At 44.1% G+C, this 115,343-nt stretch carries 88 protein-coding genes, 4 pseudogenes and 1 other annotated feature (1 of these 93 running past the window's edge); of the genes and pseudogenes, 9 read left to right on the forward strand and 83 right to left on the reverse strand.

Going from position 1 to position 115,343, the window contains the following annotated elements; all coding sequences use genetic code 11:
* From BVG16_RS34050 to BVG16_RS21070, 19 genes and pseudogenes are all read right to left on the reverse strand, one after another.
* Nucleotides 1–723 (reverse strand): annotated as a pseudogene (locus tag BVG16_RS34050) (IS3 family transposase); the annotation flags it as partial.
* Between the two features lie 67 nt (nt 724–790).
* Complete coding sequence (locus BVG16_RS34055; RefSeq protein ID WP_078501159.1) at nt 791–1,135, reverse strand: transposase; 345 nt, start codon at nt 1,133–1,135, stop codon at nt 791–793.
* A 142-nt stretch (nt 1,136–1,277) separates the two neighbouring features.
* On the reverse strand, nt 1,278–2,363 hold the full coding sequence (gene asd / locus BVG16_RS20990; RefSeq protein ID WP_078501160.1) for an aspartate-semialdehyde dehydrogenase: 1,086 nt from the start codon (nt 2,361–2,363) through the stop codon (nt 1,278–1,280).
* Between the two features lie 85 nt (nt 2,364–2,448).
* Nucleotides 2,449–2,713: a binding site (T-box leader), on the reverse strand.
* 60 nt (nt 2,714–2,773) lie between these two features.
* The gene (locus tag BVG16_RS20995) at nt 2,774–5,158 is read right to left on the reverse strand and encodes a polyprenyl synthetase family protein (RefSeq protein WP_198957516.1); all 2,385 of its coding nucleotides are present in this window, start codon (nt 5,156–5,158) and stop codon (nt 2,774–2,776) included.
* A 164-nt stretch (nt 5,159–5,322) separates the two neighbouring features.
* Complete coding sequence (locus tag BVG16_RS21000) at nt 5,323–6,450, reverse strand: Ger(x)C family spore germination protein (protein ID WP_078501162.1); 1,128 nt, start codon at nt 6,448–6,450, stop codon at nt 5,323–5,325.
* The gene (locus BVG16_RS21005; protein ID WP_078501163.1) at nt 6,450–7,562 is read right to left on the reverse strand and encodes a GerAB/ArcD/ProY family transporter; all 1,113 of its coding nucleotides are present in this window, start codon (nt 7,560–7,562) and stop codon (nt 6,450–6,452) included. The genes BVG16_RS21000 and BVG16_RS21005 overlap by 1 nt, the downstream gene beginning before the upstream one ends.
* Nucleotides 7,563–7,581: 19 nt before the next feature.
* On the reverse strand, nt 7,582–9,030 hold the full coding sequence (locus tag BVG16_RS21010) for a spore germination protein (protein ID WP_078501164.1): 1,449 nt from the start codon (nt 9,028–9,030) through the stop codon (nt 7,582–7,584).
* A gap of 186 nt (nt 9,031–9,216) precedes the next feature.
* A complete protein-coding gene (arsC, locus tag BVG16_RS21015) occupies nt 9,217–9,639 on the reverse strand; it encodes an arsenate reductase (thioredoxin) (RefSeq protein ID WP_078501165.1) in 423 nt (140 codons plus the stop codon).
* A 41-nt stretch (nt 9,640–9,680) separates the two neighbouring features.
* Nucleotides 9,681–10,718 (reverse strand): ACR3 family arsenite efflux transporter, encoded by a 1,038-nt coding sequence (arsB, locus tag BVG16_RS21020; protein WP_078501166.1) that lies wholly within the window; start codon nt 10,716–10,718, stop codon nt 9,681–9,683.
* An 18-nt stretch (nt 10,719–10,736) separates the two neighbouring features.
* Complete coding sequence (locus BVG16_RS21025; protein ID WP_078501167.1) at nt 10,737–11,054, reverse strand: ArsR/SmtB family transcription factor; 318 nt, start codon at nt 11,052–11,054, stop codon at nt 10,737–10,739.
* Nucleotides 11,055–11,293: 239 nt separating this feature from the next.
* A complete protein-coding gene (locus tag BVG16_RS21030; RefSeq protein ID WP_158081740.1) occupies nt 11,294–11,812 on the reverse strand; it encodes an AAA family ATPase in 519 nt (172 codons plus the stop codon).
* A gap of 55 nt (nt 11,813–11,867) precedes the next feature.
* Complete coding sequence (locus BVG16_RS21035) at nt 11,868–12,314, reverse strand: hypothetical protein (RefSeq protein WP_144027443.1); 447 nt, start codon at nt 12,312–12,314, stop codon at nt 11,868–11,870.
* A 181-nt stretch (nt 12,315–12,495) separates the two neighbouring features.
* Complete coding sequence (locus tag BVG16_RS21040) at nt 12,496–13,011, reverse strand: DinB family protein (protein ID WP_078501170.1); 516 nt, start codon at nt 13,009–13,011, stop codon at nt 12,496–12,498.
* Nucleotides 12,996–13,433 (reverse strand): DUF1572 family protein, encoded by a 438-nt coding sequence (locus BVG16_RS34060; protein ID WP_078501171.1) that lies wholly within the window; start codon nt 13,431–13,433, stop codon nt 12,996–12,998. The genes BVG16_RS21040 and BVG16_RS34060 overlap by 16 nt, the downstream gene beginning before the upstream one ends.
* A 125-nt stretch (nt 13,434–13,558) precedes the next feature.
* Nucleotides 13,559–14,347 carry a prenyltransferase/squalene oxidase repeat-containing protein gene (locus BVG16_RS21050; protein ID WP_078501172.1) on the reverse strand — a complete coding sequence of 263 codons (789 nt, stop codon included), beginning with the start codon at nt 14,345–14,347 and terminating at the stop codon, nt 13,559–13,561.
* 322 nt (nt 14,348–14,669) lie between these two features.
* Nucleotides 14,670–15,185 (reverse strand): hypothetical protein, encoded by a 516-nt coding sequence (locus tag BVG16_RS21055; protein WP_078501173.1) that lies wholly within the window; start codon nt 15,183–15,185, stop codon nt 14,670–14,672.
* 142 nt (nt 15,186–15,327) lie between these two features.
* Nucleotides 15,328–16,149, reverse strand: coding sequence for a prephenate dehydratase (pheA, locus tag BVG16_RS21060; protein WP_078501174.1), 822 nt, complete (start codon nt 16,147–16,149; stop codon nt 15,328–15,330).
* Nucleotides 16,150–16,332: 183 nt separating this feature from the next.
* Nucleotides 16,333–17,148 carry a GNAT family N-acetyltransferase gene (locus BVG16_RS21065; protein WP_078501175.1) on the reverse strand — a complete coding sequence of 272 codons (816 nt, stop codon included), beginning with the start codon at nt 17,146–17,148 and terminating at the stop codon, nt 16,333–16,335.
* A 38-nt stretch (nt 17,149–17,186) separates the two neighbouring features.
* Nucleotides 17,187–17,969 carry a helix-turn-helix domain-containing protein gene (locus BVG16_RS21070; protein ID WP_158081741.1) on the reverse strand — a complete coding sequence of 261 codons (783 nt, stop codon included), beginning with the start codon at nt 17,967–17,969 and terminating at the stop codon, nt 17,187–17,189.
* 126 nt (nt 17,970–18,095) lie between these two features.
* Between BVG16_RS21070 and BVG16_RS21075 the strand changes: the two genes are divergently transcribed.
* Complete coding sequence (locus tag BVG16_RS21075; protein ID WP_078501177.1) at nt 18,096–20,345, forward strand: FAD-dependent oxidoreductase; 2,250 nt, start codon at nt 18,096–18,098, stop codon at nt 20,343–20,345.
* 95 nt (nt 20,346–20,440) lie between these two features.
* Here BVG16_RS21075 and BVG16_RS34210 read toward each other — a convergent pair.
* From BVG16_RS34210 to BVG16_RS21115, 9 genes and pseudogenes are all read right to left on the reverse strand, one after another.
* Nucleotides 20,441–21,016 (reverse strand): annotated as a pseudogene (locus tag BVG16_RS34210) (chitinase N-terminal domain-containing protein); the annotation flags it as partial.
* A 240-nt stretch (nt 21,017–21,256) separates the two neighbouring features.
* Nucleotides 21,257–25,117: pseudogene (locus BVG16_RS21080) on the reverse strand (CBM96 family carbohydrate-binding protein); the annotation flags it as partial.
* Between the two features lie 137 nt (nt 25,118–25,254).
* A complete protein-coding gene (locus BVG16_RS21085; RefSeq protein ID WP_078501179.1) occupies nt 25,255–26,988 on the reverse strand; it encodes a hypothetical protein in 1,734 nt (577 codons plus the stop codon).
* An 84-nt stretch (nt 26,989–27,072) separates the two neighbouring features.
* Nucleotides 27,073–28,671 (reverse strand): extracellular solute-binding protein, encoded by a 1,599-nt coding sequence (locus tag BVG16_RS21090; RefSeq protein ID WP_078501180.1) that lies wholly within the window; start codon nt 28,669–28,671, stop codon nt 27,073–27,075.
* Nucleotides 28,672–28,733: 62 nt separating this feature from the next.
* Nucleotides 28,734–29,624, reverse strand: a complete 891-nt coding sequence (locus BVG16_RS21095; protein ID WP_078501181.1) for a carbohydrate ABC transporter permease — start codon at nt 29,622–29,624, stop codon at nt 28,734–28,736.
* Between the two features lie 4 nt (nt 29,625–29,628).
* Nucleotides 29,629–30,603: an ABC transporter permease gene (locus BVG16_RS21100; protein ID WP_078501182.1), complete on the reverse strand. Its 975-nt coding sequence runs from the start codon at nt 30,601–30,603 to the stop codon at nt 29,629–29,631.
* A 199-nt stretch (nt 30,604–30,802) separates the two neighbouring features.
* Nucleotides 30,803–33,115 carry a helix-turn-helix domain-containing protein gene (locus BVG16_RS21105; protein WP_158081742.1) on the reverse strand — a complete coding sequence of 771 codons (2,313 nt, stop codon included), beginning with the start codon at nt 33,113–33,115 and terminating at the stop codon, nt 30,803–30,805.
* Between the two features lie 235 nt (nt 33,116–33,350).
* A complete protein-coding gene (locus BVG16_RS21110) occupies nt 33,351–34,151 on the reverse strand; it encodes a polysaccharide deacetylase family protein (RefSeq protein WP_078501184.1) in 801 nt (266 codons plus the stop codon).
* Nucleotides 34,144–35,202, reverse strand: a complete 1,059-nt coding sequence (locus tag BVG16_RS21115; protein ID WP_233147121.1) for a glycoside hydrolase family 88/105 protein — start codon at nt 35,200–35,202, stop codon at nt 34,144–34,146. Before BVG16_RS21115 ends, BVG16_RS21110 begins: the two co-directional genes overlap by 8 nt.
* Before the next feature lie 216 nt (nt 35,203–35,418).
* Here BVG16_RS21115 and BVG16_RS21120 point away from each other — a divergent pair, with 216 nt between their 5' ends.
* Complete coding sequence (locus BVG16_RS21120; protein WP_158081743.1) at nt 35,419–36,300, forward strand: AraC family transcriptional regulator; 882 nt, start codon at nt 35,419–35,421, stop codon at nt 36,298–36,300.
* A gap of 20 nt (nt 36,301–36,320) precedes the next feature.
* Here BVG16_RS21120 and BVG16_RS21125 read toward each other — a convergent pair whose 3' ends face one another.
* The 27 genes and pseudogenes from BVG16_RS21125 to BVG16_RS21255 all read right to left on the reverse strand — a co-directional run bounded on the left by BVG16_RS21125 (nt 36,321) and on the right by BVG16_RS21255 (nt 69,150).
* Nucleotides 36,321–37,112, reverse strand: coding sequence for a coiled-coil domain-containing protein 22 (locus tag BVG16_RS21125; RefSeq protein ID WP_233147122.1), 792 nt, complete (start codon nt 37,110–37,112; stop codon nt 36,321–36,323).
* Nucleotides 37,113–37,261: 149 nt separating this feature from the next.
* A complete protein-coding gene (locus BVG16_RS21130) occupies nt 37,262–38,638 on the reverse strand; it encodes an amino acid permease (RefSeq protein ID WP_078501188.1) in 1,377 nt (458 codons plus the stop codon).
* 181 nt (nt 38,639–38,819) lie between these two features.
* Nucleotides 38,820–39,803: an ROK family protein gene (locus BVG16_RS21135; protein WP_078501189.1), complete on the reverse strand. Its 984-nt coding sequence runs from the start codon at nt 39,801–39,803 to the stop codon at nt 38,820–38,822.
* A gap of 65 nt (nt 39,804–39,868) precedes the next feature.
* Complete coding sequence (locus BVG16_RS21140) at nt 39,869–40,651, reverse strand: SDR family NAD(P)-dependent oxidoreductase (protein ID WP_078501190.1); 783 nt, start codon at nt 40,649–40,651, stop codon at nt 39,869–39,871.
* 17 nt (nt 40,652–40,668) lie between these two features.
* The gene (locus tag BVG16_RS21145; protein WP_078501191.1) at nt 40,669–41,745 is read right to left on the reverse strand and encodes a Gfo/Idh/MocA family protein; all 1,077 of its coding nucleotides are present in this window, start codon (nt 41,743–41,745) and stop codon (nt 40,669–40,671) included.
* 35 nt (nt 41,746–41,780) lie between these two features.
* Nucleotides 41,781–42,617 (reverse strand): sugar phosphate isomerase/epimerase family protein, encoded by an 837-nt coding sequence (locus tag BVG16_RS21150; protein WP_158081744.1) that lies wholly within the window; start codon nt 42,615–42,617, stop codon nt 41,781–41,783.
* A 93-nt stretch (nt 42,618–42,710) separates the two neighbouring features.
* A complete protein-coding gene (locus BVG16_RS21155) occupies nt 42,711–43,661 on the reverse strand; it encodes a phosphotriesterase family protein (RefSeq protein WP_158081745.1) in 951 nt (316 codons plus the stop codon).
* Between the two features lie 14 nt (nt 43,662–43,675).
* Nucleotides 43,676–45,004 carry an FAD-dependent oxidoreductase gene (locus tag BVG16_RS21160; RefSeq protein WP_078501194.1) on the reverse strand — a complete coding sequence of 443 codons (1,329 nt, stop codon included), beginning with the start codon at nt 45,002–45,004 and terminating at the stop codon, nt 43,676–43,678.
* A gap of 74 nt (nt 45,005–45,078) precedes the next feature.
* Nucleotides 45,079–45,849 carry a sugar isomerase domain-containing protein gene (locus tag BVG16_RS21165; RefSeq protein ID WP_078501195.1) on the reverse strand — a complete coding sequence of 257 codons (771 nt, stop codon included), beginning with the start codon at nt 45,847–45,849 and terminating at the stop codon, nt 45,079–45,081.
* 60 nt (nt 45,850–45,909) lie between these two features.
* Nucleotides 45,910–46,635, reverse strand: a complete 726-nt coding sequence (locus BVG16_RS21170) for a GntR family transcriptional regulator (RefSeq protein WP_158081746.1) — start codon at nt 46,633–46,635, stop codon at nt 45,910–45,912.
* A gap of 107 nt (nt 46,636–46,742) precedes the next feature.
* On the reverse strand, nt 46,743–47,918 hold the full coding sequence (locus tag BVG16_RS21175) for a winged helix-turn-helix domain-containing protein (protein ID WP_078501440.1): 1,176 nt from the start codon (nt 47,916–47,918) through the stop codon (nt 46,743–46,745).
* 219 nt (nt 47,919–48,137) lie between these two features.
* Nucleotides 48,138–53,087, reverse strand: a complete 4,950-nt coding sequence (locus BVG16_RS21180) for a sugar-binding protein (protein ID WP_158081747.1) — start codon at nt 53,085–53,087, stop codon at nt 48,138–48,140.
* Between the two features lie 122 nt (nt 53,088–53,209).
* On the reverse strand, nt 53,210–54,355 hold the full coding sequence (locus BVG16_RS21185; protein ID WP_078501198.1) for a TolB family protein: 1,146 nt from the start codon (nt 54,353–54,355) through the stop codon (nt 53,210–53,212).
* 123 nt (nt 54,356–54,478) lie between these two features.
* Nucleotides 54,479–55,909: an ABC transporter substrate-binding protein gene (locus BVG16_RS21190; RefSeq protein ID WP_233147123.1), complete on the reverse strand. Its 1,431-nt coding sequence runs from the start codon at nt 55,907–55,909 to the stop codon at nt 54,479–54,481.
* A gap of 112 nt (nt 55,910–56,021) precedes the next feature.
* On the reverse strand, nt 56,022–56,894 hold the full coding sequence (locus tag BVG16_RS21195; protein WP_078501199.1) for a carbohydrate ABC transporter permease: 873 nt from the start codon (nt 56,892–56,894) through the stop codon (nt 56,022–56,024).
* A complete protein-coding gene (locus BVG16_RS21200; RefSeq protein ID WP_233147124.1) occupies nt 56,891–57,808 on the reverse strand; it encodes a carbohydrate ABC transporter permease in 918 nt (305 codons plus the stop codon). Before BVG16_RS21200 ends, BVG16_RS21195 begins: the two co-directional genes overlap by 4 nt.
* 139 nt (nt 57,809–57,947) lie before the next feature.
* Nucleotides 57,948–59,729, reverse strand: coding sequence for a cache domain-containing sensor histidine kinase (locus BVG16_RS21205; protein ID WP_233147125.1), 1,782 nt, complete (start codon nt 59,727–59,729; stop codon nt 57,948–57,950).
* A 38-nt stretch (nt 59,730–59,767) separates the two neighbouring features.
* Nucleotides 59,768–61,396: a response regulator gene (locus BVG16_RS21210; protein ID WP_078501201.1), complete on the reverse strand. Its 1,629-nt coding sequence runs from the start codon at nt 61,394–61,396 to the stop codon at nt 59,768–59,770.
* Nucleotides 61,397–61,636: 240 nt separating this feature from the next.
* Nucleotides 61,637–62,620 carry a phosphotransferase enzyme family protein gene (locus tag BVG16_RS21215; protein WP_078501202.1) on the reverse strand — a complete coding sequence of 328 codons (984 nt, stop codon included), beginning with the start codon at nt 62,618–62,620 and terminating at the stop codon, nt 61,637–61,639.
* A 39-nt stretch (nt 62,621–62,659) separates the two neighbouring features.
* A complete protein-coding gene (gene rsgA / locus BVG16_RS21220) occupies nt 62,660–63,733 on the reverse strand; it encodes a ribosome small subunit-dependent GTPase A (RefSeq protein WP_078501203.1) in 1,074 nt (357 codons plus the stop codon).
* Nucleotides 63,734–64,056: 323 nt separating this feature from the next.
* Nucleotides 64,057–64,413, reverse strand: coding sequence for a hypothetical protein (locus BVG16_RS21225; protein ID WP_078501204.1), 357 nt, complete (start codon nt 64,411–64,413; stop codon nt 64,057–64,059).
* Between the two features lie 207 nt (nt 64,414–64,620).
* Nucleotides 64,621–64,859, reverse strand: a pseudogene (locus BVG16_RS33430) (hypothetical protein); the annotation flags it as partial.
* Nucleotides 64,860–64,868: 9 nt separating this feature from the next.
* The gene (locus BVG16_RS21235) at nt 64,869–65,999 is read right to left on the reverse strand and encodes a C45 family autoproteolytic acyltransferase/hydolase (RefSeq protein WP_078501205.1); all 1,131 of its coding nucleotides are present in this window, start codon (nt 65,997–65,999) and stop codon (nt 64,869–64,871) included.
* A 203-nt stretch (nt 66,000–66,202) separates the two neighbouring features.
* On the reverse strand, nt 66,203–66,691 hold the full coding sequence (locus BVG16_RS21240) for a DinB family protein (RefSeq protein WP_078501206.1): 489 nt from the start codon (nt 66,689–66,691) through the stop codon (nt 66,203–66,205).
* 4 nt (nt 66,692–66,695) lie between these two features.
* Nucleotides 66,696–67,676 carry a helix-turn-helix transcriptional regulator gene (locus tag BVG16_RS21245; RefSeq protein ID WP_078501207.1) on the reverse strand — a complete coding sequence of 327 codons (981 nt, stop codon included), beginning with the start codon at nt 67,674–67,676 and terminating at the stop codon, nt 66,696–66,698.
* Between the two features lie 152 nt (nt 67,677–67,828).
* Nucleotides 67,829–68,350 (reverse strand): hypothetical protein, encoded by a 522-nt coding sequence (locus tag BVG16_RS21250; RefSeq protein ID WP_078501208.1) that lies wholly within the window; start codon nt 68,348–68,350, stop codon nt 67,829–67,831.
* A 98-nt stretch (nt 68,351–68,448) separates the two neighbouring features.
* Nucleotides 68,449–69,150: a CPBP family intramembrane glutamic endopeptidase gene (locus BVG16_RS21255; RefSeq protein ID WP_078501209.1), complete on the reverse strand. Its 702-nt coding sequence runs from the start codon at nt 69,148–69,150 to the stop codon at nt 68,449–68,451.
* Nucleotides 69,151–69,241: 91 nt separating this feature from the next.
* On the opposite strand from BVG16_RS21255, the gene BVG16_RS21260 reads away from it, so the two are divergent.
* Complete coding sequence (locus BVG16_RS21260; protein ID WP_078501210.1) at nt 69,242–69,985, forward strand: MerR family transcriptional regulator; 744 nt, start codon at nt 69,242–69,244, stop codon at nt 69,983–69,985.
* Between the two features lie 83 nt (nt 69,986–70,068).
* Here BVG16_RS21260 and BVG16_RS21265 read toward each other — a convergent pair whose 3' ends face one another.
* Complete coding sequence (locus BVG16_RS21265; RefSeq protein ID WP_144027446.1) at nt 70,069–70,623, reverse strand: hypothetical protein; 555 nt, start codon at nt 70,621–70,623, stop codon at nt 70,069–70,071.
* A gap of 288 nt (nt 70,624–70,911) precedes the next feature.
* On the opposite strand from BVG16_RS21265, the gene BVG16_RS21270 reads away from it, so the two are divergent.
* Nucleotides 70,912–72,093, forward strand: a complete 1,182-nt coding sequence (locus BVG16_RS21270; RefSeq protein ID WP_078501211.1) for a multidrug effflux MFS transporter — start codon at nt 70,912–70,914, stop codon at nt 72,091–72,093.
* A 246-nt stretch (nt 72,094–72,339) separates the two neighbouring features.
* On the opposite strand, the gene BVG16_RS21275 is transcribed toward BVG16_RS21270, so the two are convergent.
* Nucleotides 72,340–73,020, reverse strand: coding sequence for a VOC family protein (locus BVG16_RS21275; protein WP_078501212.1), 681 nt, complete (start codon nt 73,018–73,020; stop codon nt 72,340–72,342).
* A 128-nt stretch (nt 73,021–73,148) separates the two neighbouring features.
* Between BVG16_RS21275 and BVG16_RS21280 the strand changes: the two genes are divergently transcribed.
* The 3 genes from BVG16_RS21280 to csaA all read left to right on the forward strand — a co-directional run bounded on the left by BVG16_RS21280 (nt 73,149) and on the right by csaA (nt 75,258).
* Complete coding sequence (locus tag BVG16_RS21280) at nt 73,149–74,024, forward strand: LysR substrate-binding domain-containing protein (RefSeq protein WP_078501213.1); 876 nt, start codon at nt 73,149–73,151, stop codon at nt 74,022–74,024.
* Nucleotides 74,025–74,074: 50 nt separating this feature from the next.
* The gene (locus tag BVG16_RS21285) at nt 74,075–74,800 is read left to right on the forward strand and encodes a helix-turn-helix transcriptional regulator (RefSeq protein WP_078501214.1); all 726 of its coding nucleotides are present in this window, start codon (nt 74,075–74,077) and stop codon (nt 74,798–74,800) included.
* Between the two features lie 128 nt (nt 74,801–74,928).
* Complete coding sequence (gene csaA / locus BVG16_RS21290; protein WP_078501215.1) at nt 74,929–75,258, forward strand: chaperone CsaA; 330 nt, start codon at nt 74,929–74,931, stop codon at nt 75,256–75,258.
* A 96-nt stretch (nt 75,259–75,354) separates the two neighbouring features.
* On the opposite strand, the gene BVG16_RS21295 is transcribed toward csaA, so the two are convergent.
* From BVG16_RS21295 to BVG16_RS21305, 3 genes are all read right to left on the reverse strand, one after another.
* Nucleotides 75,355–77,190 carry a fibronectin type III domain-containing protein gene (locus BVG16_RS21295; RefSeq protein ID WP_078501216.1) on the reverse strand — a complete coding sequence of 612 codons (1,836 nt, stop codon included), beginning with the start codon at nt 77,188–77,190 and terminating at the stop codon, nt 75,355–75,357.
* A gap of 280 nt (nt 77,191–77,470) precedes the next feature.
* A complete protein-coding gene (metE, locus tag BVG16_RS21300; protein ID WP_078501217.1) occupies nt 77,471–79,771 on the reverse strand; it encodes a 5-methyltetrahydropteroyltriglutamate--homocysteine S-methyltransferase in 2,301 nt (766 codons plus the stop codon).
* A gap of 160 nt (nt 79,772–79,931) precedes the next feature.
* On the reverse strand, nt 79,932–80,129 hold the full coding sequence (locus BVG16_RS21305; RefSeq protein WP_078501218.1) for a hypothetical protein: 198 nt from the start codon (nt 80,127–80,129) through the stop codon (nt 79,932–79,934).
* Nucleotides 80,130–80,225: 96 nt separating this feature from the next.
* Here BVG16_RS21305 and BVG16_RS21310 point away from each other — a divergent pair, with 96 nt between their 5' ends.
* Complete coding sequence (locus BVG16_RS21310) at nt 80,226–81,023, forward strand: DUF2935 domain-containing protein (protein WP_078501219.1); 798 nt, start codon at nt 80,226–80,228, stop codon at nt 81,021–81,023.
* 62 nt (nt 81,024–81,085) lie between these two features.
* A complete protein-coding gene (locus BVG16_RS21315) occupies nt 81,086–82,204 on the forward strand; it encodes a mandelate racemase/muconate lactonizing enzyme family protein (protein WP_078501220.1) in 1,119 nt (372 codons plus the stop codon).
* 96 nt (nt 82,205–82,300) lie between these two features.
* Here BVG16_RS21315 and BVG16_RS21320 read toward each other — a convergent pair whose 3' ends face one another.
* The 23 genes from BVG16_RS21320 to BVG16_RS21430 all read right to left on the reverse strand — a co-directional run.
* Nucleotides 82,301–82,804, reverse strand: coding sequence for a DUF1854 domain-containing protein (locus BVG16_RS21320; RefSeq protein ID WP_078501221.1), 504 nt, complete (start codon nt 82,802–82,804; stop codon nt 82,301–82,303).
* Nucleotides 82,804–84,990: an ABC transporter transmembrane domain-containing protein gene (locus BVG16_RS21325; protein ID WP_078501222.1), complete on the reverse strand. Its 2,187-nt coding sequence runs from the start codon at nt 84,988–84,990 to the stop codon at nt 82,804–82,806. Before BVG16_RS21325 ends, BVG16_RS21320 begins: the two co-directional genes overlap by 1 nt.
* A 616-nt stretch (nt 84,991–85,606) precedes the next feature.
* Nucleotides 85,607–86,386: a Cof-type HAD-IIB family hydrolase gene (locus tag BVG16_RS21330; protein ID WP_078501223.1), complete on the reverse strand. Its 780-nt coding sequence runs from the start codon at nt 86,384–86,386 to the stop codon at nt 85,607–85,609.
* A 44-nt stretch (nt 86,387–86,430) separates the two neighbouring features.
* Nucleotides 86,431–87,612 (reverse strand): metallophosphoesterase family protein, encoded by a 1,182-nt coding sequence (locus BVG16_RS21335; protein WP_078501224.1) that lies wholly within the window; start codon nt 87,610–87,612, stop codon nt 86,431–86,433.
* A gap of 533 nt (nt 87,613–88,145) precedes the next feature.
* A complete protein-coding gene (locus BVG16_RS21340; protein WP_078501225.1) occupies nt 88,146–89,900 on the reverse strand; it encodes an ABC transporter ATP-binding protein in 1,755 nt (584 codons plus the stop codon).
* The gene (locus BVG16_RS21345) at nt 89,893–91,659 is read right to left on the reverse strand and encodes an ABC transporter ATP-binding protein (RefSeq protein WP_078501226.1); all 1,767 of its coding nucleotides are present in this window, start codon (nt 91,657–91,659) and stop codon (nt 89,893–89,895) included. The genes BVG16_RS21340 and BVG16_RS21345 overlap by 8 nt, the downstream gene beginning before the upstream one ends.
* Nucleotides 91,660–91,699: 40 nt before the next feature.
* Nucleotides 91,700–92,668 carry an ABC transporter substrate-binding protein gene (locus BVG16_RS21350; RefSeq protein WP_078501227.1) on the reverse strand — a complete coding sequence of 323 codons (969 nt, stop codon included), beginning with the start codon at nt 92,666–92,668 and terminating at the stop codon, nt 91,700–91,702.
* Nucleotides 92,669–92,907: 239 nt separating this feature from the next.
* Complete coding sequence (locus BVG16_RS21355; RefSeq protein ID WP_078501228.1) at nt 92,908–93,900, reverse strand: ABC transporter substrate-binding protein; 993 nt, start codon at nt 93,898–93,900, stop codon at nt 92,908–92,910.
* Nucleotides 93,901–94,031: 131 nt separating this feature from the next.
* On the reverse strand, nt 94,032–95,006 hold the full coding sequence (locus tag BVG16_RS21360; RefSeq protein ID WP_078501229.1) for a helix-turn-helix domain-containing protein: 975 nt from the start codon (nt 95,004–95,006) through the stop codon (nt 94,032–94,034).
* A 240-nt stretch (nt 95,007–95,246) separates the two neighbouring features.
* Nucleotides 95,247–96,536 carry an amidohydrolase gene (locus BVG16_RS21365; RefSeq protein ID WP_078501230.1) on the reverse strand — a complete coding sequence of 430 codons (1,290 nt, stop codon included), beginning with the start codon at nt 96,534–96,536 and terminating at the stop codon, nt 95,247–95,249.
* Nucleotides 96,537–96,597: 61 nt separating this feature from the next.
* A complete protein-coding gene (locus BVG16_RS21370) occupies nt 96,598–97,671 on the reverse strand; it encodes a methyltransferase domain-containing protein (protein WP_332888800.1) in 1,074 nt (357 codons plus the stop codon).
* A gap of 120 nt (nt 97,672–97,791) precedes the next feature.
* Nucleotides 97,792–98,334, reverse strand: coding sequence for a GNAT family N-acetyltransferase (locus BVG16_RS21375; protein WP_078501231.1), 543 nt, complete (start codon nt 98,332–98,334; stop codon nt 97,792–97,794).
* Between the two features lie 51 nt (nt 98,335–98,385).
* Nucleotides 98,386–100,980 (reverse strand): beta-N-acetylglucosaminidase domain-containing protein, encoded by a 2,595-nt coding sequence (locus tag BVG16_RS21380; protein ID WP_078501232.1) that lies wholly within the window; start codon nt 100,978–100,980, stop codon nt 98,386–98,388.
* 215 nt (nt 100,981–101,195) lie between these two features.
* Nucleotides 101,196–101,516 carry a MazG nucleotide pyrophosphohydrolase domain-containing protein gene (locus BVG16_RS21385; protein WP_078501233.1) on the reverse strand — a complete coding sequence of 107 codons (321 nt, stop codon included), beginning with the start codon at nt 101,514–101,516 and terminating at the stop codon, nt 101,196–101,198.
* A 123-nt stretch (nt 101,517–101,639) separates the two neighbouring features.
* Entirely contained in the window at nt 101,640–102,155 is a 516-nt protein-coding gene (locus BVG16_RS21390; protein WP_078501234.1) for a GNAT family N-acetyltransferase, read from the reverse strand.
* A gap of 243 nt (nt 102,156–102,398) precedes the next feature.
* Nucleotides 102,399–106,955 (reverse strand): discoidin domain-containing protein, encoded by a 4,557-nt coding sequence (locus tag BVG16_RS21395; protein ID WP_078501235.1) that lies wholly within the window; start codon nt 106,953–106,955, stop codon nt 102,399–102,401.
* A 488-nt stretch (nt 106,956–107,443) separates the two neighbouring features.
* Nucleotides 107,444–108,733: an NCS2 family permease gene (locus BVG16_RS21400; RefSeq protein ID WP_078501236.1), complete on the reverse strand. Its 1,290-nt coding sequence runs from the start codon at nt 108,731–108,733 to the stop codon at nt 107,444–107,446.
* Between the two features lie 154 nt (nt 108,734–108,887).
* Nucleotides 108,888–109,514, reverse strand: coding sequence for an NAD(P)/FAD-dependent oxidoreductase (locus tag BVG16_RS21405; RefSeq protein WP_078501237.1), 627 nt, complete (start codon nt 109,512–109,514; stop codon nt 108,888–108,890).
* A gap of 203 nt (nt 109,515–109,717) precedes the next feature.
* Nucleotides 109,718–110,434 carry a purine-nucleoside phosphorylase gene (gene deoD / locus BVG16_RS21410; RefSeq protein WP_078501238.1) on the reverse strand — a complete coding sequence of 239 codons (717 nt, stop codon included), beginning with the start codon at nt 110,432–110,434 and terminating at the stop codon, nt 109,718–109,720.
* Nucleotides 110,435–110,475: 41 nt separating this feature from the next.
* Nucleotides 110,476–111,480 (reverse strand): sugar-binding transcriptional regulator, encoded by a 1,005-nt coding sequence (locus BVG16_RS21415; protein WP_078501239.1) that lies wholly within the window; start codon nt 111,478–111,480, stop codon nt 110,476–110,478.
* 175 nt (nt 111,481–111,655) lie between these two features.
* Entirely contained in the window at nt 111,656–112,828 is a 1,173-nt protein-coding gene (locus tag BVG16_RS21420; RefSeq protein WP_078501240.1) for an MFS transporter, read from the reverse strand.
* 146 nt (nt 112,829–112,974) lie between these two features.
* Nucleotides 112,975–113,733, reverse strand: a complete 759-nt coding sequence (locus BVG16_RS21425) for a TrmB family transcriptional regulator (RefSeq protein WP_078501241.1) — start codon at nt 113,731–113,733, stop codon at nt 112,975–112,977.
* Between the two features lie 119 nt (nt 113,734–113,852).
* Nucleotides 113,853–115,343 carry the 3' portion of a bifunctional metallophosphatase/5'-nucleotidase gene (locus BVG16_RS21430; protein WP_078501445.1) on the reverse strand. It continues 372 nt past the right edge of the window, so 1,491 of the gene's 1,863 nt are visible here — the last part of the coding sequence; its start codon lies beyond the right edge, outside the window; it ends in the stop codon at nt 113,853–113,855.

A 115,343-nucleotide genomic window follows, 5' to 3' on the forward strand; every position in this document is an offset into this window, starting at 1 on the left:
STRCSSATNDATACTNTRYCHNAGCDTGAGATGCGAAAAGAAGGATTCGATGCATGCGTTATCCAGGCAGGTTGCTTTGCGAGAGTGGCTGCCTTTAACGCCGAACGCCTCTAATCGTGTGTTGTACGCCTGAGACGTATATTGGAAGCCCTGATCCGAATGGAGCACGGCCCCCGAGACGTCTCTTTTTCTTGTCCACTGCGTAACGGTATCCAGCACGAGTTGAACATCGTTACGATCTGACAATTGCCAAGCGACAATCTCGTTGTTGAAAAGATCTTGAATGACGGACAAGTAATGAAAGTTGGTCCCGTCTGAAATATAGGTAATATCGGTCACCATTTTTTGTTGGGGCGCTGTAGCATGGAATTGGCGCTTTAAACGATTCGGATACACAACAGAAGGTGTGTAACTGGACTGCTTCCGCTTCTTTCGAATGACCGATTGGATCGACAGCTCCCGCATCAATCGCCATACTTTCTTGTGATTCACATTGTAGCCTGCCTCCCACAAGGCGGTCGTCATGCGTGGATACCCAAAGTAAGGGTGCGCAAAATGAATGGCCATCATGTGTTCCTTGATCTCATGATCCCTGTCTTTTTGCACGTCGCGCTGAGACTGTGTGGCACGCCACTTGTAATAGCTGGACCGTGGTATCCCCGCAATCGCTAACAGGTCTGTAATGCCGTGCAGAGCGCGAAGTTCCTCCATTATTNGTAATAGCTGGACCGTGGTATCCCCGCAATCGCTAACAGGTCTGTAATGCCGTGCAGAGCGCGAAGTTCCTCCATTATTTCGTAGTTCTCTCGTTGGCGGGGTGCCTCTCCTTTACTAGATTTGGATACCGCTTTTTTAAATAATCCACCTGCGCCTTCAGGTAGTCTCGTTCTTCCTCAACGCTGCCAAAGACTGAGCGAGTACGCCCCTTCATTGGATTTGGCCCGTTGCCTTTCCGCTCATCGAATGACTCCCCGTTTTGCCATTTCTTTACCCACACCTTCAGTTGTGAACAGTTACGAATTCCTTCTCGTTCAGCTACCACCTTGTAGCTCGATGAACCCTCTAAATACGCTCTGACCGCCTTCAATTTGAATTCTTCTGTATACGTATAGAATGTTTGCCCTTTTTTAGCCATAAAAATATCCCCTCCAAGTGTCACTCAAACCTCCATCATAACATGAAGGTTTTTTTGAGTGTCTACTTGAAGGGGATAATACCACATCTGCCGGTTTTTGCATTGGATAAATAATATCAAAATGAGACAGGCACTTCACATCCTATTTTGCTTGAATGTACCCTTCAGCTTTAAGCAGTTCTGCGATCAAGACAGCACCGCCAGCTGCTCCACGTAATGTATTATGCGATAGTCCAACGAATTTGTAATCGTATACGGTATCCTCGCGCAATCTCCCCACGGAAACGCCCATACCGCGCTCTATCTCACGATCCAGTTTCGTCTGTGGTCTATTTTCTTCTTCAAAATAGGTGATGAACTGCTGTGGAGCACTTGGCAGACCCAGCTCTTGCGGTCGTCCTTTGAATTGTAGCCAGCGATCCAAAATTTCTTCTTTCGAGGGTTTGTTCTCGAACGATGCAAAGACGGTAGCTAAATGCCCATCCGTTACGGGAACGCGGATACATTGCGTAGTAATTAATGGTGAACTTGCTTTAATAATTTCACCATTGACAACGCTGCCCCAGATGCGAAGCGGCTCCTGCTCGCTTTTTTCTTCCTCGCCGCCAATATATGGGATGACATTATCTAACATATCAGGCCAATCGGTAAAATTTTTGCCGGCGCCGGAGATTGCCTGATACGTGGATGCCACCACGATCGTTGGTTTATATTCGAGCAATGCATGAAGTGCCGGTACATAGCTTTGAATGGAACAGTTAGGCTTAACGGCAATAAATCCGCTTGAGGTTCCAAGTCGTTTTCGCTGTGCGGCAATCACTTCTAGATGCCCTGGATTAATTTCCGGAATGACCATCGGGATGTCAGGCGTCCAACGATGTGCTGAATTATTGGAAACAACCGGCGTGCCTGTTTTGGCGTATGCTTCTTCTAATGCTTGAATTTCACTTTTTGGCATATCCACTGCACAAAAAATAAAATCGACTTGAGCGGCAACTTCCTCCACTTTCGAAGCATCCTGAACGACGATATGTTTCACGTCTTCAGGAATTGGGCTAGCTAACTTCCATCTGCCTTGTACAGATTCTTCATAGGTTTTACCTGCCGAACTGCTGCTTGCTGCAATAGCCGTTACTTTAAACCAGGGATGCGCATTCAGCAATTGAACAAAGCGCTGACCCACCATGCCCGTTCCTCCGACAATACCCACTTTAAGTTTTTCTGACATTGATCTTCAAATCCTTTCGTAATGACATCATGTTGTGTTACATGGACTGCGTGTAATAAAAAAATCCCACCCCCAAGACCGTAGTCTTAGGGACGAGATTTGCATCCTCGTGGTACCACCCCAGATTCGCTAAAATGTCGCCATTTCAGCCTCTTCAAGTACGGCATTCGCATGTAATGCATATACTCTAGCTCTATAACAGGAGCTCCTGGCACGCCATCCCCTTTATATGGAGGTTCCGAAGTGCTGCTCTGAGGCTTTATTCAATAAAGAATTCCCTACTCCATTTCAGCTGACGGAGCTCTCTGTGAAAGAATCCAGTTATTTACTCTTCTCATCATCGCATTTGATATTACCATAATAATATATAAAACCATTCACCGTGTAAATATTTAAGGCTGGAAAACATTTTAACGATCCCTATTCACCAAATAATTCAATAAATGCTTCAGAAAAACGATATTTCGGGGTATCTCCTTCAATGCTTCCATGGCAAGGCAGTAATGTTCCCACATTTCTTTGCGGGCACCTTCCAGACCCAGGATGGACACAAACGTCGAATTGTTGTTTTCAACATCCTTGCCTGTAGGTTTACCTAGTATGAGCAAATCTCCTTCCCTATCAAGCAAATCATCCTTAATCTGAAAGGCAATGCCTGCATGATAGGCGAATTTCTTCAAAGCCGCGATTTCCGTCGCCTGAACCTCAGCGAGAATAGCTGGCATCACCAGAGAAGCCTCGAATGCAATTCCCGTTTTGTGAAAACATATCATATTCAATTGCTCTAAAGTCAGTGCCTCCCCTTTTGATTGTAAATCCATCGCTTGACCCATACACATCTCTTCTGTCTTTTCTGCCGAATAATGAATCAAGGAAAGCACGGTTTTGGGATTGAAATGTTCTAGTGATGATTGTTCTTTAATAGCCCTCTGGATCAGAAACAGACCGGTTAATTCCGCAGTGGCAACATTGTGAACTTGGTGCAAGGTTGGGCGCCCTCTACGGGTAGACGCATTATCCTGGGATGGCAGATCATCGAAGATTAACGAAGCGGTATGCATATATTCCAAAGATCTTAGTAGCGGCAAGATTTCCGATGCCTGTAGTCCATATTCGTTCACGCCCATGACCCAAGTCAAGATCGGTCGTAGACGCTTCCCATCTCCCACAAGACTGTAATTAGCAGCATCAATAAGCGGTTCTTTCATTGGTAGGATCCCGTCATGTTTAGGAATCTCCAAGATGTCATTGATCTGATGGCGGACCGTTTGGATCGTATTGTAAAAGTCTTCTTTTTCTTTCCGGTTGTTTTTCAGATTGGCAACCATCTGATCTCGAAGCAGTTTATCGAAGAAATCCACATCATCCGCTTTGCGAACCAACTGTTGGACGAGTCGATTGAATTCCGGATTCCCGGAAGCAAAGATCTCCATTATTTCGGTATACTTTTCTGACCCTACACGTTCTTTACACCGTTTTAGACCATTGATTGCACGATCCAGGATCACCTCACGCGTTTTGGCATTGGAGCGATGTACGTTATGGATCAAATGGGAGATGACCGTCCAGTATAATTCAAAGGGATTGATCAGATCTGGGCGCTGATCACGGTATTTTAAATAATAGGTATAGGGGGTTACCGCACCGTCTTGCATATCGTCAAACATATCCGCAAAATCATCAGCCAGCTGATTGTAAATGCCATAATAGAATGTTCGATGATCAAACCCCTCATCCACAGGAGCGCTAATGACGGAACGGACAATTAATCGGGAAGAAGAAGATTTTAAAATGATGGGTATAAAAAGCTCTTCATTGGCGTAATTCGGATTCGATAGATCCTTAGCACGGTCCAATTCCTGGGCATGAAAAAACACATAGGATTGCTCAAAAAATGTGTTCTGGGCTTCTGGTCGTTGATAGTCTCTAATATATTCAAAAGCATCCCGGAGCTCTCCATGTATATATTGAATCAAATCTAGGTTTTTTCCGGTCCAATCGCCCAATGCAGGCACAGATCCAGTGAGAAGCGCTTCACGTATCATATGGGAATATTGCTCTTTCTCTTGAGCGGTTAAGACCCCAGAATCAAGAAGATCATCAATGAAAGGATAGGTCAGACCATAGGAATAACCAAGCCTGATGGCTTCATCAAGACTCCGGGCGCGTTCCGTAGGCGATATGTTATCGTCCATCTCATCATCCACATGCAGAATTACCCCGATAATGATTTTGATTAGCTTACGCTGGGCATGTTCTGCATTCATTTCCTTCGGTATATGGGAGGATACGGTGCTAAGTTTGTTAATCACCCAGATCATGGCGGTTTCTACGCCTTCCTTCTGAGCCCACCGATACAATCCGGCTAAACTCATGCTTTCGGATGGGTTCTCCCCGTTTGTTGCGGAGGAATCAATCAAGCGATTTCTGATGTCGGCAACGACACGCCTTATCCGGGTCTCCGTATCAGGAGAGTCCAGTGCTTTACCCAGATCTCTCATGTACATATAGGAAACGCTTCGATTCAAGTAACCATCCAATTTCCCTGTATCATTCAACCATTGGATATACCTGTGACTATCCTTTGAATCAGGTTTTCTCTTTCTCCTCGAAAAAAAAGATAGCCAAGAATGATGATGAATATGGTTCCTTCTCCACAATTGGAAGTCTTCTGTTAGGGTATGCACATAAGTTTTTTCCTTGACCTGCACAGAAAGTGATGCAAAATACTGAGCTGCCTTCTGCTCAGCTAGCCGATACCATGTATCGGCATGATCTGTATATACCACATTCATACGATGGATTACCTCAACTTTTATTTTTGTTATCTTAATACGGAAAAAATACCAAATGGGTTACAAATTTAGATTTGTACCCTTTCAATGCATAAAAAAAGCCGCCAGTAGCGGCGGGCTCGAGTTGCATCAGGTTACGTTTTCTTTTATAGGGCAGCGCCATATTACTCCGTCGTACCCGTACGTATAATATTTACTTTGAAATGCGAATGAATCTTAGCTGATGGAAACATGCCATGCCATTTGTCACGACTCAAATTGGAACCTCTCACGGTGCTGCGGTAAACTTTACCGAAACCGATGGCATCTGAATTCATGCGTTGCAGCTTCTGAATGAGCCGATCCGTCTCTTTGCTTAACGCCTTCCCTATTTTCTGCTCAAGCAACGTCTTCGCCTTCGGATTTCTGAAATCGTAGTGATCTGTAATTTCTTGCAATTCTACATTCATATGGACATTAACATGAAACTCCAATTTCTGCACGGAAGTAAGACGGAAGCGCGTTTTGCTCCCAATATTGGAAATAACCACGCGTACTGTACCTTCCCTCTTTTTAAGCAAAAAAGGGTGCAATTCATTACGATCGATGCTTATCTCTTTTAAATCCGTTTTCTGCTTCCCTTGCAGCAGCTTGAGCAAGTAGGCTTCACCAGGCGCAATCGTCCCAACGACCTTATCATCACTGAACAACGCCAGACCCGAGATTTCTACGCTGTCATCTTTCTTGTGTAATATTGGAAGGATGGGATCTCCACCGATGCTGTATAACGCGCTCCGATAATCTTGAACAGTACAGGAGGGTACCCAATCGTCCTCAATATGCTGTTGGAGCATCTCATAGAGATACATGCCGATATCCGGAATCTGTGAATAGTCATGAGATAATAACTCATTTGAAGACCCATCGCTGATGGCGAGGAAAATCATGTCTCCAAAAAATGGATCACGGCTTAAATTATCTATAATGACTGAAATTCCTTGCTTCCCCAATTGATCATCAAATAAGACAACTCGGACTTGCCCACTAACCAACGTGTGAGACGACATGTTATTAATATTGATCCGTGCTCCCTTATTACTGTTTGCTTCAGAAGTAATAATTTCGGATTTTTTCTTGGATTCGACAGATGGATTGATCAGGACTGACGTAACATTCAGTTTGTCTTTTTGTAACAAATCATACCCTACGGCGACGGTTAGCCCCAATTTTTCAAGAACACTCGTCTTCACACAACTCATAAGCAGGCACGAACTAACGAGGATCAGACCCGTCATTTTCCAAATAGATTTCATTATGCCTTACTCCCCTTACGATTTCGCCACCATGCTGCAGCATAAGTCAATACGAATAACAAGCACGGATACAAATAAGATACGATAATCGAAAATTCCCCAATAAAATCATTAAGCTGGTCGATTTGCCTACGATTTTGGAAAAAAATAGAGGCAATAAAAACCACTCCTGCTAATCCATAAAGCGTGAGCTTCTGATTCCAGCCGAAAAGTTTTGAAGTTCCGCGGAGGAGCACCCAAGCAAGCATCATGAGTCCCGGCACCACCACGAACATCCAAAAAGGGATTGCGATAAATTCAATTCGTTCCAGGAACGGGTACTTGATAATTTTTAATAAATTGATGGAACCCCATATGGTTTTTGGCATTTGGTTTTCACTAAAATACACAATGGATATGATCATGATGATGAGATATAGCAGATTGGTAAAAAGAATACTCCCCTGCGCATAGCGCATCACCTTGTTCTTATCCTTCACATGATGATATACAAAATAGATAATCTCGAATCCAGCTATCGTGAACCCCATTTTCTTTGCCCCCGACAGCAGATGCTGCATCGTCGTATTATAAATCGGTAAGATCCGTCTCCACTCCGCATATTGAAGCGGATAATAAAATAGAATCAAGGTTCCCAAAATCAGAAAAAAGCAAATGAAGCTAAGCTGTAGAATGACTCGAATTCCTCCGAGACTGCCGTAGACCATCAGGACAAGTAAGATTAAGGAAAGCAGCCATGTAGGAAAGTCGGGGAAAATCCATGATTGCACGGCTTCAATATAGGTTCTAATAATAGCCGTCATATTTATTATGAAATAAATCATAAGACAGATGCTTATCACTGAGCCGATCCATTTGCCGAACAAAGATCGGTGAATGTCAAATAGATCAAAGGATTCGTGTTTTTTCAGCGTTGCGATCATGATCCACATGATAAGATGCGTTACGATTCCGATGAGAATAACCGACAACCATGCGTCATGTTTCGATTCATTGTAAATGTATCGTTGAAAGCCAAAAATACCGACGCCAATCTGAACATTGCTTAAGAGAAACAACAGCATGAAGGCATTGAACTGATATTTTTGTGTTGTATTGTCAGTATCACTCATTTGTACTCCTTAATTATGACTAATTGTCAATTTTGCCTGTCCATAACGAAGACAATCTAAATGACTTGGCATATTTTCGGATACGATGCCCTGTCGAAGTCAATCCCTTTAACTCCGGCATCAACACATCTTGATCCAATGTACTGGATTTGTGACTCGGATGAATCGGGTAAAAGTAGGGCTGACCAAGACTTGTCTGTCGAATTAAATGGATCGTAGCCAAAACAGAGAAGAATACGATCCCAATGCTGCCCCATAAGCCAGCGAAAATAACCATCGGATAACGAATAAGTCTCAAGGTGCTGCTCATCAAGTAATTTGGAGTAGCAAAGGAACCAAGAGCAGCAAGCGCAACTAACATGATAAGAATATTGCTAGTAAAGCCAGCTTGGACAGCCGCTTGACCGATAACAATCCCGCCTACGATACCCATGGTCTGCCCAACTTTGGTAGGAAGTCTTGCTCCGGCTTCCCGAAGCAATTCCATGGTCAGTTCGAGAATAAGTGTCTCAAATAAGGGGGGGAATGGAACTCTTGATCTCGACTCGATCAAGGATACAAGCAAGGAGGAAGGAATAATTTCATAATGAAATGTCAAGGCAGCGACATAAGCCGGTGTCAAATATACGGAAATCAACAAAGCTAACATACGTAAAATGCGAAGAAATGTACCGATTCCCCATCCCATATAGCGGTCTTCGGTAGTCAAGAAAAAATCAGTAAATTCGCTCGGACCGATGATAACTAGCGGGCTTCCGTCCACTAAAATAACGATTTTGCCTTCAAGCAACGAATGGCTTGCCAAGTCGACACGCTCTGTTAAAATCATTTGAGGAAAGATACTCGAATCGTTGTCTTGAATTAAATGCATCAGTTCAGAGCTTCCTGTAATGTCATTACTGTAAAGCTGCTGAATACGTTGACGAACGATATTTGCGCAGCTTTCTTCAACCTGATCGGTCATGTACATCAAATGAACTGATGTATTTCTCTTATTCCCTATTTTAAACGCTTCCTTGTGGAGGGCCGTATTCGGAATGGATGAGCGGAGCAGAGCTGTGTTCGTCTCTAATGATTCGTTAAAAGCAAGCATTGGACCAAGTATGGTCGTTTCATTCTGTGGAGAGCCAATTTGCCGGTTAGGGATGTTGGCGATATTAACGACAACTCCGGTATGGGGTGTAGCAACATATACCCATCCCTTCATCATCAGGGGTATCGCATCAGCGATGGACTCCATGGTACGTACTTCTCCAACCATCACATATCTCTTAAGTTGTTCTGAAGTGGGGACCCAATGAACTTGCTGCAGCGGGGTCAGGACGAACTTGTTCAGCTGCTCTATATTGATGAGTTCAGGCAAGTAACAAACAGCAGTATCATGAGCGACGGCACGGATGATTACCGTAGTATTATCGTGAAATATTGATGAGAATTGAGTCCGTAATGTTTCCACGAGATCCGACATCCTTAACTGCCTCCTCAAGCAAATCAGTTGGGAATTTCAGATAAATTATTTCCAAAGAATGAGAAAATCATACGGAGGGATGAATGATATAAGCATCACCGTCCGCATCGAGGAGCAGCCAACCTAAAAAACCCGCTATACGTAGCGGGTCTTTCATCCAAATATCTTAAACCTGATCTTTGACTACTATTTACCTTCTTCTAAGAACTTTTCAATCCGAGCTTGAATATCATCACGTACATTCCGGAATTGAGCCATAACCTCTTCTTCTGTTCCTGTAGCCTTCGCTGGATCATCAAATCCCCAATGCCATTTGATTACATTCTTATTCGAAATCATCGGACAATGTTCATCAGCATGGCCACAAAGCGTAATCACGTACGTGGAGCGATTTAGAATTTCAGGGTCAATGACATCTGAGGTATGGCTTGTGATATCAATCCCTACTTCACTCATAACTTTTACAGCTCTAGGGTTTAAACCATGAGCCTCTAACCCTGCGCTCAACACTTCAAAGCGATCTCCACCAAGCTGTTTAAGCCAGGCATCAGCCATTTGGCTGCGGCAAGAGTTTCCTGTGCAAAGAAAATAAATAAGTGGTTTATTCATATGAAGATTCTCCTTTTTGTCTATGAGATTGATGCTGAATCTTAGAAATGCTTTCTCTCAAACCAACGGGCAACATGAACGAGTCCAATCAATACGGGAACTTCAACCAATGGACCAATAACAGCAGCAAAAGCTGTCCCCGAGTTAATACCGAATACCCCAATGGCTACAGCAATGGCTAATTCGAAATTATTACTCGCTGCCGTAAAGGAGAGCGACGAACATACAGGATAACTGGCTCCAATTTTTTTGGAGATATAAAAGGATGCAAAAAAGATAATGACAAAGTAGAGTAACAGTGGAATTGCTATACGAACAACATCAAGCGGTAACGAAACCACCATCTCAGCTTTTAACGAGAACATGAGGACAATCGTAAATAGCAATGCTATCAATGTCAAAGGACTGATCTTAGGAATAAACGTATTCGTATACCAATCGTCCCCTTTAGCATGTCTTAAGATAAGCCGCGTTAAAAAACCTGCAATAAACGGAACTCCTAAATAGATAAAGACACTTTCCGCAATCTGCCCGATCGTGATATTCACTTCTACGCCTTGCATGCCGAACCAACCTGGTAATACCGTGATGAAGATATAAGCAAACACAGAGTAAAAGAGAATTTGGAATATGGAGTTAAATGCAACAAGCCCCGCCGTATATTCAGGATCTCCTTTGGCTAAATCACTCCAGACAATTACCATAGCTATACAACGTGCGAGTCCGATCATGATGAGTCCAATCATGTATTCCGGCATATCACTTAAAAACAGAATGGCAAGAATAAACATAAGAATAGGACCGATAATCCAGTTTTGAACTAAGGACAACAATAGGACTTTCCAGTCTTTAAAAACGCGTCCAAGCTTTTCATATTTCACTTTTGCAAGCGGCGGATACATCATGACGATAAGTCCAATCGCTATGGGAACCGACGTCGTACCTACTTGAAGTTTTGTTAATGCATCAGATATTGAAGGTATAAATGATCCTAAGAGTACGCCGAAAATCATGGCACTAAAGATCCACACCGTTAAGTAACGATCGAGAAAAGATAGTCTTTTTGTTTGCTGACTCACTTGAACCCTCCTTTCTGATTATTTACACGGCAGGCCATTTAATATCGTTTTCACTTTTTCTTCAGCTTCAGGTAAGTATTCTACTACTGCTTGGATATGTGGCTTATCCTCAATTTGTAGAGAATAATAGATCCATTGTCCTCTTCGATCCTCTTTCACAAGCCCTGCATCTTTTAATTTACGTAGGTGCTGGCTGATATTCGGTTGCGTCGTTTGTAGTATTTCTACGAGGTGACATACACAAGCCTCTTGCTGAACAAGGATGGAAATAATGTTCAGACGTGTCTTATCACCTAATAATTTGAGTTGATCTGCAATGGTCTCAATCGTAGTCATGGTTTATCCACCTCCTTGAATCGAGTTTATTATATAATCATACAATAATATAAGCAAGTGATTATATAATAGTCCTCGAAGAGAAAATTCACCATCTTAGCTCTACGGCAGGCAGCAAATCTACTTGCTGAACCTACAACCTTCATCAAAAAGGACGATATACCGAATAGTCACATGACTTCGGAGTATCGCATTTTTTCAGCAGTTATCTTCTAAATTGGTTGTTAATTATTTTTATCTCATACCCTGTTTATGTAATTGGTGATTTTATTCATAATTGTTTCAAGTTTGTCGATTGTATCAACTACTAATTCGCCCTCAAACGGCTTAATACTTAGATCTACATAATATTTTTTTAATTCCAAAAAGTCAGTAATCAACTGGTTAGGCTTAGGATTAATACATCTAACATTAAAACGTTCGGCCCAAATTTTCTCATTAGAACATATACAAAGAACGGATTTTAAATCGTAGTTATGTTCCTTTAACCAATTACTAAACCTATTCATGTCTTCTTCCTGGTTGAAAGGAAAATCAAGAATAAAGCTTCCATTCATTTTCTTGTTCGATTCTAATAATCGGAATAAGATCCCGTAGGATACCTTGTTCCTTTGCTCATGGTCATCATGATAACCAGCGATCACATCATAAAAGTCATCTTTTCGAATGATGGGTATATGAAGTTGGCTACTTAATTGATCTGAAATCGTTGTCTTTCCTACTCCAGGACGCCCTCTGAATAAAATGATATCGGACAAAATAATCTCCCCTCATAATCATAAATAAGACCCTAATACATCAATACTTTATTTTTTATAGTTTTTCGATTGCCATTTGTATTGATTTATCCATCAGCGGACTATCTTTGGATTTAGCCCAATAAATAACGAGAACATTCCCTTTCTCATATAAAAAAGGATAAGTTGTGTATTTGGGATGTTTCATCTTCTTATTGAATTCTTTTACACCGGTGTTGCGAGCTTGTTCCGTCTTGAAAATATACAAATATACCAATTCAGGTTCAGATTGATCTACTACTGCTTCCGTTTCAATTGAGTTCACTTCAGGCATAGTTTTGTTTAATGATAAGGATGTACCTAATATCCCGAAGGATGCTAATTTTAAATTCTGTGATCCAAAAACGCTTATAACATCCTCCAATGTATACTGATTTCCCATGACATTCTTATCTTTTGAGCATCCAATTAATGCGATCAGACACACCATAATGATTAGAATGAATTTTGTTTTCCTCATCATTTACCTCCTCAAAAAAGGATTTCTACAATAACAAAAATCCACTCATTATCAATGGAGTAGATTCTTCCATAGAACTTTTCTTCTATTTTAATATACGTCTCCATACCAGTATGACTTTACTTGGCGATAAGCCGCATGACCATGTCGACTTCCGGAATCTGATACCTGCCCCAATTTTTATTCATCGAACATTCAATCCAAGTTTCTGTTCCAGTTCACTCTTTTGAAGCAGGTGATGGCGAAAATGCATGCCAACAAGATCGAACCACTCGCGCGCATTTAGCCAGCCAAAGCCACCATGTTTAACTTTGTAATTCGGGTTTATCGTATCTACTTTCCCTTCCCATTCGTTCATTTTCTGTATTACTTGATCGAGTCCACGCATAAGGCTTTCTTTACTTTCCGAATTGCTAGGAGTGTTATTAGGGCCGTCCGGCAACTTGATTTTGACCGGTGGGAATCCGCCGAGTTTGAATAAATGCTTCCCAGCCTCTGTCATCCCAAGTGCTTGCTCTTCGCTAGCTGCCGCACAAGTTTCCACATTGTCAAGGTAATCGAGAGCAGCGAGAATCAAGTGATCATACATTTGACCGAGAGACCAAACACCTTGCTCGGTTATATGCCTTAGTTGCTCCAGCGAATAATTTTCCAAAAAGCTTTTGTAGGTTTCAATCAAGGCTTTTAGTTGTATTTCCATTCTAATTGCCCCTTTCTCATTTTTGCTATGTATATAATTTGAGCGGTGTGACCAGGCAAGTGATGTAACATTTGGATCATAATTTCGAGTACCCTAGAATTGTTATTTAAGGCACTGTTCGTGAGTGGGGGCAGGTTTAAATACGGTTGTCTGAGTAAACCTTCTTCTGGATTAGATTTCATAATTTCCAATACCTGTATAATGATATCAAAGGATTCCTTAATTAATTCTAATGATGTTTCTTTAGACATTATCAATCCTTTTTCAAATTCCTTCTCAATATCCCTTGTATCGGTAACATCAAAAAAAACGATTTCTACCCGCTGATGTACTGTTCCTCTTATATGTGCAACAAGGTTTGCTATGCTATTGCTTTCGGAGGTAGTAGACCATACAATATCTTCTTCTGAAAGTTGTTCAATCGCCTGTGAAGTCCAATCAGAACACCCACCTCATCAACTTCATATTTATGGAAATTGTATCAAACATATGTTCCTTTGTATAGATAGGTTGTGCCGCTATGGTGTTACGTAAGCTTGACGACTTATTAACTACAAATGCGAAAAGCTCTGATGCTTTCAAGTGTGGTATGGACGTTATAGTCATCCCCGTCTTCACTTAGCCAGTATCCCTGCTCATGTTGTAGGTCACGTAAGATATCTACTCCTTGTACTATAAGGTTCATATGCTTCGGGACACCCATAATAACCAATGCATTAATTAACCACGCCAAGTTACTAGCACTAAGGTCAGTTAGTTTGCTTTCTAAATAGTTCATGATCGAGGTTGAATGTTCTACTTCATTAGCCGAATAGAACAGTCCGGCCGCTAACCAGTTCGCATGTAAAAAGGTTGATAAATAGCCCTCTATATTTATGTTAGAAATAAGAAACTCTACCGCACTCTTTGTGTTATCTGGGTACTTATTAAAATACTGTAACCAAAATCCTGCATTTGCGGTTAAATAAAATATTGCTGAAGGATCATCAGGCTGCACCCAAGGCGGGGCAACAGGTGCTAGCTTCCTACATTCAGAAAAAGAACCATTTTCTAATTGTCGGGTTGTTAGGAAAGTAAGTGCCCTCTGTATAAAATCTTCGTTGTTTAAGCCCAGTTGCTCACATTGAGCCAAACGGTAGCAGGTTGCATCAACTGAACTCGCTCCACCTGACCAAAACGAAGCCCAACTACCATCTTCTCGTTGTTCGCTCCTCAATACACTAACTGCTTCCAATAGCGATACATTCTCATTTTGCAGCAGCACCCCTAAGCGTGCTTGTTCTAGGTCATTCCCATGTTCACTAATGAATCTTATTGCTGCGCTTAAATTAACCATTTAATCAGCCTCCCTTTGCTAAATGTTGGATTTACAAGTAAATTCAACACCATGGAATTTAATTCCTTTTTCCGAAGAGCTGTGAATGCAACTATGATGAAAAGCTTTCCATGCTATCCTGCCTGTTTCTTCAACAAAAAAGGAGCTGCCTCAAAAGCATGCTCCTCCAATATCGTGACCCATTTGCTGAACAACTTAGAATTCTCGGTGATCATAATAACGAAAGTTATCCATCATCCATTGAAAACCTTTAGTTAAACAACTATCCCCCACCAAAAGATAGTGTCTCAACTTGATTATTTCTTAGAGAGTCCGCCATAATTCATTTAGCTACCACCAAGTTCATAAAATCTGAAACATTAAAATTATCGAAGTCCACCTTCCAAGAATCATTTGATTTAACGAGGGTTAGTGTACCATCCATTTTTACTTTGTGTATCTCCTCATCGTTATTATTAAGTAAAATAACGTTAGTATTATAGGGTAAATTGACTAAGTTTTCTTGTTTACTAGCAACATTAAAATGAAGATCTTCTAATTTGTAATAGGTTGCATTTAGTTTATCAGCCAAAACTAATGGTAAAGTTAGAATTCGATTTTTAATTTGGTAATCTAAATATTTTTCAGTTATCAACGGTTCTACATGTTCTTTTAATCGATCAATTATTTCAGTACTCATATCACCAGTATAATCAAAACCCTTAACATCAAATTGAATTTCTTTGTAATTAGTTGCAAATTGAATCGCATCGTTATCATCTTCTGTTTTATTTGTACATGAAATAAGGAACATAGAAATTATAGAAAAAACAATTAAACAAGAATAAATTTTTTTCATTAAAAAATACACCTCCCCTTTTAATCATTCAAGTATATATCAATTGTTTAAATTTGGGAAAATTCCCACTTATAAAGTGCCCGTCAAAGCACAAAAGACGCTCTGTAACGACACAACTTCTCACTATAGTCTTTAAAAATCACTAAAGAATTGTGGTCGAATAACTCCCAACGATATGTACCTGATGTTCGAACGTTTCAAGAATTCTAATGGCTTTAACCATGCGTTGGTCATTTTGAGCTACTTCAGATTCAATTAGAAAACGATATGTACCTAGTTTCTTGCCTGTCGGCCGTGATTCGATCCACGTGAGGTTCATTCCCAAGGCAGAGAATACATTTAAAATCGAAGAAAGTACCCCAGGGTATTCATTGTTAGGGTTAATCAACATCATAGTCTTCTTTTGCTCTACACTTTCTACTAACCCTTTACCAACAACGATGAATCGAGTATGATTCATTGAATTGTCTTGTATCTCACGCTTAATTATTTTAAGACCGTGGTCAACAGCGACCCGTTTAGAAGCAATCGCAGCAATCGTATTATCACTCGCATCTTTAACCAATTGCACGGCCTTAGCAGTACTGTCTGTGTATTCACATTTAAAACCATGCTTCATAATGAAATCTCTACATTGACTTATTGCAGGACTAATCGATCTTATTGTCCTTATCGTATGGATGTCGCTATCTTCGTTTCCTATCAAGTGAAGAGAAACTGTGAAAATAAGATCTGCCTCAATATGCAAGTCGTACATCAACAGACCATCAACGGTCATATGAATGTTACCAGCGATCGAATTTTCAATTGGGACAATACATTTATCGACTTCTTCCTTATAAACGGCTTCTAAGACGTCCATTATGGATTCATACATAACCCAATTTGTTGGTTCAGAGAAAAACTGATGTGCAGCCTCTTCTGAAAATGTCCCCTTAGGACCTAAATAAGCAACTCTAATCATCTTTACAAGCCCCTTGTTTTTTACACAATTATACAGCTAGTTTCCTTGAAATACATCAAAATTTACCAGGGGAACTAATCTCCCGTAGTTGTATAAGAAAAACAGACTGCCCGCGGCAGCCTGATCTATTGAGTATTATACTCTTGTGACCCGTTCCTAGAACAACTCCGAGCATGGGGAATCTTAAATCACAAAGCCTACGCATTTGTATTGATGAACCTGTTGAAAACCTAATCGGAGCGCTAATTTTGTCGACGCTTCATTTGTCAGTGAACAATCCCAGTAGGCCGTAAAGCCATTTTCAATGATGTCCTTCACCACGAAGCTTGCCAAATATGTACCTATGCCTCTTTTTTGATGTTGCGGTAGGGTTTCAATTCCAATAGCATGGGTTTCCTTCGCAACAAAGCTAGAGTAACAAACACCAATAATTTCTGAACCATCGATTGCAACATAACCGTACCCTTTATGATAAAAATCTTCATATGAATCCCAAAACAATTTAATATGCTTATCCACAAAATCCCTATTTGTAAAGACTTGATCCTTCCATTCTTGCGACCTTAAATTAATCGTTCGAATTGGATGATTACGAGAAGATCCCTGTGATGCTGCTGCTTCTAAATTTCTACATTTGAACACGAGTTGATCCCATTGCTGAATTTCCCATGACGCAAATAACGATTCCATGTTCCATTTGTTGTGATGGCCAGAAACTTCGAAATAGCTCATGCCGAGTTCCCTCAGTTTTGGAAAGATGCTCTTTGTTAGATAGTCATCAAGCTCGTTCATAAAATCATCATTGTTGTGGTCTCCGATAAGGTAAAATCCCTGCATCCCCTTGCTCCAGATCAAAGCTGTCCTAGGCGAGTCTATGTGATCCGAAAATATCCAGCCAGGATTATTATGTTCTATTATTGAGAGTACCTCAGGATGTGGATGCCCATTTTTAAGAAGAGGCGTTACCTTATAAAAATAATCATGTGATAGTTCGTACATAAGTACATCATACCCCTTTCAATTTACTAGCTTATGTGCTACACACGGTACAGACTACGGTATACAGATGGGGGCATGCCCGTATTTTTGGAAAAGACACGGCTCAGATAAAAGCCGTTCTCATACCCGCATTGCGCAGCGATTTCATCTAATTTCAGTGTCGTGCCTTCCAGCAGATGCCGCGCTCTTGTGAGCCGAACTTCGTTCAGAAATTCGGAAGGTGTCACACCGAAGGCTTTACGGAACCGCCGGGTTAGCTGCACTGGCGTCAGCATGAACTGTTCGGCTAGTTCTTGCATGGATAATCTTTCGTAAGCTTGCTCCGTCAAAATCCTTCGGACTTCAACCATCAGTTCATCGCTTTGCCCCGATTTCCCCTCATGTTCGCCCTGTTCCAGCATGACCAGTCTCAGCATGTCAATCACCATATGCTGCTTAAGCAGCATGAAGGCTTCGTCCCTTCCATCGAATTGTCTTAAATACCGATAATCAGACCGCAACCTATCGGTATCGATCACCTTGAGCTTTCCGCTCCATCCTTGTTCTTTCGAGGTAAAGGGCTCAGTCACCCCTACGAATTGCAGAAAGTGAAATGACAATGGCTCCAACATCTGCCGTTGAAAGGCATGATGTGGTGGGCAAAGAACCAAATCACCAAAACCTGCTTCTCCGCTCTCCGTACCTATGGTGTAATGAAAACGTCCCTGCTCCACAGCAAACATTGTCCAGCAGGAGTAGCTGTCTGAAGGGAGCATGAATTCAGGCTTTTGATGCCAATAAACATGTGAAATAAGCTTCAGTCCGATATCTTGAAGTGTCACCCTGAGCACCTTTCCTTTTTTTGAAATAAAGTATATGTCTATTGTAACTGCATGCATGTTCAAAGGAAAAGGGATATTTTACAATGAAATTGAAGATATTCCACTAAAGTGAGGTGCCTCGTTGCTATGAGATTTGAAACTGTTAGTTCAGACATAACCGTTATCGGCGGCGGATTAGCTGGCGTTTGTGCAGCTGTCGCTGCGGCTCGCTTGGGCCAGACCGTTTCACTCGTTCAAAACCGCCCCGTTCTAGGCGGGAATTCAAGTAGTGAAGTACGCGTTTGGGTATGCGGCGCGACTTCACATGGTGTTCACCGGAATGCGCGTGAAACTGGTATTATGGGTGAACTATTCATTGAAAATCAGTACCGCAACATCGATGGGAATCCGTATATTTGGGATGTGATTGTCCTCGAAAAGGTGAAAGCAGAACGTAATATAACGCTTTTCCTGAATACGGATGTGCATGAAGTCGAAGCCAGTGGCAATGAAGACAACCGATGGATAACCTCCGTAATCGGCTGGATGATGGGGTCGGAACGGCGTATACGCTTTGAGAGTAAGATCTACCTCGACTGTACGGGTGACGGTTTGGTCGGTTTCCTTGCTGGTGCCAAACACCGTCTCGGCCGTGAGGCACAGGAAGAATTCAATGAGGATTGGGCACCGCTAGTACCTGATGACATCACATTGGGCAGCACGCTTCTCTTCTACACGAAAGATGCCGGCCGATCTGTGAAATATATCGCGCCTAGCTTCGCCAAGGACATTACGAAGACATCCATTCCCATGAATCGCGTCATTCGCAGCGGCGACAACGGCTGTGCTTACTGGTGGATCGAATGGGGCGGTGAACTTGACACGGTGCATGATAATGAGCAAATTCGTGATGAATTGTCCTCTGTCATTTACGGGATTTGGGACTATATCAAAAACTCCGGCAAGTTCGACGCCGACAACTTAACGTTGGAATGGATTGGCTCTGTACCGGGCAAAAGGGAATACCGTCGCTTCGTCGGCGATTACGTACTCAACCAGAATGATATCATCGCACAGGAGACATTCGAGGACCGCGTCGCGTTCGGCGGCTGGTCGATTGACTTGCATCCGCCGCAAGGGATGTATGCGACAGCCGAGGGATCGAAGCATCTGCACATGGATGGAAGCTACCACATCCCGTTCCGCTCGCTCTACTCCATGAATGTGCAGAACATGCTCATGGCAGGCCGCAACATCAGCGCCTCTCATGTTGCCTTCGGGACGACGCGCGTCATGGCGACCTGCGCGGTTATTGGCGAAGCAGCAGGTACCGGCGCAGCGCTGTGCGTTCAGAAAGGTGTCTCGCCGCGCATGCTGCAAGCCAAATACCTGGGTGAACTGCAGCAGACACTGCTTCGCCAAGATGCTTCGGTGCTTGGCCTGAAGAATACGGATGCAGCCGATCTTGCGCTTCGTGCCAAATTGACGGCCTCAAGCACGTTAACGCGGCTAGTGCGGGAAGAATCGATTGGAACAATGCCGCTAGATACTGATCTGGGATTCATCGTCCCTGCTGAACCCGGCATAGACGGTATTGAGCTGCTTGTCGACGCAGCGCATGACACAGAACTGACTGTCGAGCTGTGGAGCACGGGCAAGCCGCAAAACTACGTGCCCCACACGCTTGAGGGGGCATGCAAGATTGTCGTTTCAGCTGGAGAAAAGCAATGGGCGCGGGCTAGTCTTTCATGGCATCCGAAAATAGCGCAGAATGCATTCATTATTGTGAAGCAGAATGCAGATGCCTCCCTACATCTGTCCGATCGACCATTATCCGGCGTCCTCTCTTTCAAACACACCACAAATGAGCAAAGCTTCAAAGATTCTGGCGATATGTACCACCACCAGCCCGTTGTAGAGTGGAGCGGCCATTCTTTTGTGCGAAAGCCCTTTTGCTTCCGGCTGTGTTCACCGACTTTAGCACTTGCCGCTGATAAAGCGACGGATGGCTATACTCGCCCTTATGGCGGCCCACACATGTGGTCATCGCAAGCGATGGAGCCAGGAACACCGGAGTGGTTAGAACTTAGCTGGCAGGAACCTCTTCAGATCCGATGCGTCCATATCACGTTTAATGACGATGTGAATGAAGATTTAATTAATTTACATCACCATCGTACTACTTTTGAGGTTATTCCTGAGCTCGCTAAAGACTATCAAGTTCAAGCTTGGGTCAAGGGCGAATGGATCACTGTAGCCAAAGAGTCTGGCAACCATACGCGCAAAAAAATCCATAAGCTTGAAGCTCCCATACGTACAGAAAAGCTTCGCATTGTCATATCATCCACGAACGGTAGCATGCGAGCGGAAATCGTAGAAGTACGCTGTTACGAATAAAACACGAAAAGACGCCCTCGCAGGTACGGGCGTTTTTCGTGTTCGACATTCAAATTGCCAATCCTAATAAGGATCCGCACGAAAACAGTTAGACATCAATTCACTTTCACAATCATCGTTGCACTCGATGTAATACCGGCATCGTTAACAAGCTCGCATCGATATTCATACGTACCCTTCGGTTTTCCATGGATTTCCGTTACCACCGATTGCGCTTGCGGCGACTTATTTGAGAGCGTTTGCGTATCGATGAGAACGCCGTTCTCATACAGCCGGTACGTCGATCCATTCGTTCCCCACCACATGTTCATGCTGACTTTGAAATTTCCATCCCCATCCCAGTTGTCATTCGAAAGCACCGGTTTGCCCGGCTCCGCATCAGTCACACGAACAGTTAGAACGTCGCTTCGCGTCGTACCGAACGCATTCGTCAGCTCTGCGACATATCGATACGTGCCGTTTACCTTGTATGTAACGGACGTAACCGTGGATTGGGCTTGGGGTGAAGCGTCGTTAAGCATTTGCGTATCTATGAGTGCGTCGTTCTCATACAGTTTGTAGGTCGTGCCGTTATTCCCCCACCACAAGTTCATCTTAACTTCATAGGACCCATCCATTATTCCTGTATCATAGCCGTTATTGGACGATAGTACAGGTTTTCCCGGTGCCCCAGTAGCGTTCGTCACAATATTATTCACATTCGCCGTCGCCGTGCCCTGGTTACCGGCAGCATCGACGAATTCGAACGTAAAGCTTCCATTCTCCAAAAACGTATAACTGTCTGCCCCTCCGTTGTTCGTTATCGTAACCGGCTCGCTTGGCGTGATCGTGGCGATAACCGCTTGTTTAGTTGGCTCCGTCATGCTGTATGCGATCGTAGCCGTCGGCGCGGTCCTATCGATGCGGAAGGTGATCGTCTGGTTCGCTTCGACATTTCCTGCTTGATCGGTTGACCTATAATTGATGGTATGAGTACCGTCTAGCTCAAACGTCAGGGGTGCCGTGTAAGGCAGCCAAATCTCACCGCCGTCTAGGCTATATACAGTCTCTGCTACGCCGGATTTATCATCCGTCGCGCTCAGATTTACCTGAACCCCGCTTACATACCAGCCGTTCCGTTCCGTCCCTTCTAATGAAGCGACAGTCGTCGGCGGGGTCTTGTCGATACTGATTCCCCCGGAACCCATTAATAGAATAGCTCGGAATTTCGTCGGATCCTTCGATCCGCCGATTCCAGACCCCCACTCGATGTAGCCATCCCGACTTCCTTCATCATTCTCATTCACCAGCATAGAGAAGCTGATTACATTTCCTTCAGCAGGTATTATGGGCTCGAACTCTCTCCATGGCATTTTCAACCGATATTTCGTTAGCTTAAGGTCCTCATCGCGGGTAATTTTGAGGTCCATGTCGCCGTTATCATGAATGCCGAGAGGAATCCCTTGCGGCGCATTATAACAATAAATCTGCGGTCCTTGCGGTGTAAGCGAGATTCCGAACTCGTAATTGTAGGTGACGGTTCCCGGAATCCCTCCTGCCATGCCGAACTGGATGCTGTCATTTTTGTAGAGTTCTTGGCCGACCAATGGATATTGGAATACGTCGTCGATAATATCCGCATCCAGATAGAAGTTCGTCTCATCCCATGTCAGATTAAAGCTTCCACTTAAATCTTCTGGCCCTGTGTAGCTGCCCGCTTTTATTCTGTTCGTGCCAGAACTCAAATCAATCGAAACGGGTTCAGCAGCTCCTCCTCTGTATGCTACGCGATTAAAATCGATGGAGCTAACGATAGGAATCGGATCATAGCCTTCCAATATGACGTTGATATCCAAGGGATACGACTTTCCTTCCACGAATCCGGGCAACGGAATGGTCTCCGATACGGTACTGGATGGCGCAATCGTCCTTGACTCGGTCTTCCCGTTTAATTCACCGATAGACCAATCAATCCTGGTTAACGCAAGGGTTGAATCGGCTGCATGGTTCTCAACCATGACTTGAACAGATGGTTCCTCGTTAGACTTTGATGAAAGATACGGCTTCACTTCAACGGTAACTGGATTACGGAATGGAATATCTGCATAGACAAACCCAATCGAATTGCCTGCTGTGGAATTGAGCTTTCCGCGGACAGATACGTTACCCTCCTGATCCAAACCCGGCACTCGAATTGTAATGTTCTGTTCCGTACCAGCCGCAGTATCGAACGAGACCTGTTGCCCGTTCAATTCAAGTATACCCGTTAAGGGAACATTCTCCGTATTTGTAACGGTCAACTTCAGCTTCGCATCCTCATGGATAAGGGAAGACTCACCCGTCAGTACGAATGTCGTGTCTTTTTCGATCCCTTCAATGGATCCGTGAATGTATACCGCCTCACCGTTCAATGTCACATAAATTTTTCCTTGAACAGGGGTATAGACGGTTTCGTTGCCCATAAAGTCAACGATACGAACAGGCGTCTGCGAACGAATGACAACTGGTGTCGGTTGAACGGCCCAGGCGATACGAATATCTTCGCTGCCCTTTTTGAACAAATACTGATAATAGCTGCCTGTTTGCGAAAGGTCGGAATCAAATACAGCTTCCGACAATTGACGGATCATCACGGCATAAGCCGTAAAGACGGGCTTCGGTGTGTAAGCTCCTAAAAGATCGGCTTTATTGCGAATAAGACCAAAATTATCTTCGTTAAGCGTTTTATTAGTTCCATCGTTCATAAGATCGTACCAATATATTTTCTCAACGCCATTCGCCAAGGAAAGGACGTAACCACGCACCAAATTATCGGCCGCTTTCTTTTCACTTACCCCAGAGAGCGTATTATGAGTCGGCCAACCAATCTCCGAAAGCCAGATCGGCATGGTCTTCCCACCGTTGTATCTTCGAACCAAATCGTTCACATCTTTGAACGATTTCACCATCATTTCGGGATCCTTCGGGTACACATACGGATGAATGGACAGTGTATCCATATAGTTCAGACCGCCGAGCTGCATGACAGACTCCAGCCAAGACAAGGGGACACCGGCCGTAGACATCCCGGTAACAACCGTATCCGGATGCGCAGCTTTAACGGTCTCGTACGTTTTCTTCAGGAGCGGAAAATAATATTCAGGTTTGGAATCTGCCGGCCCTGTTCCACGATCTCCGAAACCGATGTTAAACTCGTTATACACTTCGATTTGCTTCAAAAATCGGTTATAACCCGGTACGCTGGGGTCCGCTCCATTATAAGCATCTAGAATCGCCTTCGCATGATTGGCAAAACCCTCTCTGCCTTCATCCGTATAAGGCGTGCTGTTCGCATCGTAGAATGGATTGGTAAAGGCCGCAACCCAGAGCTGATCCAGCGATTTATCCCGCAAACCATCCATATACTCTGCCGCTACAGGCGAAGCGGGAACGGTATAGACCCCCTTCTGCTTTTCAACGGACCCCCATTCCGAGCCTTCCCTTACGTTTTTGATGCCTGCTTTGGCGATCAGCTCCGTCAAGCTCGGACTCCAGCCCTTGGGGGTCCAGGTAAAATGCGTATTGACGCCAAACGGAGAATCGTTGATTTGGCTAACATCATAGGGCGTCAAGACTGTGAAGCTTGTTACCATGGAAACAGGATCACGGTTTTCCGCTTCAGCTGACGCCTCCAGCGTAAAATACCCTAGCAACGATGACGGAAACTGAATCTTGGCTTCTCCGTAATGAGGTGTTACGACACCAGAAGCCACCAGTGCTCCCCATATATCGATGATTTTCCATGAAACATGTGATCTACCGGTCTGGATTTTCATGCTCAGATCTTCGTTGCTCCAATAAACGTTTCCGAGCTGATTCTGGACCAGTTTCGTTTCCAGTGTCTTTCCGGTAACGATTGGACCGTCTGAACTCCAGATTCCTTCTTTCCCGGCCTCCAGCTTAATCGTGAACGACTCTCCTACAGTCAAGCCGGTTAACGTATAGTCGTAAGTGCTGCCACTTACCGAAGTAGCCACCACACCATTGACGTACACCTTGTAAGCGTCTGCGTCAACAGCTGATGTCCAACTCACACCCATCTCGTCTTCTCCTGCATGGGTTATCGTCACTTGAGGAGAAGCGCCCCAATCCGGCGCATCCGGACTCATTCTGGATTTGGTAATTTGAAGATAAGGTTTGTTGACGGCATTTTCTTTGCTGTTTATGGTCACGTTAAGTCCGTACTGCACATATTGACGGATCAAGAAACTTGCATCTTTTTCCGCCGCAGACTGTCCTTTCACGTAAGAGGTCACATCCAGCGCATACCAATGGGGTGTTCGATTCACGGTAAACGACTGCAGATAATCTTGGACCCCGGGTTTATTATTCCAGGTCGCTGTCGTTTCGCTCCACGGTTCCGAGGTCGTGCTATACACCTCGTTCGTCACTGTCGTTCCGCCTCCGTCATTCGTTGATGCGTATACATACAGCACAGCTGAACCGATGTCTTCGATCGCGGAGCCAAGCTCAAATTTCAACAGACTCTCCCGTGTTAAATCCACGGCGTTTTTCTTTACTAACAGGGACACACCATCTCCATAATTTTTATCCGCATTCGTGCCAGCGTTGACATAGGTATCATCTGACGGATATATCTTCTGCTCCGTTATCAACGGCAGAATCTCAGGACTTGACAAAGCTGAAGCCTGTCGCGGAACGGCCCCAATTAAACTTGTGAATAATAGCGTCAAACAGAGCAGACTTGCTACACTCGTTTTGGCATATCGTTGCCGATTCACTTGTAAACTCACCAAATGTTCCTCCTTCGTAAAATCTCACGTGCTCCGAATTTAATGAAATCGTTTTCAAACGTCTGCAATTCTTTTACAGCTTTTCTGCCCGAGGACAGAAAACTTTTTATGATGTGATCTTTTATCTTCCCTAATTCCTAACTATGAAATAAAACGACCCGCTCAGCTGGCTTTTTCGTAAGTGTCAACGTGACTGCTTGTTCGGGTGTTTCCAGTGACGCTTGAACGGCATGCTCCGATGAAGTTACTGCTGTTCCGATTCCAGAGCAATCACTAGGTTCCGAAAGCGTCAAAGCGAACAAAAACAATGCTTCCTCCATAGCATGGAAATCGATCTCTGCGGGGTCTCCTTCATACAGAATATAGTCCAACCCCATAATCGAACCGTCCTCAACAATTTCCCAGCGGAATTTGCTGAATCCATCCATCGCACCATACAAAGCCTTCACCGATAACATCGTCTTCCCAAGCAGCGTTTGGAACGTATCTTCACCGATTTGCTTCCATGCTGGTACTTTACCAGAACTTCCAATTTCAATCCGGATTCGCAGATCCGACGCCGTCATCCGTCCATGGATGGGATCCAAATTCACGTGAGTATCCCCGCCGTCCAGTGCAAACTGGATGCCGTACAGAACGGAAGCTTGCTCCTGCTGACTTGTATACACCGCCGTACAGAAATCATAACCATCATGCAAAACCCGAAGCTGGATATAACTATGTTCTTCATCCCCTGTGTGAACATAACCCAGCAGATTTCGGCACTGGTTCCACATGACATTGTGATTGAACGTCCCTAGCGAAAATTCAGGGGTCATATACGTATACGCCGTCCGCGTCCGAAACTCATGATAAGGAGGCAAATCCTGCCGCAGCTCCCGCACACCGATGTTAGTAAACAACCCATACAGATGCCTAGGACAGACTACACCTTGCACGTACCAGTCCATTCCGTATACGAAATGCTCGTCACGCATAAACGATATTTCACCTCTACAGGCCATTTGAAGAAATGATAAATGTGATGGAGCCAGCAACGTATTATACGAGCGGGCATGGGGTCCAGACCACTGCTTCAGCAAAGGGTGGAAATGCTCGGCAACCATGAGCCAGGTAGCATCTAGCAGCTCGTTCGCCAACCGCTTTGCCTCTTCCGTTTGCGAGTATGTTACTAACGCGGATAATTCTAGAATCGCCACCGTACTATAGGCCGGGCTATTATATTCCAAGAAAGCCCCGGTTTGCATCGAATAATCGTACAACCGCTTCAGTCGTTCCATACCATAATCGAAATAGCTGCGGTTTTCCAACCATTCTCCCGCGATCAGCGTAACGAATGCCCCCATGATCGAAATATTCGTGTAATCAGGTCCGACGTTTCGTTTGATGATAGCTTCACAGCTATTGCAGATCGCTTGACTTGTTAATTGTTGCAGATCGGCCGGGAGCCGGTTACCATGTCGAATCAAAACTTGGAGCAAACGTTTGCCGATGAAATCTGCCCAATTCCAATCTGGCGGAGACATCTTGGCAAGCGGCTCCTCCCAATACCATGACCATATGCCAAATGTCGGTGAATCCGGCTGCTGATCTTGAAGGGATAGAATGTTTCTTACAATCTCGATTGCCCGGTCTTCATACTGCTTCTCACCGCAATCCAGAATAACTAGGGCGTAGTCAAGCGATTCCCTGATCGGGTGAACGTATTCCGCTTCTTTAATCGTCGTATGGTAACCAGGACTCGTAAACGGTGTGCGAAGCATCCTGATCTCCTCATTGTAGTTCGCATGCTTCTGCTCTAACGATTTCTTTAAAAAAGGGAGCCACAGCGTTTCCTCTTCCTGTACACTTCCGTACTTCATGCTAGACATGAGCATATCTCCTCCTTATCATACCTGGTTGCGATATGCTTCTGGACCTTTTGGAATTCAGAAGCACACCTACCGGGTCCTCTATTATTTCAAGTTGTTTTTATTGGTGTCATACCATTCTTGCGCCAGCTTCTCCACATTTTCACCGCCAAGGCGCTTCCATTCCTTCCGTAACTCGCTCAGCCCTTGTTCAGGTGTCATGGAACTGCCTCCCGTCACGACTTTCGCTTCAATCTGTTGAGCGATCGGATTAAATGTCGCTATTAATTGGGTCAATTCAGGGAAATCCGGGCTAAACGGGATATCTCTGCGGTATTTGTTTTTCATGACCAACTCCAGGGATTTCCCTTTCTCCTTGGCATAGTTTTGAGAAACCTCATCTTTTGCTGCCATAGCCAGGAACGTTTCCGGCCGTAACACATTATCGATCATAATCGCATATTCAGCAGCATAGGAAACTTCCTTCTTAAATTTGTCTGGGTCGGTTTTTTGGCGGACGCCGTCGACCATGTTAAAGTGGACGTTTTCTTCGCCATACTTGAGCGGCACCCAACCATCCTGCAGCATCCAATCGATAAATTGGATCGCCGATTTGATTTGCTCTTCATTCATCTTGCTGTTGAATGCGGTAAATACGCTTGGCGGCGCCTCTTGATACAATCCGTTTTTGCCGTATTTGCTGCTGAACGATTCAAGGGGTACCATTTTTGCGTTTGGATCATTTTTTATCAAGTTATTATTCAATTCTTCGATATCCCAATTTCCAAGGTAGATGCCTGCTTTGCCTGTTGTCAGCAGTTGGACTGAACGCTGGAAATTATTGTCCGTAATATATTCCTGATCAATCAATCCTTCGTCGAAGAGCTTCTTTTGGAAGGTTAGCGTATCCACATACCGATCGAGCGTTCTTCCAAATTGCAGTTTACCATCCTCTACATACCACTGGTTCTCACTTGTAAAAAAGATAGCTTGATCAATGGAGTTAGAACTTGCACTTAACGCAATCGGCACGGTATCTGCTTGACCATTGCCGTCCGGGTCCCCGTCCTTGAACTTGTGGGCAACATCGATAAACTCTTCCACCGTTGTTGGCACCTTCAGACCAAGCTTATCCAGCCAGTCTTGACGGATCCACATCCCGTGATTGGCAAGCGTTTCCCGTGCGAACGAAACCGCATATACTTTCCCGTTAAACTTCAAGTACGGCTGCAACTCGGGATGCTTCTCCAGATACGCTTTGTACGTTGTACTGTATTTGTCGATATAATCGCCAATCGGTTGAATTGCGCCTTGATTCGCCAATTGACTGATGTAATTTCGATCGTATTCCCATATCAGATCGGGTGCTTCGCCTGCTGCAATCAAAGCGTTCAGCTTAGGCTGTGCCTGATTCCGCGCAACGGGAATCCATTTCACATGGACAGGTGAGTGCTCATTAATCCACTTCGTCCAACGATTATTTTCGTAAGTTCCTTCCTCTGTCGGTACTTTACCGCGATCAAACATCGAAACGCTGATTTCTTTCTTTGTGCCCTCACTAACCGTGTTAGAAGTGCCGGGTGTGCCACTAGGTTGCTCCGACGCAGACTTGTTCGAGCCGCATGCGGCAAGTAACGTCACAGACATCGTGAGAACCATCATGGCGGTAAGAGTGGATTTTCCTGCGTGTTTCAGCTTGTTCATCGTTTCATCCCCTTATCAATATTGATCTATATCAAGAGCCTTCGGCCCTGTGATATCAGCCGTCAGCCCTTGACCGACCCAATGAGAACGCCTTTAACAAAATGCTTCTGGAGGAACGGATAAATACACAGGATCGGCGTAACGACTATAACGACGGCAGCCGCCTTCAGTGCCTCTGGTGTCAGAAGAATCTGCTCCAACGCCTCGTTTCCTCCGATATTGTTCAAAAGATTGTTATCCACCTGACTGACCATCTGGTACAGCTTTACCATGACGGTCAACTTCGTCGATTCCGTGATATACAGTAATACGTTGAAGTAGCTGTTCCACCAGGCGACGGCATAGAACAAGGACAACGCCGCCAAAATCGGCTTGCACAGCGGCATATAGATTTGCAGAAGTATCCGCCAATCCCCCGCACCGTCGATGGATGCAGACTCCTCAATTTCCTCTGGCAGCCCTTCCATGAACGTCTTCATCACAAACATGTTATACGTACTGATCAATCCCGGAAGCCAAATCGCCCAATATGAATTCATAAGCCCGAGCGACTTAATCAAAATAAAATTCGGAATCAATCCTGCGACAAACAGCATCGAAATCGTAATGAACACCAGCAGCCCATTCCGTCCTACAAGTCTTTTTCTTGAGAGTGGATACGCCGCCATAATCGTCATGATCACGTTAAGTGCGGTTCCGACAATCGTAACGACAATCGTATTCCCCATCGCCATGATGAGTTGACCGTCGTCAAATAGCCGCCGATAAGCAACGGTATTGAATTCGATCGGCCACAAAAACACTTCGCCGGACGTAATCGCCCTACTGCTGCTGAAAGATGCCACAATTTCGTACCAGAACGGAAACAAGGTTAACAACGAAATACAGCCAAGGAATGCGTAAGCGCTTACCAATACGATTTTATTTGAGATTCCTCTTTTCGTTAGGTTCATCGGATTACCATAGCCCCCGTTCCCCGAAAAGTCGGATCAGTCGATTGACACCGAGAACGAGAATCACGCCAATGACCGATTGGAACAAACCGATGGCAGTCGTGTAGCTGTAGTTCATGTTTTGCAACCCCACCCTGTATACATAAGTACTAATGACATCGGCAACATCCAGTACGGAGTTATTCTGGAGGATAAGGGTTTGCTCCAATCCTACGTCCATCATTTGTCCCATCCTGAGAATGAGCAAAATCGCAATCGTACCGCGGATGCCGGGCAATGTAATATGCCAGATTTGCCGCAGCTTGGCGGCGCCGTCGATTTTGGCTGCTTCATAGAGCTGTGGGTCAATCGAAGCCATGGCTGCCAGATACAGAATTGTTCCCCAACCTGCTTCCCGCCAAATCCCTGATATCGTATAGGCGACCGGCCACCAGAACGAATCCGCCATGAAATAGATGGTTTCCCCGCCCGTTATTTTCTTAAGAATAAGATTTACGATCCCTGTACTCGGCGATAACGCAGCAATTACAATGCCACCAAGCACCGCCCACGACATGAAGTGGGGGATGTACAGCATATTTTGCACGATCCGTTTATACCAGTTCCGGCGTACTTCATTTAACAGCAGCGCTAGTATAATCGGGATGGGAAAACCGAACACAAGGCTATACAGATTAAGAACGAGCGTGTTTCTTAAGATCCTCCAAAAATCCGGACTTTGGAATATCATTTGAAAATGCTTAAATCCAACCCATTGACTTCCGAATACACCGTCCGCGAACCTGTAATCTTTGAAAGCAATGATTTCTCCGACGACCGGTACGTATTTAAATAGTAAATAAAAACCGATGACAGGCAAAAGCATTACGTATAAATGTTTATCCTGCAACATTCTTCTCCAGATCGACCGCCTGGATGGTCCGTTTCGTACGACATGCGATCCGGTTTGCGATTCCGCTGTCGCTATCCTCCCCTTCATATTGCCTCATCCTTTCGCATCATATCGCTTCACCCTTTCGCAGCATGACATGCTACTGATGTGTGCTACGATTTAAATTGTAGGAAAGGAAGCCAAGACTGGAAAGAGACGCGTTATACGTTAAGTGACATTTCTTACAAAATACCAGGTCACATTTTATGTGATCGGTGTATTTATGTATGATTTAGCAGCATGACGCTTATTCCATCGCGATTTCGGGATTTGAATCCAGCACCCATTCTCGATGTTCCGACGGCGTCATCCCTGTATATTTTTTAAAAGCCCGTAGAAAACTTCGCGTATTCGTGTATCCAACCTCTTCTGCAATATCGTTGATTTTACGATGCTTATCCGTTAGCAGTTCTTTCGAAGCATTGATTCGCGTTTCGATCAAATAATCAATGAAGTTTTTCTCTGTATGCTCTTTGAACAATTTACTAATGTACGTCGGACTCAGCTCGAACTTGGCCGCCAACTGGGCAAGAGAAAATTCACTCTCTCTATAATGAGCTTCGATATAGGCCAACATTTTCTCGATCAATTTATTGCTGCCCCGCTGCACGCGCTTATCCTCCACTTTCTTCGCCATCTGCTCCAGCACGTTCAGCACGATTTGCTTTATTTCCTGCCAACCATGACAGCGATTGATTCTTTCGTGAAGGTTGCCCATGCTATCTAGTATTTCGTCCGTATCGATGCCCGTCGCAGCAATGGCCTGCAACGATTTCATCACCAGTTCATAGGAAAGATGCCGAATCAGTTCCGGTGACAAACCGTCTCCAACGGCCTCCTGGTACATGAGCGCTACATTCTGTTGGATTTTGCTAACCTCCGTATTCCTGAGGGCTTCGATAATGCGATCCGTCATCTTGATGATCCGGTAATAATCCTGATTATCCGATCCGATCAAATCCTCAAATGAAATAACGGCATGACTGCCGATCACCATTCGATATTGCAGCGCCTTTTGCGATTCGTCATACGATTTTGGAATATCCTTCATGTCACGGTAGCATCTGCCTACACCGGCCGTTACCAGAAGTCCGAACTGATGCTTCATGATATCCAGAACCAGTTCAAGGATCGTCAGAGCCTGCAGATGGTTCTGTTCCACATCCCCTTCCGCAAAACTAAAAATGATCGCAGCACATCCCGAGCCTAAATCAATGGCAACACCAGCGGTTTCCATATTGATCAATTCTTCAGCGACATTACATAGCACATACGTATATAGTGTTTCATCCTTGGAGCTAATGAACCCTTCCTTCTCAATCTCGGCCGTGCAGACGACAAACATGTTCGGAAAGAATGGAAACCCCGTAAATTCTAAATGCCGACTTACGGACTCATATTCTGTTCGATACCCCGTTAACATATCCATCACAATTCTCCACTTCAGAATCGGCTTTGAATCCCGAACTCGCTGCTCCAACTGTTCGCGATCCATAAACATTTGGTCGAACACCGTCTCCAAATAATCAAGTCTAACGGCCTGCCCCGGCTTCGTCGGCTTGAACGCGCCAGACATTTTGCTAGCCAAACGATCCAGCGGTTTAAAGGTCCGACGGTTCACGTAGAATAGAACAGATAGCGCCAGTACAACCATCAGGATGACAATCGCGATCATCAGATTTCGAATCGATTCTAGCGGCTGGTACAGCTGGGTTTCTGGGATCACACTAACAATTCTCCAGCCCGTATAATTGGACATGGTATAAAAAACGGATTGCTTGCCCCCGTTCGATTCGGTTGCGAATTGTCCGCTTCCCTTTTCACCTAATATCCGATGGATGTAAGGAATGTCCGTCATGTTTTTATATAATTGCGATTTGTCATCATGCGTCACGATGTTCCCTTTGTCGTCGATGATGAATGTATGTATACCCTCTTGATTGCCTTCGAACACATCACTAATCATTCGGTAGAGTACATCCTCATTAATATTGACGGCAACAAGCCCCTTCCGATAACCCGGGCTACTAATTAACGGATAGGGACGTATCAGCGTAACGACATCCTGCATTTTTTCCCCATCCCATACCTTGTGCGTCGCAATCCACTTCGAATAACCTTCCATTTCAATGTAGCTTCCTAGCCAGTTATCTTCTGATGCGTTTTTCTTGATAAACGTCTTATCCGTTAAAACGTCGCCACTCGTATGCGAGTAAACAAAGAGGGAGGACAATTGATCGTTGGCATGCACCATGGTTTTCAATTTGTTCGACAAACCGAAGAAATTTGCATATTTTTGTGAGGCATCATCGAAGCTATCATACATAAAATACACGTACTCAAGCTCCTGTGACAAGTTCAGCAAATCTTTCTCTGTTGAGCGAAACACAATTTCGATCTTAGTATCGATCTGCTTCAACAACGCGATATGCGTATCTTTCAGATCCTTCTGCAGACGCCCTACCGTTCCGAAATAAGACAAACCAAAGGTAAGGATAATAATTGCGATAAAAATCGATCCATAAATGATCATGGCTTTTCCAGAAATACTCAAGCGCATTGAATATCCCTCCATAAGTAGTCTATACAGAGTGGTTAACTCTATCGTGAATTTACTATATCATTCTATGAAATCCATGAATATCTATTTGATAGGAAAAAAATCCCTTCTGAACCATAAATCCCGCTTCATTAGAGAGCGTTTATGGACAAAAGGGAATATATCTTTGTTGCATATACGTTATTTTAACCGTTAACTTATCGAAATCAGTGGGCAGACTGACATCCATCGTTTACTATACCAGCTTCGTATGACAGCCGCCCTTCGCTTCAACTGCTGTACCATGGACTTCAAGCCATATCGAATGATAAGAGGGGTTATACACAAGATCCATCGAAGCGGAAAATCGAAGATCTTGATATCCTTTCATGTAATCGACAATCTCCATATTTGTGGCATACCAAATGTCTTCGCGATGGCTAACCGATGCACAAAAGTTCTCGATCAACTCCCAGTTGTTGTCCTGATCGAACTCGTAGCTGTGTCCCCAAACATACATCATATAGAGATGCTGTCTTCGATTTAATTGCTTAAATGTCTCGGTCAGCTCCAGCAGATTCCGATTATGATGGCAAGTCGGGTTCCACTCCATGAAATCATCTGGCATGCGAAAGTCCCCATGACTCAAAACTGTTCTGGCATATTCAATTCCTAGATACGGAAGTATATCTTTGATTTGGCGGTTGAATGAACCGTTGGGATAGGAGAACCCTCTGACCGGGTAACCTGTGATGCTCTCTAGTGCCTTCCTATCTTCGATAATCTCACCTACGATTTGCTCTTTCACACATCTGGTTAGTGTCGGATGCGTCACCGTATGTGCGGAAATTTCGTGACCTCGATAAACCTCCCTGACTTCTTCCAACGGTATTCGATCGTGATGTCCGGCTAGGCCCGAATTCAGATGGAAAGTCCCTTTGATTCCATGCTTATTAAATAGGCTAACCAATCGTTTATCGGCTGTTCTTCCGTCATCATAGCTCATCGTAAGAACTTTATGCTTACCTTCAGGGAACGTAAGCAGTACATTAGCCATAGGATCCTCCGATTTCTACTTGCGCTAGCGATAACAAAATAAGAGTCAACCCTTGCCCATAGAGTGTCGGATTGCACGGAATTTCTTCATAAGCCGAAATGCTCGGCATAACTGGAGTTCCTCCGGATACGCCTTGTACCGTTCCATCGGGTTCGATTCGCTCCATAACGCCTTGCAAAGTCAGATCAACGGCCTCCTTGTATGTAACATCCAGCCAACCCATTCGCATTCCCGCTAACCAACCCGCCGCGATGCCTGCACTCCCTGATGTCTCTGCGTAAAATTCAGGTTGATCCATAACTGTACTCCACATGCCATGTTCCCCTTGATAATGCAGTAGTCCTGCTGCTAGTTGCTGATATCGTTCTACAATTTCATCGGAAAATGGGATCAGGTTACTGATCTCCTCAGCAATCCAGGGAGTTGCCAGTATGACCCATGCATTGGCGCGAGTCCAACGGGCTGAGGACATATGATTCCCTTCTGCACAATTCCAGCCATGGAACAACACACCCGTATGCGTATCCTGTAGCAACCGTAAATGGACAAGCAATTGGAATTCCGCTTCTTTCGCATATTTGCTATCTCCAGTTAACTTTGCAAGTCTGGCCAAAAAGAGTACAGCCATGAACAATGTATCCGCCCATACTTGTTCGGAAAAATGGACATTTTCCGTAACGGTATGCTCAAAGGCGCCTTCCCGTGTTCGCGGTGCTTCCGTCAACATCCAATCACCGATTTTGATCGCAGTTTCCAAATACCATTGGTCGCCGCTGAGTCGATATAGATCAGGGAAAATCGCATACGGCGCCATCGAATTGATTACCTTCACTTGTTCACTCAAATGCTTATTGCGTTCTGTCCATTGCAGCAAATATTCAATTGCTCCTTGATTACCCGCCAGCTGGCCGTAAGCCAGGATCGAGATCACGCCAACTCCCGGTACCCAATCCCAGCTTTCCATATTCATTCCCCAGTTATTCTCCGCCTTATCGATCATCCGGTGATAGACGCGTTCCGCCCAACCCGCTAGTTCATTATTCCCCTTCATATAGGCCATCTCCCTAAATCAAGATTGACACCTTTCAGAAATTCCCTTCAAAGATGCTCTTCCTATAATGTATAGGTTTTGGGTTAACAAAACTTGGCTCCTTGTTCAGAAATTATGGGGAATTTTCCACAATTTCGGGAGATCTTTTGAATGAACCGTGTTAAAATATCCTTACTTACGGCACACCATTCATTTTGGAACAGGAGACCAGATCACATGGGTTCACGCGATATCTCTTTCGACTATCAATTGGATGACACGACGAATCAATTCTTGGACAAGTTCCCTGTCCATTGTCATTTCCGCGACGACATGATTGGCCAGAGCAAGATGCATGCGCATCGGGGCTACGAGCTTTATTTTTGTATGGAGGGTCATGGCAAGCTGCTCGTCGCCGATCGCATGTACTCCTTGCTGCCTGGGGCCTTTGCCATCATAAAGCCATATGTATTGCATTGGCCATCCGTCGTTGGAACAAAGTCCATTCATCGTGTCGTTCTATCGTTGGACGAACATTATGTGCAGAAGTCGTTCGACAACTTGTTCGGAATCGGTAGTTGCGTACGCACCCTGCTTGCCGAACCGCAACCCTACTGGCGGTTATCAGCAGGGAAAATGGCTACAATCCGAGAGCTGTTGGTACAGCTTGCTCGTGAGCTTGCCGATAAACCGGATTTTTACGAGGCTGCTATGCACCATCTGCTTACCAAATTATTCGTCACCCTAGCGAGGGAACAATATTGTCCCCCGGATACAAACAACAATGAGAACGGAGCATTTCATTTAGCGGAGCGTATTTTACAATATTTGACTGCGCATTATGCCGACTCGATCGAAGTCAGCTGTTTGCATGAACGGTTTAATGTCTCCCGCTCACATATGTACGATCATTTCAAGCAAGCAACCGGTCACTCCTTAAACCGCTATTTAACGATTTATCGCATTAATCAAGCTAAACGGCTGCTCATGGATACGTCACTCTCCGTGACCGAGATTGCATCCGCCGTCGGCTTTGGCGATCTCTCGCATTTCTTCCATACGTTCAAGATCGAAACGGGTTTAACGCCAAACGCGTTCCGCAAGCAGAACTGGAACTGAGTATAGTCCCAACAATGCCTTTATTTCGGAAGCTTGGCCTCTGCAGCATAAATGGCACTCCGAATCATCGTTTCCCATTCGTATATTTTATTCTGTGATGCATGAATTTGACTAAGAGCTCCAACGATTAATCTCAATTCTGAAGCTGCCTCCACGGCATCCCCCTGCTTGACAGCTGCTTTATAACGTTTATCTGCCGCAATTCTTTGTTTATTGAAATCTGTTATTTTTTTGTTCTCAGCTGTAATTTGTTTTTTAATCGATTGCACCGGTACTAAAATATCTTTTACAATTTTGGATTTTGCGGTAGCCTGCTTCTGCGCAGCTGTTAACGCATCCTTTTTCAACATGATCTCCTGTCGTGCCGCATGAACAGAAGCCTTCATACGGTTACGCTTGAGTTCGAACAGAAGAACAGATTTATGATCTTTGCGTTTCCTGGCTTCTGTTGTTTTCTTACTAAGATCCGTGTATTCCGCAAGTAGCGGTGCGTATTTTTTCTGACTTTTGTCTGCTTCCGTTTTCAACTTGTCGAGCTTCACCTTGTCTATGAGCTGTACTTGAATATTGATTTCTTTTAACTTCTCATTGTTCTGCTTGCGCAGTACCTGAATTTGCTGCTTGTTCTGTTTGTTGGTTAACTCTAAAGCGGAAAAGCTGTCATGCAATTGATCAATGGTTGTTAACGCACCGTCCCACCCCGTATCTGAAGCTTCTACAAATGATGGTCTAACCAAGAGCAGCAAGAAACTTAAAATTAGAACTACTAGACCGATCTTATATCGGTTATTTGTACTTCTTCTTTGCAACAAATCAATCATCTCCCTAATCTCATATGATCTTCAAAAGAAACGCAAAAAAGCACCCCACAAGAAAGGCTTGATAGCCAATCCTGCGAGGTGCTTCTCCCGCACTCTTTCGATTTGATAATAGTATATATTCGAACGATATGGAATGTCAACTACTTTTCGGAACGTGCGTTCCCATCCCGATTTCCAACGTGGTTGGAACGGAATTTGATAAAAGACGTTACGATCAGGATAAGCAGGACTGCAAGGCAAGTCCCTATGCTGATTCGGTTCTGACTGTCTAACAGGAACAAGGTTGCAATAACAGCGAGACACAAAACTACAAATCCTGTTACATAAGGATATCCCCAAACTTTGAAGGTTGGCTTCACAGGATATTGCTTGCGCAGCTTCAGCTGGGACAAAGCGATACAAATCCAAACCAGAATTACAACGAATCCCGGAACAGCCATCAATATACGGAAAAGCTGATCTTGTGCGATTAGTCCCAACAAAGAGCCGGCAAGCAAAATGACCGCACACAGCAAAAGCGTATTTACCGGACTACCCTTCCGGTTCGTCTTGGCTAGCGATTTAGGTGCTTCTCCTGCTGCAGCCATGGAATATAACATTCGTGATGCCCCATAAATCCCAGAATTGGCCGCCGATAGAACAGCCGTGATCAGGATAAAATTCATAATATGTGCTGCGCCCGACAGCCCGGTCGCTGAAAGCACTTGTACGAATGGACTGCTCTCCGATCCCAACTGATTCCATGGAATTAAACCGCAGATAACCAGAATCGGCAGGGTGAAAAACAGAATGATTCGCAAAATAAAATTACTAACTACCTTGGGTAATAAACGTTCAGCATTCTCCGTTTCATTAAGCGTTAATCCAATCAGCTCGGACCCACCGTAGGAGAACATTACGACAAGCATTGCAGATATTACTGAAGTCCAGCCATTCGGAAAAAACCCTCCGGAATTCGTGAAATTTTGCAAATAAGGCGTATTGTCACTTGGAATAATACCGAATATCAGACATCCACCCAACACGATAAAAATGATAATCATGGCAATTTTAATTCCCGCCAGCCAAAATTCAAATTCTCCAAAGGTACCTACGCTCATCAAATTGATGATAATAATAAAGGCGGCACAGGCCAGACTTAGCAACCATAACGGTGCATCTGAGAACCAATATTGCAGAAAGCTGCCCGCAGCTATAACCTCTATAACACATACTGACAACCACATAAAGCAGTACATCCAACCCATAGTGAATGAGACCTTTTCTCCGAAAGCTTCTCGGACAAAATCCTTCATATTCCGATTTGGATATACAGTCGCCATTTCTGTCATGGCAGCCATAACGACTAGCAGCAGCAATCCTGCAAATACATAGGACACGATAACCCCCGGACCAGCCAGTCCGATCGTTTCAGCACTTCCTTTAAAAATTCCGGTTCCGATCACGCCGCCCATAGCCATAAAACTGATATGTCTAGGTTTTAATTTTTTTTGTAATGATCCCTCTGTTTGTCCCATCCATATCCTCCTGATGTACAATTCATGTATGTTTTTTAAGACGCATATACCAGTATAACCTTTTTTGCAAATTTGTGAATATGCAGGATGTTGCATATTAATTTTGACAAAAAAATAACCGCCAATTTTAAAGACGGTTACCTTTCATTCTTAAACAATATGGAAAAAATGAACTTCTGTTTCAATCTTCTATATACGACATATTTTTTTCAGTTAAATAAATGGCCCATGCACCTGCCCCGATAGCACCTGATAAATCATGAAATTTCGATTGTAAAATGTGTATTTCACCTACGGAGTCAGGGAATAGTACTTTATTTTGATCCAATCCTTCTTGAATCATCTGTACTAAGATCTCTGATTGGGCTACGCCACCACCCAAAATAACGGCCTCAGGGTTAAGGATCGCTTTTAAATTTAAAATAGCATTACATATATAAGCAGCCACGGATTTAAATATTTCTAGTGCTGCTTCATCTCCTTCACGCGCGGCCTGATCGACAATTTCAGGTGTGATTTGGTTTAAATCACCTTGAATCATGGTGCGCATCCTTGTAGCAATCCCTTGTTTAATATAGCGATGCGCCGCTGTTGCAATTGCAGGACCACTTGCGACAGTTTCTAAACAACCTCTATTCCCACAACCACACAGCATGCCATTTGGAACGACGACTTGATGCCCAAGTTCACCAGCAGCTCCCCTGCTTCCCAACAACAATTGACCATCGTGAACAATTCCGCCACCAACGCCAGTACCAAAAATCAAGCTGACAAAGTGATCGTAATCTCGGGCAACACCAAATTTCTTCTCACTATATGTAGCGGCTCTCGCATCATTTAAGATATAAACAGGAAGCTTAATGATGTCTGTTAGAATCGTTCCTAAAACAACACCTTTCCACTGATCTGGAAAGTTAGGCAAAAGTTCGACCGTGCCTTCTTTCATATTGATAACCCCAGGAATTGTTACTCCCACAGCTGAAACCGGGTATTTAAATGCCATTTTCACTTCCAAAATAAGATCAGCGATCCTTTTGATTACTTCTTCTTTGCCCAGATGTGCATTCGTGAGCGTCTTTCTCTCAATTAGGACAGTACCCTGTTTATCAATAGCTACTGCCTTTATATTCGTTCCTCCTAAATCGATCCCAATGAAATAAAGCATGGCACTCAGTCCCTTATCATGTAAATATCAAATCGGATTCAAGTATTCTTAATAGAAGATGTTAATTATTGTGCAGTCCAGCCACCATCTACAGGTAAGGCTACCCCTGTCATAAATTTAGCATCGTCAGACGCCATAAATAAGATGGCTTGCGCTACATCATCCGGGTATCCAATATGTGGTTCTAATGGCTGTAATTTTGTCAAAGCTTCCCGTATTACGGTATCCGTAGCAGCTCTTTGTGACATCGGAGTATCTAATAATCCTGGACATACGACATTAATGCGTATATTATGCTTTGAATAATAGACTGCAGCTGAGCGGCTTAATTGTATAACAGCACCGCGGCTTGCAGCATAAGCATGTGTTACAAAGTGTTCTCTTGCTCCTACCATCCCTAAGACCGAAGAAATGTTCACGATGGATCCGTAGTTTTGCTCTTTCATAATTCCCAATGCTGCATGGTTGGTTAAATATACACTTTTTACGTTGGATTCCATCACCACATCCCAACCGTTTTCCGTACATTCATCCAGTGGTCCGTCTCCAAATTTCCGTCCGCTGATACCTGCAACATGAACTAAAATGTCAACTTTGCCAAACTGCTGCATCGTTTGATCAAATATAGATTGAACATCTGCTGACTTCGTCGCATCCCCGGAAATAGGGACAATACGATCCGGGTACACTGCTTTTCCTCTTATTTCTTCTGCTTTCTCCCTAGTCTTATCTTGACTGCGACCCGTAATCACAACTGCTGCACCTTCAGCTGCAAATTGATATGCTGTTTCTAACCCAATTCCACTTGTTCCACCAATAATGACAACCACTTTATCTTCAAAACGCATCCGGATCTCCTCCAAATTTATCGGTAGTCGTGTGCTATAATATCTTTAATTGTAATCGCACGCTTTTGCTGACTGGAAAGATAACACGCCTCAACCATGGCCATGGTTTCCAGATTATTTCGTCCACTAATCGATGATTCAATCCCGCTCTCTAAAGAAGACAACATCTCCGCCATCGTGTACTCAAATGCACCCGGGAACCAGCTGCCTGATAAATTCGGAGCATACCAAACATCTCCAAGTTGTTTTGCATAAAATTTCATTTTACTAGGTCCACTCGTAGGCCAGCCCACGTTTAATTTGATAACACCCTCAGTACCCTCAATCTTGTAATAGACTCCAAAATCAGGCGAATCCCAAGTAAATCCGTCATCCACTGCAGTTGCCAGAAAGCCTGAATCATACTCTAAGTGATATGCACCGAGATATTCCCCTTTATATTCATTGCCAGGATGTGGTGCCGCACTAGCATAGATACGATCCGGCGTGCCAAACCAATAACGGAATTGATCTAAATGATGAATGCTCATGAACAGGAACATGAGTCTTTCATATTCTTTTTGATAGGGCTGCCAATGCGGCTTAAATCTCAATTGAATCGTGGCCAAAACAGGTTTACCGATATAACCTTTATCGATGATATCTTTGGCAGCCCTGATGGCCGGATCGAAACGTCCATTTTGGTTAACTAATAGGGTAATCCCTGCTTTTTCGCAAATATCTACGATTTCTTTGGCATCCGCGTAATTCGTTGCCATCGGTTTTTGCAGCAAAACATGTTTACCATGTTTTGCTACCTCACGAACAATATCTTTTTGCAAATGAGGCGGAATCGCAATATCAACTACATCGATATTAGGGTCGCTCAGCAATTCTTCCACTGAAGAATAAGCTCTTGGCAGATTGAATTGTTCAGCTACTTTTTTGGCATTCTCATACGAGCGTGAAGCAATGCCACTAACGTGATAACCCGCATTTTGATAAGCAGGCAAATGACATTCCTGAATAATAAATCCAGATCCGATGATCCCTATATTCCATTTTTTCTGAATAGAGTAATGAGGAATATAATCCAATTCAAATCCTACTTCCACTTGAGCACCTCCCTGATCTTATCGTCGATCCCACTTTACTTCGAAATGGATAACGATTCTCTCATATGGAGTTGATTCATTAATTTATCCGTTTCCGTATAACACTCCGCGACCCATTCCACAATTTTATCCGGCTCTGGGGAAAACTCCAGCTCACAGGACACAACACCATCAAAGCCCGCATTTCTTACTTCTTGAAGATAACCGGCGATATCCGCATTCCCTCTGCCAGTAGGCCAGTCATTATGCACTGTACCGTCATTATCAGATAAATGTACGCCGCCGATTTTCCCTTTTAAGCGTCCAATTTCACTTGCAGGAATACCTTGAACATGAAGGTGCCCTAAGTCAACATTGGCTAAACAATTCGGCATATTTACATCAGCTAAAAATTTCTCCATCGTATCGATATCATTCACAAGAGAGTATTTAAACGGTTCTAACTCTACATGCACGTTCATGTCGCACTTTGCTGCATATTCAGAAAGTTCCTTAGCTGCTTCCACCGCATATCCCCATTGAATTTCCGGAGCGACTACGTTCTTTTCCCAAATGTATTCCCCTAACACGATCAACAAGCTCTCAGCTTCCAGGAATACGCCCATATCTATCAACTTCTTGTAACTATCAATCGCATAACGGCGAATATGTGCCTCTAGTGAAATCATTTCTGGATAAGCTGATACCATAGATATGATAGGTAAATCCAGAGATTTGCAAATATCCTTAATTTTTTTCAAATCGTAGGATTGGAAGCTAAATTCCGGGAAAATATCAATCGTATCGTACCCAATTTCTTTAATTTTGTGCAGACCTTCAAAATACTCTACCTTTGAGCCAAACCAACAAGAATTAATACACCCTAATTTCATTAGAATCTCCTCCTTGAATGATTTCAGAATAAACAACATGATATTCAAATTTGAGAAATATTAAATGAAAGCCTTTTCAAAATTACTCCTTACTCATCGAAATTCACGTATTGCAAACGCACGTTTTGGATTTTCTTTGAAGATATCTTCAATAATACGCGCACCATCCAAATCGTTATTGTCAAGATACGACCTTAATTTCGGCATAAATACAGTTAAAATGTAATCAAAGCCAATGCTTCCGCCATAGCCCTTAAAGTAACTTTTGCGTGAAAAATCTCCACCCACTAAGATTTGCGTATGCAGCTCATTTTTTGCAAGCTCAGCGATAAATTCGATCGAACGCTGTTCTGTTTTGTACTGTGGCTTTGGAATCGAATCATAGCTTAGAAAAGCTCCTCTTTCAACGAGCCGTCTATGCAGTTCGAAATCAGCATTTTGGTCCAGGTGGCAAAGAACAATATTTGCGGCGTGTACACCTTCATCCTCAAACAGATCAAGCTGTTCCACCGCCATTGTACCCGCTTGTGTATGCGTGGATATTGGAACTCCTGTTTTCAGGTGTGCTCTTGCGATAGCACGCAAGCCTATTTCTTCCCACGGTTCAATGACATTCATGCTCGTGCCGATTTTTAGTACACCTGGTTTGATCCCGGTTTCACCGACACCGCGTTGCAATTCATCTACTAGTTGTGCGGCTACTTGATCTATCTCTTTGTTTTCAAGAAAGTCTTTATTAAACGTACCGCTGTTAAATCCAGCTGCAGCGATAATATGAATATGATACTTTAATGCAATTTCATTTAATTGGGCTACATCACGGCCATAATCAATGGTCGTCATTTCAACGATCGTATTGCCTCCTGCAGCTTTAAAAAGGTTAATATCTTCGCCAATTTGATCAATGCTGTCCAGAACCATTTCCGGTTTTTCCGCTGCGATGCTTGGTGTAGCATAGGTGTAAAGATGCTCATGGCTATGTGTGTAACCGATTTCGCTGACCGGTATTTTACCTGAAGTAGCTTGTATATAGTTTCCAGTCACTTCGATAACCTCTTTCATTCATGATAATTAACGAAAGAACTGTGCGTGTTGATCATTGCTCCATTTTCGATCAATTTAGCCTGCAAAAGATTTATATCCAGCTTTTTCGGTTCTACGCCTTCTTGAATCGCTAAAGCTGCTGCAGTACCTGCTGCCTGACCCATCGCCATACATTGACCAATACTTCGCATCGAAGCGTGCGCATCATGGGTTGCTGATAGACATCTGCCTGCAACCAACAAATTCGTACTGTCTTTCGGAATCAAGGTTCGGTAAGGTAATTGATATACGGCTCCTTCTTCAAGATACTCCCACTTTGTCCCTGCGGCATTATGATGATCTTCTATCGGAGCACCACACTCTAATACTGCGTCATCAAATTTACGCGCTCCTAGTACATCTTCTTTTGTAAGCGTATACTCACCAATCACACGACGAGTCTCTCTTACACCGATCTGCGTACTAAAGTTCATCAGTTCTGCTTTGTCATAACCAGGCAGATAATCCTTCATGAAGCGGAAATATTCCAATGCTTGTTTGCGTCCTTCAATTTCTGCTTTTGAAAGATCAGCTATATTCGTAGGATCGGGAATAGCGAGACGAACCATGTTGGTTGCCATTACACCTGGAATTGTCGTGATATGCACGCTGCCTTCTTCCCGAGGTAAATAATAGTTGCCTGTCGCATTCGCTTCCTTCATCCAATCCCACATCTGTTGTTTTGTAAATGATATAGCAGCCTCATTATCTACATGCATCACGCGAAAAGTTGTTGTTAAAGATTGCACGGCTTCTTTTCCGCCAATACCATCGAATGGGAACCCGGCCTTAGCCACAACATCCGCATCACCGGAAGCATCAATGATGATATCCGCTTCTACTAAGAAGAATCCGGATTTGTTCACGAGAATTACACCTGTCACTTTTGGACCCTCTGTAACAACATCTACTACAAACGAATGAAACAGGATGTCGACATTAGATTCTGTTAATAGCTCCTCCCAAACCACTTTAAGAATTTCGGGATCATAGGTTACGCCGGTTCCTGCTCCATACGTATTGGGACGAAGGATCGCTGCTTTTCTCGCAAAGAGCTTATCCAACACTTTGTCAGGAATACCGCCGACTACTTTTCTACCTTCTTTTCCAGGAATATAGAATCCATAGAAAGTGTCTAAAATATAGGTACTGGTGCCACCAAGGAAGCCATACCTTTCCACAAGCATTGTCTTCTTACCTTCTAGTGCTGCAGCTGCGGCTGCATTACAACCCGCTGAACCGCCGCCGACTACAAGCACTTCGGTTTTAAGCGTCTCTGTAATTATCGTTTTATAATCTACCATCTTCCTGATGAACCTCCTTTTAAGACAGTATCATTTAACTAACCAGCACCTTCCGCATCCAACCGAATTATCGCTTATTGATTACGCCAAACTCTTCTGCGGTAATCATCATAGGTATCCTCAAACAACTGTGCTGATGCTTCTTTTCCAATAAAATGTGCACTTGTCAGAACAAGTGGTGGCTGACCCGCTTCAGTCAACAGCTCAGCTGTACGAACCTTAATTAAATTGACGATGATTGTATTAGGAATTGTGGAAGTTGGACCCACTGGATATTTCAATCCTTCGATATGAACCACCGCGTCTCCAGTAGGTACGCAAGTATCGATCACGACGTCAGCTAGATCCAATAATTTTTTACCTGTTGAATGCTTAGGAGCAGTTTGTTTACTATTTTCCACGCCTGTAATGGCAACAATCGGCAAATTACGCTCCCGTGCTTCCAAAGCCATATCAATCACCACATTGCCTGTTCCACTCGTAGAAAATAATAAGAAACAATCTTGTGGCTTAAACACGAAGTTCCGCATAATGCGATTTCCTAGGCCTTCTATATTTTCAATGAACATCGCTTGCCGTTGTCCATTTGCACCAACGACCTGATTATGAAATGTCATCGACAGTTCAACGATAGGATGAAAACCAGGAAAGCTGCCATAACGTGGAAAGACTTCTTCTACAGCCATCCGTGAATGGCCTGAACCATACATATGCACCAACCCATCTGCTGCAATGCTTTTCGCAAACATTTGTGATGCTTTTTCGATATTATCCATTTGTGTTTCTTGAATATCGCGAATAATTTTTGCTGATGCTTCCAAATAATCTGTGTACACTTGTGTCATGCTTCTCCCTGCCTTCTAAATGATATTTATATAATCACTAGAAAAAGTGCTATATACAATTTAGCGAGTTACTTTCAGTCGATACTCATATACACCGGCTTTGCCAAATCCTTTCTCATAAATAACGGTACGTCCATTTTGATCAAATGTAGTACGTGTAAAAGTGACAACCGGATCTCCTTCTTTAACTTGGAGTGCTTCCGCAACTTCCTTATCTGCCGGAGCAGCACCAACGACATGAATGGATTCATCAAGGTGCAAGCCGTTGGTACGTTCTAAAAACTTATAAACAGATTCGCCGACTTCTTCATCTTTTACCTGAAAAAAACCTGGCAAGTATTGGGTTATATAAACAAACGGAACTCCATCAGCTGTCCTAACACGTTTGATAACATGTACCTCTTTATCATAATGAAGCTGCTCAGCAACTTCTTTGGAAGGGCTTTCAGTTGTTACATGAATGTATTTGGTACCTGGTTCGATACCCTTTTCTCTTAATTCTTCTGTCAAACTTAGCAAATGTGACTTTGTTTTACTTAAGTGATATGAACCTACGAATGTGCCTTTCCCTACTTGTTGAATTAACCATCCTCGTTGTTTCAAATCATCAATGGCTTTTCGAATGGTTGATCTGCTGACATTGAACCTTTGCTGCAATTCTTCTTCTGTTGAAAATAGATCCCCAGGTTTAAATGTTCCTGCTTTAACTTCATTCTCAATAATTTGGGATACTTGAAAATACAAAGGAACAGGATTATTCCGAGACACATTTTTTAAATTTGACATTTTTTCACCCTTAACTTTATGTATCTTGTATTGTAGGTTTGTCATATTGTACGTACAAACCAATATATTACAATCAATATATACTGTGTTACTATTTTTTGCAAGCGCTAAAGTTTAAAATCAGGGTCTAAGTGAGTACCAAGAATTGTGGCAAACCGTTCTAAGCAGACCTTAATACTCTCTTTCATGGATGGAGTAATTATTGTTTGATCCTCCCACCACCAATTTTTTATGAATAATGGCTCATTTGCAGTATGCTTCAACGGTTCAAATCGAGCTACAATCTGGTCATCGTACAAAACAGGCAATACATAATAACCATATTTTCTTTCAGCGACTGGCTTATACACTTCCCATCGATATTCAAAATCAAATAACGCTTTGATTAACGTCCGATCCCATAATAAATTATCGAGCGGAGCAAGTATACTCGATCTCTTATCTGTTGTGTTATTTTCCATGGCCTTATGTAGAATGTTGATGTCTATGGATCGTATATAAAATGGATATGGCATTCCTTCCACTTTGACTTCAATAATCCGCTGTTCATCCATTAATTTCTCAAAAGCTTGGTTTCTCTGAAGACTTTTCAACCCATTTATACCTAGCCAGGCATCACTTGGTCGATTCCATAGTAATCCAATACTACCGATACGGCGGAGTACATACCATTCATAATATTGTTCGTTCGTTTGGAACGGGTCTGTTGAAGTATATAAATCCTTCGGAATCAATCTTTCTGCTAAATCATAATATTTTCGAGTGTTGACTTTATGGTGAATACCCAGATAACCAGCGTGATACATTCCCTCTAGTGCAGCACGTGATAATCTCGTTGCTCCCCAGGACCAATCTATTTTCTCTTGATAATCTATATCGCCCGAACATAAGTATCCACGATTTGAAATTTCTGCATAAACTTGATCTACAATCTCAATATTTGAATTACACCAAGTCTGATGGTTCTTGCGGCATCTCCAGAAATATGGCCAGTCTTCTATTGGAAAGATGGACATGTTTTTATCCCAATAATCTATGAGCCTACGCTCTTTATAGAGAAGATCCCAAAGTAGGTTGCGATCAAAGTCCTGGATTCGAGACTGTAGAACGAGTTCAGGGTTCATACCAACGACATTTAGTGGATCGAATTGAATGCACCCTACACGCCGGATATAAGACATGACCCCTTCTTTTCCCGTAAATTGAAACTTACCTAACAATCCATGATAGTAAAGTAAAAATCTTCTCGCTTGAAGTTTCGTTAATGTAATCGTCTCCAACATCTTCACCTCAAATAAACGTATTAGGAAGAGATTCCTCAATAGATATATATCCTTAAAAATAACAAACATATGTTCGACTGTAAAGAATATCTTGATTACCCGTCGGTTTTGTACGAATACATAGAAAAGGAGTTCCCAGATGTGTTGGGAACTCCTTCTTGTCGAGCAGCTGCATATTTTACGAGATGTGTCTCCAAGCGGTGCAAATTGCAGGTTCTATCATTTGGTTACTTTGACAACCATCTTCTCACTGGATGTTGTTCCAGCCTCATTAACAAGTTCACATTGATATTCATACGTACCTATCGGTTTGTCATGGATGGCTGTAATGGCTGACTGCGCGTTCGGCGTGTGGTCATTAAGTTTTTGTGTATCGATGAGAATCCCGTTCTCATACAAGCGATACGTCGTACCGTTGGTACCCCACCACATATTCATGCTGACTTTAAAATTTCCATCGCCATCCCAGTTATCATGGGAGAGAACCGGTTGTGCGGGTGCCGCTTGTGTAACGGTTACCGTATGAACATCGCTTCTCGTCGTTCCAGAATCATTCGACAGCTCCGCTACGTAGCGATAAGTTCCGTTTTTCCTGTTGTCAACAGACGTGACTGCAGATTGTGCATTCGGCGAATGATCCGTTAGGGTTTGTGTATCGATCAATACGTCATTCTCATACAGTCGATACGTGCTGCCGTTCTTTCCCCACCACATATTCATGGTCACTTTATACTTTCCATCATGAATTCCTGTGTCATACCCATTATCGTCAGACAGGACGGGCTTCCCAGGGACCCCTTCTGTATTTGGATACGACGATGGCTTAACCGTAATCTGCCCGTTCCCCATGCTGCTTAGGTAATACGCCGCATCATTTTGGTTGTACGTAACCTGCATCGGGTAAAGTTTCTCCTGATCCGTACTTGCCGGCAGTTCAATTTTGTAGTTCAGCGTCGCTATTCCATCCGCATCGGTAACCCCGGTGCCGATCGTATCCCCACCGTACACGGCAAAGGATACACTTTCCCCGGAAATCGCTTGGCCGTTCTTATCATGGAGCGATGCTCTAATTTTTACCGTATCGTTAACCATTCCTTCTACGTTTGATGTTTCCAACACCGTGCTATGATAAAGCTTGAAAGAAATTGTCTGCTCAGCCATTGTTCCTGTTGGATCACCGGCTTGCACGAACAAGGTGTGATTCCCTTTGGCAGTTATAGGCGTGCCGGATGTCCACTTCTCCCCATCCAACGTGATCCGAGCATCTAGCAACTGGCCATTCTCCGTTTCAGCTTTCACAACCGGAATCGCTTGATCCGTATAACTCTCCCCTTCTTTAACGCCTTGAATCGTAATGATGGGAGCAGATAGATTATTGATATATTGAGCGGTTCTGAATTTCTTGGAATCCTTGACTTCCCCAATCCCGGAGCCCCATTCGATATATCCTTTTCTCCCATTCCCATCGTTATCGTTAACAAGCAGTGAGAAGCTAATGGCTGCGTTCTTTTCCGGTCTGATCGGTGTAAGCTCTGACCAGGGAAGTGCCAACTCATAGACCGTTTCCTTTAGAGCTTCGTCTCGTTTCACCTGTAAGGAACCATTCGTTACAAGTCCTTTGGCGCTGGAACTCGGCGACAACCAACGAAAGATTTGCGGCCCCTGCGGCGTATCGGAGATCCCAAATTCATACCAATTCAGATTCTCTCCGGGTATACCGTCCATCAAGGCGAACTGGATGCTATCGTTCTTCCAGATTTCTTCTCCGCTTGCAGGGGTGAAATGAACATCATCCTTTATTTTCGCAGTCAAATAGAAATTATCCTGATCCCAATTCTCCCAGACACTGCCGTCCAAATCGGCTGGTCCAGCGTAATTCTGCATCTTGACCGTTCCCTTCGATAGCTGAACGAGCGGAGGTCCCTCGATAATACCGGGGTCAGCCACACCATCAACTTGCACCGTACCACGAATTATTGGGTTGAAGTCCAGTTTTCCTTCATAAACATAGGGATCTTTTCCGTCAAAATACACCATCGCTTGGGCCGGATAACTCACGCCAAAGTCGAAACCGTTAAGCGGAATATCAAACGTCTCCACCGTGCTAGGCGGGATAACCGCTGTCAACTCGTGACTCCCAGATTGAGAACCGAACTTCCAATCGACGTTCCTGACGGGAAGTCCTTCCACCTTCGAATGATTGCGGATTTGTACTCTCAGTGCTTCGCTTTTCTTGTTCATGTCAACAATAACGGGAATTATTTTGACTTCGTAAGCTGAAGTTGTTCGGACGGCTTGTTGTAATCTTCCGATTTTGCCACCGTTCGCGGTCAAATCCCCTACAATATAACGGCCGCCTTCTTGACTCTGTCCAGGCAACGCAATCGATACAGACGTCTTCTGACCGGATGCTGCGTACAGAGGATATTGCAAGCCCTCTATCGCTAATGAAACGTCGATAGGCGCAGCTGTTGCATTATTCGTTTCCACGGTCAGCCGAACGGGTTCACCGGCTATCGCATCTTCCGCAACGAGGGTGAACGTCGAATCAACAGCGATTCCGCCAATATCGCTTTCAATGTAAATCGGTTCGCCGGTTAGTGTGATATACACTTTGCCGTTCAGCGGCGTGAAGATTTCGGTATTTCCCATCATATCGGTGATGAGAATAGGTACATCCGTACGGATCGCTGCCTGCACGGGGGTATTAGCCCAGACAATCCTTAGGTTCCGACCCTCCTTATTGAACTTGTAGCTCGATATATTCGTGTCGAAGGATTCCCGTTCGACGAACTGGGCGTCGATCAGCTCTCTCGTCATCGCTGCGTATGCCGCATACGCAGGTTTCGGCGTAAATGCTCCTTTCGGATCATTCGGATTTCGTAGGATGCCGAAATTATGTTCATGATAGCCACTATCCATGCCATCGTTCATCATGTCGTACCAGAACACTTTTTCGACGCCCTCTGCAAGTGCCTGGACATGAGTACGTACGATATAGTCTGCTTGCGTCTTTTCGCTAATGCCAATGCCTCCAATAGATGTCGGCCATCCAACCTCGGTGAACCATATTGGCTTCAGTTGCCCATGATTATATTGACGAATCAAGTTCTGCGTACTGCGCACGTTATCTACAATGCCATCTGGAGGTCGTTGGCTCTGGTATGGATGGATGGAGACGGCATCCATATACTGAAGCCCCCCAAGCTTGAATACATCCTCCATCCAGCCGAGCGGCGTACCGGCCGTTGCCATTCCAACCACCGTGACATCGGGTCTGGCGGCTTTCACCGTCTCATAGGTCTTCTTCAGAAGTTGATAATAGTAATCCGGGCGAGAATCAGCGGGACCGTTACCTCGATCTCCGAAACCGCCGTTGAATTCGTTGTACACCTCGATCCAAGGGATCTGATCTCCGTACAGGTTCAACAGGGCTTTTCCGTAATCGGCGAATCCTTGACGGCCTTGATCCGTATAAGGCGTGCTGTTCTGATCATAGAACGGATTGGTATAGTCAAGGATGATGAACGGTTTGAGACCATCTTGCTGCGTTCTTTGCATGTAAGCATCGCGATTTGCAGGTTTGCGGTATTTCCCTTTTTCGTATTCGACGGCATCCCATGGAATTTCATCACGGAAGTTTTTGACGCCAGCTCGGTGCAGCAGTTCACTTAACTCGGGAGTCCATCCCTGCGGCGTTTCCCATGCAAGATGCGTCGCCATGCCAAACGGAGAACTGTCCGCTGCGGTTGGATCTGTGTCGGAAAGACGAGCCAAGGATACCTCTGAGCTTTTGATGATCTGTCCATTCTTCTTCGCGTCAATCGATAATTTATAATAGCCTAACTGTTGTAAAGGGATGGATAAATTCAGTTGTCCTCCCTGCACCCCATCCGTGCCATCCAACACCTTATGATCCAAATGATCATACACACTCCAGCTCACAGAATCTCCTTGCGTAGCGATTTCAAAGGCTACAGGTTCGTTTTCCAGGAAAATATTCCCCATTTGAGTCTGTTGAATCGATAAATTGGGGAAGGGTGCTGTTAACACAACATTATCCAGACGGATTTCTCCACTTGATTTGCCGCCGTTCAATCCGGACTTCTCTAATAAAATTTCAATTTGCTGGGCTGGACCATGCCATTTACCATCGTTTGCTCCACCGAAATAAAGGTAATTTTGTCCGCCGTCAAATTTATAAATTTCGATCTTCTGCCAGTTTATCGTGGGTGACAGGGAGATTTTTTGCTGGTGCACCTGTCCAGTCGCATCTTTTAACCGCAGTGAGATCGAAGATGCATCCGTCGTTTTTATCCAGAATGCAATTTTTTGTATCGCAATAGGTGAGAAACTCTTGCCTAACGTAATGTATTTGCCGCCTGCACTGAAGTCCCCCCGCAGTTTGCCGGCATATAATCCCGATTTGGGATCGGATGAATCTCTCACATATTCACTGCTAGCTCCGGGAAAATCGGTACCCAGACCCAGTTTCCATAGATCAAAGGCGTTCTCGAAAGTTCCGATCGCGTCTTCCCATAAAGGATCTTGCTCAGGAGCCATAGCAGATATAGTATCAATCCACACTTCACCGCTCGATTTATTACTACTCAATCCGGCTTTCTCCAGCAGCATCCCGATTCCCTGCGCTGGGCCATGCCACACGCCATCGTTAGCTCCATTGAAGTGAAGATAACTTGATCCGCCGTTGAATTTCGTGATTTCAATCTTCTGCCAATCCGTAGTCGATGATATAGATATTCTCTGCTGATGCACTTGTCCGGTTGAATCCGTCACTCGAAGCACGATCGCCGAGGCATCGGCTGATTTTACCCAGAATTCGAGCTTCTGCATATCGATCGGCGTGAAATTTTTACCTATCGCAACATATTTCCCGCCGGTGCTAAAATCTCCGTGCAGCTTACCAGCGTAAGCCCCCGACTTAGACACTGACGAATCCCGAACATATTCGCCTTTAGCTCCGGGAAACTCGGTTCCCAAGCTGAAATTCCACACCTCTTCATCACTTTCAAAACCACCAATGGTTACACTTTGTAAAGATTCTGCTGCATACGCTGTTGTATTTCCGCTTAATAGGAGTCCGTTCATTGGCCAGGTGCATAAAAGTACAACCAACAAGCAACAAATCATCCACTTTTTCTTTTCCAAATCCGTACCCTCCCTCATCTAACAACATAAAATCACTCAAGAATAATAAGTAAGCGTTTTCATAATTGCGACCCGGTCAAGCATTTCCAGTTCTTGCTACATAACAATGGAGTTAAAATCTTTTATTCATCACTTCCGAGCTGTATACAATCGCCTATATCCAAAATGCCGACCCAGAGCACGTCATGCGCATCGGAGAATGTAAATGTAATCTTACGACTGTCTGGACTGAACGATGGATGCGGGTGTCCTGGATGAACCCCGCGGCAAGGCTGCTCGCACAGAAGACTAGAACGTTTCGTAGCCGTATCTATCAACACGATTTTGGAAATGCCCGGCTCCTGCGTATCCGCAACTGCATATCTGCCATCAGGGCTGATGCCAACATGCCAATACTTATAATCACCATTAATGAAATCATGCCACTCCCCGCGCTTATCCACGAAAAAAACACCTGTCGGTTGATCTGGGCTATGCGGATACTTCACGAAGTATAATCCGCTGCCATCGAATGCCCATATTTCGTGTCCCACATATTCCACATGCTGTCCGCTCTCATCCTTTTTCTGCGGAAAAATATTCTGGGTTGCTCCAGATCGAGCATCTACGGTCCATAATCGATCGGGTATATGCTCCGTTGTGCCTTCGTGAGAATAAAACAGCAGATCCGGATCAACCGGATTGATCATGGCATGATTGGCAATCGGATAGGGTTGGTCGAACAAAGGGCGGGCAACTTCACGCACTTCCCCACTCTCGGTATTGACCGTGCCGATCACCCAACACGTTTCCCGGGTAGCAACTTCGGATGATTGATCTCCCTGCATCTGCTCTTGCCAATAGACACCAAGCATCTTCCCATCATTCGTAATGGATAGCGGACCCAAAAAGGTGCAATTCGCTTCCAACATGCAAACTGTACGCCGTTCGCCGCTCCAAACATGGATGGCGTACAGCTCATTTTTGTTGAATAAATACAAGACATCATCACACGAAACGACGCCTCGTCCCCAAGTCAGGCCTTCTTCCAGCACCTGTGCGTCGCCCGTTTCCGAATCGACACGCACAACGTTACCCGTCCAGGTTTCCAGACCGATATCCGTGTGCACGATCCCCGGGTCTATATCCGTGTGTACGATCAGGTGTCGACTGTCCGAGAGCCAAGTCATCGCCGTCATGTAATGATGCGCTGTATCGTGTCCTTCGTTCCCGATTGCGAGGATCGGGAGCCCCGTAATTTTGTCCGCGAACGTTATTCTCGTTACCATGTTTATCGCCTCCTATTTCTAGAAGACCCACTCCTTATTCAAGCATTCTCAGGTCAAGGGAATACTCGTAAAAGGAGTGGATCTATGGTCTAGTAGCAATCTTTAATGTGGTATATCACAAATCTACTTTACAACGACCTTAGAGAGCACTTCCGAATCAAATTTCTTCGCCGCAGCATCAAGCAGCGATTTCACATCCGCATCTTTGTTCGAAAATACTTCTTGCAGAACATTGGTCAATGCCGCGTAGCATTCCTGTCCATTATAGGAGGGTTCAGGAACGCCCTTCATTAAGTTGGTGACTTCAGGATCATATCTGAAGACGTTATCCGGATATTGATTGACCAGCGCTTCAATCTTCTTCCCATATTCCGAATCCGCTTTATAATAAGCTGGTGCTCCGTATAGGTATACTTGACCCTTGGCTTTCCGATCTTCTAGAACCAACTTCAGTTCGTCGAGGCCGCTATCTTTGAACAAATCGAACGTTACGTAATTAAATGCCATTTGCTGTGTTTCCGGTGTTTCTTGTGGATTAATAACATCATAATTGCCGCCCAGCACCCCGGTATGATCGCCGCCCTTCACCATCGATGGTAACGGAAGAATAATCAGGTCTTCTTTCTTCATGCCGCCGTTATTAATTGCGTCCTCAATCCGATCGCCGAGTACCATCGCTGCTCGACCTTGCTTGAACAAATTGTACACATCACCAAAGTTTAGAGCCCAGTTTTGCGGGAGCGCATTGCCTTCCCATCGTAATTTCTTCATAAATTCCATTGCTTTCACACCGGCATCCGAGTTGAAGGCTGAGGTTACCTTACTGTCAGCAACATTTTGCGTGGTTCCCCCTGCTCCATATAAGAAATTCGTCCAGTTCCATCCTCCTTCATTGCCTTTGGCCATCATGGCAAACCCGGCAATTCCCTTCGCAGGATCGGCCGTCGCCTTCGCCGCCGCATAGAAATCATCCCAAGTCCAGTCAGGCGTTGGTAATGGAACCTTTTTATCTTCGAATAGTTTTTTGTTGATCATGACCGCCATGATGTATCCGCTAGCCGGAATGGCGTACATTTTACCATCGATCTTAAATGGATCTGCCAGCTTATCGTTGAAATCATTGGCGTGCTCATAGTTTGCTAGAAACGGCGTTAAATCCGTAAGCCATTGATGTTCCAACAGCACTTTTCCTTCCGTAGCAGGTGTGCGGAAAAAGGAGGGAGCTTGATGCGCCGCCATCTTGATGCCGATTTCATTCGGCGAATATTGCCAATCATTCTTTTTCAGCGTAACATTTGGATATTTCTCTTGAAAACGTGCCAACCGTTTGTTAACGAACTCAATTCCTGTGAGATTATCCGACTTTGGAAACTGGACGGTCATCGTCACCTGAGGCGCTTTGGTTTCCGTACTAGGGCTAGCCGCCGGTTCACTCGTAGCTGCATTTTCTTTACTGTTGTTATTTCCGGTATTACTGCTGCTTCCACATGCACTTACGATCATCGTCAAAGCGAGGAACGTCATGAGGATAAGATTTTTTCTCTTTGTTTTCACTTGTTTTGCCCCTTTCAGAATTTGTATAAGGTAGATTACACGTTCATCATACATGGACAGATTTTTCAAATCGATGATGGATTCAAGGATTGTGATGATGGATTCACTTGACCTATCCTTTAACGCCTGACAGATTAAGACCGTGCATAATGTTCTTCTGAAAGAACAAAAAGAAAAGAAGCGGCGGGACCATGATTGCCGTCAACACACTGAACTTGACGTTCCAAGTCAGATTGAAGGATTGAATAATATTACGGTACACCACGGACGCAAGAGGATATTTCTCAGGTGATGTCAATACTAAAGACGGCCAATACCAATCGTTCCAAGTTGACGTAAATGAAAAAATGAGCAAGGTAGAGAAAACGGGAATCGACATCGGTACAGCAAGCCGGTAAAAGCAACGAATTTCTGATGCTCCATCCAAGCGCCCCGCTTCAAACAATTCCTTATTGATGCCATCGAAAAAGCTCCTCAACAGCATTATATTGAAAGCACTAGCACCGGCAGGCAGCCAGAACGCCCAGTAAGAGTCAATTAACCCGAGGCTCTGCAGGTTCAAAAAGCTAGGAATCATGTACGTCGCGCTCGGGATCATGAGCGTGCTCATAAAAAAGAGCGTGACCCCCTTACGAAATGGCAGCTTCATCTGGGAGAGACTAAAAGCTGCGAGACTTACGATCATTAAAGAGATAACGGCATTTCCACCAAAAAGAATCAGCGTATTCCATAAAGGTCGAATGAAATCCACATACTTGAATCCTTCCGCATAATTACTCCATTGGAACTGGTGCGGGAAGAGAGTTGGTGGAAATGAGAATATTTCCTGATTGGTTTTGAATGAAGAGAAGATCGTTGTCGCAAATGGATACAACATCGTCACGGCGAGTACGAGAAGGGCAAGCAGCATGATGGAATATCCGATCTGAACCGATCCTTTCTTGAAATCAAACGATGACATAATACTGCGTTCACGATTGCTCATGCTTCTTTGCTCCTTCCTTGGAAATGGTAAAGTACGATCGACAGGGATGTAAGCACAAGAAACATGAGAACCCCCATTGCAGAAGCTCTTCCAAAATTTAAGTTCGTAAATGCTTCATTAATGATCTGGTACATGTACGTAAGCGTCGCATTGTTCGGGCCGCCGCCCGTCAGTGCCATATGCGTCATAAAGCCTTGGGATGTACTAATCAACTGTAGAATGAACATCAGCACATAAAGGTGACGAATGCCAGGAATCGTAATATGGCGAATTCGCTGCAATACACCTGCACCGTCAATTTCGGCAGCCTCGTATAAGTCCTTAGATATGCCTACAATACCCGCCAAATAGATGAGTGTTGCTCCACCAAATGCTTGCCACGTTTCGGCAATCACGATCGAGATCATGGCTATACTTTTATCGGTTAGCCACATAAATTGGTGATTACCAAACCATGATGCGATCTGATTTGCTGGCCCAAGCGGGTCGTATAACCATTGCCACATACCATAGAGTACAACAGCCGGAACAATGTGTGGCAGATACACGATTAACCGCATGGCGCCTTGAAACCTCCGCAGCTCGGATATCGCAATGGAAACGATACTCGGTACCCAGAACCCGAACAGCACGCATAGCAACATATAATAGATCGTGTTCCAAATTGAAATACCCAAGGCGCTGTTCGCTAATACCTCGCGATAATTGCTTAGGCCAATGAATTCGTTACCCTTTATGAAGTCGACATGCATGAAACTGTACATCACCCCTTTGGCAATGGGCGTCCAAAGAAACAAACAAAACACGATTAAAGCCGGTAACAGGAACAGAATTCCCCAGAAGTAATCCCTGGTTTTTTTAATAAGCGGGTGAACCGTATGTCTTTCCTTGACCCTTGCGGCTTGTGTGGACACCCCCTCACATCCTTTCTATATTTGGTATACTTCTTATTGTAAAGAAAACCAGATATAGAGCCCATGACGACTCCTCCGAACTCTATGATGAATTCTATCCATTAATAAAACCGCCCTGTTCAGGCGGTTCTTTAGTTAACTATGCAATATATACGGCAAGGTCTTGCTCGGTCTGGATAGCGGGCAGCTTAATCAAAACTTTCGTTCCGCCTTCTTCCCGTGCAGCGTAAGTCAGTCCGTACGCATCTCCAAATCTTAATTGGATACGTTTATGTACATTCCGGATGCCAAAACCTTTGTCCGGATCAGCGGTTCCTGACAAAAGCGTATGAATCTTCTCCAAATCCAGCGGCCGAAAACCGTTATCCTCCACGGATATAAGAAGGGTGCCCTCCGTAACCTGGATGCCGATCCAAACTTCCCCTTCCCCGTCCATCTTACCGATCCCATGGAGAATGCTATTTTCGACGAGAGGCTGAATAATTACTTTTGGCAGTAAATAGTCTTCAATCCCCTCTTCCAGATGAATATGGAAATGAAACGAATGATTATATCGTTTCTCCTGAAGGTGTAAATACGCTTCGACGTGATTCAATTCTTCCTGGAGCGTAATGATTTCTTTGCCACGGCTTAGACCGATCCGCAGCATGGTCGACAAGTCTCTGACCATGTCAGCAACTTCCGGCACACCGCCTCGTATCCCATACCAATATACGGAATCTAAAGTATTGTACAGCAAATGCGGCGTGATTTGGGAATGCATCAAGTTCAACTCAGACTCTTTCTGCTTTATTTCCATCACATATTTTTCTTTGACCAACTGATTCAACCGTTCCGTCATCAAATAAAAAGCGCGGTAGGAAGTACCTATTTCATCTTTTCGATCTTCTTCTGCATATCTTTTCATTTCTTTACCGGGCTCATAGGAACGGGTGAGGCTAGCTAATCTCGCCATCGGCCTTAAGACAGACTTCCCTAAATAGAACAAGAAGAACAAAATAATGACGAAATAGCATATCGCGATTATCCGAATAATCCGCTGTACTTCATTATAAGAACCTAATAATGAGCGGAGTGGAATCTCATAGATGAGTCGATCGGCATATGAAAGGCTGTCATGATAGACATACATATGGCTGTCCGTAACCCACACGTTAGGCAGCAATTCAGTTCCGTGATCCGGGATGATGAAGGTTGATTCCCCTGTATCCGATCCGACAAGCACCGTACCTTTTGTATCCGTTAGGAATACTCTTGTATGTTCTGGAAGCGTAATAGAGTTCATTTCTGTCGTCAACAGTTTTTCGATCTCCGTAGCCACTAATACGCTGATGGGTTCTCCACCCTGAGAAAGATCCGTGACAGATCTAATTAAAGCGATCGTTTTTCGCGAATTTTGATTGAATCCGAATTGATCGATACGTTCTACCAAGGCTTTACCGTCTGCTTCCACCGCTTTTTGGATCCAATCCCTTTCTGCCAGACTTTCAATAAAAAAAACACCAGCGCCCGATACATTGCTAGAAGGGGCAAAATAATAATTACTAGATTGCTTCGTCAGTACGAACAATGAATAGTTCACATTCATCGAATAGTTGCTAAGCAAGTTTTCGGTTGCGATGTATTTCTGTAAGCCTTGTTCCGCATGTAATACCCTATCATCTCTCCATTGCTGAATAAGTTCGGAACTCATGATGTTCATAAGCTTCTGGTCTACGGAATCCATTACGCGATCCATCGTCGCATGATTTTGTTTATTTAATTCGGACAAGGCTTGTCCTACCTGAATTTTAATCGAATAGGAGGCCCGATTGGAGCCAAACCAAAAGATAAGGAGCATCGGAATGAAGATAAATACGATGACAAACAGCACAGCCTTCTTCGTTAATCGTTGCGATTGCGCGCTTCTGAACAATGTCACGTTCACCCCGATCCATTTGAAAATCTGACTAGCAATCATTACTCTCGAACAGCATTGGGACTCTCCCCATAATACCGTTTGAACACGCGGCTAAAATGCTCTGGCGATTCATATCCGACCTCGTCCGCGATTTCGTAGCGCTTCTTGTGCGTATTTAGGAGCAATTGTCTGGCTTCCTCCAATCGCAACCGGGTAACGAATTCCCATACGGTTTCGGCTACGATTTGCTTGAATAAGTAACTCAAATAATTGGGACTTAAATGCACATGGTCTGCGATATCCTGTATTTTCAATCCTTTGTTCCTATAATTCCGTCTAATAAAAGTAATGGATTGCTGGATAATCGCTTGATCCTGATCTGCCATAGATGAGTGAATAAGTTCTGCCGCCTCCGTTAAAAAGTCAGCGAGACGATTTTTAATTTCGATTCCTGAGAGCGGAAATTGAAAGAATAGAATCGGTTCAAGCACTTTATACCGGTCTCCTACTATCTCTTTCATCTCTAACAGCGTGGTGTAAACCCGATACGCGATGCTCAGCGGGATGCCAGCAGTAGTATCGTTGTCCTCAAAAATAGGTGAGATATCAGAGATAAACCGGTGGATGGTTCCCTGGATCTCCTCTATTTTTTTTCTGGTCTTAATACTTTCGATCCATTGCTCGGTTTTCTCCTGCCAATTCACACTCACCGATGCTTCCTTCAAGGAGAAATCCTCAGCATAAAAGACATTGTGATTTTCATACAGCGCATGCCATTTCACTGCTTTGGCTGCTTCGCGATAACTCTCTGGAAGTACGGCCAGACCTAACCGTATAGGACTAATGCCAACAACCGCCTCGATATGCAGATATCCTTGAATATTGGTAACAAGCGTCTTCCCGATCAAATTCAGCTTTGATATATTTTCCGTTCTTCGCTCCGCATAATCGGACTCATGCATCTGCAGGATCGTAACAATTTGATTGCCTTGACCATAAAAAGCTACCGCATTCCAGTCTGCCAACGTCTCCTCGATAATATTGATCGTCGCATATTTCAGTAAATTCCGATCCCGAAGCGAGTTGATCGTTCCGCGCTCCTCTCCGGGTCGTTCCCAAGAGAGCTCAATGACAAGCACCAAATAATAGGGCCCTTCAAGCTTTAATCCAATTTGTTCAAAAATAAACAGGTAATCATCGGCATTCTCCAATGATCCTGTGATAACTTCATTCAATATATAGGAACGCAAGGATAACATGCCCGTCATCGAAAATTTGAGTTTTAACGACTCTTCCATGAGCCGTCTATATTTTTCATGACGTTCTGACAGCTCTGTGCCAACGACTTGAATTAACTGAGGCAGCTGCACAGGCTTAATTAAGTAATCTCTCGCCCCTAGTCGAATACACTTCTGCGCATATTCGAATTGATCGTGTGCCGATATGACAACGACAGGAATATCCGGCTTTTCTGCCAGAATGGATTCCATGAGTTCAATGCCATTCATTCCATCCATTTGGATGTCGGTCAGGACAAGATCTATGGATTCCATACGCAAATAATCCAAGGCTTCATAACCGTTCGAGGCCGTCCATACTTGTGAAATGCTTAAATTCGACATCTCCAGGAATTCCTTAATCCCTTGGCACACAATCGCTTCATCGTCTACAACTAATACGGTGTACATCCATTCATCTCCTTGTTACGATGAAACTCTTGTTTTGTGAATTGACGCTGAGGCAAACTGTTATTTTTTTCATTATGCATGGAACAAAACACATTTGTCGATGATCAATTCTTTGATCCATGTGATGTTTCCATCGTAATTTCACATTCGAGTTCCAAAGTAAACAAACGCAACAGCAGACGATAAGAACATATCGTCGCCATTGCGTGATATCAGATTTGCTATCTCTCCGTAATAACCCTAAATTTCCATTCCAAAACCAGAAGATTCTTCTTTCAGGGCCTTTGTCAATCTCTCTCTCAAATGAATTAGCCAATCAGGTTCATTCGACCATTTTTCTTCTATTGATCTTAGTATGCGAACATAACCATATAAATTAGAAAACCGCCTGCATGCTGGCAAGATGGACGCCATATCCTCACCGATATCATATTCTGTGCAATAGCCGTCCCAAAAGAATTGTTTTTTATGGCCAAAGATTTCAGCGGGAATCTCGTCTTGCAAACTTTCAAGTGCGATCTCAATGTCCATGGCATACCAGTGATACATGGAATCATCAAAATCAATCACGTTACAAGCGTTAGATGCTGGATCATAAAATACATTATCACATTCAAAATCATAATGAATAAGTCCATAATTACTTTCTGTGATAGGAAAAGATGAAAAATAATCACGTAATAATTTTGTTTCCTTCAAGGCTGCTGATTCTTGTGGGAATTCCATTAAATAATCCTGAATCCAATCTAAAACATCATGATAGGACCATCTTTTGGCTGCTGTAGGCGTATACTGACTAGATAAGTGATGAAGTTTTCCTAGAGCTTTCCCATAGTTGAAGACAATCGTATCACCAAAGTCGGTCTGATTCATTTGCACCCCCGATACACGTTTAAACACAGAAGCAAAGTATTCGCCCCAAGGCGTTTGTGCCTCGACAAGCTCTTCACCGTTTTTGGATACAACCGATTCTAAAACCCCGTAGTGCTTGGTACGTAAGTAAGAAATAAAATCTAGTTCTGCTAAGATATGATCTTTACACTTCTCTGTTTTTGGCGCAAACCTTAATAGCTGGGTCTTCCCTTCGTTTCTAAACGGGTAAATTGCATTTGAAGATATTCTATAATATTTAAACATCTCTATAGATTCTTGATCATAGTCCCAGTTTTTCAACAGCATCTCAGCTAAATTCACATCATTGAAAAGATATTTTAACTTCAACAAAGTTAGACAACTCCTCATAAATTAGTATTCATTCCACGTTCAGTGTTTACTTTTCTTGCTATATTTCCGCATGTATTCTTTTTTCTTTTCATGGAGTCGGTTCAGTTCTTTCCATTGGGTTAGATACCGCGTATAACGTTCTCGTGATAATATTCCGCTTTCAATCGCGGGCTTAAGTGCACAATCCGGCTCATTTCTATGTGTGCAATTCGAGAATTTGCATTGTGCTATGAGATCTACCACATCTGCAAACACCGCATCTAGATCCTCGTCCTCAGCCCACAGCTGCAATTCTTTCATACCTGGTGTATCAACGATCATGCAGCCGGAAGGGTGAAAGAACAATTGTCTGTGCGTTGTCGTATGCTTGCCCTTGCCGGAATAGTCACTTGTTTGGCTCGTTGCCTGAACTTCATCTTCTAAAAGTGAATTAAGCAACGTTGATTTCCCCACACCTGATGAACCGAGAAAGACAATCGTTTTACCTTCGACCATGTAAGTAGCAAGACGGTCGAGTCCCATTTTGTTAGCGGCACTTATTGGCAGCACCAGTGAACCGTTGGCTATGTCATTGACCTGGGATATATACGCTTCAGGCCTTTCGCATAAATCGATTTTGTTAAGAAGGATAATGACGTCTAATTTCTGATGCTTAGCTAGCGTTAAATACCGCTCAATCCTTGAAATATTGAAATTGTCATCCATCCCGCACATGACGAAAACCACATCTAGATTCGATGCAATGACCTGTTCTTCGGTTATTCCGCCATCGACAACACCGTTCTTCATCTTCCGCCCACCGGAAATTGGCATCTTTCTTGAAAAGGAGTTTTTTCTTTGTAGAACCGAATGAATAAGCACATGATGTGATGCATTCGCAAGCTCTACTTGTACAAAATCTCCTACGACAGGATAATCTTTAAGATATTGGGTTGCATATCGAAATCTGCCTGTAACCTTCCCGGTGAATTCACCATTTTCTGAAATCAAGTGATACACATCATTATGTTGAGCAATGACCCTTGCTGGAAAGGAAAGTTTGGACTGCGGGGGACAACCTTGTTCATTAAAAAATGAATCCCATCCTATGGACTGCAATGACTTTTTTACCATACCTACCTCCAACTACCTCTTTTTTTGAACGCAAAAAGACCGCAAGGCAATGCTTGCGGTCTACGTAATTCTCGTTAATGGGTAAAAAGGCAAATGTAAATAACCCCTATCCATTAACAGGAAAAAAATGATCAGCAATATCCTTGAACGTGGCAGACGACCGTCTGCCCTACAATATTCAGTTTAAAATCACCTTATAAGTTACTGTAGTTAGATTAGCCCGGCTTTTCATGCCGCTCACTCCCTTCAAAAACATATTAATTTCATATTACCTTAGATCACTTGTTTGTGGAAGTAATTTCTAGAATTTCAAATATAGCTACCTATCTTGGAATCTGCTCAATGATTTGTCCTTGATGAGAACGAGCTGTTACGGTAGAATCTAGTAGCTCTATTCCATCTGTTATTAAGAACCAAAACCTTTTACCGTGATCATACTCAACGATATTTGCTGGATACTGCTCACCTTCTTTAGTAATGAGTATGGTTTCAATTTGCGAATCCACTATTATTCCATACAGAATATCCGTATAGTTGGTAAAGTTCTCCTTTAGGCTACTAAATGACCAACCTATTTTATAATCCTTTGTGGCAAAATACTCTTCATTTGGCCTGCCCCACTCATAAAAGGCAATAGCTTGATTATTGTCAAGTAGCTCAATATAAGCAATTTTCATCATCGGCTGGTTTAAAGGACTTCTTTTTCTATCCCTTTTTCATTGCCTTTTGGGCCGAAGTTGATAAACAATATAATGAATACGGAACACCACTTAACTAAACGATTCCATTTTTTAGAAAGTTGCATCCATTCAAGCGATATATGTAAAACAAAACGGCTACCGTTGAATCGGCGGCCGTTTCTATGTGGTTCAGACCGAAGTCCAACCTTACTTATTCAAGATTCCTAAATATTCTTTCCAAGGTCCTACATCCGTCCGATATCTCTCTGCCATTACCCGTACGATTTGCACCATGTGCGTTAAATCATTAAGTGAGAATAACGATCAAATGGGGGAAATGGTTGACTTTCGCCATGTTGAAGAATGATTTCTAACCTAGGTATCCAATTATTTTTCTCCCCTTCGATGAGGTGATCGATCACTTCCTTTCTGGGCCATGTGTTATCACACTAGATTCACATGCCTCTCCAAAATTGTTCCGGATTATCGATATTCACATCTTCATAGTTGCATACAATCTCTTCTAGTCCAACTGGAGCATCAAAATCAATCGTGTGCCATGGGTTCCTATCAGGTGGGCCGTAACAAACCTTCAAGTTCTTTTCCGTGACATCAAATACCATACTTCTTAGCGTTCCCATCCCACTAGCATAAAAATGACAGCATGGACCATACGGATACGGAGTGGAAAGTAATTTCTTAACCTTTTCTTCGTTAATATGAGGTGCTTCTCGCAATAAGAAATTCCAGACTGAAGAATAACGTATTTCAGAATTCCAAAAATGGTGTATATCAAAATCTTTCATTTCAGGGCTCATATAATGATTGGTAGCGACCAATAAATCACCAGCCGGTATCCTCTTAAATATTCTTTTCTTGTCTGATGCAAAGCTTGCTACCTCAAAAATAGCAACATGATTCGAAGGATCTGCGACCAAAAAATTCGCATTTGTACATAAAGGTATTTCTTCAAGCAGACATTGAGCTTCATAAACATCTTTGCATCGATCTAAAATGGCTCGGATCGCGACCCAAAATTCGCAACCATCCCCCGCAAGAGGCTTCAAGTATGCGGTACTGGTCATGGAAACGACAAGTCCATATTCATTCATGCCATCCATTCTTCCTGCATTTTGCAACGAGAATCCAATATGTTTCGGTTTTCCGGTTACCCGGGTAATACATAAACTTCTTTCATCTCTTACAAAATACTCATAGCTCCTCCCCACATAAAAATGGCCATCGCTCGTATTTGATGGAAGCACTGCAAATTGACAGCAATGCTGAGAATCGTGGTATGAATTTGCATAACATAGCATTTTTTCTGGCGCCATATGTACTTCATCTGCAAAACCTTGTATTTCATCCGTAAAACCAGGACATATTTTCTCAATCATCATCATTCTCTTGTGCGCGGTAGCTGCAGTTATATAATCCTGGCCTTCCATTGGACTGATAAAATACGGAATATCCTCCGGATAATTCTTCTTAAATGTAATTGCCCTCTGCTTACCTACCTCATAATTACTCCCTTCCGCTACATGGATGTCAAAGATCATCGGTTCTTTTTGATCATTATTAACCATATGCATCAACCTTTCGAACATGAAATGAATATGTCGCTATTTGGTCGTAATATTAACATTTTAAAAAAATTACGTCTAATCAAAGTAGAATTTAGCCAAGATCAATGAATTACCTTGAGAACGTGTATACATCACTCAAAACGAAAATAAGAAAGAGCGCCTGTGACTCACACGACGCTCTTTAGGTGATTTTATGGGTAATGCTAGCTGTACAGCATGAAGAACTGAAGTTCATGCCCGTTCTGTTTCAAATAGTTATAAAGCTGCGAACGGTGGTGAAACGAATGCGTGACGATTTCGATGAGCCACTTGATTTGAACCATGCCCTGTTCCAAGTAAAATGCTTTGGTGGACTTGTTCAATAGCTCGTCCTCGCTTAATGAGAGCATGTACTCCCGTAATAGGTCGTAATTAGCCCGAAACCGTGCACCCAGTTCTTGAGGGTCCTTGATTTCATTCACGCTCGTTTCCACTTGCTCCACTTCTGCCTGCGTTTTCTCTTGCAGAATAGCCAGGTCGGTGGCTGGAATCGACACAAGATGATGCGCCAGCTCCAATAAGGTTCGCATGTTGTCCGCTGGCCGATATCCCCACTCGTCCTGTTTAATTCTAGCTAGAAGTGACTCAACCGTACGGACAGATAAATCCAATTCATCCAATAGATGATTCCGAATTTGTTCAACACCATTCATAATCCTATCTCCTTTTTTCTCCCTTTGATTGACCCGACATTGCCTCGAATTGCTCAACTTTCACTTCATAACGGTTACATAAATCACGGGCTTTTTCGTAGAGAACGGCCCGCAGCTCTTCGGGTTCCAGCACGTTCGCATCTGCGCCAAGCGCAAAAAAGAACCTCGTTGCCCATTCCCATTCCGCTCCCGGGCACTGGAAGTCAACTTCCCACAGATCGTCCTGCAGGGCGTACACTTTTTCCCCGATATGAGGGTCTTGTTCGACTTGGAGCATGCCCCGGTAGCTTAATGTAGCTCGAATCCGAATACTTTGGCTCACGGCATCCCCTTTGATCGAAACTGCCTGCTCCACCTGATCTTGCACGGAAGCCGGATCGGCGTCTTGCAGTTCTTCAAAGCGATCGGCGCGGAACATCCGCAGCTCCCCATGCGTAGGCGAATAGGCCTCACAATACCAGAACCCGTGCTCAGCATACACGCTTTTGGGCTGAAGCAGCAGCCAACGGCGATGTTTCGCTGACCGATAGTATGCCTTCATCCACGCCCCTCGCGAACAGTAGTCAATCAGTTCATTCAAGAGCGGCGCTTTGAAAGAACGTTTAGGCACCTCGACACGCATTAATTCAAGAAGCGGCTCAACTTGCTGCAGCGCAGCTGGCGGGAGAATGTGGCGTATTTTATCAATGACGGTCCACCTCTCCCGATTGAAAGGTGTATCCGCATAGGCCGTCAGCGCACGCAGGGCCACAAGCACCGTCAATGTCTCTTGGACATCAAGCTGCAATGGAGGCAACCGGTAGCCTTCCGACAACCTGTACCCTCCAGCTGGGCCTGTCACCGCATATAGCGGTATGCCCATCTCAGAGAGCGCTTGCATGTCCCGCATAATCGTACGTTTAGACACCTCAAGCTTATCCGCGAGCATTTGCGCAGATTCCTGTCGCTGCTGCAGGGCAATCACGATAGCGATCAAGCGATCCATTCGCCTCACTTCGGCCTCCTCCTTCCGTTTAGGTCTAACCCGGGGCAAGTTAGGATTTCATCATAGCACACGCTCAGTGACATCTTGTATGTCACCATTAGCGAACGTGTTTATCACAAAAAAAATTTGTGCTTACTGGATAACCTACAAACCTACGCTTTTCTTTTTCTAATAAAAATGATCAAGCACCAAACAGCTGCAATCAAGGTATCAATAATAAGAATGATAGATCCATAGAGGAATAATAATTGTTTCTCAAAATTACCCCAAATGGATACTTTAACTGCATAATTTTCGCTGAAATTATCTTTAACCATAGTCTTATTCAAGTCATTATATACTAGATAATTCGTACTTGTAGAACAAAAATAATTATCATTTAATAGTAAGCTAAAATTGTTCTGATGACCTGCTCTATCTTCGTATTTTTTCCATTTTCCCCCAGTATAATAGTCAAAGCCATATTCAAAATATGGTCCACCGATGATGAGGAAATCTCTTTTTGTTAACCATAGATTTTCTATTCTAATCTCTTGCGTGCAGTTTTCCTTAAAATGTGATTCTAGTGCTATACCAACATCTCTCAGTAATCTTTTCGTTTGAAAATAGCTTGTTGTTGCCTTAATAGATAAGGGGAGTGTCAAGATGACTAGAAATAGCACAAAGAAAATCATAACTCTTTTATAGCTCGTATTAATAGTCTTTCCTCCTTACATCCGAGAAACTTCTTTTTGTTTGGTTCATCGTTTATCAAAACCATCATTCTAACTCCCTAACTCATCACTGTTAAAATCACTGCAATCGTATTGAACACACCGTGTACGATCATACCAGGTACTACCGATCCCGTCCGCTCATAGGTCCAAGCAAGCACGACTCCACTAATAAAATTCACAGGCATGGCATTCATTGTAGGAAAATGTGCAGCGGTAAAGATCAGCGAGCTCATCACAATCGCCCACCCCATGCCCATTCGTGTGCGGAACCAACGATATATAAATCCACGGTAAAAGATTTCCTCATAGAAAGGGGAAATGATTCCTGCCGATACTATACCTATAAGTACAGTAAATAGAGTAACATGTTGCTTCAGACTCTCTGTTTTGCTATTGTCCACCGTGTTTCCTAGGAAACTTGTGAGGTAAACAGCCGCTACACTGAGTACGATGAGAGCTAGAGTCCAGAGCAGAATCCTCCACCAATCTCTTGCGGAAAATGTCTTCACGCCTACTTCTGTCCATGATAGCTTATTCGGCCGTAAAGCAACAAAATATAATCCTAGCAAAAGTATAACCGCAATCGTAAGGCCTGTAAGTGTCCCTGAATAAAGCGTATTATTCAACCATTGTTCATACATCGACTGCGCCGCGTATTTTATCACAAACATCACAAATACAAATTCAAGCGTAAGTAAAGCAACCAGTTCACGCCATGTCCACGAGTCCATTTTCTTCCACATCTCTGTCTTGTTCATAAGTAATCCCTCAATCCTCTATGTTATAATTTAACTATATTAGGTGACGTAACGTCACCTGCAAGCATAATTTTTCAGGAGGAAAGAAAGCATGAATAGGTGGACAACAGGACAAGTATCCAAACAAATGAGTATTTCAGTTCGGACGCTGCGTTATTATGATCAGATTGGCCTTCTTACACCAAGTTATAAGGAAGATAACGGTCGCCGTTATTATTCGGAAGAAGATTTATTCACGCTCGAGAAAATCACACTGCTCAAATCACTGTCACTACCACTAGAAGATATTCAAAATTTATTGAATAAGCTGTCATTTCGTCATATTTTGATTGCGCACCATAATCATCTTCAGGAACAGCTAGCTTCACTTCAGACCAGCATTGCAAACACGACCTCTCTGATCAACATGATTGATCTAGAAGGTACGCTCTCCTGGGATCGGGTTTCTCATCTTGTACATAACGCGCAAACCAACTCCAACAAGTGGATGGATTACTTCAAAGATGACGAAAGTGCATTTCTACAGAGATCACTCCCGAATCTCAGCAGCAGTGACCAATCGACTCAACAGTATGCTTCTTTGCTGCGCCGCATCGAGTGGTGTATACAGCAATCCATTCCGCCAGAATCCGATGAGGGCTATCACATTGCCTGCGAGTTAATGAAGTTGTCAGACGATACCTTTCAAGGAGATGAGGCATTAATGGAAAAGTTCTGGGAAGTGAGGAAACGCCCAGCTCATGAGTCAGGACTATATCCTATATCCGACGAGGTGTTGCATTTTGTAGAATGCAGTATTTCTCATGTAGAAAAAGAAACTTTACAAAAAGAGTAATTCAAAAAAACAGTCAAAACACAATCATCATGCGTAAGACTGGCTTTCAATTATTGCTCATTCAAGCGCTCTATATCATCTCGCTACTGCTCGCTTCTATCTTCCTCTAGAAGAAGCAACAGCTCACGAAGGGTTGGAGCGAGTTGGTCGTTGCCATTCATGATCGCAGTAAATACAGGCTCTGCCTGCTTCAATAACGAATAACTTACATAATAATAGCTGAAAAATGCCTCCGATTCGTAACCCGGAGGTTCCTCTTCCTCCCACATTTCCTCATCTTCCTGATCATCCACGGGCCATAAGTACTTTTCATCCAGCAGCTCGCTCATCGATGTAATCGGTTGTCCCGATTCCATATCCTGTTCGGTAAAGCAAGAAGCAACAGCAATGTACAACTCGATTTCATCCAAACTAACCTTCTCCGGCTCCGTCTTCCGATTCGCAAGTTCCCGCAGAAGTTCAAGCAATACCCAAGGTGTTACCTGCCACAAGGTGCTCTGGTGCTCGATCAAGTCGGCCAACGCCTTATACTGCCCCGTTTCAATCAGCTGTGGGATGTCCGTTCCTCGTCCATAGGCGGTCGTTAATCGCTGCCATGGAATGTTGTATGTCGTCTCCGTCCAAACATCTATCAACATATACCCCTCCTTATATCTAATCAAAGTATACAGAGCCCAAGCATCCAAGACAACGGACCAATCGACCCAGAAACCTTGACTTATACTACGGGACATGATATCTATTCTATAACCGAAGCATTACCGATCGGTCGTAAAGTAAGCCCTCCTATTAACCAACATGAAAGGTAATATTTATGATGATGATCTATCAACGTCTAGCAATCATGATGCCCCCATTTCCCTAGCTAGGCTTATATTCTTGTCGCACAGATTCAAGTTATAAGCTTGTAGGAGGGCTCATATATAATGAAAAAAAATACAACACCATCTTTGCTATTAATGATTGTTCTTGTCGCTTTTCCACAGATTAGTGAAACCATTTATTCACCTTCATTACCGGATATTTCAGCAGCACTCGGGGTTTCGAATAGTTCTGTACAGTTAACCTTAAGTATCTATTTTATTGGATTTGCTCTAGGAGTCTTCTGTTTTGGGTGGCTTTCTGATATTATCGGGCGCAGACCTGCCATGCTTAGTGGTCTCATCATATACGGTATGGGAAGCTTGATGTGTTTTTACGCGGAATCTATTGAATTACTGCTTGTCAGCCGATTCATTCAAGCATTTGGAGCAGCAACAGGCTCCATTATTACCCAAACGATTCTTCGGGAAAGCGTATCTGGAACCCAACGACATGCGATGTTTGCTCAAATATCCGCTGTCATTGCGTTTACGCCCGCAGTAGGTCCGCTCATTGGCGGGTGGGTTGATCAAGTTCTTGGCTTTAGAGCTGTTTTCTTCTCGCTTGTCATCATGAGCGCTTTGTTGTTTGGGTATGCCTTTTTAAAACTGCCAGAAACAACCGATGTAACCCAAAGGAAAAAAGTCGCGATTCTGCCCGTTATGAAAAGAATGCTATCGATGCCGCGCGTATTGGCGTTTGGGTTCCTAATTGGCGGCATAAATGGGGTATTATTCAGTTACTATGCTGAAGCACCGTTTATATTTGTGGAACACTTTCAACTATCGCCGGGAGTCTATGGTTTCCTAGGCATCATTGTGGCATTGGCATCGATCATCGGAGCGATGTTCTCCAAAAGATTACTGACCGTTTATGCACCGGAAAAGATTATTCATATTGGATGTCTCGTGATGACGATCGGGGCTTTATTATTAACGATGATCTGTTTCCTTGTCACGTTGCCGGATACGATCATGATGATTTTAATATTAATCACGATGTTTGTGATGTTACTCGGGGCTGGCATGGCTTTGCCTAATTGTCTCAGTCTTGCCCTCGTCAAATTTCATGATGTTGTAGGAACGGCTGGCGCGATTTTTAGCTTAGGATACTATTTGCTCGTTAGCTTAACGACATGGGGAATGAGTTATCTTCATAACGGTTCTTTGGTTACGATGCCTCTCTATTTCTTCGTGTTAAGCAGCGGCATGTGGCTGCTAGGTAAAAAGTATATTACTAAGGAATAACTTATTGTAAAGAAGTAGATTGTTCATAAATTTTATAAGAAGATCACTTAGAGGAGTAGTGAAGCGGGGCTTCTTACTTATTGGATCAACAGTTCAACCCAAAAAGCAGTCTAGAACTTTAGGATAAGTTTCTAGACTGCTTTTTTATTTGGGGACTTTCTTATAATCGAACACGACTGCCGTCCATGATCGGAACACTACTCTCTCATCTTCGATAATAAAAAAACCGCATAACGCGGATTTCTTTTAGGATGAAGTTGATTTTAATTGATAAAGACCGTTTTGGAGTAAAAGGGTCGGGGAATCCGTGCCTTCAAAAGTGACTGCGGTATCAAATGTGGCTGGAACTCGATTGTCAGGAAACCAGGGTCTTTGCTTGTTCACTACAATGAATAACCCTTCTGCGTCACCCACCGCTGCGAATTGCAATCCATCCCCACTCCATTTATTGAGTTGGAAGGCGTCCGATAGCATGCTGACAGCTTCTGGAACATCATCGACAGGAAGGCCGATTTCACTAATGTATAGAAGATGCTTCGACCCAAAAGGCTCATCCGTAGCATTGTTGATCGTATGGTGCGCTATAAATTCAATCAAGTTGTGACCTGGATCGTAGAAGTATAGCGCTGTTGCATTCCAATTTTCGAATAAAAACTCGTCGCTTCCTTCACTGGAGACCAACGAAATCCCCTTCTCCATCACCCATTTCTTCGCTTCCTGGAACTTATTCGTCGGAATCGCAAATGCAATATGATAATACGGGCTCTCCTTAGGGGATGACTCGGTGAAAGAGAGGATTGTACTTCCGGCTTGAAATGATAATGGAGATGATGAGTCTTCCAGAACGGGTAGCCCTAACAGCTCTCCATAAAAGGTTTTGATCGCTTCGAATTGATGAGTTTTTAACGTGATTTTAGATAATTTCATCTGTTGCTGCCTCCCTCATTGTCTCACTTCTGTCATGCACTCATTATAGAATTGCATTTATTAGAGATCAATACTATTATTTCTATAATAACAATAGCCCGTATCTATGGATGAAAGGATTACCGAACATGGAAATTAGGCAAATACAATATTTCCTTATGTTATGCAATGAATTGCATTTTTCAGAAGCAGCCTATAAATTGGGGATTTCGCAACCAACACTAAGTCAACAAATCAAGGTGATGGAAGATGAGCTAGGCGTCCCACTGTTCGACCGTATCGGAAAAAAAACCGTCAAAACAGAAGCAGGAAAACTTTTGGAGCACCATGCCGCGCAGATTATTCAACAATTAGAAAATGCCAAAACTGCAATCGCTGATCTCACTAATTTGGACAATGGTCACTTACGTATTGCTGTATTGCCATCGGACTTGGACTATCGATTAACATCATTGCTCATCGATTTTCATCATGATTTCCCGAATACAAAAGTTCAGGTGATCCCATCGATTGATATTCTAAATCAAGTATTGGACAATGAGGTGGATATGGGCGTTGGTTTAGCGATTCAACCGGACCCGCGTCTGAGCCAAATTCCCTTTTATACGGAAAACTACAGCCTTTATGTCAACAAAGCTCATGTATTCGCCATGCGGGATAGGGTCTCACCTGAAGATATTGCTAAAATCCCCTTGGTCCTGTATCCTAAGGGATTCTATGGACGTGATTTAATTGATGATTGGTGTAGAAAGCATCAGATTACCATCCATACTATAATGGAGACCGGGTCCGCTGCCTCTTTGTTTAGATTGGTTACGGAAGGCGTCGGAGCCACCATACAACCAAGTCAATTGTTGGAGAGCCTAGAAACGCAAGATATTTTATCCATACCGATTCAATTTGCTCCGATTAGAGAATTAGAAATCTATTATCGCCATGATAAATATGTAAGTCGAGCTGCCAAAGCATTTATGACAAAGCTGGAATTGTTCTTTAAATCCTGAGCTTTTTTAAGCAATATTAGACCATATTTTGTATTTAGGGAGAATATGAAATGGATTCATTCACAGAAATCATAGCCGAACGACGCACGTATACGGCAAAGCAATGCGCCCATACGCATTCATATGCGCAGTTAATTCTTCCGCTACAAGGAGAACTTACGATCAAAACGGAAGCACAAAACCTTCAAGTAGATCCAGAAACGTTATTTTTTGTGCCTCCTCACTGCTATCACTCTTTTCACTCCACTGGACCTAACGAGTTTATTGTTTTGGATATCCCTCATTATATGATTCCATGGAGCGAAATACAGCATGGCGGAACTTCTTATGCATTAAATCATCAATGGAGAGGGATTCGATATCTGATCCAGCATGAAATCGATCGTAAGGCTGCACAAGGTTCAGCAATGAAAGAGCTTTTCCCTTATATTTCGCATTATTTACTTCAAGAACAGCAGCCAACATCGATCAGGTATATTCACGAGCATTATCATGAGGATATTTCGGTCAGTCAGCTTGCAGTCCTTGAACATTACAATCGTACCTATTATGCGGATTGGTTCTTCAAAGAAACGGGCAAATCCCCTTCGGTATATATTCAGGAAGTGCGTATAAATAAGGCAAAAGAATTGCTTCGCGATACGAATCTGCCTATATTACAAATTGCTATACACGTAGGTTTAGAACATCAATCCTCCTTAACTCGTTTATTCCAAAAGCATGAAGGAATCACACCAAGTCAATATCGAAAAACACGCAAGATAGAAAAAAGCTGATCAATACATGACAAATGGTAAAAAGTTACGGCGAATTCAATAAAACACATGATATTTGTGGTGTGTAACATGGAATAAGGACTTGGATTAAGCTAAGTGCCCATCTATTCAAAATGGGGGTAATCAAGATGATAACCATTGAAGACTTTGTTAAATTAGATTTACGGGTTGGAACCGTCATTGAAGCCGTTCCGTTTCCCGAAGCGAAAAAGGAAGCAATAAAATTGAAAATCGATTTCGGAGCGTTAGGGATGAAGTACTCTTCCGCGCAAATTACTCGCAGATATATTCCGGAGCAGCTCATTGGCCGCCAAGTGGTCGCAATCGTCAATCTCCCTGTTAGACGGATCGCAGGGTTTAAATCAGAGGTGTTGGTCATTGGCGGCGTTCCAGAAGAGGGTGATGTTGTGCTCTTGAAACCCGATGAATCGGTTCCAAATGGAACCCGAATTGCATAGACGTCATTCTCATGGCAAAGAACTCCCCCACTCGGCATTCAACCGAAGTAAGGGAGTTTTTAAGCTGGTGAATCGCCTGATTCGAGTGAAATAAAATTATTTGAGCTGCCAAAGTGCAGGAACGTTGGGTGGCTCCCAACCTTGAAGAGAGGTATGCGGTTGGCGGCAAAGATAGGTTTTGCCTCCATAAGTCACTTCATCATTTACTTTATAACTGATGTTCGGAGCCCAAGCCTGAGCACCACTTGGGGCGTCCGTTGTCACGTTGATGCTGGTACCAGGAGAAACATTACCAGCAGCATCCTTTGCGGTCACGGTAAATGTGTAGCTGGTGTTTGGAGCTAGCCCGGTGATCGTGACGGTAGTTCCAGTTACATTGGTGGTGTTCGTTCCGTACGTCACCGTATAACCTGTGACGCCGACATTATCGGTGGAAGCTGTCCAGCTCAGGGTTACGCTTGTTGCTGTTTTTACTGTCACTTGTACGTTGCTTGGTGCCGTTGGGGGTGATAAGTCTCCGCCGGTGTCAGTATCCGTGGTGACCGTGATCGGTGTGCTGGCTGCGGATTGGTTGCCTTTGGCATCCTTCGCTTTGATGGTGATGACATAGGAAGTATTCGGCGTAAGACCGGTGATCGATACATTGGTGCTTGTTACATCAAGGGATTGCGGACCATAATACACTGTATAGCCCGTCACCCCAACGTTGTCTGTTGAGGCTGTCCAGCTGAGATTAATACTGGTTGAAGATTTGGAGGTCACTGTTACATTCGTGGGAGCCGTCGGTGGCTGCGTATCCGGAACCGAAGGGCTCAAGGCATCCAGATAAGAGCGGTGACTATTGGAAAATTCAAATTGATTGAACTTATCCCAGTTGATGGACCACGTCATGACACCGCGGAAATCCGGGTAGCCGTTTGCGCTGCCGCGAGTTTGGTAACTGGGAAGCTGTACGCCTTTGATCAGCGCGTCGAGGGCTTTTTGCACTTCGGCTACGGAGGTGAAGCCGCCGCCTGCATTTGCGTTAGCTGGTAATCCTAACAGTACTTGGTCCGGTCGGAGTGCTGGGAAGAAACTGTTCGGATTTTTGGCAACCGGGAAGCCTGTCAGAAGCATGTCGGCCATTGCAACGTGAAAGTCGGCAGTGCCCATATTATGATATTGATTGTCAAGTCCAGTGATCGGACCGGAGTTATAGTTCTGAACTTGCAGCCAGTCGAGAATATCACGAGTCGCATAAATGACGGGCAGATATGCACCCGCACGGCTGTCACAGCTGATACAGCTGCCGCCATAGAAGGAATAACCGAGTTGTACGAAGAAAGTTTCCGGTGCCATCGTTAGATAGAATTTATCTGTCCCGAAGTGATCGTTAATCGACCGCAGCGCCGATATTAAATTGACAATAACTGGTGTAGTCGGGTTTTTGAAGTCGCTGTCACCCGAATTTAAGAAGAGCGAGTGTCCCTCAAAATCAACATCCAACCCGTCAAAGCCGTATTTCTCAATGATTGCTGTAACGGAGTTTACGAAATTATCGCGAGCTGCCGTACTGGCAAGCTGTACTTGGCCGTTCTGCCCTCCGATGGAGATGATGACTTTCTTGCCTTGACTTTGCAGGTAAGCGACGTCCGCTTTAAAGTCGGCGTCCGTGTAATTGTAAGGAGTAAACCCGATGGTTCCATTGGTAACACCGGAAGAAGGCTCTGCGAAAGATACGTTGATCACATCGAATTTAGGTGAGACATCGCGCAGCTTAATGAAGCCGGAGCCATTATCGAAGTTGTGCCAATAACCAACCATTGTCTTACTGGATACAGCAGCATGCGCTTTCGGTATACTCGTCGGTAGGAACTGAAGAAGCGATAGAACGAGGATTGCAATTAAGGTGAACATGCAAGTCTTACGGAACACAACGCGATTGACGATCATTCGTAGTTATCCTCCCTTAATAGACACAGAATGATATCGCTTACAATATTGCATTATTGCATGTAAAATCAGGTCCCACCTCCTTCTTCTCCTCCAAGTTTGTTGGCCACGTTTTGTACTTCCTTCGTTTTCGTACTCCTCCATTATCAAGAAAAGACGATTCAGGCATAAGGGATAAGTTATCATAAATGGGGATAAATTCTTATAACAACTAAGCTGTACTGACAAAAAAAGAGCAGCCGCCTCAGCGACTGCTCGATCCTATTGATCTTCCAAGTGTCTATGAATTGAATCCCAACGACACAGAGTGCTTCGCACGCGCGATTTCCGTCGCTTCAACCATGTTGCGCAAGGAATCTACGGTCTCTTCGTATCCGCGTGTTTTCAGTCCGCAGTCCGGATTGATCCAGAAAAGCTTCGGATCCAGTACATGCAAGGCGCGATCGATCATACTCGTCATTTCCTCTACGCGCGGAACGCGTGGACTGTGAATATCATATACACCTAGGCCGATACCTAACTCGTACGTGTTGACCTCGAAGCTATGAATAAGTTCCCCATGGCTGCGAGAGGTCTCGATCGAAATTACATCCGCATCCATCGCTTCAATCGAATCAATCATGTCATGAAACTCGCAATAACACATATGTGTGTGAATTTGCGTCGTATCTTGAACCGTACAGGTGGTCATGCGGAACGCTTTGACCGCCCATGACAGATATTCTGCTTGATCTTCTTCCTTAAGCGGCAAGCCTTCGCGAACCGCAGGTTCATCCACCTGAATCATGCCAATGCCTGCCTGCTCGAGCGCTTCAACCTCTTGTCTAAGTGCATACGCTAGCTGGTAAGCAATTAACTCACGTGAGATGTCATCGCGGACGAACGACCAGTTCATGATCGTAATCGGGCCGGTTAACATCCCTTTTACAGGGCGAGTGGTCTTCGATTGCGCGTACTTCGTCTCCTCGACCGTCATCGCTTCTTCGAACGCTACATCTCCGAATATAATTGGTGGTTTTACGCAGCGAGAACCGTACGATTGCACCCATCCGTACTGTGTGAACGCGAAGCCCGCAAGCTTCTCACCGAAAAATTCAACCATGTCCGTCCGTTCGAATTCACCATGTACCAGAACATCTAGACCAATCTCTTCTTGCAGCTTAATCCAGATATCAATTTGCTCCCGGATATAGTCGGCATACTGTTCATTGTTCCATTCACCTTTACGCCACTGTTGACGGGCCTTCCGCACCTCAGCGGATTGCGGGAAGCTGCCAATGGTCGTCGTCGGAAACAGCGGCAATTGCCATTTGTTCTGTTGTGCCAGATGACGCTCGACGAAAGGTCGATTCCGTTTTGGTTCTTGAACACGAATGGCAGCAACGGCTTGTTGAATGTCGTTACGATTGCGCTCACCCGATTGCTTAAGCGCCTGAATCGCACTTTCGCATTGTTCCAGCTCGTCTGCAATTTCTGCTTCGCCGAATGAGATTCCTTTTGCCAGAAGGACAAGCTCGTCCAGCTTTTCATCTGCGAATGCGAGCGCGCCTTTTAGTTCTGGTAAGAGCTTCGCCTCATGTTGAACGGTGACCGGAACATGAAGCAAACTGCATGACGACTGCACGATGAGCTGATCCGCCGTTACTAATCTCGTTAACACCTGGAGTAATGACAACTTCTCACGAAGTGACGCCTTCCAGATGCCACGGCCATCGATGACGCCTGCACCGAGGACCTTCTCCGCAGGAAATCCTAATTCTTTGATCGAAGCGATATTGCCGGATAATCCGTGCACGAAATCTAGCCCTATACCTTTGACGGGCAACGCAACGATGTCACTATAGTTCTCGACGGATTCAAAATAGGTTTGCAGCATAATGTTCAGCTTAGGGACCGACGTGGCGAACGTACTATAAATTGTTTTTACACGCTCAAGATCTGCTTCGCGTAATTTCGTTACGAGAATCGGTTCATCAATCTGCACCCATTCTACACCTTCAAGCGCAAGCTCCTGCAATACCTGTACATAGAGCGGTAACAGACGCTCCAGCCAGGCATCTGTCTCCGAAACATCATATCCTTTAGACAATTTCAGGAATGTTAACGGTCCTAGGATTACCGGCTTTCCTTCGATACCGAGCTTTTCTTTTGCTTCTCGGTAGGCGATAAGAGGTCTATTCTCTGTAACCGTCGGTACAGCACCATCCAGTTCAGGAACGATATAGTGATAGTTGGTGTTAAACCACTTGGTCATTTCACTTGCTGTAGCATCCTTCGTCCCGCGGGCAATACCATAATATAGGGACAAAGGTACAACGCCACCCTCGTAAGCAAAACGTTGCGGAACAATTCCGAACATGGTGGCTGTATCAAGAACATGATCGTAATAACTAAAATCATTCACCGAAATGAAGTCGATGCCCTTCTCCTGCTGCTTACGCAGATGATTCAATCGGATTTCCTGCAACTGACTATGAAATGCCGACTCTTCAAGCTTGCCGGACCAGAATGCTTCTAGTGCTTTCTTCCATTCACGATCCGCGCCAATACGCGGATACCCTAATACACTGCTTTTCACCATCTTGCAACACTCCTATACAACTTGTTACAAGAAAGATAACACGTATGCGTAGATATAGTATAACTGTATTAAACTATACCTAGTTATAGCCAAAGGCTATATCAAAATGTATAAGGAGCATTTTAGATACAAACTCTTCAAAGATTTCCCGACATTTTAGTTATTCGTTTAGATACGTCATGACGCGGTTCTGAATCAATTTGCTAACCTCTTCTGCCGATTTCTGGCCGTTCATAAAAGAATTAAATGCTTTCAATTTCTGTGCTGCTTCTTGAAGCTTTTTCTTGTTAGCGGCTTTATGGACAGGGATCCCCATGAAGTACTCCGAAGATTGTGAACCGAGCGAAAGTGCGAGCAATCCCTTTCATCCTATTTTTTTTGAACAATAGACTTCTAATAATATGGAATGCCTCGCATAGAATATCCAAAAAAACATGTGGGAGGTTATAGAAAAATGCCAGATCCATTTGTTTCACGATCACTCGATGAAATCCGATTTTGGTCACGGATCATGAAGGAGCATTCTCTATTTCTTAAATTAGGTTTTCGATGTGAAGATACGCAATTAATTAACGAAGCTAACAATTTTTATAGTGTCTTTGAAGCGATTGAGAACAAATCCCACCTATTTACAGTCGATACAGACCCTCAAGTGATTCGAACTTTTAATGAAGAAGTTTATATTGCCGCAGCAAATATCTGGTCTTTTAAAAGAAAAGTATTAGGACTGATCATACAATGCAAACTTCCAGGTGGAAATAATCTCCCTCTATTGGTGGATCATACCAGTAGAGAAGCTAATTATTTCCGAAATCGGTTAGCTGAATTAAATCAAGGGCGATTAGAACCCTTACCTGATGCAATTATTGATGAAAACGTATTTTTTCTTCGGATTATGGCGGACCATGCGAAATTTATTGGCCATTTATTAGATCCGTCTGAACGGAAACTCGTTGAACAAGCACGTAATTTCAGTCACGATTTCGATCAATTGTTATACCAAGCGATTGACCTTGACTCTATGCGCCCACAATCCCAAACACATCCTCTTCTAGATCAATTCTTGGATCAGAACAGAGTATCCGTTAAATCGCTGCGCGACTTCAAGGCAACGGCTCGAGATCTTATAGATGCTTGTCGAATCAAAAGTATCATCCACCCCTTGTTAGCTGATCACGTCTTCCGAGAAGCAGAGAGATTCCTATATATCATCGATGCGTTTGAAATATCATTAAATCAGAGCAAGATGTAAATATTTTGAATGGAAAGCGGTATACTATACCCCGACACAAATTGTAGAAAGGCTGAACTCCATTGTTAATCAAAAAGGTCGATACATTCCCTCTATTCTATAAACTTGCCACACCATACGGCGATGCAAATGGATACAAAAAATATCGAACTTGTTATTACATACGTATTACAACCCAATCTGGAATGGTAGGCTGGGGCGAATGCGTTGATTGGCTTCCAACCCTCCACACGGGGATGGAGAATCGAATTATTCCCTATTTAATCGGAAAATCGGTTACCGATCGGAATCCATTGATTCAAGTTATTAAAAAATGGCATTCACGTGCCGCATCCGCGGTGAGTATGGCTCTAACTGAAATCATTGCAAAATCGAGTGGATTATCGGTATGTGACCTATGGGGAGGTACATTTCGAGATAAGGTACCGGTATATGCCTCTTTCCAGTCCTATACAGATACCGCACAATGGCAATCCAATTCACTTCAGTGCATCGAAAAGAGCGTTCAAGAAAAATTTTTAACGATCAAACTAAAAATAGGTGGAAAATCGATTGCGGAGGATCAAACGCATATCAAAGCCGTTCAAAGTCAATTTGGAGAGCAAGTGAATATCGCTTTGGATTGCAATCAGAGTTATGATCTTGTGGCTGCTTTACAATGGCAATCCTTATTTTCAAGCTGGTCTAATATTGTGTGGTTAGAAGAACCGCTTCCGATTCATCAGACAGATGGATATGCGCTTATACGGCAGAAGTTAACGGTTCCCGTTGCTGGCGGGGAAAATATAACAACGGCAGCGGATTTTTTACCTCTATTGTCTAGTCAAGCGCTGGATATCATGAATCCAGATCCTTTACATGTTATTGGAATTGACGCATACATCGAAACCTTACAGCTTGCCCGGAATTTTGGGATTCGAGTTTCACCGCATACGTATGACGGTGCTTTATCGCGTACGTATGCTGTATATGCGCAGGCATGTTTGAAGCCGTGGGGTAAAATGGAGACGGACTGCATTGAACCGGTGGAGTGGGACGTCATGGAGAACCCTTTTTCCAAGATTGTTCCCCTCTACCCTACGAGTGGCGAGATTTCCATCCCTAAAGGGCAAGGGATCGGATTAGAACTGGATGAGGAGATGCTTCGCTATTATCGGTGGGATGGCAGTAATTATCATTAAGTAAAAGCCTGATCGTAATCACGATGTGTATAGGAAAGACGGGTTGACTCCAGGAGCCCCCCGTCTTATTTGTTTTATTATTCCCCACAAAATACGCTAAATGACGTCGCTCAATTGCTTACGGCTGTGTCCGTCAAGCGCCTTCCAGTCTGAAATTTCGCATCGCTTGCCGTTCGTGTCCGTGAGAATGATTCGATTGCCGCCGGGGAACTGCATGTGCTCATGTAGATTTCGCATGGAAATACGCGTCGGTCCCAGATGCGTCTGAAGTTCCCAGATCCATAGATCCGTTTTGGACTTGATACTGTCGACTCTTAAAACTTTCGGAAGGAAGTAGCGGAATTGCAACTCCTTCTCCAGTTCTATACGACTTTCCGAATCAAGCTCCTCAAGATCTCGAACGATGCCAACCTCATCTTCTTTCAGATTACGAATCGATATGTACTTCGTCGTATATAGGAAGGGAAATGCGCGGAACACGACGAGTTCATCATATGATTTGCCTTCGATGACGCCCTGAAATACGCCGCCCGCTCCGCGACATAAAGATACACTCTCCGGTTGCAGGATATTGATTTCGTATGGGTCCTTGGTTTCCATTAGCCCTCAACCCCCTTTATTTTGGATAACTCTTTTTGAGCTTCTACGAGTTTGAAGTAGGCCCCTTGTTGTGTGAGCAGTTCCTCATGCGTACCGACTTCAGCAATCTTACCCCGTTCCAGTACAACGAGCCGATCGGCATTCCGCAGAGTGGATAACCGATGCGCGATGGCGAATGTCGTTCTGCCTTTGACAAGTCGCGAGATAGCCTCTTGAATTTGTCGCTCCGTCTCGGTATCAACAGACGCGGTCGCTTCGTCAAGGATGAGAATGCGCGGGTCGTGAATGATGGCGCGAGCAATCGAAACCCGCTGCTTCTCACCACCGGATAACTTATGGCCGCGTTCACCAACACGCGTATCGTAACCATCGGGTAGACGAACGATGAAATCGTGTGCATTGGCAATTTTGGCGGCACGCATAACTTCTTCCGGTGTGGCATCTGGTTTGGAATAAGCGATATTCTCCCAGATCGTACCGTCGAACAAGAACGTCTCCTGTAGAACGACACCAATCTGCTTACGGATATCCGTTTGACTAATATTCCGAAGATCGATACCGTCGATATGGATGCTGCCTTCATCCGTATCATAAAATCGGCATATCAGATTGATGAACGTAGACTTTCCTGCTCCAGAGTGACCGACAAGTCCGATCATTTCGCCCGCCTTCACGTTCAGACTGACTTGCTTGAGTACGGGATGATGCTTTTCGTAGCCGTAAGTCACGTTGTGAAAGACGACATCGCCCTTCACTCGATCCAGCACCACGGGATCCAGGCTATCCGGCACATCGGACGGTGTGTCCATGATTTCAAACACACGGTCTGCGGCCGACAAGGCCTGGCTCGCCCAGTTAATCATCTGGCTAATCCACTGTAAAGGCCCGAGCAGCATACCGAGATAAGTGATTAATGCCATGAGTACACCGAGAGACATTTCACTGCGTAGCACAGACCAACCCCCGTAATACCAAATTAACAAGGTACCGGTTCCGGCAACGAGGGAGAATAGTGGGAACACACCCTGCCAAAGTCCTTCTATCCGGATATTGTTCCGCACAACATCACGATTTGCTCCTTCGTAACGGGACATCTCCGTCTTTTCCTGACCGAAGGCTTTGACGACCCGAATGCCTTGCAGTGAATCGCCTACAAGCACATTTAATCGGAAAATGGATCTCCACTGCTGGTACCAGCGTCTTCCGATCATCGGCCACAGCTTCGTAGAGACGAAGACCATAATCGGCATTGGCAGCATGGCGAGCAGTGTCAAACGCCAATCCAAGTTGAACATAATGGTGAAGATGGCGATAACACGCAGCGTTTCGCCGGCGCACCATATGATTCCGTCGGTCATAAATTGACGCATCGCTTCGGAATCACTGTTGACCCTTCCGATGAACTGCGACGTTTGGCGTCGATCAAAAAATGCGAGGGATAACCTCATTAACGCTTTATAAATGTCTCCTCGCAAATCTCCCATCAATTTGGAACCGACCCATACGCCAATCAGACCACGCACGGTTTGCATCACAGACATGACCAGCATGGTCGCACCAAAACCGAGAACGATCCACAGCAGATTGGAGCTTAAATCCTTAGGTCCAAGGACGTCATCCAACATGATTTTTGTCAAATAGGGGGGAACAAGTTCCACTAATGTAGTAAGGACGAGCATGACGGCAGCAATGCCCATTTGTAATTTATAAGGTTTGGCATACTGTAACATGCGGCCGATTACTTTACCGTTATTTCTGCAATTTGGACATGTCTGCGTTCCTTCAGGAAGCGGTTGTCGACATTTAGGACACTGAAGCGGAAATTCCTTCTCGGAAGCAACAGGACGTTCTTCACCTTTCGCGACGGCTGCCATCAGTTTGGCCGCAAAGCCGAACACCGACGTTAATGAAGCCGTATATCGCAGCAGTACGATAGGTCCATTCTTCGTATCTGCAATTAGTGTGCCGCCGCCAATGCCGTTGACGATTCTAGCATCGGTGAATTGGTCTATCTTCCAAGTGCTTATCTTCTGGTTAAGCCGCCAGACCGACACTTCTTCCTCCATGATTACAAGCCATTGTTCTCCGAAGGTTCCATCGTCATGCAGGTCTGTTTTGCCACTGAATAGAGGCGCTTCTGGTAGTTGAATTCGTATAGCCTCAGGTAATTTATCTAGGATTGACATCGTGAACCCCTCTCAATTGATCTCTTTCACTGTTGAAAATAAATGAACGGCTTACTACATCGCTACGTAGTATCAAAAAATAAGATGCCTACAACAAAAAGGAATCGATTTTTACAATGCAAGCTCATGATGCAGCAACCCCCTCATATTCTTTCTGAACATTCTGTTGAGTCCATTTCATTTCTGTGTTCCAACTTCTCCAATGCTTGTAGTTCATTTTCATTTCTCCTTTCCATGTGAATAGATTTAATGGAATGCACACAAAAAAACCGCAAATGAACAAATGTCCATCTACGGCTATTCGCAGGATGAGCGCAGCTAAGAATAAACTTCTTAAACGTCCTCATATGTGCATAGCTAAAATGATGAATGTCCATGACAGGGTGCACGAACTTGGGCAACACAAACATACCTTTAATAGCATGCTTTGAAATTACCTCGCACGTTCATGCCTATTCAGATATCGATTAACCGATAACTGCTGTCAGAAACAAGATCATCACCCTAACCTCCCAGTATTTCACATATTTGCTCTAGTGTATCCGCTTACTTCAGAATCGTCAAGAGAAAATTTACTGCTCATACATTTATACCCATGCAGGCTAGGTCATCCTTATCATGAAATAACCCCAAACTTCTCTAACGCGTAAGCAATCCCGCCTTCGCTCGCTTTCTTGGTCACGAAGTCCGCCTTTTGCTTTAGATGCTCCGCACCGTTCCCCATTGCGATGCCCAATCCTGCACACGCCAACATGTCGATGTCGTTCCCTCCGTCGCCAAACGCAATGGCTTCTGATGCACAAAAATCGAAATGTTCCAATACTTTTTTCATCGCAATGGATTTGGAAACTTCCGTTGCTTCCAGCACATTTGTAACGTAGCCATGAAAACGCACAAATCTTAGGTAGGGAAATTGATCTGTAAATTTTTGCGTTTCACTATCATCACCGTACAGACAGATGCAATAAACTTCTTCAGGCAAAGCACTCACGATGGAAGGATACTGCGTTATCCCCAACGTCTCTTGTAATGCCCGTATCATCCGTTCATCTTCGCAGCCGATGCCGTTCATGGAGAATTCCTCCGTGAAATAGGAAATGCCGTGGCCGTTCAGCCCAGCAAAAGCCGTCACTGCTTGAACGGTCTCCAAAGTAAGTACGGATTTATCAATGATTTCACCCTGGCATGATATCAGCGCACCGTTGGCGGAAATTATCGTATCTATCCCCAGCGACGTGAATTCTTCACACAGATTGTAGGGTCTTCCCGTCGCAACGACAACCTTTATCCCGCTCGCAATCAATTTCTCTATAGCTAGATTCGTACTATCAGGGAGGCTTCTATCCAGTTCACTTAACAGGGTGCCATCCACATCAAAAAATACAATCTTATACATATTCGCAAACAAACTCCTTTTCCATCATATCCAAATTCATCTAGTTACTCGGCTACGACGTCGAACGGGATCCGCATCAACTCCGTATGTAAGGTTTCGCCCAAATAAATCATATCGTAACTTCCAATGCTCAAATTCATGGATTCAAACGTCAATTCTCCATCAGGCTGGCGAACTGTATGGGTCTGAATGAATGCAATGGGGACGATCTGATGGACTTCATGGGGCATGGAGTCTCGCGGAAAGATTCCGAATGCATCCTCACCCAAGGAACCGGTATATGTAATATGAATGGCCTCATGAGAGAGGTATCTACTTTTGTCTAGCTTCATTGTCGGGTTCCCAAGTGATAAATCGGGATCTGTGTCCGGGTTAACCAATGGAATCTGGACGGGTAAATGAATAACGTATTGAGCTTCGTATATCCATGAATGATGCTTGAAATCCCTTCCTTTAACCAAGACTTTGTCGTCATAAACTTCCACATAGAACCCTTGGGAACCCTCCTTTAATTCATCGTCATCTGTCCATAGATATCCGACGGAACCCGCATTGAACATCGTTGCATACTTGGTTTGGTACATGGTATCCTGGGCACCCAACTCCCAGTGCGTGTGCCCTGTAAATAGAATAGATTGCGGATACTTCGAGAGGATCCACTTTAATTCCCGATCTTGTCGGATGCCGTGCCAGCCAAAGCGGTTCTGAGAACCTGCGACCGTATTCTTCAATGGTTCATGCACGAAGATGAACACGGGGTGATGCAACGCTTCTTGCTCGGATAGCTGATGCTCTAACCAAGTTAATTGCATTTCTGATAAAAAGGAAGAATCCTTGAGTCCTTTCTCGGTCCCGAGGAATATAAAATGATAGCCGCGAATCCAAACATCATAATACTTCTGGTCGATGCCTGTGGTTGCCGTAAAACGATTCATCCGCTCTTCGAAATCGGCCCATCTGACATCATGATTTCCATAAGAAAAATACATTGGCGCTAGACCAGCCCTATTCTTGGCCCAAATCTTTCCCATCGTCTCATATTCTTCGAGCTTGCCGCTATCGGTAATATCGCCAATATGCATGATCCCGTCGCTATCCGGTGCTGTCGCGCGAATATCTTGTAGTGCATGGTCAAAGTGAATCGAATAAGTTCCTAATGGATCTGCTACAACATGTGTGTCTGTAATGACTTGAAAACGAATGTTTGGTGTCAGAGAGGTCTTCATTGTATCGTTCTCCTTTCAAATCTCACTTTGGGGCACGAAACGTAATCCTATGATTATAGTATTTGATCAATTTAGATAGGTTCCTGCTTCGACACGTGAAGTAGTATGTAAAATAAAAAAAGCCCGCGAATGACACGGACTTTGGGTGACTCACGATCATGATGAGGTTGCAATTTGAGCAGCTTGATATTAATCCGATAGCATGGTTTTAGCGAAATGGATCAGGTCTGATTTTGGATATTCGACGACTTGGATACCTATATGCTATATGGATTTTATTATATATTTGTTGCCTCTGCATGAAAAACAAAGCATCCATTCTGAAATAATCTCTTCAAAAGGGATGCTTCTTTCGTATTTATTTGATCGATTCATGGCTCGCGATATGCTTACCAGATAATCGTCTCCAACGGGATCTGTTGCTGTAACCCTGTAGTGAAAAGAATCCTCCCGTCCCCTTTATCGATCATATCCAGCAGCACTTGCTCAACGACTCGAATGGTGCTTCCGACAAGGGGGTATAACGATGGCTGCTATGCTCTCTTGGTTCCTTCGCTAGATCCACCCTTGATTCTCCATCCCCCAAGTCTCTGCTGCTCTAGCCACAATCTGTGGTATAAACCATTTTGGGTTACTAGCTCAACATGTCTGCCAACTTCGATGATTTTACCTTTGTCTACAACTAGAATCCGATCAGCTGATTGAATGGTTTTAAGACGATGCGCAATCACTAACACGGTTTTGTTTTGAGCTAATTTATTGATGGCTCTTTGCAGATACACTTCGTTTTCTGGATCAAGCGAAGCTGTTGCTTCATCTAGCACGACGATCGGAGCATTTTTGAGCATGGCCCGTGCAATGGCAATACGCTGCCTCTCTCCGCCAGAAAGTGCTGCTCCACCTTCCCCGGCAACGGTATCATACCCTTGCGGTAATCTGATGATGAATTCATGACAATGGGCTGCTTGGGCTGCTTCAATGACCTCTTCTATCGTAGCATTCGGTTTGCCCTTTCGAATATTGGCTTCGATCGACTCGTTAAACAAATACGGCTGCTGCTGAACCGTGCTTATCATTGCGAGCAGTTCTTCGCTCTGCATCTCACGCACATCGATACCGCCAATCTTCACCGCCCCTCCGTTTATATCCCAAAAACGCGAAATCAAACCGGCAATCGTCGACTTTCCAGCTCCTGAAGGCCCGACCAACGCAACTAGATTGTTCTCCGGTACCTGAAATTGAATCCCGTTCAAGATCTTTTTGTCTCCATAAGCAAAATCCACGTTTTCTAGCTCGATGTTGAACGTGTTGGGTAACCGAGGATGCTTCGGTTCAGGCAGTGCCTCCTGAGCGAAAAGTTCACGAATCCGTTCTCCCGCAGACGCCATAAAACGCATCTGCGTCAACGCAGTCCCTGCCGAACGTAACGGTTGGTAGAACTTCATGCTAACGGCCAGGAATATAAAGAAGATCGATGTATCAAGGAGACCACCTTCCAGCAAATACGTACCGGTTAACAATAGAACCACAAATCCCAGTTCTAGAATCATGGAGAACAGCATGACGACGGGTGATGTGATGACTTCGACACGAATACTGTCATCACGCAGCCGGGCCATTGCTTGATCTAACCGCGTAAACCGCTGGCCCGTCTGATTGTGAGCCTTGATCAGCCGTATTGTCTGAATGTACTCCAACAGCCTAGACTGTAATGCGGCTGCCGCTGCTTGTCGCTTCATGCTCCGTTTGCCCATAAGATGTTGTGACCAGAATAAGAGCGGTAACGCGAGCGGCACGGAGATAATTACCGCTAGAGCCAACCGCCAATCGATGAACAACAGAAATACGGCGCTGACGATGGGTAAGATGATCGAACCGATGACTTGATTAAACAAATGGGTCAATATCATTTCCACTTCATCCACATTAGCCAGCAGCGTATGACTGATTTCGCCTTGATCTCGTCGGCTGAAATAACCCATCGGAAGCTTTCGCAAATGCTCGCCTAGGCGCAGACGGACGTCTTTCATGATGGAAGCGCCATTGCTTTGCGCTTCAATCTGGCCGCGACTAGCCAATAAAGCTTGAAGAGCGAACATTACCAATAAGCTTACGGTCCACCATATCATTCGTTGAAGCGAAACTTCTTCCTGGAGCAGAGATGCCAGTACGACGAACAAGAGCCCAGCTGGAGCCGCGTTCACGATCATTTCCAGAACGGTATACCAAGTAGCACGGGTTAACATTTTTCCGGATTGCCCTGTAATCGAACGGATCGTCTTAAACATGGGATTCCTCCTTTCCTGTCAACGACCACTCTCCGGCATCTCGATGCGCCTTCCACATGCTGCTGTACAAAGGACAATCCTGAATCAGCTCCTCATGTGTTCCCGTTCCAGCGATATAGCCATTATCAAAGACAACGATATGATCTGCATCGGCAATCGTGGAAAGGCGATGTGCAATAACGACGACTGTCTTTCCTTCCAACAGACTGCTTAACGCATCTTGTATTTTCGACTCGTTCTCAGCATCAGCGAACGCAAATGCTTCATCAAGAATCAGGATGGGGGCATTTTTGAGAATAGCGCGTGCAATCGCAAGACGCTGCCGTTCCCCTCCGCTAAGGGGAACTCCGCCTTCACCGATCAGCGTGTCGTAGCCGTTAGGCAGACCGGTAATAAACTCATGCGCTTGAGCTGCTTGTGCAGCTTGAATCAAATCGGCAGCGTCAGCATCCGTCCTACCCATACGTAAGTTAGCAGATACCGTGTCGCTGATCACGGGTACATCCTGAAATACGAATGACACCAGATTCATGAGTTGTTCCGGTGCCATGGAACGAATATTCATACCGCCAATTCGAATCTCTCCTTGACGAGGGTCGAAGAACCGTGCGATTAACTGTGCGGCGGTAGATTTTCCCGCTCCAGATGGACCGACAAAAGCCGTTACCTTGCCGTGCTGGGCAGTCATGTCTATTCCTTTCAGCACTTCGCGATGACCATAAGAGAAATGAACTTTGCGGAAATCAATATCCAAATGCTGTAAAGGTTGCATCATAGAAAGCCCAGTTACACTTTGCTCTTCTTCGTTTAGTACCGCTTCAATGCGGCGAACACTCTCCAAATTGTTCTGCATCATATGACTTAGCGTTGAAATCTGCCTTAATGGTGCCGTTAACCCAACACCAAGCATGAGGAAGAGCAGCAAGACGGAGAACGGGATCGCATGCTGATGAAACAGCCAGATGCCTGTGGGCAAAATAAACAACAGCCCTGATTCCAGAAGCAGGAGGAACAATACATACAGTGGTGTCTTTTTGCGGGCGATTTGAGTCCATAAGTCGGCGTAATTCTCAACCGAATCATGATACCGCGCGAAAGAATGCACCGTTTGGTTAAATGACTTAATGACGGGCATCGCATGGACAAATTCAACGATGGCCCCGTTCATCTTTTCCGACAAATCATGCATTTGTTTCATATCTTCGCTGCGTTTGCCTCGTACAGACATCATCCACTGCACAGCAAATGCAGCAGGAATTGGAAGCATCGCGGCAATGGTCAACCGCCAATCCACAGTGAAAAGATACGCCGCTGTAAGCAGCGGCGCTACGATCGAAGCAGTAAGATCAGGTAAATGATGGGCGATAAATGACTCGATGCGCTCAACATCCTCTGCAATGATCTTTTTAAGTTTACCGGAATGCTGTACACTGAAAAATCCTAGTGGTAACTTTCCCAGCTTATCGATTAATCGGGCACGCAAATCATACAACACATGAAATGCTGCAGCATGCGCCAACATGGTAGATATCCCCATCAGCGAAAATCGAAGCAAAATTGTGAACATGGCCATCCATATCCACTTGCGAACTGTCGTAAAATCAACAGGCTGATGAAGCAGGATCTCGGCGATTTGATACACAAAGATAAACGGAAGCAATGAGCATAATGCACTGATCGCAGAGCTGGTGCAGGATAGTAACAGTTTCCATCGATGTTTGCCAGCTAAACGAAGTAAAAATCGAAATGAGGTGGACACAGGGAAATCCTCCTTTCTTATTGTATTGGGCGACGGTAGGCTACTTCCCTAGCGCTTTCATAATTTCTTCGATCCCATCAATCTTGGCGAGTGCCATAGGACCCGGAAGGGATGGATCCTTGAGTTCGTAAACATGATTATTTTTCACGGCATTCAGGCTGTTCCACACCTTGCTGTTCTCCAAAGCCTTCTTGACGCCTCCCTCAATCGGGTATTGCCAGTTATTAATGATGAACAGGTGATCCGGATTTAATGAAACCAGACTTTCAAGTGATAATGGCCCGTCTTCAATGGTGCCTACCACTTGCTTCAGTCCAAGCCCTTTATAGAATGGATCGAATCTGCCGTCTTTCCACGTAATAAACTGATCCTTGCCGCTGTACATCGCGAACAATACGGATTCGTCACTACGATATGCCAATTTCTGTTTATACGCTTTAGATTTGCGATCAAAATCAGCAAGCACATTCTTCGCTGTCACTTCTTTACCAATCACTTCCGCGATTTGCTGCAATGTCTCTCGCCAATCCCCGGCTTGCGGAAAAATAACGGTAGGAGCTATTTGGGTTAATCGATCGTATTGATCTTTCATGTCATCGGCTGCGATGATTAAATCCGGTTCTGTCTCCAATAATTTCTCAAGGTTTACCTCCATTCCGAGATCCATGATTTCTTTCCCCTCGATATGTTTGCTGAGACTTGGAAAATTCCTTTGGATCGTCTCAACGCCTTGAGCAGCCATAGGGTATTCATCCATAACGGCTAAATAATCGACGAATGCGATATATGGCGTTGCTATTTTTACGGGACGAGCTTCAATGACGGTCTCGCCTTTTAGATGCGTGATCGTTCTTGGAAAACCAGAAGAATACTGCTGTTCCTTACCCGCTAATTCTGCAGGCCTGTCCTCCGCTTTGCTGAATGATTCCTTATTTGTTCCTCCGCAACCCATACTGATTCCCATCATCGCAACGACGATAAGGAGTGCTAGTAATTTGAATCCCCGCATGATTATCCTCTTCTCTATTGGTTTGTGTAATTGACGTAAATCGTGAACTCTCGCATATAACGGCAATATGTAAATGAGATTCATTATCATTGGAGTAATGATACAATGCCTTAGAAAGAATCTTCTACCAGTAGACGGATTTCTTTGCTGGTTTACGGGAATCGAAGCAAGAAAAAAACTGCTCCGAAGAGCAGTCTTTGGGCGGCTATGATCACTAAAATAGAAGGTTGATAGATGGTTTATTGTCCAATGTGTTGCACGATCTGCTCGGAGATTTTCTCCAGGACGTTCTTTTTACCTAATGCAAAGAAAGCTTCGTTGTAATTTTGTCTGCTTGACATTCGGTATACATTCCCTGATTTTACGGCATGAAGACTGCTCCAGATATTACTATTCCTTAGCACATTCTGATCATTATCTGCTAAGAGGAAGACATGATCCGGATTAAAGTTGGATAGTGCTTCCATATTCGTTACTTTTCCTCCCCAAGCGTCCGGTTCCGGCGTTCCTGGCGTTTGCGGTAATCCGAGGTCATGGAAGATGATATCCGCAAGTCCTGTTCGGGCATAGATTCGAATTTCTTTGGGCGTGGCTTCGATCACCGCAAAAGTCTCCTGTTGGGTGACATTTGTGATTTGATCATGAATCTGTTGGGCTCGCTGCTCGTATCCCTTCAACCAATCTTCCATCTCATCTTTTTTATCAAACACCTCCGCTACAAAAGCGAATCGCTCGCGAAAAGCGTTAAAACCATAAGGAATCATCACGGTTGGCGCAATTTTCGTTAATTGATCATAGATTTTCTCTTGTGTGGGTCCTGCAATAATGAGGTCAGGATCAGCTGCCATGATCGCTTCCAAGTTCACATCGGTCTGAAACCAACCGGCAGTGCTGACACCAGGCAGTTCTTTTTTAAGCATGGGTGTCAGCACCATGGGATCTTGCATATCGGTATTCCCGGTGAGTATAGGTTTATATCCAAGTACCAGAAGCTCTTCCGTAGAACCGGATATATCCGCGATTCGCGCGGGATGGACAGGGATCTCTACATTCCCTTTTGCATCTTTGACCGTACGCATCTGCTTTGAAACCTCTTCGGCAGCACCTGATGCATTAGATTTAGATATTGAAGAAGCTGTGGTTGCCGCATTGGGTTGACTCCCGCATCCGAATAACGTCACCATTAGGACGACAGCGATCCCAGCATGCATCATTCTTTTTTTTCTTACCATTTTTAACCCTCACCTCTCTTTTGATGATAATCATTCTCAATCTAACAAGGATGATCATACAATCTACTAGTCTATGAAACTACCAGTTGAAGGAGAGAATAGCGGTTTGACGGATATTTATTTCTCATGTGCTAGAAGGTTCTTCGTAATTCTGAGGGGTTGATGCCATACTGTTTACGGAAGACTTCGGCGAAGTGACTGAAATTGTTGTAACCTAACATCATCGATGTTTGGCTGACATTATAGCTTCCGGAATGCAGCATTTCCCAAGCCTTTTCTAGTCGTTTGTTCCTTAGATAGGCAAAAACACTCGTACCGAACACTTCTTTAAAACCCATTTTCAACTTGTAATCATTGATTCCTGCAAGCCTAGCCAATTCGATAAGCGACGGTGGGTCTGCCATACGCTGAAGCATGATGTCGCGTGCTTTCCAAATGCTATCCCGGTCACTGCGGGTCAAGACCGAACTACGGCGAGTGTAGTCTTGATCGAAGAGAAAAACATCAAAATATGCGGTTAGAACCTCAAGTGCCTTTCCTTCGGCATACAGTTTCCGCATGGTTGAATGATACGGACAGTTCCTTAGCTGTCTCAATAATTTGAGCGTTTCCGAAAGGATAGGCGTTCGAAACATCCGAAATTCTCGTGAACCTACTAATCCGGCAAAACTACAAGACCCTGAAACGCCTGCTCCTGCCATCCATGATTCAAATAGCGGTACCGGAATTCCGATCGAGAGCAAACGGATAGGTTCCGTATCCAAGTAATGAAATTCAGCTTGAAAATCTCGCATGAATTGCAAAGAACAACTATCCACCAAGAGTTCGTGACTACAATCAGATACTTGGACTTCCCCTACGCCTTGGAGACAAAAGCTCAACTCAACCATCGATGCTTCGGATTGCACACGGATTGTTCGATTCCCTGCGAAGCGGTATTCACTTTCCACGATTTCGATCCCGGAGGTTGTAATTAATCGGTCGGCATAACCAACACCTTGAGATGGTGCAAGTTGCATACGTTCCTTATGCTCCTCCTCGCAACGAGATACAGATAACGCCTTAAAATAGTCATTATAGATCTGATGCATGGATGGCATTTTCATACGATACTCCAAGGAATAGGCGCCCTACATCCTGCATCCAATACATAGTGTTGTAACATGAAGATCACCCTTATTCATGAGATAAATGATAATAATAATCATTTTCACTATTATATTCGAGACATGAAGTAGGCCGCAACTTGCTTGGAAGCAATCATATGTTGATCCGTGGCAGGATTCTTTGGAATCGTGTCCAATCAATATCTCTAATTCGTTTTGTGGATGAAGATAAGTTATGCCCTACACACCCGCCACGATTCGTTTGGCTCTTGTCTTCACTTGTTCAATTAGCTCCTCTTCATCGATCGTGACCAGTACTCGGTTTCTCATCAGAATTTTTCCATTAACGATCGTGGTATGAACATCCGCACCATTCACGCTATATGCCAGCAGTGCCTCAATATGATGAATGGGTTGTAAATGAGGCTTATTCATGTCGATTAGGATGATATCCGCTTGTTTGCCTACTTCTAATGTGCCTACCTGATGTTCTATCCTTAGAAGCTTTGCACCTTCCAGCGTAGCCATTCGCAAAGTTTGATCAGCAGGCAATACGGAAGGATCATTCTGATTTAGCTTCTGCAGCCACGTAGCTGCTTTGATCTCTTCGAACATGTCCAACGTCGTTGCGCTACCTGACCCATCCGTACCTAGCCCAACCGTAATGCCAAGATTCATCATCTCAAATACGGGTGCAATGCCGCATGCAAGCTTGAGATTACTGACAGGATTATGAGATACGCCACCGCGCATGCCTTGTAAAAGTTCCATGTCTCGTTGCGTTACATGTACACCATGTGCGAGGAGTACGTGGCACGCATCAAATAGACCTTGGTTGACTAAATACGCGGTGGGTGTTTGGTGATATCGTTCCGCCATCTTGGCCATTTCTTCTCGCGTTTCCGCTAAATGAATATGAATTGGGATAGCCATGTTCTCCGCCAATTGAATGACTTCTTTTAAGGGATCTGGCGGACATGTATAAGGAGCGTGGGGTCCAAACATCGTTGTGATTCTGCCGTCTGCTGTTCCATGCCATTTCTCGATCAGATCCATGGCCTCTGCGAGCCGCTTTCCCCCATCATCTTCCATGAAAACGAGTCCCCTTGTGAGAGAGGCACGCATACCAACTTCTTTAACTGCTGAAGCAATTTCACTCATATGAATATACATATCGGCGAATGCCGTCGTTCCAGATTTAATCATCTCGGCCATAGAGAGTTTAGCGCCCCAATATATATCTTCGGGGGTCATTTGGGCTTCGGCAGGCAGCATCTTTTTCTCTAACCACTCCATGAGTTTCAGGTCGTCCGAGAATCCTTTGAGTAAGCTCATGGGTGAATGTTGATGTGCATTGATCAAGCCTGGCATCGCAACCATGCCGTTCCCATATAGGACCTCATCGGCAGATTCTTGGATCTGGTCCCCGATCTGCTTAATCCGGCTTCCTTCAATCAGAATGTCTCCTTGGAAAGGTGTGGCGTCCGGAACCATCGTTAGAATCGTTACATCCTTTATTAGTGTTTTCATCAAAAAAACCTCCTCATTACGTTGTGTAATAAGAAGGTTAAACGTTGACCTTAGGGAATAGTCAATAGGATATTTTGATAGGGACCGCATAGATGAGATGTAGAATCTCATTCATTTGCTGCGTTTTTGTCAAATAGCCATGGTCTTCGAACCAACGGAGCAACATCGAACGGTCAGCATAATATTCATGCTCGATTTGGGAGATCATTGGTGTCTTTCCTTCGTGTTCTAATTTCTGATAATACATCCTCTTTGTCTCGTCATTCTCAAACATCAGATCGGCAATACAAATACGTCCGTGCGGCTTCAACACACGTTGCATTTCTTCAAGCGCTAATATCTTTTGATCACTTGTCAGATGATGCATGGCGTAACTTGTTACAATAAAATCAAAGCTGTGGTTCAAGTACGGGATCGCCAGAAAATTGCCCATTTTCGTCTCGAATTCAGGGAACTTTCGTTGACATTGCTTTAACATCTCCTTGGATTGATCAATACCTGCCATTTCAACGCCATTCTCGAAAAAAAGACTCGCTAAATTACCCGTACCCGTTCCAATATCCAGCCCCTTCTCTCCCTTATGAGGATGAACCCATTGATAGATCGTTTGGAGTGCTTGCGTGTAGCTGGGATGTTGATTAAATTCTAGTTCCTGATTGTGAACAAGTTCATCATGAATCGCGGCTTGCTGATCAAAATCCCAATGATCCCGCCAATTCGAACGCAAATCGTTCAGTGACTTTAAGCCGTTCGTTAATTCGAAGATCTCATCCCATCCAAGGGGTTGCTGTTTTTTTAAGTGGTCGATCATTCGATCCGTTATTTTTATGTTATGAATGAGCTCAACAAATTGCGTGAACATCATGGAGCGTTGAAGTTCAAGCGAATAGAGCGCTTCGTTTCTCTCACCCTTATCAATTTCTAACAGCACATTCATAATATCAGCGATAGACATGCCGACTAGTCGCAAAGAAATAATGGTCTGGAGGCGGCTCGCATCCTCTTCGCTAAACATACGGTAACCATTCGTAGGATGCTTTTGCGGTGTGATCACCCCTTTATTCTCATAGAAGCGAATCGCTCGGGGAGATATATTCAGTTTTGTTGCCAGTTCGTTGATATGCATGAGTTCCATGCAACCCACCTCCTCTGGTTCACTGCAACCTTGTCGTAAGGTCAAGCTTTGTTATGATGTACATGCTATATTATAGCTTTGATAATGTGAGAGTAAAAGAATTCGTATATATATGTTTTTTTAGTTAGAAAACCTGAATATCATCTTATTTCCATCATGGGTTGGTCCGACGCTTTCTTCGAAATGTCCGTCCGTATAATTCGATACGGTTTTGCGCCAAAACTTTTGTCCAATGAGATTTTTATCAGACGGATTCGTATACAACTCCCAATTCCCCCGGAACTGCTCGAACACTAGTTTGGCCGCAAATTCAGCGATTCCATTCCCTCGGTAGGGCTGCAAGAGAAAGAAATCATGTACAAAAAAATCCACGCCTGGCGCACAATGAGGCGGCGTGGCAATAAGCGCAAACCCTGCCGGGTTATCATCGACAAGAATCAAATAAGGATAAAGACAATGCTGCTTCTCCCACCAAATGTTCTGAACGTCATATTGATCTTGTAAGGTTTTATACGCATGGCTATCCTCATAAATCCCATGTTTATTGGGCATATGCCCTTCGATTAAGCCATAGTGCCCTGACAGATCGTGAAGGAATAAGGGGTACATATTCTTAATGATGTATGCATCATTCGTAGTCGTAAGTTTTACTTCGATTTTCATTGGATCTCACTCCTAGGTATCTTATGAACAATTCACACCATAATTAGCAGCCTATCGGTCGTAACCTTTTGACGTTCTAATACTTGGCAGATAATTTTTGGAGGTTCTCTCCACAAAGATTCTGTCGCCAGCTGCCAGAAGATCAACATCTTCAAAAACAATGGAGTCGCTGTCTCCAACAGCTTGCTCAGAAACAGCGAATGGTGTTTCTTCGGTAAGTGTACGGTAAAGAGATATTACATCTCCTTTTTTCACGTGGTGAATCATGACCTTGCCTGATGGATCGATATCGATATCAGATGATGGTACTTTAGGCGATGGGTCCGGGTATGCTTCATCATAGAGTTCAAAAGCATAAATACGGGTATGTCCACTGCCTTCTGTGCTAAATTGTGTCGGCTCTATAATTTGCAATCGAATGTATCTCGCAGTTATTTCTTCCCAAAGGATTCGATTGATGACATCCTCCGTATTATCCATAAACTCATCGATGACCGTAAAGTTCACGCCATCATGGCTGGCAAGAATTTGAGCTTGTCTGGTGTTCCAGATGTTGGTCTCCCTCGCCTCTGGATGTCCACAATTCATAATACGGTATTGCTTGATCGTCCGTGGCTGTTGTAAATCTACTGTAAGATAAGGTCTGATCTCCGTAGCACACCATTTTCCGCCTGCAATGGAACCTTTAATTGCCTTGTCTGCATCTTCGTTTTCATTCGCGCAGTTCGAAGCTGTTGCCGTAACACCTAACGAGCTTCGGGCAATATTGTTCATTTCATAGTCGAGATGGAACGGTTCTTGTTCCGTTCCGGCAAGGATGACGGTCAACTGCATTAATTCTTTCAGGAAAGGTTGAATAACCAAAGTTCCCACATCAACAGTGAAATCATGCGGTACCCCTTCTTTTAATCGGTGAACTTTACATTGCGCCATGGATTTCAATCGTTTCCCTGCAACTTCATGATGATGCTCCATGGCCAAAATATCACCCGACTGCAACGCGTTAACCGCTTGAATCGCCTGTTGTGCTCCCTGAGCCATGTATAGTATGGCATCCAGAAACGGATCTAGTTCTTTGACTAGTTTATCGTTCATGCATTTCTCGCGAATTCGGATCACTGCGGCTTCCATGCGTATAAAATGTTTCATGGTACAGCTCCCGGTCTCCGTAACATCCCGTTGCTGCTTCAAACCGCTAATAAATTCGTACGCGTCATCCTTTAAATACCAGGACTCATCAAATACGAAATCACCGCTAACACCGCCATCATCTTTGACATAACAGCAATTTGAAGCGACAATTTCTAAATCCTCGGCAACCTCTGGCGCAATCGTACGGAAGGATGCGGAATAACTCTTCTCGCAGTCAAAGGCATCTGTATTCCAGTTATGATCAGCAATGCAGAATAAAGCTTGCTTCGAGGCTTGAGACTGATTCATTGGATTCGCGAAGAATCCGTTTACATTATTCAGATCAGAACCTAAGTTTTCAATTTTACCCATGAGAATTTTGGAATCGCAATAATCATTCACTGGATAATTCCACCATACAGATAAGTTGCGTTCCGAACCAATCGCTCGTTTGGGCGCATCGTATTGTTCCTTTGTCATATTGGACATGGTTGCGGCCCCGGTCCACATGATTTCGACATCGTCATGAAGCGTTTCGACGAAAGGCTTGAAATACGTTGTCATGGAAGGTCCCCATGCTTCGCAATACCTTGTTCCTACTGTAATTAAAGGACGGATATCCCCTTTGGGTTTAATGAACTCGGCATCAATTCTATTGATGAACGCCGCTTGTTCTGGACCATTAGGAATGCCGACGAGATCATCGAACAAAATGCCAAATTGTCGTACACCCAAGGTGTATAGCTGCTCTAATTTTATAATTGCAGATTGATAATCTTCTTCCGAAGCAAGATCAATCGTATCGCCGGGATGAATGGTCCATACAAAATTCAGATGATTGACGTGACCTGCTGCTGCAAGCTCCGCGATTTCTTGTGCTTTCTCAGCTGGATAGAGGTCTCTCCAGTTTTTCCGGTGATAGGGATCGTCTTTTGGCGCATAAATATATGTATTTAGCTTCTGTTCCCCACCAAATTTCATGAGATCCATCCGATCTTTATGGCTCCAAGGAAAACCATAAAATCCTTCGACATATCCTCGATAGAGAATTTCAGGATAATCGGTGATCGTGCAGTTCTGTAAGATGTTGATGTCAGACTGCCTTAATATTTGTTCTAACGTTACTACCCCATAATGGAGACCATCGCTATCGTGACCCATCACAGCTATGTTACAAGTCGTATCTCCACGCACGATGAGCGTATATCCTTCTTTATGCGTCTTTTCTGAGACTGGACCCGTATGCATGTTTTCCATGCCGGCTTGAAGAATATGTGGTTGATCCGTAAGGTATAGATTCGTCGTATTGGTCACGAAATCTTCAGATACGGTATACGTGTAACCATACGTAGTTAATAGATCTTGAAGTTTAGGCCAAGTTGCCTTTTTGAGGTCGGCTGTCACAATGATATTAATAGGTTCTGTGATTTGAGCCTCTCCTCCAAGATAAGTTATTTCCTGAGGAACTGGAAAAATATCATAACGGTTGTTGTGCATACTATCAATTGTGTTCACAGAGCTGCCCTCTTCTCCCCGCCTAAATCATTACGGAATTCACCGACTCATTTACACGGTATCATTAAAATTTTTGTCAATCGAATTCATGCTAGATTTGTGCTGACTATCTTAATTCGATGAAATGAAAAGCCTAATTACATACATTAATCCTCTTTTCTCCAAAAGAAAATCCATTCCTATCCATCTTATTCAAGTGGAAGATAGGCATCCCATTAATGATTCGAATAACGTTCAGACAGTTTCTTTTTATGAGACGTAAATACATCTTCTAATGGGATCTCGTATTTATTCGCAATGACAATGAGGTTCCCTAATACGTCACCTAGTTCTTCGGTCAATTCCTGCTTATTCTCTTCAAAGGAACCGCCGACCTCATCGGGTCGATCTCTTCCAATTTCAAGGGATCTGATGGCTCTTGCCACCTCGCCTGTTTCTTCTGCTAGAAAGCCGATGCGAATGAATATGTCTAAATCAGACCAGCCCCTGCTTTCATAATACTCTTTAACCCATTGTTGGAATTCAGTTACATTCATATGATGACCTCTTTTCAATAGCATAAACTTTATTGTATCATCCTCTGTGATACTTCGAAATAGAAAAAGGAGCAACCTTTTCGGTGCCCCGGTTGATACTCGAAATCTTCTATTAAATCTACTTCATTCCAGGATTTTATAAAATAAATTTGTAGCATGAAGTTGACCGTTCGCGGATCTTGCGTAGTTGGGAATTTGACCCGCTTTGACGTAGTCCATGGAACAATACAACGTGTTGGAGCCATCTCCTTCTCTCGTATCCAAGACAAGTAAGGAGATTCCTTCGTTACGAGCTCTCTCTTCGGCTTTGAGCATGAGTGTCCTGCCGATCCCATGACGGCGATACGCTGGATGTGTCATTAATTTGGCGATTTCAGCCCGGTGGCTTCCGTTCTGCTTCGTACAGCGATGTAATTGTACGGTACCTCCGATGGTATGGTTCTGTATTGCAACATATAGGATCACATCTGGGCCCAGAACGTTCATCCAATAGGCGCGTGAATCGAGAGAACTCAAAGGCGGCAAAAAGCCTATCGAAGCGCCCGCATCGACGACTTGCACGAGAAGTTTGGACAGTTCGTCCATACAGCTTTCAATTTCAAACACTTCCTTAATGTTTACAGTTGCCTCATTATGCATGTTATTTCCCTCCAAGACTTCTGAACTTCGATATAGCGACATCATACCTGAATTGAATCGCACCCTATTTCTTCATTGTACCTGCTGTCGCATGACAAATCATGTTCTTTATACGATAAATACTCAGTACCCTGCCGATGTGATGGATTCCATGGAACGCAGCGCGACATACCCGCTACCCTCAGGGTCCCAAAAAAAACTCAAAACCCCCATCCTCATAGGACGGTGGTTTTGAGTTTCATTTTATTTCAATGCAAGTGCTTTTAGCAATACCGTAATGGATTCTGCACGTGTAGTGGATTCATTCGGCGCGAACAGGTTCCCTTCCCTGCCCTTGATAAGCCCTTGGCTTACGGCAGCATCAATCGCTGCTAGTGCCCAATTCGGTATGGACTTATCGTCATTGAAGCTGGTTCTATTACTAGATGTACTTTTCAGATTCATAGCGCGCGTGACCATCGTTACCATTTCGGCGCGGCTGATGTGCTTATTCGGCAAGAAACGTTGGTCTTCATAACCCGTTATGATGCCAAGTTCCGCAGCTTGCGAAATGGCTGTTGCGGCCCACACAGGAATCGCGTCTCGGTCGGTATATGACAACGTTGTACCTTTGTTCTCCAGATGTAATGATCTTGCGAGCATTACCGCAAACTCAGCGCGGGTAACCGATCCATCCGGATTGAATGTACCATCCGGATATCCTGTCGCGATTCCTTGCTCGACGGCTCTCTGAATATCAGCAGCTGCCCAATGATTGACGATATCAATGAATGACGGCTGTGACGTTGCTTCATCACGCTCTACTGCAAATACGGCGAATATACCCACATCGCGTACATCAGCACTTATATTGCTGCCAGAGACGCTGCCGCCTACTTCGGTCCACTGTTTTTTATTCTTATCGTATTGGAAAATGGATGCCTTTTGTTTGCTGCTTAATAGTTTGGCATCGAATGCCAGTGTCAGATGCAGTGTTTTATCAAAGGCACGATCTACATTTTTCAGTACTTCAAATATGGAACTAAGGACAGGATGCTGCGGGTCCAATAGGATTGAAGCAGGCTCTACCTTCTTAATTTGGAGCTTAACGGCTTCTTTCATGGATCCTACAGGTACTTGAACGCTTATGAGACTCCCCAAGTTAACCGTACCTGCTTCTCCCGGCTTCAACGTCATTTCTCCCTCTTTTGGAGCAGGAGGAAGTACCGTACCTGGAGAAGATTCGCTATTATCAGGGATAGGTCTAGGTTCAGGATCTGGTTTGTTATTTTCGTTATCTATAGATGTTTGTAATTGCGTATTCAACTCACTTAATGTTCCGACTTTCGTATCGAAATGATACGGATATTGCGACAACAGCGTCATGAGTTGGTTGCGGATAGACACGTTGCCCTTTCCGGTCGCAACGAGTTTCTCTGCCTGCGCAATAAGTGAATTGTATGGGGTCATCAGATCATCGCCATACACTTCGAACTCATAGAAGGAATAACCGTAATATTCGCCGTATACCGGGGTTCTTTCTATACCTTGAAATTTCACGTATCTGGCTTGAGTTGGATCGAATTCAATCTTACTCGTACCTAGTTTTCCATCGAATTCAAGGATTTGATCATCCTTCATCACATTGGTCCATGTTTCTTTGTCATTGGATGCGAGAATTTTGTACTTTTTCGCTGCCGTCTCCCAAGATATGATTACTTTACTGATTTTCTTCGATTTGCCTAGATCAACAATAAACCACGAATCATCTTTATGTGCACTTGACCAGCGTGAGGACATATTTCCATCGACGGCTTGGTCAGACGGTAACCATGGCGCTTCCAACTCTGAGGATTCTGTTGGCTGGTACAGCGCATAATTGTTAACATCGAGCAGCGGAATGAATTTATTATAGACTTGAAGATTATCGATCGTTCCTTTAAAGGAGTTGGTTGCACTGCCTATTTTCTCAACTGGCAGAACAAGCGTCTGAATACGAGGCATAGGCTGCGTTAACGCTAACTTCTCTACGTATTCATTCCCGTTTACGTACAATGATACACCAGACCGGTCTCCAGTCAGTAGAATGTGCGTCCATTTCTCTTCCGGAACCTTGTAATCGAATACGCTGTCATAACCTTCTTTTGAAAACCCTAATTTTCCTGTTTCGCCTTGCTTTAATTTAACCGTACCTGCAGGTGATTCCATTAAGACGGCGTCGTTTGGGTTGCCTGCATCCGGCTTAATCCACATCGATACCGTCCAACCAAACCCTAAGCTGCTTAACGGCGTCTGAATGTAGCTGTCGCCCCCGCTGAAATACGCACCTTTCCCGTATTTCCCCTCGGTAAAGGTCACTTGGTTACCTATTCCATCAAAATGGTTACCAGATGCATCATTGAAGTTCTCTTCAAAAGAATAATTAAGGACACTTCCTTCTGGATTATCGACTTTCACGTCATGCGAAAGGTGGGTATTCGGCGCATCCCCCATCCCCGCCGCTGTCTTCATAAATGTATCGTAGTCAACATCACTTCTCGCGCCGTGCCACATTTTCTCAGAAAGGACCTGCATGGCAGGGACCAAGCGGACATGGGTATCATCCATCGATAGCCCCGCTTCATACGAAATATCATTCCAGAGCGCGAACATGCCGCCTTTTAATTGCGGATGGCCGAAAGGCAGCGTCGCACCGTCCCATTTTACAGGCTCCCATTCCTGATATAAGAGTGACGTATTTAAATAATCGGCATATAGTCGGGGTACGAGATATAAATAGCTATTATTGGTGTTAATGATGTTATAACCCAGATCAATCGCTTGCTGCGGTCCGCCATACGGCATATGCCAGATCGCCATGGTCGCTTCATTGCTGATCGGTGTCTTCCCGGCGTACTCTTGCAATCCGCCCCACAACAAAGGATGTTTCCCTTTGCTATGGATGAATTTGATCATGGTGTCCATATACTTTCTGAAATCTTCCGTGTTTCCTCCCGCGTATTCATCTGTTCCAATTTGAACATCAGGACCGAGAAATGTAGGTTCTCCGCCATCGTAGCCGTCAATATATTCACTCCACAAATCCTTGACAAAATCGACGGTATCGGGTTTAGAGATATCCAGATGCGAACCATTCCCCAGAGAAGGATCTAATGTCGTAAAAGCACGCGAATGCCCTGGCGTATCGATTTCAGGGATAATATTAATACCATAATCTTGACCTAACCGCTGCAAATCGCGGAACTCTTCTTTCGTATAAAAGCCATCTTTACTTGTTAATTCCGGAGACCTCTCGTTTTCTAACCGAAACACACCGCGATTACCTATATCATCATTCAGATGGATTTGCAGGTCAGTCATCTTATACCATGACATCATTTTGACGTAATCCCGAAGGAAATCAATCGTATAGAACTTACGAGCAACATCAATCATGAAGCCGCGGGTTTCATACTTAGGATAGTCGCGAGACAGTCCTTTCGGGATCGTATCATGGCCATCATCTGCTTTGAGGATCTGAAGCACAGACCGTGTGCCTCCGAATACGCCCTTAATTGTCGGTGCCGTAATCGATACATAATCATCTACATGAAACAAGTAGCCTTCTGCACCAAGTTCGCTAGCATCTGAGGTTAATGATAATACCAAATCTCCAGCGGAAGGCGCACCCTGCATGACTTGCAAATCAAAACCTGTAATGTCTTTAATATCATCTTTCATGATTTCTGCTGTCTTCTGCAAAGAATCATCACTCACGACGATTCTTGAGGAAGAAGTTAAAGTGAATTGACCTGTTCCTCCTACCCATTCCCGTAAGGATGGGATAACTTTTGGTTCAGCATTTTGATCTCCCGTTGGCGTATACTCCCCTGGAACGGTAACCTCGAAAGACGGAGTTATGGCTTTCAGGTCAGGATTTTCCTCACTCTGCACTTGGAGCATCACATGGACTCTCTGATCTGTCAGAGGCGTGTGAATTCGGCCCTCTTTATCGATGACTGGCAATGCATCGCTGCCGAACACAGAGACCCTGTACCCATCCGGCACTGCAGGATATGTAAGCTGCGTCTGTCCTTTACCGATCGGCTCTAACCCTTGAATTCCTTGCATGATTTTCACGAGCGGATCTTCTTGATATACTTCGAATTCATAGAACGAATAACCGTATAATATGCCGTCAACTGGCTTTCGTTCAACACCTTGGAACTTGACATATCGTGCTTCTCGAGATGGGAAATCGAGGATTTCTTTTCCGCCTTTACAATCGATCACACCATTATTCTCTGCCGTAATGTTCTCCCATTCTTCTCCATAGACGGAGGTCAGAACACTATAGGTCTTGGCTGGTGTCTGCCAGTGAATAACCACTTGCCCGATCTCTTTCTTCGCGCCTAGATCCACGATAAACCATTGATTATCGGTTTTATCGGATGACCAGCGGGTTCCCATATTTCCATCGACCGCATTTTCAGGACCCAGATAGTCAACTTCATTACCAGATGCCTTTACAGGTTTCTTCAAAGCATAGTTTTCTTTTCCTGTTGCTGCAGCGCTTTGTTCAGGTTGAACAAGATCCGTCGCAATAGGCTGTTCCTCAGGTACAACAGGTACGTCTGATACACCGGACAGATCTCCTGGAATATCATTGACAACAGGTACGTCAGTCGCATGATTTCCCGTCTGATCGTCTAATAAAACTTCTTGAATCGGACGCTCTTCTGCCATGGCAAATGATGAATTTGTTGAAAAAACGATTGAAAATAACAGTAGAATCGATAACAAAAATGAACATCTCTGTTGGATCCTTTGACTCAGCTTCATTTTTCCATCCTCATTTCCTAGTATGAAATGGTATGCATCATCTCATGTATGCGGTTACAGCATGTCGCAAAAAGGCCGGGCCCGGGCTGCCCATGCATTACAAAGAGGCCTCTTACGTGTTAATACTAAGAGACCTGTTCCTTAAATTTATATAGATAATTCCTTACTTTGATATACATTTATTTACTTTATGACGCTTTTATCGCGTCCCAACGCATTTGAATGTCCGTCTGAGGCAAATTTTCAACCAAAAGAATTTCACCCTCGCTTCAGCGAACCCGATTTCGTTCACAATGGCGTTGGTTCCTTGAAAAATGGCTTCATTTATATTATCATCACGTCGTCTTATGGATTTATAGTAAATCTTCAATGATTATATGTCAATTGAACCACAAAATTCGTTCTTTTGGCATATCCAAGTTCATGGACAGCATAGATGCGAAAAACCGCCTTCAGCTTCGAAGGCGGTACGTGTTGACGCTATTGAATTAACTCGTCGTATGCAGCACAAAGTTCAATACGAATAAGAATGCGATGACATAGGATACAATGCCTACGCTTTTCCCTTTACCTGTGGCGATCTTAAGCAGCGGATAAGTGATAAATCCGAACGCCATGCCATCCACGATGCTTGAAGTTAGTGGAATTGCAGCTATCGTCAAGAAAGCCGGGAACCAATCCGTCAGATCATCGAACTTCATCTCACGTATGTTCTGAATCATCAATCCACCGATAATCATGAGAATAGGAGCAATTGCTGAACTCGGAATGAGCTTAATCAACGGAATCACGGCGATCGAGCTTAGGAATAAGACTCCAGTCGTTATCGAGGTTAGTCCCGTCTTACCGCCTGCTGAGATCCCCGCTGCACTTTCGACAGCAGAGATGGTGGGGCTCGTTCCAAATACCCCTGCACCAATGACGGATACCGCACTAGCCTGAAGCGAACGCTTGAATTTGTCTGGCTGCTTCACCATTTCCATTTGTCCATGAATCAACCCGACGTTCTCGAACAGGATGACCAGAATCAAAGAGAATGCCGCGATCCAGAACACAACGGATGTCAATCCATCAAAGGACATCGATCCAATGACCTGACCATAATCCGCAAGCGAAAATGCCGCTTCACTACCAGTTCCTGCTTCTAGGCCCCCGAACAACGCTGCAAGCAGTGTACCTGCAATGATACCGATCAACAAATTACCTCGAACTTGACGAACGAACAGGAACAAGGTGATCGCGAGCGTAGCGACTGTGAGGAGTACCTTCGGATCTGAGAAATCTCCTAGAGCAACCAAAGTCGTCTTGCCAGATACGATAATTCCGCCTTTTTGCATGCCGATAAAGGTTAACAGGAATCCGATACCCACCGTGATCGCATGTTTCAACGAATTCGGTATCGCTCGGGCAATGATGCCAGATAACGAGGTAAAGGTAACGATGGTAACAATGAGACCGGATATGAACACAGCAGCTAACGCTTCTTGCCATGACAACCCCATTCCTTGAACAATCGTATACGAAAAGAGCGCATTTACGCCCATGCCAGGCACGAGGATAATCGGACTGTTCGCCCAGAAGCCGACAAGAAGGCATCCGACGAAAGATGTAAATACGGTCGCCGCTACCCCTGCTTCAAAAGGAATTCCCGCATCCTTGAGAATCGACGCATTAACGACAATAATATAGACAACTGTGAAAAATGAGACGATTCCCGCCATGATTTCCTGGTATGAATTCGTACCGTGTTCTTGCAAACGAAACCATTTTTGAATCATATCGTGAACCTACTTCGTAAAACCCCTCGCCCACCCAAATTGTAAGCTTAGTCACAACTCGTCGTTCATTTTAGCAGAAAACCATGATGATAACTAGGGAAATTATTTACATAAAAACTTTGTCATGAATAATGATGAAGCACTCCTCTCATTATTAAGCCGCAATTTGCTGCAAGGTCTCCAGTGTTACACGCCCGATAAATTTACTGAATTTCTCTTTCCCCTTCGCTTCCGTCTTGTAATAATCGATAATTCGCAGAATCACCGGTACCAGCTGTTCTTCCGATAAGCCGGACATGAATAATTGTGCTGCTGCAACCTTAATCCCCCTAGGTTCTCCACCGACATAAATATCAAACGTATTTCGCATCTTTACAACACCAATATCCTTGAATAGCGGCTCACTTGTACCAAGTGCACAACCTGCATATCCGATCTTGAGCGGGGTAGGCGTTTCGATGCCGGCGATCGCTTGGTTTAATGTGCGTGCGATCTCAACCCCAGCTTCTTCGGCGCCCTTGCAGAAATTACAAGCGATTAGACTCTTGCTTACAAATCCCGCTGGATATACTTCCAATCCAACAAGTTCAAGCTCGGCTTGAATGGATTCACGACGCTCCACTGGAATTTCGACATAGAGTTGTTTGAACGTAGTCATTTCGATGCGTGCTTCCTCGCCGACTACAGCGCCAATCGTTTGGAGGTGCTTCGGGGTGAATAAGGCTCCTCCTACTTGTATGCCCGGACTAACAGCAATTAACAGGGTCTCTCCCATTTTCATCGCTCCCTTTCTCCATCATTCCATATGATCCATGTCATTCATCGACGGTCTGAAGAAGATTATCGAATATCAATAATTTAATTTTAGTATACCCCTCTACCCTATAAGGGTCAATATAGTTTTCCTGTAAAAGTCCCTTTCCCCTATCAAAAGAAAAAAGACAGCCATAAGTCTGCCTCTTTTCCCGGATCCGATGTATGTCCTTACTGCCGGCCAGCCGTGATCGCAACGTCCAAAGCAAGCTCGATCATTTCAGTGAAGGTGCTCTCACGCTCCTCCGCCATCGTGACTTCTCCCGTAAGTACGTGATTGCTCACCGTCAGGATGGATAAGGCATTGACATGATATCGTGTGGCAAGCGTATAAAGTTCTGCGGTTTCCATTTCGAGCGCGAGCATTTGATAGTCTGCCCACAATTGGATCTCTTCCCTGTCATTAATATAAAATGTATCCGTTGTCATGACGTTACCCACGCGAACTGACATCTTTTTTTCTTGGGATAAATCATACGCGCGCTTCAGAAAATGAAAATTCGCCGTAGGTGCGAAGTCGATTCCTTTGAATCTTCGTTGATTCACGGCAGAGTTCGTTGAAGCACTCATCGCAAGCACGATCTCTCTTAACTGAACTCCTTTTTGAATGGCACCACATGTTCCGACACGGATCATATTCTTCACGCCATATTCTTGTATAAGTTCATGGGCATAGATAGACATGGATGGAATCCCCATCCCGGTCCCTTGCACCGAAACTCGATTGCCTTTATAAAACCCCGTATATCCTAACATCCCGCGAACTCCGTTATAGCAGTAAGCCTCTTCCAAGAAGGTATCCGCGATGAACTTCGCCCGAATCGGATCACCCGGCAAAAGGATAGATTCTGCAATATCGCTTGGCGATGCGCCAATATGTACACTCATTTCAGTACAGCCTCCAGTTTCATAACGTCATACATTTAAGATTAATAGAGAGGAATGCCAGACAGCGGGAAAGCATTGGATGGGTCTATCCGGGAATTAAGTTCCTGGTCTTTCTCCAGTAATGATTTGGCTGTCAACTGATCCGTAATCAATACATTCGCGAACCTGCCATTCAATGCTCCATAAATCGCTTCTACTTTCTCGGCTCCACCCGCTACAAGAATAGATCTTTCTTTTCGTTTCAACTCTTCCAATTCCAGTCCGATCATTCGCGTACTTAATTCCGAAAGACACAATTGTCCGTTCTTATCGTAAAATCGCGTACCAATATACCCTGCTGATTTCAACTTTATCTCGGTTCTGTCTTCATTGGAGAAATAATCCGATTGCAGGAATGCTGAGTCCGAATGCGAAGTGTCGACCGTGAATAAGGCGATATTGGCCTGCTTTCCCATTTCTAAGATTTTACGGATATATTTGTCCGACTCCATCGCTTGCTTGACCAATACATGATCGACAATGGCAGGCAGCGGCAGGAAATAGGGATGTGAATCCAAGGCTTGTGCAAATAAATGAAGTATTTCAGATTGATACCTATTGTCCTCGAGATGAGTGAATCCGCCTAGCATTTGAACGATGCTCACGTGGTTGACATGCTTGTGGTGTAATTTCTTCGCAATTTGATGCATGAGCTGACCCCATGCAAGTACGAGCGAATCGTCATCTTTAATAATTTCATCTAAATACAGAGCCGTATCTTCGGCTAGATATTCTCTGATCAAATTTTCTTCATAATGCGGCACAGATACAACGATGACTTTGGCTAAATTATATTTTTGTTTCAAGCGATATGCTAGGTTCTCTGTATCTTCAGAGGGATCCATAATCCGGATTTGAACGAATCCATCTTCCTTCGCCTGCTGCAAAAAACGTGAAACCGTTGGTCGGGAAACGCCTAGTTTATCCGCGATATCCTGTTGACTATAATCTTTAAAATAGTACATTTTTGCAGCTTCTATCATTTTCTTGACTTTATCCTGATCCATTATAGCCACCTATCTATCCATGATCTGATCCTTTAGCGCATGTTTTCTGATAATTATACCATTATCTTCTTATGTAATCACTTACATTGCTTGAGTCCAACGAAGTATATAGACCTGAAAAAGACCCTTGGGATATCCAAGGGCCTTCCTCTCGTACGTAAATGATACGTTGAATCTATGATTGCGGTAAACTTTTCTCAGCACGGAAACGATTTTTCCATTTAATAGAACATACTGCACAACCCAGCGCGAGTATCACGAAAATAACGCCAACCCATGCATTGTAATAGACCGAAGAACGTTCGATGACAACACCGCCGATGCCAGATCCAAGAGCTATGCCGATATGAATGGCTGAATTGTTCAAGCTTTGTTGTATCTCAGCGGATTCGGGTGCCGATTGGATCAAATAACTCTGCAATGAAGGTGAAATGGACCAACTAAGCATGCTCCAGATCATCATGACGACAATACAAGCATAAATCGAGAACGTCGACAGCGGCATGAGGAACATCATCACTCCAAAAACGGTCACGATCATGACAATACTTCTCTCCGACCCGAATTTGTCACTTACCCAGCCGCCAATGCCTCCACCCGCAACGGCCGCGATCCCGAAGATGAAGTAGAACACACTAAGCAAAGAAGTGTTGATATGCAGCGTTTCTTGTAGAAATGGCGTTAAGTAAGCATATAATGTCAGATGTCCTGTCAACATAAAGATGGATATCAAATGTGCGGATATGATTTTCCCGTTTCTCAACGTTTTCAGCTGCGTGCGAAGAGGGAGGGACGGTACAGGTGGCGTTTTACGAATATAGCGACCAATTGCTATCATAGCTAGGACAGATAGGCATGAGATCATAAAGAAAGGCGCCCGCCATCCGTAGGCGTTGCCTAAGATCATGCCGAGTGGAACCCCAAGGACTAAGGAGCCGCTAACGCCCATATAGATGGTTCCGATTGCACGTGCCCGATACTTCGGTTCAACCATCTGGGATGCCATCGTAATCGATAAGACAACAATGAGTGAACTGCTTGAAGCAGACAAAGCTCTCGCCAAGAGCAGGATGCTAAAGTTCGGACTGAACGTCGATACGATATTACCAATGATGAATACAAATAATGCATAGAGATATAGCTTCTTACGTTCTATTCTTGATGTCATCGTTAATAATAATGGTCCGGACAATGCGTATATGATCGAATATATCGTAATCAACTGCCCTGAAGCGCTTAACGAGATGCCCAAATCCGTTGAAATCAAATCCAAAATGCCGCCTACAATAAGTTCTACCGTGCCTGCTACAAAACAAGCCATTGCCAAAATATATATTTTGGGATTCATGATGATGAAATAACTCCTTTCAAACTTCCATTTCCAATATGGTTACTACCGAAATAGTAACCTAATATTCTCCGAAGATCAACCCTTAATTTCAACATAAAAAGGCGAATAGAACAATCGTTCTATCCGCCTGAAAGGTTCGATCCTTAATATTTGAGTTGTAACAGCTGCGCCATAATTTCTTGATCATGGATTAAGATATCGTTATATTTGGTTGTGATCTTGGTTAATAATACATCATGGTAGAAGTAATCCGTAAATACGCGTACAAATGGTTGCGATCTTGTCTTAATCGCTTGCCATTCGTTATTCTCTTCCCCTGCGAAGATAACCTCTTCATCGTCTACGATGAGCAACCTGAACCTTTCCAGTGTAACATGTTCTTTTTTCGGTTCAAAGAAAACAAGATGAGACAATTGTGACTTCACTTCGCCGACAACGAGGGCCTCAACGAATATTCCTTCCCTTTCTTTGGCTTCCAGGAGTGGGATATACTTCTGCATATCCGCTTTCCAAGCTGAGAAACGGATCGATTTTTGGGCTTGCTGTAGCGATTGATGTAACTTTGCCTCGATGGAGGTATCTTCCTTTAGGCTCCAGACATGATCATCGATGAACTCTTTTTGCGGCTCGTACGTCTCAAGCTGTTCAATATCAGCCTGAAATTCAGCCGTTAGCTTTTCAATCACAAGAGGAAGTGGCAATGCGGAATATAGTTTCTTTTTCTCGGATACGGATTCAAGCGCGATGCCCTTCTCCACCAGTTTGGATATGACCTCGTATATTTTGGCCTTTGGCACGCCGGAATGTTTGACAATCATGGTTGCATCCATTGGTTTCATTCCAGATACTAACGCTTCATACACTTTGCTCTCATATTGTGAATAACCGAATTTATGTAACATGTATCCCCCGCCCATGGTTCCCATTTTGTTATAAATGTATCATAGATCGGCGCGTATTTCTATTTGCTGGCGAACATGAAGAAAGGAACTGACACCAGGGTCAATTCCTTGGATAGGAGCTATTTCTTGACAACGATGCGATTCTCGACTTGCGGGTTAATCTCTTTATGCTGCTCGAGGTATTCCTCTACGACGTCATAGAATGTGTATCCGGTATTTAAAACTTGATCTTTTTTCAACATACTGTATCCATCCCCACCAGAAGTAATGAAGTCATTCGTAGCAACGGTGTATGTTTTTGTTAAATCCAGTGGTTTTCCGCCGATTTTGACGTCCAATACACGCTGCCCAGCAGGTTTCGTAATATCGTATTCAAAAGACATGCCGCCTATTTGCAAGAAGGAACCTGGCAAGTCATCTGTTTTCTCAACGCCTTTGACAGAAACCTCGAGTGCTGCACGGATGTCTGCGCCTGTAGCTTCTACGATCGTTAATGTATTCGGGAAGGGTAGAATCGAATAGAGATCCTTTTTGGTGATATCCCCAGCTTTTTTGCTCGCTCGGATTCCGCCCCCGTTCACTAACGCGATATCTGCGGTATGACCTTGAATCGTTTTTGTTTTCGCAATGATTGCATCCGCAATAAAGTTGCCTAAATTCGTCTCAACCGCGCGCACTTGCGGTCTTTCTCCCTGCAGATCTACATTGGTTTTCCCAACCGTTACGTTCATGGATTTCTCTACTTTTTGAACAACTTCTTGAACCAGCTTATCGATAGCTGGATCGGCTTTGACATTCTCATCATACTCTACCAATCCGCCGCTAAACCCTACCAATTCTTTGTCATAGTAATACATGTCTACGCGCCCAAGAGATTTACCATATTCCCAGTCTTGAACGATATGCGTACCGTTAACAACTTCAGGCGTTCGAAGGGGTGTATGTGAGTGCCCCCCAATAATTAAGTCAATCCCAGGTACATTTTTCGCAATCTCCCGGTCTTTCTCTACCCCAATATGAGAGAGGATAATGACGTGGTCGGCTTGCGCCTGCAGTTCAGGCACTAATTTTTTGGCAATTTCAACAGGGTCTTTGAACGTTAACCCAATGACATTGTTCGGATGGGTGACGATCGGCGTATCCTCTGTCACGAATCCAATAAATGCGATCGTCTGATCGCCTACTTTTGCCGTATAGGTCGGAACAAGAAGGTTGGCGCCGTCTGCCTTGTACACATTCGCATTGATCATCGGATATTTCAACTGATCACGCAAGTTCAGTAATTGTTCATAACCGTAATCAAATTCATGATTTCCTGCTGCCATCGCCGCATAACCAAGCGAATTTAGAATAGGCAGGACCGTTTCTCCCTTGAATTGATTGGTATAGATGGTTCCTTGGAACGTATCACCGGCATCCATCAACAAAAAGTTGCTATTTTCCTTACGCCAATCGTTAACCAGTGTAGCAATTTTGGCATAACCAAACTCTTTGTCCTTCGTATTCTCTTGAATATGGCCATGAACATCATTTGTGTGTGCGATCGTGATATGTTCCGTAAGTCCGTCGCCTAATGCCTGTAAGAAACTACCCCGCGTGACGGGTGCGTC

It is taken from the genome of Paenibacillus selenitireducens (assembly GCF_002021565.1).
Taxonomy (GTDB): Bacteria; Bacillota; Bacilli; order Paenibacillales; family Paenibacillaceae; genus Paenibacillus_K; species Paenibacillus_K selenitireducens.

Bases quoted from the DNA above. Each gene is read 5' to 3' on its own strand.
- BVG16_RS34055 (WP_078501159.1), bottom strand. From the start codon at position 1,135: ATGGCTAAAAAAGGGCAAACATTCTATACGTATACAGAAGAATTCAAA.
- asd (WP_078501160.1), bottom strand. From the start codon at position 2,363: ATGTCAGAAAAACTTAAAGTGGGTATTGTCGGAGGAACGGGCATGGTG.
- BVG16_RS20995 (WP_198957516.1), bottom strand. From the start codon at position 5,158: ATGAATGTGGTATATACAGATCATGCCGATACATGGTATCGGCTAGCT.
- BVG16_RS21000 (WP_078501162.1), bottom strand. From the start codon at position 6,450: ATGAAATCTATTTGGAAAATGACGGGTCTGATCCTCGTTAGTTCGTGC.
- BVG16_RS21005 (WP_078501163.1), bottom strand. From the start codon at position 7,562: ATGAGTGATACTGACAATACAACACAAAAATATCAGTTCAATGCCTTC.
- BVG16_RS21010 (WP_078501164.1), bottom strand. From the start codon at position 9,030: ATGTCGGATCTCGTGGAAACATTACGGACTCAATTCTCATCAATATTT.
- arsC (WP_078501165.1), bottom strand. From the start codon at position 9,639: ATGAATAAACCACTTATTTATTTTCTTTGCACAGGAAACTCTTGCCGC.
- BVG16_RS21025 (WP_078501167.1), bottom strand. From the start codon at position 11,054: ATGACTACGATTGAGACCATTGCAGATCAACTCAAATTATTAGGTGAT.
- BVG16_RS21035 (WP_144027443.1), bottom strand. From the start codon at position 12,314: ATGATGAGGAAAACAAAATTCATTCTAATCATTATGGTGTGTCTGATC.
- BVG16_RS21040 (WP_078501170.1), bottom strand. From the start codon at position 13,011: ATGGAAATACAACTAAAAGCCTTGATTGAAACCTACAAAAGCTTTTTG.
- BVG16_RS21050 (WP_078501172.1), bottom strand. From the start codon at position 14,347: ATGGTTAATTTAAGCGCAGCAATAAGATTCATTAGTGAACATGGGAAT.
- BVG16_RS21055 (WP_078501173.1), bottom strand. From the start codon at position 15,185: ATGAAAAAAATTTATTCTTGTTTAATTGTTTTTTCTATAATTTCTATG.
- pheA (WP_078501174.1), bottom strand. From the start codon at position 16,149: ATGATTAGAGTTGCTTATTTAGGTCCTAAGGGGACATTTTCAGAAGAG.
- BVG16_RS21065 (WP_078501175.1), bottom strand. From the start codon at position 17,148: ATGTACGAACTATCACATGATTATTTTTATAAGGTAACGCCTCTTCTT.
- BVG16_RS21075 (WP_078501177.1), top strand. From the start codon at position 18,096: ATGAGATTTGAAACTGTTAGTTCAGACATAACCGTTATCGGCGGCGGA.
- BVG16_RS21085 (WP_078501179.1), bottom strand. From the start codon at position 26,988: ATGTCTAGCATGAAGTACGGAAGTGTACAGGAAGAGGAAACGCTGTGG.
- BVG16_RS21090 (WP_078501180.1), bottom strand. From the start codon at position 28,671: ATGAACAAGCTGAAACACGCAGGAAAATCCACTCTTACCGCCATGATG.
- BVG16_RS21095 (WP_078501181.1), bottom strand. From the start codon at position 29,624: ATGAACCTAACGAAAAGAGGAATCTCAAATAAAATCGTATTGGTAAGC.
- BVG16_RS21100 (WP_078501182.1), bottom strand. From the start codon at position 30,603: ATGAAGGGGAGGATAGCGACAGCGGAATCGCAAACCGGATCGCATGTC.
- BVG16_RS21105 (WP_158081742.1), bottom strand. From the start codon at position 33,115: ATGCGCTTGAGTATTTCTGGAAAAGCCATGATCATTTATGGATCGATT.
- BVG16_RS21110 (WP_078501184.1), bottom strand. From the start codon at position 34,151: ATGGCTAATGTACTGCTTACGTTCCCTGAAGGTAAGCATAAAGTTCTT.
- BVG16_RS21115 (WP_233147121.1), bottom strand. From the start codon at position 35,202: ATGAAGGGGAATAATGAACTAGCGGGTTGGGCGGAACGCGTCTATCAC.
- BVG16_RS21120 (WP_158081743.1), top strand. From the start codon at position 35,419: ATGGGTTCACGCGATATCTCTTTCGACTATCAATTGGATGACACGACG.
- BVG16_RS21130 (WP_078501188.1), bottom strand. From the start codon at position 38,638: ATGGGACAAACAGAGGGATCATTACAAAAAAAATTAAAACCTAGACAT.
- BVG16_RS21135 (WP_078501189.1), bottom strand. From the start codon at position 39,803: ATGCTTTATTTCATTGGGATCGATTTAGGAGGAACGAATATAAAGGCA.
- BVG16_RS21140 (WP_078501190.1), bottom strand. From the start codon at position 40,651: ATGCGTTTTGAAGATAAAGTGGTTGTCATTATTGGTGGAACAAGTGGA.
- BVG16_RS21150 (WP_158081744.1), bottom strand. From the start codon at position 42,617: ATGAAATTAGGGTGTATTAATTCTTGTTGGTTTGGCTCAAAGGTAGAG.
- BVG16_RS21160 (WP_078501194.1), bottom strand. From the start codon at position 45,004: ATGGTAGATTATAAAACGATAATTACAGAGACGCTTAAAACCGAAGTG.
- BVG16_RS21165 (WP_078501195.1), bottom strand. From the start codon at position 45,849: ATGACACAAGTGTACACAGATTATTTGGAAGCATCAGCAAAAATTATT.
- BVG16_RS21170 (WP_158081746.1), bottom strand. From the start codon at position 46,635: ATGTCAAATTTAAAAAATGTGTCTCGGAATAATCCTGTTCCTTTGTAT.
- BVG16_RS21175 (WP_078501440.1), bottom strand. From the start codon at position 47,918: ATGTTGGAGACGATTACATTAACGAAACTTCAAGCGAGAAGATTTTTA.
- BVG16_RS21185 (WP_078501198.1), bottom strand. From the start codon at position 54,355: ATGGTAACGAGAATAACGTTCGCGGACAAAATTACGGGGCTCCCGATC.
- BVG16_RS21195 (WP_078501199.1), bottom strand. From the start codon at position 56,894: ATGAGCAATCGTGAACGCAGTATTATGTCATCGTTTGATTTCAAGAAA.
- BVG16_RS21210 (WP_078501201.1), bottom strand. From the start codon at position 61,396: ATGTACACCGTATTAGTTGTAGACGATGAAGCGATTGTGTGCCAAGGG.
- rsgA (WP_078501203.1), bottom strand. From the start codon at position 63,733: ATGGTAAAAAAGTCATTGCAGTCCATAGGATGGGATTCATTTTTTAAT.
- BVG16_RS21225 (WP_078501204.1), bottom strand. From the start codon at position 64,413: ATGATGAAAATTGCTTATATTGAGCTACTTGACAATAATCAAGCTATT.
- BVG16_RS21235 (WP_078501205.1), bottom strand. From the start codon at position 65,999: ATGGTTAATAATGATCAAAAAGAACCGATGATCTTTGACATCCATGTA.
- BVG16_RS21240 (WP_078501206.1), bottom strand. From the start codon at position 66,691: ATGAATGGTGTTGAACAAATTCGGAATCATCTATTGGATGAATTGGAT.
- BVG16_RS21245 (WP_078501207.1), bottom strand. From the start codon at position 67,676: ATGGATCGCTTGATCGCTATCGTGATTGCCCTGCAGCAGCGACAGGAA.
- BVG16_RS21250 (WP_078501208.1), bottom strand. From the start codon at position 68,350: ATGATTTTCTTTGTGCTATTTCTAGTCATCTTGACACTCCCCTTATCT.
- BVG16_RS21255 (WP_078501209.1), bottom strand. From the start codon at position 69,150: ATGAACAAGACAGAGATGTGGAAGAAAATGGACTCGTGGACATGGCGT.
- BVG16_RS21260 (WP_078501210.1), top strand. From the start codon at position 69,242: ATGAATAGGTGGACAACAGGACAAGTATCCAAACAAATGAGTATTTCA.
- BVG16_RS21265 (WP_144027446.1), bottom strand. From the start codon at position 70,623: ATGTTGATAGATGTTTGGACGGAGACGACATACAACATTCCATGGCAG.
- BVG16_RS21270 (WP_078501211.1), top strand. From the start codon at position 70,912: ATGAAAAAAAATACAACACCATCTTTGCTATTAATGATTGTTCTTGTC.
- BVG16_RS21275 (WP_078501212.1), bottom strand. From the start codon at position 73,020: ATGAAATTATCTAAAATCACGTTAAAAACTCATCAATTCGAAGCGATC.
- BVG16_RS21280 (WP_078501213.1), top strand. From the start codon at position 73,149: ATGGAAATTAGGCAAATACAATATTTCCTTATGTTATGCAATGAATTG.
- BVG16_RS21285 (WP_078501214.1), top strand. From the start codon at position 74,075: ATGGATTCATTCACAGAAATCATAGCCGAACGACGCACGTATACGGCA.
- csaA (WP_078501215.1), top strand. From the start codon at position 74,929: ATGATAACCATTGAAGACTTTGTTAAATTAGATTTACGGGTTGGAACC.
- BVG16_RS21295 (WP_078501216.1), bottom strand. From the start codon at position 77,190: ATGATCGTCAATCGCGTTGTGTTCCGTAAGACTTGCATGTTCACCTTA.
- metE (WP_078501217.1), bottom strand. From the start codon at position 79,771: ATGGTGAAAAGCAGTGTATTAGGGTATCCGCGTATTGGCGCGGATCGT.
- BVG16_RS21310 (WP_078501219.1), top strand. From the start codon at position 80,226: ATGCCAGATCCATTTGTTTCACGATCACTCGATGAAATCCGATTTTGG.
- BVG16_RS21320 (WP_078501221.1), bottom strand. From the start codon at position 82,804: ATGGAAACCAAGGACCCATACGAAATCAATATCCTGCAACCGGAGAGT.
- BVG16_RS21325 (WP_078501222.1), bottom strand. From the start codon at position 84,990: ATGTCAATCCTAGATAAATTACCTGAGGCTATACGAATTCAACTACCA.
- BVG16_RS21330 (WP_078501223.1), bottom strand. From the start codon at position 86,386: ATGTATAAGATTGTATTTTTTGATGTGGATGGCACCCTGTTAAGTGAA.
- BVG16_RS21335 (WP_078501224.1), bottom strand. From the start codon at position 87,612: ATGAAGACCTCTCTGACACCAAACATTCGTTTTCAAGTCATTACAGAC.
- BVG16_RS21340 (WP_078501225.1), bottom strand. From the start codon at position 89,900: ATGTTTAAGACGATCCGTTCGATTACAGGGCAATCCGGAAAAATGTTA.
- BVG16_RS21350 (WP_078501227.1), bottom strand. From the start codon at position 92,668: ATGCGGGGATTCAAATTACTAGCACTCCTTATCGTCGTTGCGATGATG.
- BVG16_RS21355 (WP_078501228.1), bottom strand. From the start codon at position 93,900: ATGGTAAGAAAAAAAAGAATGATGCATGCTGGGATCGCTGTCGTCCTA.
- BVG16_RS21360 (WP_078501229.1), bottom strand. From the start codon at position 95,006: ATGAAAATGCCATCCATGCATCAGATCTATAATGACTATTTTAAGGCG.
- BVG16_RS21365 (WP_078501230.1), bottom strand. From the start codon at position 96,536: ATGAAAACACTAATAAAGGATGTAACGATTCTAACGATGGTTCCGGAC.
- BVG16_RS21370 (WP_332888800.1), bottom strand. From the start codon at position 97,671: ATGGAACTCATGCATATCAACGAACTGGCAACAAAACTGAATATATCT.
- BVG16_RS21375 (WP_078501231.1), bottom strand. From the start codon at position 98,334: ATGAAAATCGAAGTAAAACTTACGACTACGAATGATGCATACATCATT.
- BVG16_RS21385 (WP_078501233.1), bottom strand. From the start codon at position 101,516: ATGAATGTAACTGAATTCCAACAATGGGTTAAAGAGTATTATGAAAGC.
- BVG16_RS21390 (WP_078501234.1), bottom strand. From the start codon at position 102,155: ATGCATAATGAGGCAACTGTAAACATTAAGGAAGTGTTTGAAATTGAA.
- BVG16_RS21395 (WP_078501235.1), bottom strand. From the start codon at position 106,955: ATGAAGCTGAGTCAAAGGATCCAACAGAGATGTTCATTTTTGTTATCG.
- BVG16_RS21400 (WP_078501236.1), bottom strand. From the start codon at position 108,733: ATGATTCAAAAATGGTTTCGTTTGCAAGAACACGGTACGAATTCATAC.
- BVG16_RS21405 (WP_078501237.1), bottom strand. From the start codon at position 109,514: ATGAAAATGGGAGAGACCCTGTTAATTGCTGTTAGTCCGGGCATACAA.
- deoD (WP_078501238.1), bottom strand. From the start codon at position 110,434: ATGAGTGTACATATTGGCGCATCGCCAAGCGATATTGCAGAATCTATC.
- BVG16_RS21415 (WP_078501239.1), bottom strand. From the start codon at position 111,480: ATGGATCAGGATAAAGTCAAGAAAATGATAGAAGCTGCAAAAATGTAC.
- BVG16_RS21420 (WP_078501240.1), bottom strand. From the start codon at position 112,828: ATGAATCCCAAAATATATATTTTGGCAATGGCTTGTTTTGTAGCAGGC.
- BVG16_RS21425 (WP_078501241.1), bottom strand. From the start codon at position 113,733: ATGTTACATAAATTCGGTTATTCACAATATGAGAGCAAAGTGTATGAA.